Below are 115343 nucleotides of genomic sequence, written 5' to 3'. Positions count from 1 at the left end.
AGAATGAAAGAATTACTCATGCTGCAATAGAAGCAGAGGCGATTTCTCAGAATCTCTCCAGTGCAGCTGAAGAGTTGTCGGCTCAGATAGAACAGTCGAGTCGAGGTGCTGAGGATCAGCGGGACAGAGTCGCCGAGACCTCCACTGCGATGGAAGAAATGAACGTAACCGTTCTTGAAGTTGCGCGTAACGCAGGTACTGCTGCTGAAGACGCAGACAGTGCTAAGGCGAAAGCTCAGAACGGTGAAAATATTGTGAGCAACGTTATTGAAGCTGTTGAAGGTGTTAAGGGGCAGGCTGATGCTCTTAAAGTTTCAATGGAACAGCTCGGAGTGGAAGCTTCGGAAATTGGTAACGTATTGAAGGTCATTAATGATATAGCTGATCAGACCAACCTGCTGGCTCTTAACGCTGCGATTGAGGCCGCCAGAGCTGGTGATGCCGGTCGCGGATTCGCGGTCGTTGCGGATGAAGTCCGTAAACTTGCCGAGAATACCATGGCGGCGACCAGTGAGGTCGGCGGAGCTATTACTAAGATTCAGAATATGACTAAAGAGAACATTAAGGCGACTGAAAATGCAGCCGATTCTGCTCATCGCAGCAGTGAGCTGGCTAATGAATCAGGTAAGACTCTCGCTGAAATTGTTCATCTGGTAGAGAACGCTGCTGATCAGGTCAGAGGCATCGCGACTGCAGCCGAACAACAGTCTGCAACTAGTGATGAAATTAACAGGGCCACAGAAGATATCAGCAGAATCTCCATGGAGACTTCGCAGGTTCTGGATGAAGCCGCTAAAGCTATTCAGGAAGTTGCATCCATGGCATCAAAGCTTAATTCTGTGATTGAAGATATTCAGTCCAGTTAATAAATTATTTAAGTTTAAATTGTTTTTGTGATGAGAAAACCCTCCTGTTAATGCGGGAGGGTTTTCTTTATCTTAAGCAATCCTTGCAACTGTATCGCAGGGCGTATAAATTGATGGGTAATCGGAGAGGTTTTAATGAACGATGATCAAAAAGATGAATTGATGAAAAAGATTAAGAATGAAATTGAGAATCTTACCCGTATGGTTGAGGAACTTAAGGAGACCGTTGCTCCTGTGGCACCTGATGCAGCCATCGGAAGGCTTTCAAGGCTTGATACAATGCTCAATCAGGGGATTAACAAGTCCTCTATTTCGCAATCTCTTGATAGAATTATGAAACTTGAAAATGCTCTTACCCGTTTGGATGATGACCCTTTTTTCGGGGAGTGTCAGGAGTGCGGAGCTAAAATTCCCTTTGCAAGATTGATTGCTCTTCCTGAAAGTAGATTTTGTGTTAATTGTGCAGAGTAATTTGTCTCCAATTCATCGCGTGAACATAATTAGGAGTTCTTTTTGGGAATAGCATCTGATCTTGTAATACTTATTCTCGCCGGATTGCTTGGCGGATTTGCTGCTCGCTTATTGCGTCAACCTTTATTGCTTGGTTACATCGTTGCAGGTGTTATTGTCGGGCCGTATACAGGCGGCGTAACTGTAACAGATGTTCATGATATTGAAATGCTTGCTGAAATAGGAGTGGCATTGCTCCTTTTCACTCTTGGTATTGAGTTTTCTATCAAAGAACTCAGGCCTGTTAAAGCTGTTGCCTTGATAGGAACACCACTCCAGATAATTTTGACAATGACATTCGGGTGGGGAGTCGGTTCTCTTATGGGCTGGGATTCACATCTTTCTTTATGGTTCGGTGCTTTTATTTCCTTGTCCAGTACAATGGTCGTGTTGAAGACTCTTGAAAGTAGGGGATTGGTGGGAACTCTTTCCAGTCGGGTGATGATTGGAATGCTAGTTGTTCAGGATCTGGTTGTGGTGCCTATGCTCATTATTATGCCGCAATTGGGATCACCATCTTTCGGGTTGGAACAGGTTGGTTTTGCCGCACTGAAAACAGTATTGTTTCTTGCCTCCATGTTTTTGCTGGGAACACGGATTATTCCTGCTTTGATGAAAATGATAGCAAGCTGGAATTCCCGTGAAACATTTATGCTGACTTGCAGTGCTATCGGCCTCGGAGTCGGCTATACAACACACATGCTGGGGCTCTCCTTTGCTTTCGGGGCATTTGTTGCGGGTATGGTGCTCAGTGAATCAAAGTATGCTTATCAGGCGTTAAGTGACATCCTGCCACTGCGGGATGTTTTCAGTCTGGTCTTTTTTGCCTCCGTAGGGATGCTGATAGATCCGATGTATATATGGCATAATTTAGACACTGTTCTTTTGCTGACTTTTTGTATCCTTGTGGGTAAGGGGCTTATTTTCGGCGGAATATCGAGCCTTTTTAAATATAGAAATGTCATTCCGCTGGCTCTTGGTTTCGGTATGTTTCAGGTTGGTGAGCTGTCCTTTTTATTGTTGCAGCAGGGTGCAGATTCCGGCTCTTTTCCGAAAGAATACTTCCCTTTGTTCATGGGGACCGGAATTCTTACAATGATGCTGACTCCGATTCTTTCTTCATTTACATCACCGATATATTTATTTTTCAGAAAGCGTAATGGTAGTAACGATCTTCAGACAGTAAATATTCCGAAAGAAGGTTTGGATCATCATGTAGTTGTTCTCGGCGGAGGAAGATACGGGGCCTACGTTGCGGAAGTTTTAGAGCGAATAGATATTCCATATGTAATTGTTGAACTTAATGCGAATAAGGTGGAAGCGGCTGTTGAGATAGGTCAGAATATTATTTATGGCGACGCTGCGCAGGAAATTGTACTGAAGGCAGCCGAAGTATCGCGTGCGCGTATGGTACTTATAACAATCCCTTCGATTGCCGGTGCCGGTATGGTTTTTGAAAGGTTGCGACAGCTCGCTCCCGGTACACGTGTTGTAGCTCTTTCGAGAAATTCTGAACAGGTACAGGTTCTAAATGATTTAGGCGTGCATAATATTATTATGCCTGAATTTGAAACCAGTCTTGAAATGATTCGTCAGATATTGCGCCATTTCAGCTTGCCTGCAACAGAAGTTCAAAATGTAATGGATTCCATGCGCAGAGACAGATATACAACAGATGTTCAGCGGCAGAATCCAAAGCATGAGTTGCTCTCAAATTTAAGGGCCGCATCTGAATCCCTTGAACTTTGTTGGATTCAAGCCGAAGAGGGGGCAAGTATAATAGGACTTTCTCTTGCCGGAAGCAGAATAAGGACTGTTACCGGCGTTTCGGTTGCAGGAATTCTCAGAGGTGGAAAATTCAGTATTAATCCTGAAGGTGAGTTTGAGTTTAAGTCTGGAGATTTTGTCGGAGTTTTGGGTTCGAAGGATAATATAGATAGATTTAGGAAGCTTGCAGCGGTTCAAAAAAATAAGAGTGTTTCTGAGTAAACACAACTGTTGCGGTTTTATTACAAGGAAGAACTAATGGATTATTTAAGAAAAGTGTTTTTGACTGCTCTGTTCGGGTTTAGTGTTTTAGTCTTTTTGGGATGCGCTGTAATAAATATACCCACGCCGGCTGGAATGTCCGACGGTCCCGTTGCCGGTGCACCTGCTGATAAGGTGTTGTCGTTTTTTGTCGGAGTTCCTTATCGTGCAGACGGAGCTATCAACAGATCCGGTGAGTTTACTCTTTTTGCCGATCAGAATGCTCGTTTTGATTCGCCGGGGCTTAATTGCAGTGGTTTTACAGTCGCTTCGTCCCGCTACTTTTTTGAACGTGATTACGTTTTAAATGATGTGAAGATTGACCGTTTGGCAGATAGCGGACCTGATGCTGAAATCGGCGAAGATTGGGATTTCGGTTATGATGTGATTTTGAATCTGACCGAAGGAATGAACCGTAAAGTCATGCTTCCTTTCGGCAAATCTGCGGATATCGCCAGCAGTGACGGGATGAGTCTGCGCGGGTTTGAATTACATGATTTCAAAGCGTGGGCGGATGTCATTTCTAAAATGACACCGGGGAATGTTTATCTGTTTTCCATGAGTAAACCTGTGAGTTTTAAAAATTACAAACTGCTGCATTATCATGTAGGGGTTATTGTTCCTGATAAGGACGGTCATGTTTGGCTGTGCCATGCAACCTCCAAAGGGGGAATCAATAAAGTGGATATAGCATCCATTGAGGGTCTTAAGCCTGTTGTTGATGCAAATCCGGACAGTAGTTTAGGTAAGCGTATGATTCTTATAGTTGAAGCTCCTTTGAAATAGAGGGTGTACATGTTTCGCAAATCTTTGTGCCTGCAATTTATTAAGAGGGGCTGAAGTTTATGTTTTCGGAAAATGTTGCTTTTGCATTAGGATTGACGCTGTTTGCGGGGCTTTCAACGGGTATAGGTTCTGCTTTGGCCTTTTTTGCCAAAAAAACAAATACCCGTTTTTTGTCCATTTCCTTGGGCTTTTCAGCAGGAGTAATGATCTACGTTTCTTTTATGGAGATCATGGTTAAAGCAAAAACAGCTTTAGAGGCTGATCTGGGGACTGTTGCAGGAACATGGGCGGCTGTTGCGGCCTTTTTCGGAGGGATATTTTTTATTGCCTTAATCGATAAACTTGTTCCCAGTTATGAAAATCCTCATGAAATGCACCGCATTGAGGAAATGAACGAAGAAGATCTTTTTGCCGGGAAAAGTAAGACTAAACTTTTAAGAATGGGAATGATGTCGGCTATTGCTATCGGCATTCATAACTTTCCAGAAGGACTCGCTACATTTACTGCCGCGCTTAAAGATCCTCATCTGGGCGTTGCCATCGCGGTGGCGATTGCAATCCATAATATTCCTGAAGGTATTGCTGTTTCCGTTCCCATCTATTATGCAACTGGTAGCAAGAAAAAAGCTTTTTTCTATTCTTTCTTGTCCGGTCTTGCCGAGCCTGTCGGGGCACTTGTAGGATATCTTTTGTTCATGCCTTTTATGTCTGACACTGTTTTCGGAGTGATTTTCGCCGGAGTTGCAGGGATTATGGTTTATATTTCTTTTGATGAGTTATTGCCTGCGGCTGAAGAATATGGCGAACACCATCTTTCAATTTATGGATTGATCTCCGGCATGGCGGTTATGGCTGTCTCGTTACTTCTTTTTCTGTAGCAGGGAAAATATAAATTTGAGTTGCATTAAAGTGGATAAAAGGAGTTGTAATGGAAAAAATTAATATCGGCGTTCAAGGTTTTACTTTGCCTATGCCTCAGACTATTCTGGGGTGTCGTCAGGATGGACGAAACAATTTTATGGCACTGGCTTGGACTTCAAGGGTTAATTACAACCCTTCGCTAATGATGATTTCAGTGGGAAAAAAACATTTTTCTAATTCCGCCATTAAAGCAACCGGGGAATTCAGTGTAAACATTCCTTCCATTGAGATGCTCGAGATTACGGATTTTGTCGGGCTGGTGTCGGGCAGTAAACTTGATAAGTCTGATTTGTTTGAAGTTCATAAAGGTGAACTTGAAAACGCGCCTGTGATAGCTAATTGTCCTGTGGGCATGGAATGTAAGGTCTTTGATTCTATCGAGCTACCCAACGACACTCTTTTTGTGGGCGAAGTTATTGCTACTTGGTGTAACGATGATGTTCTTACCGAAGGAATTCCTGATATTAAAAAGGTGAATCCTTTCACTCTTACTATGCCGGATAATAGGTATTGGTCAGTGGGTGAATGTGTTGGCAAGGCTTGGCATGACGGAAAGAAATTAAAGTAATTAGTTTGTCAGCTTATTTTTAAGCAGGATTTAGTTCATAAAATTAAGCCCCTGAAACATATGTTTCAGGGGCTTTTGTTTTTTATAAATGAGGCTTTGTCGGCAGTCTAGTGGATACCATGATCGTTCATAAATTCAGAGTATTTATGGTCAACAATCATGATGTGTTTAACCAGCCAGTCTTTTAGGAATCTTATAACTTCGTTAGATACAGTTGCTTTTCCTGATGCCAGACTATTTCCGAATTCTTCAATTTTGTTTTCAAAGGATCGGTGAAGCTTTTTATGAGATGCGCTGTCAGGGTATCTGTACTTATCAAAAATCTTTTCTTCGTATCCGAAGTGATATTTTGTGTACTCAAGCAGTTTATCGACAATATCTGTGACTTTAGAGCCTGTCTTGCGTTGGCGCATGGCCTGATAGAGATCGTTAATCATGTTGATCAAAACCATGTGATGTTCGTCAATGGTTCTTACGTTTACGGACAAGTCGTCCGACCATTCAACTATTTTACCGGAACTGGTGTCTACCACACGTCCGGACGAAATCCCTTGAACGATTGAGTCAAGCTCTTCAACTATACTTGCAATTTCAGTAAGGGCATGGGCTGAATTTGACATTCCTTCTGATGTTTCCTGAGAAACTCTGGCTACATCACTGATAGCCATATTAATTTCTTCGGAGGCGGCAGATTGCTCTTCGCTGGCCGTTGCGATTGATTCAACCTGAGTGTTGGTGTCGTCAACTATTCCGACAATTTCTTTCATAAGGTTGCCGGATTCTGCTGCGGATTCCGTTGAGTGAACAATTTCTTCGGCGGCAGCATCGACAGCGCTGATGTTCTCGCGAGCATTGGCCTGTATCTTGGAGACAGCCTCGCCGACACCTTTGGTTGCATCCATAGTCTTTTCAGCCAGTTTGCGGACTTCGTCAGCAACAACTGCAAAGCCTCTGCCGGCATCACCTGCACGGGCGGCTTCGATTGCCGCATTGAGAGCCAGAAGATTTGTCTGGTCCGCAATATCGGTAATTATTTTCATGATCTGACCGATGCTGTCAGCCTGTTCGCCAAGAGCGCTCATTGTAACTTTCAGGTTAAGGATGGTTCCTTTAATTTGTTCGAAGGACTTGATCGCAGTGGTAACACCGTCAGCGCCTCTTTGTGCATTTTCTTTAGATTGACTTGAACTTTGTGCTGCCATGGAAGCGTTTTGTGCAACTTCCAGTACCGTACAGTTCATTTCTTCCATCGCGGTTGCTGTTTCAGTAACTCTGTCGCGCTGAATTATCATTCCGGTGCTGACTTGATTTACCTGCGCACTCAGTTCTTCAATTCCAGCAAACAATTTACCCGAGATACCCTGTGCATTGGAAGCTGATTTGATAATAGAATCCATGGCCGATTTTACATCTTTCAGTTCACTTTGCGATTCTTTCAAATCTTGTTCAAGTTTAGCTGCCCGGGTTTCAAGTTCTGTTTTTGCTTTATTACTTTCTTCGGTTTTTACCGTGAGGGCTTTGATTGCATCCTGTACATCATTACCTACTTCTAAAATCTCATCAGCAAGATCCTTTGGAAGAGATGTTTTCGGTTTGCCTTTTTTAATGTCTTTTGCATATTTGCTAAGCAGATTCAGTTGACCGAAAACGCTGGAATTGAGTGTGATTAGCGCAACGATAGATCCTATTATGGCTATGATAAGAAATGACATTTGCCAAACAAACATAGCCCCGCCTTTGGAGGCAGCCGGAGACAGTGTAGAAGCAAAGAGCGCCGCCGACATGATAAAAATTAAAATAATCGATAGGGTCAGTCGGGTTTTAGCCGTCATAAAAACTCCTTATGGTGAACAAAATAACTTTTATATTTGTATTTTCTTTTTAAGTATAAAAAAGGATTAAAGCAAGATGACATCAATAGATTATAACATGATTTATTGTCATGTTGATATTAAAATGAAAATTATAACAACTGTTTGCGTGTTTAATTTAGGTGCTTTGTCAGTCGGAGGTTAATTCTGGCAGTGATTTAGCCACATCATTTATTATTGATCGCATCCATCTGTGTGCAGGGTCATTGTCATTGACTGCATGCCAGTGTTGAAATATCTCAAAAACGGTATTTTCCAAAGGGAGCCGGATAATTCTGACAGGCATAATTTGAGAGTAAATTTGTGCCAGTCTTTCAGCTAGAGTTCCGACAAGGTTTGAAGAACTCACAAGGGAAGGGATTACAACTTCCTGTTGTACGACTACTTTAATTTTTCTTTGAACTCCTTTGCGATAAAGAAAATCTTCGAGAAAACCTAAGCCTGATTCGGAAAGGGAAAGGGAGACAAATTCTGCTTTTGACATTTCATCCTCAGTCATCACGTCTCCGGTGATGGGATGATCTTTCCGTAAAATGCAAATTTCTCTGTCTTCAAAAAGCTTTTCTTTAAATACTCCGGCTCCATAGTCTCGTGAACAGCCGAGGAAGATGTCCAACTTGCCACTTTGCAGCATAGCGGTGCGCTGTTCGTATGTAGCCTGAACTATTCTGAGCGTTACACCCGGAGCTTGTATTTGAATTTTAGAAATTATTTCTGGCAGTAAAAGATTGCAAAGATAGTCACTTAATCCCAGACAGAATGTGCGTCTGGAAGTTGCGGGGGAAAATTCACCTCTGTCTTCAAGAGAGTGAAGTATTTTTTTTAAGGAGGGGGATAGGTTTTGATGAAGTTCTTCACATAATGGAGTCGGGTCCATTCTATTTCCGCGCCGGATAAAAATGCGATCTTCAAAATGATCACGAAGTTTTGAAAGGGCATGGCTTATTGCCGACTGAGTCATGAACAGTTTTTTACCGGCGAGGGTGAGACTACGTTCTGTAAAAACGGTGTCGAGTATTACCAGAAGGTTAAGGTCCAGATTGGATAGATTAGTTTTGCTCATACGGGCAATGAATACCTTTCAGTGGTCATATTAAATTAAGCAGAGTACCAGTTGGTTCTTGAAGTTGCAGAAGTCTTAATACGTTATTTGAAAGGAAATTGGAATGATAGCTCTTTACGGTTCAATCGCGATTGTTGTCGCCTCTACAATTATATACCATCTTGCACAGAAAAGTATTGCAGGAGGTGGTTGTTTGTTTGCTTCTTTGGCTTCTGCGTACGGCGTGGCGATGTTGTTCAGTCTGGCTGGAATGTATTTTCAAGCGGGCCGTATAGATATTGCTGAAATTTTAAGCACGCGGAATTGGCAGGTTTTACTTCTTGGTTTGGCTCTTTTCGGAATCGAGATCGGGGTGCTGTTTACCTACAGGGCCGGTGCAAGTGTCGGCACGCTTCCGATCATGGTGAACGGAGGGGTTACGCTTTGTCTCATACCTCTTGGAATACTCTTTTATCGCGAGCATGTTTCACTCAGTTCGTTGCTCGGCGTCATACTGATTGCATCCGGAATGTGGGTGCTTTGTTCTTCGGCCCATGCTTAGTTGTTTCAAAGTTCGCAACAAGGGCGTTTTTATTTCTAGGTTATTGATTTGTAGAGTGTGGTTCAGTATTTAATCCTGCTTTTATAAACGATTCTTTGACCTCTTTTGTATTCTTTATTTTTTGAAGAGCCCGGCTGAATTTTTTTGCCAACCGTCCATTACCTGGTTTTTGTGAAAAAGCTAAGTACATAGCCGCATGACGGACGGGATTCGGACTGTAGGAGAATTGATCAGTAAGATTCATTTTTTCCAGAGTGTATAGAGCTACAACCTTATAAGCTATAACAAGATCTAATCTTTTAATCTTAAGTTTAAGAAAGTTAAGTTTAAGAAGACTCACTTCCTCTTTAGTAAATAAATTACTTTGGTCGAATTCCTCTCCATATGTATATCCTTTAATTATTCCTATTTTTTTACCTTTTAATGACGAGATTCCATTATATTTGAAGTCCTCTCCTTTTCGGTGAAATATTACAACTTCAAGTTCTGATAGAGGTTCATCGGGGAAAATCAATACTCTGTTTCGATGTTTATTTTTAGCAGTTCCCGGAATCCCATCTGACTTTTGGGTTTCAGCCATACGCAAAGCTCGTTTCCATGGCATTAGGCTGAGTTTGTACGTGATTTTTATTTCCTTGAATGTGCGATCTAATAATTCGCAGTAAATACCTTTATTTTTTCCGTCCTCCTGATAATAAAGAGGTGGAAAATTTTCTGTGGCAAGAAAAATTTGTCTTTTGGCAATAGAAGGTATCGGTATGAATAAAATTCCAATCGTTACGGCAATGAGAAATATTTTCATGAGGGCCTTCATTTTAAAGATAAAAGTAAACTTGTACGTTTTGTCTAGGGTGAGGACTTGCGAACTCTGTTCGTTAATTTATAATCTTTGAGGGCTTTGGAGCTGTGCGCAATCCGGGTTTTTGCATAATTTTTTGGAATGCGTCTGTCGTTTTTATCTTTCGAAGCGCCCGGCTGAATTTTTTTGCTAAACGTCCATGACCAGGTTTTTGGGAAAAGGCTAAATATAACGCCGAGCTATGTACCGGAGTTGGACTGTAAGTGATTTGGTCAGTAAGATTCAATTTTTGCAGTGTATGCAGGCCGACTTCTTTATAAGCTATAACAAGGTCTATCCTTTTTGCTTTAAGCTTGAGAAAGTTAAGCTTTAAAGAACTAACTTCTTCTTTGATAAACAAGTTGCTCTGGTCGAATTCTTCTCCATACGAATATCCATTAATTGTACCGATTTTCTTACCTGCTAATGAAGAAGTTCCATTGAATTGAAATCCTTCATTCTTGCGGTAAAATAATACGACATCAATAACTGATAAAGGTTCTTCCGGAAAAATCAGCAGTCGTTTCCGTTTTTCGGTTTTTGCCGTTCCCGGGATTCCATCTGTTTTTTGAGTTTCAGCCATGCGTAACGCTCTTTCCCACGGCATAAAGGAGAGGGTATATGGGATTTTCATTTCTTTAAAGGTGAGATCTAATAATTCGCAGTAACTACCTTTGTTTTCCCCGTTTTCCTGATAGTAGAGAGGGGGGAAGGAGTCAGTAACAAGGGATAGTTGTTTTTTGGCAATCGAAGGTGCCGGTATGAATAAAATTGTTAACATGATGGCAATGATCAATGCTTTCATGCGGCCCTACCTTTTCGTTGAGGAAATAATACTTTCTAATTATCAATATTATTGTAACTGCATAACAAGTCAAGGGAGGTATCTATTTTGTTCAAATGAAAAACTGTTGATTTAATTTAGTTACATGGAGAGATTGTATCAGGTGGTAAATCGGCTCTTTTCATAGCTTCTATACAGGCGGGCGATTTTTTTATTTTTCGAAGTATTCGGCTGAATTCAATTGCTAATGCTTTATTACCGGGTTTCAGGCCGAAAGCTAGGTACAAAGATGATTGGTGAACAGGAGTATGGCTGAAAGAAATTTTGTCGGAAAGGTTCATTTTGTTTAGAGTATGGATTCCCACAGCTTTGAAACCAGCAACTAAATCAATTCTTCCTGCCAAAAGTTTACGAAAGTTTAAATTCAGAGAACTGACTTCTTCCCGACTGAATATATTGCTTTTCGTAAAAGCGTCCCCATAAGAGTATCCCTTTACAATTCCTATTCTTTTACCTTTTAGAGAGTCAAGATCCTTATATTGGAAGTTTTCCCCTTTGCGGTGAAATATTACAATTTGTGTTTTTGAAATAGGCTCTTCTGCATAAATCAGCCACTTTTTCCGCTCCTCAGTTTTAAGGATTCCCATAATGCCGTTTGAAATATTATTTTTTGCCATAAAAAGAGCCCGCTTCCATGGCACAAAAGATAGTTTTATGGCGATATTCATTTGTTCGAAAGTCAGGGCTACTAAATCACAGTATAATCCGTGAGGTTTTCCGTCTTTTTCATAGTAGTAAGGTGGAAACGAGTCTGTTGCCAGAAGAAGCTCCTGCCCTGCATAAGCAGGCGCAGAGATGAATAAAATTGCCAGGAAAAGTGCGGTGATAAGTTTATTCATACTCCGAATCTTACGAGGTAAAGAAATTTGTTGAGAAGGTTTCTCTTATTTGTGTTTAGTAGTCCGCTAAATAACAAGCCAAAGCTATTGATATAAATTTGGACCTGTCTGAATCTCCACGGGAAGGAACCACTATCGGAACATCACTTCCTATGACAACGCTTGCCATAGCTTTTCCGGCTATCGTTGTTAACGCTTTGTATAGGATATTCCCGCTTTCAATGTCTGGAGTACAAAGTATATCGGCATAGCCGGCAACGGGATTTGTTATCCCTTTGCATGCTGCTGCCGCTGGAGAAATGGCAAGATCAAGAGCTAAAGGTCCTGCAACAAGTGCATCACCGAAGGCTCCGTCGGCAGACATTTTTGAAAGGATGTCGGCATCAAGAGTCGCAGGCATTGCCGGATAGTTAACTTTTTCTGTTGCAGCCAGCATCGCAACTTTAGGTTTTTCGATTCCCAGTTTACGAGCTACTTGCAGAGCGTTGCGGACAATATCCGCTTTTCTTTGCAGGTTCGGCTTAATATTAACTCCGGCATCGGTCATTAAAATCAGTCTGTCGCCCTCACGAGCTTCAAACACGGTAACATGGCTGATTATACCTTTTGGCGGTACTCCGGTCTCTTTGTTTAGTATTGCTTTCAATATGACACTAGTGCTGACAAGGCCTTTCATAATGAGCGCAGCTTTGCCATCTTTGAAAAGTTGAACAGCTTTTGCTACAGCGGCGGTGTCATCGTTTTCTTCATAAAAATCGAAACTATCAATGTTCAGGCTATGTTTTTTTGCTACAATATCAGTTTTTTCTCGGTCGCCGATGAAAATTGGTTCAGCAATTCCCTCTTCATAGGCGGCGAGGGCGGATCGTATTACAAATTCTTCAGCGCAAGGAGCTATTGCCACTTTAGGCTTCACACCGTGTTGGCGTACTTTTTCTATGATTTCGTCAAGTGTAGTAATCGTCATGGGCGTACCTGTATGAATTTATTCATATGACTAGTTACTCATCGCCTCTTTTCAGAGCAATCATACCTGTGCGGCACATGCTTTTGATGCCGATAGGCTGGAGCATTTTAATAAGACCTTCGACTCTTTCCTGATCTCCGCTCAACTCAGCTGTAATGGTTTTTTGTCCCATGCCTATTACGTCCGCTCTGAAAACTTCAAATATTTGCATAATTTGTGACATGGAGTCTTTGTTGACTGCTACTTTTATTAAAACAAGTTCGCGGTCTACAAAATCTCTGCGAGCCAGATCATCTAATTTTATTACGAAATCCATTGCCTGTAGATCTTTTGTCACATTGGCAAGATCCTCATCATTTCCTTCAGCACATATTACCATTCTCGAGACATCCATATTTTCAGTCTCACCGCAGGATATTGAGGTTATATTTATGCCGTTTTTTTGAAATGCAGCTGAAGACTCGGCCAGAACTCCGGCTCTGTTTATCACCAGTGCTGATATGGTATGTTTCATTTGGTGCTCCTTATAAAATGAGAGGCTTGAAATTAGTTTTATGGGCTGAGTATATACTCATTTTTATTTGCTAACAAGCTCGTTACAGCTTGCTTAAGTATAAATAAATGCGGGAGAGGTTTATATACGAATGCTTAAATAAATGCGTGATGAGTCTTAGAACGGGGGGATATGTAGGAATGAAAGAGGCTGTATTTGAGAACTAAATAGAAGTCAGGCCGGGAGGACAAAATCCCTCTGATCTCATTTTGACAAGCTGTACAGCAACCTCAGCCGGTTGAGGTTTGTCGAAGTAAAAGCCTTGTACACAGTCGCAGCCTATTTCTTTAAGCAATATCAACTGCTGTCTGGTTTCAACTCCTTCTGCAATAACATCCATGCTGAGGCTGTGTCCCAGAGCGTTCACTGCGCGGACAATTTCAAGAGATTCGTGGTCTTCGGCCATGCGGCTGATGAAAGATCTGTCAATTTTTACAGTTGAGGCCGGAAATCTCTGCAACTGCGATAGTGAAGAATAGCCGGTGCCGAAGTCGTCAACGGCAAGTTTAATGCCCATCTCACCGATTCTTTTGAGGTTAAAAGTCGAGGCGGCGTTTCTTTCCATAATTGCCGATTCGGTAATTTCAAGTTTCAGCATGTCTGATGGGAAATTTGTTTCATTCAGTACGTCAAGAATTGCGTCAGCCAGATCCGGTTTTGAAAGCTGGCAGGGGGATAAATTGACAGTGAGAAACATGTCTCTTACTGACGGATAAGTAGATACCCACTTGGAGAATTCCCGACAGGCTTTCAGCAGCATAAGTCTGTCCAGCTTTACAATCAGTCCGGTTTCTTCTGCTATGGGAATTATATGTTCTGGAGTTATAAAGCCTCTTTCAGGGTGATTCCAACGTACCAGAGCTTCGAAACCTGCCAGCCTTTTGGTTTGCAGGCAATAAATAGGCTGAAAGTAAGGAATAAACTCGTCTTCGGGGAGTCCTTGTCTGATTTCGGTTTCAATTAGCAGATTTTGCATTGCTTTTTCGTGCATTGCTTTGTTGAAAACTTTAAATTTATTTACACCCAGTTCTTTGGCTTTATACATGCTGATGTCAGCATCGCGCAGAATATGTTCCGGGTGTTCATATTCTGCAGTCTTAAACACAATCCCGATACTTGAGCTTATAACAACTTCTTTGTTGGCCACAGTTATCGGCTTGTGTATTTTGCTTCGGATGTTTCGGATGATCTGTATTACTTGTTGCGGAGTCCTGAAATATTCTATCAGGATTGCATATTCATCGCCGCCCATGCGGGCAATTGTGTCGATGGGGCGCAGGCAGTTTTTAATTCGATCACCGACTTTGATTAAAAGAGAATCACCGGCCTGATGTCCCAGACTGTCGTTTATGCGCTTGAACATGTCGAGATCAAGCATCATGACTGCAAAATTGTGATCCGGCTGTCTTTGTGATCGGTGAAGAGCCTGTTCGAGTCGCTCGAGAAATAGAGTGCGGTTAGGGAGACCTGTCAGAGAGTCATGTAGTGATTGGTGTGAAAGTCTGCGTTCAAATTCTTTGCGGTTTGAAATGTCGTCGTAAATAATGAATGTTCCGGATATCTCATCATTGTAAACAAAAGGATAACCAAGGATAGAAACCGGAACTAATCTGCCGTTTTTATGTTTTCGCAGATCCTCAGATCGAAAAGTCATGCCCGCTAGAATCTTTTTTAGATTCTCTTTGATTTTACCTTCACCACTGGGGCAGAGATTTTCACAGCAAGGTTCCATTTGCTCGCTTGTATAACCGAAAAGTTCGGTAAATGCCTTATTCGTGGCTATTACCTTACCCTCTGAATCCGTCAGGGCAATAGCCTGAGGTGAACTTTCAAAGAGTTGCATGAATCGTGCTTTATGTTTGAAAACGTTTCTTTCAGCTACTATTCCGGGCGTAGAATCAAAGGCTGTACCCGTGTAGAAATTGGGTTTTCCCTTATCATCATACATTACACGGGCATTGAAGGTGATCCATTTTTCAAGTTTTTCTTTAGTCTTAAGGCGAATATGCCTTCCGATGGCGGATCCCTTGTTATGCAGGTCTTTCAGCAGGTTAAGCCAGTCTTGTTTGTTATAGAAATATTCTGACGCATGGGGGTGCTGTTTAATCATTTCGTCAACAGAAGTGTACCCCATAATCTGTGCCATTGCGGGGTTGGCCATGATCAATTTTCCGCAGGCTGATATTTGAAAAATAGCAACGGTGGCATTTTCAAAAACTGAGCGGAATTTCTTTTCACTTTCAAGGAGGGCTGTCTCAGTTTGTTTGCGCTGAATGGCTGATGCAATCTGGTCGGAGATTGCGACCATCAGATCAATGTCTTGTACGTTGTAATTGCTGTCGGAATTATATGATTGAATTGTCATGACGCCGATGACTTTGCCGTCATGTATGAGCGGAACTCCGAGCCACGATTTAGCTGAGGGACCGATAGTGAGTAATCCTTCAGCTTCATATCGGGCAAAATCTTTTTCACGAAGTAAAAGCGGCTGTTTATTTTGAATGACTTTAGCACTCAGACAGTTGATGTTTGTGATATCTATTTTTTCTTGTGGTTCTATAAAGTCTTTTTCGTCAGAATAGTATGGAAATGAAAGGGCTTCGTTGTCTTCATCATAAAGCGCAACATAAAAATTTTCGGCTTCAATAAACGGTTTAAGGCTTTCATGTATAAATTGAAACAAGCTGTGATTGTCAGATGTAGATTTTACTGCCGAGGATATTTTGTAAAGAATCAGGTTAATGTTTTCGGTTTGTTTGCGGGCAGAAATATCTCGTAATGTTTCGATTGCACCGATTGTTTCGCCTGAATTGTCAGTGATGGGGGCGACCTGAACCCATAGATGCGTATTTTTTCTATGTCCGAGGTTTTGAATTCTGATTTCCGCGGCTAAAGAATTTCCTTGGCGCCGAATGGATTGATAGTCAATCGGGCCGATTTTTTCACAGCCTAACACTACATCAATTAATCCCGGTGATCTGGTGCCATGGATAATATTTATGTATTCAAAATTGTCTTTGCCTATGATGTTTACGGCCGGAATTCCGGTCATTTTTTCAATAGCTGGATTCCAGGCGACAACAACTCCTTCTTTGTCGATAATAAAAGAAGGGTCGGGGAGAAAATTAAGTATTTTGATAAAAGATGAGTCGGGACTAATCAGGGATGCATCAAGGCCGGAATATGTTTTTTCGATGAGCGCTAGAAAAGAGTCCATTTCTTCGGTTGAACCGATTGTAGAGGTTCCGAGAGTTTCTTCCATTTGTTTTAGTAGTAGCTTATGCATTTAAAGCTATGAGTACTGCATAAGTTACTGTGGTGCAAGGTGTGTACTTATTTAATTATAAATAATCTAGTTATTCTGTTGTGGTATGGATATTACCAATTCGTGCTTTTAGGGGAGTGACTGAAATAATGGGTTCTCCGTATTGATTGCGCTTCCCGCTTATAAGGTAATAGTCGCCGCTCGGAACACTCATTTCCCATATGTTTTTATCATTACATGTGCCTAATACTGTTTTTTCTACAATTTGAAAGAATGCAGCATCATTCAGCGTTGAAATCGTAAAGTCTTTGAAATACTGCGGAGGCTTACTGGATTCTGGAAAATCTTTCAGGCCGAATTTAAAGGTTAGCCAGTTTGAATAGTAAGCGGTGCTTTTTGCTGTCGCATTTTGATTGCCTGTCAGGTCAGCATGTCTCGGATAAAAAGGAATCCATTTCTGCCCATTGTACAGTTCAACCCAGCCCTGTTCATCAAGATATTTAGCAGGGATACCGGCTGATCTAAAAGCTGCAACCGCAAAAATGCCTCTTTCCTCGTCAGTTGTAGCTCTTTGTGAACTAAGTACTCCGGCAGGTGTCAGTGAACTTCCGAGAGGGCCGCGTGGGACTGCTTTTATGTTTTGAGTGAATTTGTTCAAAGATTTTATTTTATCTGCGATCTTTTCACCTTTTGTCAGCTTGAATTTTGGGTATAAGATGCTGCGCCAAGGTTGCAGCTGCTCATACATGACTCTTGGATTCAGCACATATTGCGTGAAAATTTTATCGTCATAATCAAGTCCGCTTTTTTGTGCATCATTTCTGGCTTCAAGAGCTAAACCAGTATTAGACAGCAGATCCTTAGAATTTATTTTTATAAGGTCAGCAGTATCCATCCGGCGAACAGTCTCAGCCATAAACGGTCTGCTGTTTTCAGTACAACTATTTAGGGCTTCCAGTATGTCCGGCGTATTCAGTCCAGCTTTACCAATGGATGCGGACAGAACCGGGTCGAATATTTCAGCTCCTTTTACCATTCCTTCAAATTTTGTGAGCCTGTCCTTTTTCAAAGCATCAAATTCCAATTTCTTAGTACCTTCGGAATTTTTTACAGGAGCAGTTTGCGCAAGTTCATCTTTATAGTTGAAGCGGAAAAGAATTGTTCCTTCCGGTGTGTTGTCCGGAGTCAGCTTTATCTGAATGTTTTTACGTGAAGTTTCTTCGCCGGGAATCCATGTTGAAGCAGCGAAAGCGGTTGCGTTGTCATGTTTGGCAGAGACTAGGACTGAGCCGGGGCCTAAAATGATGCTTATTTTACCTTCTGCATCGGTCTGTTTAGCGGTAACAGGTCGGAATGATGCATAGTTGAAAACGGAGAAATAAACAGTGACTTCGCTAATCGGGTTGTTATTCTTATCGGTTACAATCACTTCCGCACGGCTGGCAGGGGCGTACATGGAAGTAGTATTCAATAGAGTACATCCTATTCTGCGGGCGAGCACTGGAAATTTAGGATGTAGTACGTCGCCATATGCATAGGATATTACAAGCGGAGCCTTGCGGGCCGAGCCTGTAAACCACGCATGGTCCAGTCCGTAATCAGGATTGGCTGATTCCAGATAATGCCACTTTCCGTTAATTAGCACTTCGGTCCATGTGTGATTGTCGTTTGAGTGCTGCCATGCCGGAACCATTGCCTGACGTGCAGGAATGCCGACACTTCTCAGTGCACAGATCGTAAAAATAACAGCCTCTTCACATCTCCCGTAGCCGCGGTTTATAGTCATCAGAGGGTTTTGATCCCAGCGCTGAGTTGACTTGAATCCCGTTTTGGAAAAGCACCAGAGGTTTACCGCAAGAACTGCTTCTTCAATTGTTTCGCACTTCGAGACAATAGGGAGAAGTTCTTGATAGAAAAGTTTACGCCATTTAACAGCTTCTTCCTGACTGACCCGGTGCGGCAGGACATAGTTTTGAAAGTCTGCCCATGAAACATTATTTCCCCACGATGTGGATTCTCTGGCAAGGAACGCGTATTCCAGATTTTCTATGAGTAAATCACCTGAAAGAGTTGCACTGTCGCAGGGCGGAAGATTGGCTGTGATAAATTCAGCTGACTGTTGTTTTTCAGGATTATTATCAAAGGTGTTTAAAAATATTTCAATTTGTGCGCGATTCTCGCCTGCGGTATCAAGAACTGTTTCAATTTTTTGTGTGTACGGAGAATATAGTGTTTTGCTTTGGCGTAGTGATGTACAGCCTTGGGTAAAAAGAATTACGCAAAGGCAGATAGAAAGAACGGCAGGTAATGTTGATTTGTTGCGATTTGACATAGCGCAGGCGTAGCATAGAGGCGGGCAGCCTGTCATTGCGTAAACTTCTGCGGGTAAGTTTTGCTGCATAATAAAAGTTAAAAACAATATAAGGGCTTACAACTGCAAAGTTGCAAACCCTTATATTTATAGTGTTTTCATTGTAGGTGCTAAAATAATAATCTTAAATTTTATTAAGTTTGGGAAAGTTCACACGATCAGAGGTGATTTGCACTGTGCGATGATAGGTTACAGTCGGTTCTCCAAAAAGCATCATATATCCGACTTCATGATCTGCAGGGATACCCAGTTCTGTTAACAGATCGGGGGCAAATTCATTTAATGACATTATGGCCAGACCGCACCATGTTGTTCCAAGTCCCATACTTGCGGCTTGCAGTTCAAAGTAGCTGAGGGCGATGACACAGTCTGCTAGGGGAGTGCCTATACCGCGCGGGGCCGAAGCTATAACTATATGAGGTGCGTGACGGTAGATATGATCTGCTCCGTTCTGCCAGCCGTTAATGTAGTCGACCAGCCATTTTTGTTTTTCAGAAAGAGAGGCATTGCTGTCAATTTTTTCCTGAATAGCTGAATAGGTCCGCTGACGTAGTATGCTCATGGTATCTATATCATTTACTACTGTCAGTAAGACTTTCTGTCTGTTCATGCCTGTAGGTGCGTAGGCAATAATTTTAAGCAGTTTGTCCAGAGTTTCCGCGTCAACATTTTCCTGACGGTATTGTCGCGTGGATCTACGGCTTTTTATAAGGTTTTCCATTTGCTTCGATGACGGAACATCTGCAGGAAGTTGGAGGCTGTTTTGAGGGTCAAGTCCCATGATACTGAGTGCTCCGGTGGGGCAGACTGCAAGACAATGCTGACACTGAATACAGTTGTTTATCCCGTCTGAAATCATGGTGGGTATACCATCTGAAAGTTCCAGAATTTGATGAATGCAGTCTGCAGCGCAATCTCCACATCCTATACACAGTTCTTCATTAATTTTCATTTGAACCATTTTTTCCCCCTTCATATAACACGAATTGTTTATTTTCTTCATTTGAACGGTTTCGACAACGTATTGTCTTATTAACACCCATGCAGTAGAAAAGGAAAGTAGGTACCTTTTTGTACCGTAGTATACAAATGGAAACTGAAGAATAAATGAGGAAAAGCGATGGCTGAGTGTCAGGTTAAAAAAAGCGGACGGCATGAATATTATTGTAGTGTGGAGCTGACATTGCAGGTTATCGGGGGGAAATGGAAACCGATAATTCTTTATCATTTGGGAAGAAACGGTACACATCGTTTTGGAGAACTCAAGTTGGCTATACCGAATATTACTCAGAAAATGCTGACCCAGCAATTACGGGAGCTGGAGAAGGATGGGGTAATTGATCGTTTGGTCTACGCAGTTGTGCCTCCGAAGGTTGAATATTCGCTTACGGAGTTGGGGCACACTATTATTCCTGTGCTGCAACATCTTGGGCAGTGGGGGCAGCAATATGAAGAATATAGCAGAGAGCACGGGCTGAGCGAAGTGACAGTATAGCCCGTAAGAAGCAGGGATTGGTAGTTTTAATATTAAAGTTGCTGAATATAAAAAAGCAAAGGCCGGAATTTTTACATTCCGGCCTTTTATTATCTCTTAAAGCAATTGGTTTTAACCCAACCGATTTTTATTAACCGCAGCTTCCGCAACTTCCGCAACAACTGCCGCCATCAGACGGTGCTTCGAAAACGAGAGAGGAAGAAACTTCAATACCCATAGGTGTTAAATTAATTTCCATCGGTTTTGCCTGATCCAAAAGATCTTTATCCAGTACGAAATCATAACCTTCAAGGGTAATGGTTTCATCGCCTTCTTTTGCTGCGTCAAGGCCTAATGCAAGGCGGCTTCCGCTACAAGCAGATGCAATATATATACGGATAGGTTCTTTGTCTTTGCCTTCAAAGTGCTGGTCAAGAACTTCTTTTGCTTCGTTTGTGATTTTGAGCATTTATATTCTCCTGATTTGGTTTGTTCTTAAAATGATAGCCTTCATTTCATGTATGTCAACAGCAGATGTCGAAAAAATATGCAACTATTTGTGTTGGCAAACCCTTTGTTGGAAATCTATCAACTTTATCTATTGTTCAGGTCGATTTACGCTTGAAACATTCTCAGCAATAAACCGCCCCGGAGAAATACCTATTACACGTTTGAAGTGGCGGGAAAAATGACTTTGGTCAAAAAAACCGGAATTAAGTGCAGCTTCTGCCATTGGAGTACCATTTCTTATTAATTGCTCAGCTTCGCGCACCCGGCAGTTGATTAGATATTCCTGCGGAGATACCCCGTATTTTTTGACAAAAAGTTTTTGAAGGTGAAAAGAGCTGATGCACGCAATTTCGGATAAATTGTTGAGGGTCAGATTCTTCCTAAAATTTTTAGTTATAAAATCTTTTACTCTCGCAAGCGGTTTTTCCTGAGGGCCGCTATCTTCTTCTTGCGGTGGAATCGAGCTTAAATTTTGGATTGCATGATAAAGAAACGAGTTCAAAGTCGTCTGTCTTTCCAGTGTACTTCCTGAGGTTTCAAGCAAATCAAAAAAAGTATTAAACGATTCGGTGTCGGTGTTGCGGTATACAACATAAGGATCAAACCCCGGTGCGGGGCAGTGCTTTCCGCAGATATCTTCAGCAAGCTTTTGCATGAAATTTTTATCCACACACAGGGCGCGATATGAATGCGGGCCGCTTGTACCTTTTGAAAAAGATTCACAGCTGTGAGGAGTGCCGGGGGACAGTATACACATTTCCCCGGCACTGAATTCAATTTTTTGTGAATGAAACTTAACTCGGCGGATGCCGGTATCAATCATACTGAAAATGTATCCGGAGTGAACGTGGCGAGGGAATTTATTGGCAATATTTATTGCCTCCACCGCGGTTGCATAGGGGATTCCATCCAGTTCACGGAATATGATTTTTTCATTCTTTTTTGGGGTCATCGTAACGCTGTTGTATCAAAGTGATAAATTCAAATCTACCATGTAAAGGTTGTCATTTCAGCATAATTACATGAGGGCTGGGAAAAATTTTGCAAGCAGTGTCAGTCCGTTTTGTCCAGCTCGAACACTGTGTGTTTTCCCTTTGGGAATAACGGCTGAACGTCCCGGATGATAATCCATTGTCTTTTCTTCTAAAAGAGCGTCTCCGTCACCTTTGATGACTTCATGCAGTTCCCATTGATTCTCATGAGTGTGAGTTTCAAGCTTGCATCCGGGGTCTATGCGAACCATGTGGCAGCTGAGCAGTCCTTCTGTCTTTGAGCCGGGAACAAGATGTTTAATATAAACACCTTCAAATGCGGGATGAGGATTCCAGCCGAGGTCTGAGCATTTGGTAGAATCGTTAAGGTGTTCGATAAATCCATTGGAAATCAAAGCTGATAATTCTTCGGGCTGCATTCTGCTTCTCCTTTAAAATAAGGGTTGGTGTTGAGCAGTATATAGCCGGGAATATGGGGCGTAAGATTGTATGATCTTGTGAATTTAAATAAAAAAGATTTAAGGAGACTGCGCTTTTGTACAGTCTCCTTAAATTTGACTAAACTAATTCAAGTTCAAAAGCGGGCGGGTTAAGCAGATGTTTTTTAACTGGGCAAAGGTCAATGGCCCGGAGCATAGCTGCTTTGTATTTTTCAGGGAAGCCTTCGGGTAAGGTGAGAATATAGTTCACTTTTGATATCTGAGATGTTTCCAAGTGCTGACAGTATTCAACGTTAAGAGCTATGCCATTCATTGCGATTGATCTGGATTCGCAAAAGTTACGCGCATATTGAGCTGCGCAGGTTGCAAGTGACGTTATAAATAAATCAAGAGGATCGGGGGTTGTCCCTTCTACTGATTGATCTGTACCAACAGTAAAATTTCCCCCCGTCGCGTTAAGTTTCTTTCCCTCACCGAATTCAATTTTTACTTTTTTGAGCATTAATACCCCGAATTTAAAATGCCTGTATTATTGAGTGCCGTAATTCGCGGGATAAAATCTGCTTTACTTATGGATAAAAATCAATGGCTGAATTCTGTTAAAAAGCGTTTTTATGCTCATTGTGAAATGATTTTAAAAATCTTTATTTCGAGGAAGTTTGATACAGTCTTCATCTTTGCATGCGTCTTCCAGAATTTTTTCAAAATCAATTTCCGTGGACATCCTGAAGCCGCATCCTTTGGGAAGTTCTCCATTCTGATAAAAGATAGACGGAGCTGGGAAAGTTTTGCAGATATTAGGGCGGTTTTCATAGTTTGTGCACCTTCCGTCTTTTCCCAAACGGGTGCAGGAAAATTTTAGAAAACCATCTTCGGTTTTTCCGCATATTTCAAAAAAATTGAGATATGGATTTTTAATTGAAGCCTTGCGAACTTGTTTTTTACTTCGCAGCCATTTGGAGTCGACATAAAGGGATATTTCCTGACAACATTTTCCGCACATGTTGCAGGAACCGCGAATGACTACGGTTTGTTTCCTTTTTTTTAGACGCCATCGGCAGAATATAGATGCTAAATTGTGAAAAATGGACATGCTTATATTGATGGTTGGAGTTTGCTGGGCTAAAAATTAATATTAGTAAAGCGGTGTGATTGCAAGACTCTGTGTACAAAAGAAAAACCCCGCTGACTAGGGGGTGAAATCCTTTTCAACGGGGTTTGCAGCGTATGAAGATCCGCGCCTGAATCTTCATCTGCTACAAGATGGGGATTGTTCAGGGAATGAACAACAGAGTGTAAGTGAAATATATTTTTATTAAAGTGTACTCACAAACATGGGAGCTTTATCTGCGTGATGAGTAAATCCGCAATGTTCGTAGAACCCTACTTTCTCATTCATTGAAATAAGCACCTTGCGTGGGATATCGCTGTAGATGTCCAGCATTGTGTCGACCAGCTTTTTGCCGATGCCGTGGCCCTGAAAGTCTGGATGCACAACGAGATACTGAAAGTAGACAGTGAGTACTGTATCGGTCATCGAGTTAATCAGACCGATCAAAGTGTCACCGTCCCATGCCGAATAAACTTTATGGGAGTTGAACATAGCTTTTTGCAGTTTCTGCGGATAATTTCCAGATTCCCAGTCAACGGAAAGAAAGAGCTTTTCAAGTTCCTCGGGACTGAGATCTTTTGTCCAGCTGTACGTTATTGCCATGATTTTCCTCCTTTAATGTTGTCGTTGAAAGAAACATAAAGGAACGGCAATCTATATGTCTAATATATAATTTAGTGATGATTGATACTTTTAAAGTATTGGTTACCAATTCCTGCTTACGGGATTTGTGGGTGAAGAGGGTGAAGTTGTTTTGGCAGTGCCGGAGCGAAAGGTGAAAAACGGGGCTAAGCTGGCTTAAAGCAACCTAGCCCCGTATCGTTTATTAATTTCTTATATATTTTTTATAGCAGGCAATTGCATTCATGGCGAAAAGCGAGGTGGTCACTTCGCTGCCTACAATGATGCGTGTCGGGTGGCGAACCATTGTCCATTCGTATGCTTTGTATGGATGGCTTTTGCGTCCTTCACCTAGGTGATCATGCAGAATCCGAATCCCGCGCTCAATCGTTCCGTCTCCGGGTGTTTCATATTGCAGCAGGCAGAGCGTCGCTACGGCTAATGACGCGTCAAACGGATTGAGTGTTGCGCCCAGCATATCATACTTGCAGTAATTTATGGCGAGGTGACGGATTTCTTCTACTTTACCGGCCGGATCTATAATCTGCCGTTCCTCTTCGGGGATGGTCAGCCATGTGTCATATAATCTTCCCGCATAGCTCACGTATATTTCAGGCAGGTAGAATCTGACTGCGTTGTCGTGCTTGAAATTTCCGCTTACGAATGCATTGTGATGAAAGGTGAGGAATCTTTTAACTGTCTCCAGATTTTCACCTTCAAGAGCTTTCCATTGCGTGCGGTTGATCAGAATTGATTCAAGAATATCCATGTTGTGACCGGGGCAGATTTCGTTGCCGAGTGTCTCACGGATTTTTCTGCCGTTCTCTTTTTCAAACGGTTTATCAAACCATATGGGAACCGCGCCGAAATAATCGAGCGGGCGGGTCATGGTTATGGTCGGCGGGTTGGTCTTGTTGCCACCGCCGATCTGATATTCGTTGATAATCTCAACCCACGGGAAATCCAGAAACTTTTCGCAGTTTTTAAGAAGTTCTGCGTCACTGCTCAAACCTTTTTTTTCGACCAGATCAAGCCATTTGCGGCTCATGGCAAGAGCAAGGAATGTAGTATCTACGTCCGGCACGTAATCATCGAAACCAAGCTCTTTTTTAGCTTTCCAGTCTTTCGGTTTAAGATTGCAGAGCGGTTCGCCTTTATCGTCTTTAGGGAGGCAGGTGATGGCGGGATGTTTTATTCCCGAGCTTGGTCCCTTAAGCCATTCCATACTGGTGACAATAAGAAAGTGCAGAATTGATTCGAGCATTTCTTTGAGTTTGGCCTGCTCATTTTGTGGCAACTCTTCCAATATATATAGGTTGTATATTTGCTCAAAAAAAATGTCGTCATAAAAGGCGGTGCGGTGTGTAATCCATGAAACGGGCATGCTGAGTGGTTCGGCTATTCCTTTCCACGGACGGCGGAATATTTTCATGACGAGCGGGTTGGCATGCATAAAACAGCGCATCAAACCGAATAACAAATTGATATTTTGAAACTCAAAAGAGCCTAACCCGTTCATGATGTTCATGAAGTTTTCGCCGTCGCAAACGGAATCGCCCGGCATAATAACCTGTGCGGAAACAGGGAAATACGGATCGTCAGGATTTTTGTCCCAAACTTTGTATATATCGTCCAGCACAGCTTTGAGAACTTCATTCACTTCAGCATCTTTTACACGCGGAGGTTTGGTGTCTGCGGTATTGCGGATTCTCCACTGCGGATCTTTCACTTTGTTAAGAAGCGCTGCTAGCGGAGCGAAGGTTTTTTTTGTCCACTCTGGATTCTGCCAGTCCTCGTATGTTGCAATCATGGCTTGCGACATCATGTTGCGGTAAATTTCCACTTTATCCAGAGGAATGTCAGGGTGTGAACACCAGCGCAAAAGAAAGTGCTTAAGCAGGGGGTTGCCGAAAAGTTTGCGATAAAGTTTACGCAGATTCTTTCCGGGATCGCTTACAGCCTGATTTTTAAGTATGGGGCCATCACAGATATTGTATATTGTGGCGTGCTTCACGCTGTTTTCTCCAAGTTGTATTTCAAAATTGTATTGTAAAAAGGCTGTAACAAAGCAGAGCTTGTCTTGCAATCCACCTTTGCAGGGGGTAGTGTCTCTGTGAATCTGTAGGTCAGATACGTTTTGATTGAAATTGTGTATAATTATTGGGAAATTACGGTAGAATATGGAACGATTTATAGCTGATCTTCACATACATTCCAGATTTTCCCGTGCTACAAGCAAAGGACTCACCGCGCGTCTGCTTGCAGCATGGGCACGCATTAAAGGAATAGATGTAATCGGGACAGGCGATTTTACTCATCCGGAATGGTTGCAGGAAATAGAAGAACAACTTGTTGAGGATGGTTCGGGATTACTTTCCCTTCGATCTTCGCAAGGGCTGGAAAATGAAATAGACTGGGTGGAAGGTCCGCTTGCGGGACAGACCCGCTTCATGTTGCAGACCGAAATCAGCTCCATATATAAACGTCTCGGAAAAACCAGAAAAGTTCATAATCTGGTTTATATGCCCGACCTCGAATCTGTCCGTAAATTTAATGCCAAACTTGGAGCCATAGGCAACCTCAAGTCAGACGGCAGGCCTATTCTCGGCTTAGACAGTAAAGATCTGCTTGAAATTGTTCTTGAAACCAGTGATCGCGCTTTTCTTGTTCCCGCACATATATGGACCCCGTGGTTTTCCCTTTTCGGTTCCAAATCCGGCTTTGACAGTGTTGAAGAATGCTACGGAGATCTTTCCTCAGAAATTTTTGCAATGGAAACCGGACTTTCTTCTGATCCTGAAATGAACTGGCTCATCTCCTCCCTTGATAAATACCGCCTCATCTCCAATTCCGATGCTCATTCCGCTGAAAATCTAGGCCGTGAAGCCAATATTTTCAGAGGTGATATGTCGTACGAAGGTATTTATCGTGCTTTGCGCGGTGAAGGGTTGGGGCATAAATTTATGGGAACTCTCGAGTTTTTTCCGGAGGAAGGAAAATATCACATGGACGGGCATCGCAATTGCGGTATTATGCTCGATCCACATGAATCAAAAATGCGCGGTGGAATTTGTCCGGTTTGCGGCAAGCCTTTAACTATAGGGGTTTACTCCAGAATTCTGGAACTTGCTGACCGGGAAGATCCTGTTCAGCCCAAAGGCCAACCGGGATTCACCTCACTTGTCCCGCTCAGGGAATTAATTTCCGAAGTTGTCGGGACCGGGCCTAAAACCAAAAAAGTTATGAACGTGTATTCTCCCTTGATTAAAGAATTCGGTTCTGAATTTTCAGTGTTGCAACAAGTTCCGCTGGAAGATTTGAAGCGGCATAATGTGCACCTTGCGGAAGGTATCAGAAGAATGCGTGAAGGGCAGGTTATACGCAATCCCGGTTTTGACGGTCAGTATGGAACTGTTTCAGTTTATTCCGCCCATGAACGCGATGAGATTCTTAACGGCATGAATCTTGTGGTTGTTCGCAGAGAGGCGGGCGATCTTGATAATGGTAAAGGTCAGGCTGATATTTTGAAGGCTGGCGAATTGAAAGCTCGTCCGAAAGAAGATTCCGGTGTTGTAAAATTTAATGATGCTCAAAAAAAGGCTATTGAAGCCGGCCCCGCACCTGTTCTCGTTATTGCCGGACCGGGTACGGGAAAAACTCAGACTTTAATGGGGCGTATCAAATATCTGCTTGAACGCGGAACCCGTGCAAGGCGTATTCTGGCTCTTACTTTTACACGCAAAGCCGCACAGGAAATGAATGAGCGTATGCAGGCCATGCTTGGTGAAGATGAAGTTATGCCGCGCGCGGATACCATTCATGCACTTGCTTTTGAGTATTGGGTTTCCATGTTTGAGCATTCTCCGATCATTCTTAATGGAGAGACTGCCCGCAGAGTGTTTGCCAGAGCTAATCCTCAATTGACGGGATTGCGTCTGAAATCTGCATGGGACAGTTTATGTCTGTGCCGTGAAACACTTGAAACATTATCGGAAGAGCTGGAAAAATATAATTCAAATTATTCCAGACAAAAAGATCAATATAGTCTGGTTGATTATACAGATCTTCTTGAATTCTGGCTGGGCGATCTCAGTTGCGGTAAATATATACGAACATTTACACATTTTCTGGTGGATGAAGTTCAGGATCTTTCACCGTTACAGATAGATATTATTCGCAAGCTTGCCGGAGTTGACGGGGTGAAGAAGGGTGAAGGAGACGGGGAAGGTCTTTTCGCCATCGGTGATCCTGATCAGTCTATTTATGGTTTTCGCGGAGCTGCGGGAAACATCGTTGAAAAGTTCAAATCATATTGGCCTAACCTGATTGAAATAACTCTTGAGGATAATTACCGCTCGGCACAGGCTGTGCTGGATGTTTCAGCGTCAGTGCTTAAAAACCCTCCGAAGCTGATTGCTCATAAAAATTATGAGCCTGATATTCAACTTTTTTCAGCTCCTGACAGTATTCGTGAGGCCTCATGGATTGCTGACCGGATAAAGCAACTTCTCGGGTCCACCAGCCACAGTCTTGGAGATTCATTCGGACACGGGACGTTCAGTCCCGGTGATATAGCTGTGCTGGTTCGTTTTAAAGGGCTTATGGGGCCGATTGAGAACATTCTGAAACGGCAGGGAATTCCTTGCAGTATCCCGGAAGCAGAAATGTTCTGGCATGATTCTCGCGTTGAAATTTTATTAGGCGCTGCACGCAGGATGCTCGGTTTTGCTGAGTCCGCTGACGATGAAGCCCCTGAAGTACCGGAGAAAATTATCGCACGCGGGCCGCTGGGGCTTTCAGCGTATCTCAGTGAAATGCCGCCGTTTGACCAGTTGTTCTGGGAAAGCTCTCCATTTAGAAAAATGGTCAAAGGATACGAGGAAAATGGCGGGTGGACCGGTTTAATAAATTGGATACATATGCAGAATGATCTTGATCAGGTTCGTAATAAAGCTGAAAAAGTGCGGATAATGTCCATGCACGCAGCGAAAGGTCTTGAATTTGATGCAGTGTTTTTAGCCGGACTTGATGACGGAATAGTTCCTTTTGTCGGAATAGATGTGCTTACCGGTAATTTTTCAGGCGGATCTGGAACGGGAATCGAGGATGTGGAAGAAGAGCGCAGGCTCTTATATGTGGGAATGACACGAGCTAAGAAAAATCTGTATCTTTCACATGCCGCCAAAAGGCCGCTGTATGGCCGGACTTTACGACTACCGATCTCAAGATTTTTGAAAAATATCCCTGAGGATTCGGTGAAAAAATCAGCAATGATTGCCAAAGTAATGCAGAAAGAAAAAAAGATAAGCCTGCTGGATATGTAGGCTGATCTTTCTCTCTATAAAAGAAACATTCGATAAAGTAGTTTTTCGTAAACAGTTGACATTCGTCGTGCAGCAATGGCACTAAGCCCCGCTTGCCTTAGTCTGCAAAAGATATGCAGAGGATTTAAATAATGTTGGAAAAACATTCTACAGCGTTTCATCTCCCTACTCCCTGTGTCATTAATGGATTACGTCTAATTTAAAGCAAAAACTATGCCTGATAATAAAAATGTTTTCAGCCCGTATTCTTGCGGAGTAAAGGGTCTATCGGATTCTAAGGCTGAGAATTTCGCACAGGAAAAAAACTCCCTTTTTGCTGACGGATTGAGTGTTTTTGACATCTTCGGTGACAGTTCTTTCCCCTATGTAGTTGCGGCCCCGTCATGGGTTATTCCGGGAAATGTCGTTGAAAATTGCAGATATCTTGAAGGGCGGGTCGATGAAGTCGGATTGCTCTTTTTTGAAACAGCAGCGAGTCTTGCGTACACTGAAGAAGACCTGCCTGCGGATTTAGCTGAAACCGGATTGTCATTTCATATCCATCATCCTTTAGATCTCCCGTGGCATGAAGGAGCAGGTAAGGTTGCACGGGTAATGAATCTTCTCGTAGCAAAAGCGGCTCATTTGAATCCTGTTGCACATGTTCTGCATCCTCCGAAGGCGGGACCGTTTGCAGGAATTCTTCTGGCTGATCTGGCAAAAGAGTTTAATGGAACTTCCATAGATCCTGAAAATGTTTTCATTGAAAATATTAAAGATAACAGTCTTGAAGATAATATTGATGTTATTCGGGATTGCGGCTTTAAGGTTTGTTTAGATTTAGGGCACATGCAGGCGTATGGACAGCAAAAATTGCTGGACCGGGAAGACCTTTGGGATCTGGTTGCCATGCTTCATCTTAACGGACCGGGTGTAGGCGGACGGCATGAAAGTCTTGAAAAGCTAGATAAGCCGGGTGTGAAGTTGCTTGATTGTTTTTTTGAAAAGTTTATTAAAGGCGGGACTGTTACTGTTGAAGTCTTTGAGCAAAACGGTTTTTTTAAGTCACTGCAATATCTGGCCAATAGACACGGCGAGACTTGTTAATCTGGCAATCATTGGATGTTGTATTGTGGTTGCAGTTAACTGCGTAAATAGAGTATGAAGTGCAGAATTCGTTTTGATCCGTTAAATAGCGTGAGGAGATTTTTTGATTACATTCATACTTGGGGGCAATAAGTCGGGTAAGTCTGATTATGCGCTTGAAGTTTTTTCAAAATATTCCGGTACGAAATGTTTTATTGCGACAGGAAAAGCCCGCGATATGGCCTTCCGGAAACAGATTATGGATCATCGGAGAGAACGCGATCCGTCTATTCCGGTTTTTGAGACCGGAACGGACTTGCATCAGGTTCTTGTTAGGGCTAGAAAAGATTACGAACATCTGCTGGTGGACAGTTTAGATTTCTGGTTGTTCTCATGTAGCGAGCTTGTGAACGGAGAACAGCTGATCGGGGAGGTTGTCCGGCTTTTATCTGAATGGAAAGGGCCGGATCTTGTCTTGGTGTCTTGCGAAGTAGGTCTCGGCCCGCTGGCAATGACACGCGAAGTCCGTGAGTTTGTGAGAGGGCTCGGAGGACTTAACCGTAGAATTGCCGCAATTGCCGATGAGGCTTATCTTGTGGCTGCCGGGTTGCCTCTGACCCTGAAGAAATAATTATGGCTTATTTTAAAAAGTTTGACGAAGAGCTTCAGGACCTGCTTGCCCTTTTTAAAAAGGATGAGCGGTGGTTGATAGTGGTAAATGCTGATCCGGATTCTTTGGCCTCGGCCATGGCGCTTAAGCGTATCATGGGGCGTAAGGTTCAAGGTGTCGGCATCGCACATATTAACGAAGTAAAACGGCTTGATAATCTTGCGATGATTCATTACTTGCGGATTCCAGCTTGTAGGCTCATTCCAACTCTGGTTGCGCAATATGATAAGTTTGCAATTGTAGACTCCCAGCCACACCATCATCCCGATTTTGATAAAATTAATTTTTCAGTAATTATTGATCATCATCCGTATCCAGAACAGCCGTATGCCGGAGCTGAGTATACAGATATTCGTCCTGAATACGGTTCAAACAGCGCAATGCTGACTGAATATCTTTATAATCTTAAAATACGTCCGGCAAAATTGCTTGCAACAGCATTGGTTTACGGTATCAAAACAGATACTCAAAGTTTTGAACGTCCTTTTATTGATGCGGATATTAAGGCCTTTAGATATCTGACTAAATATGCTGATATGGATATTATAAAACGTATTACGCGTAGTGAAATTCATCCAGATTGGCTTAAATATTTCTCACGGGCATTTTATAATTTGCGCAGAATTGGACCCGGTCTTTATTCTCATCTTGGCAAAGTGGAAAATCCTGATACTCTGGTTATCCTTGCAGACTTTTTTATGCGTGTTCATGATGTTTCGTGGGACGTTGTCTCCGGCGTTTATGAGGATACCCTTGTGGTTATTTTCAGAGGAGATGCTTTGCGTAAAGATATGGGCAAGATGGCCAGCAGTCTTTTCAGTGATGTAGGTTCAGCCGGAGGGCACAAAGCCGCCGCACGAGCTGAAATTCCGCTTAAAGCACTTGATGGTGCTGATCCGGAATCGTATGTTGTCAAAAAACTGACCAAGGGTAAGCGTCAGGTTATGAAGCGCATTTAGTTTCATGTTTTCTCTTTAAATAATCCTCTGGAACAAATCCCCGAAGGCCATAAATGTCACTCAGTGAAAAATTGAACTTTGAAAAAAGTCCTTTGTATCTTATAGACGGTTCCGCTTTTTTTTATCGCGGATTCCATGCGTATCCGGACCTTAAACGCTCAGATGGATTTCCGACTAATGCTTTATATATAGTCCTGCGGGTTCTGTTAAAAGTTATTAAAGAAGAGAAGCCTGAATACCTCGTTTTCATGCTCGACGGTAAGGGTAAAAATTTCAGGCATGAACTTTTCCCGGACTATAAAGCCCAGCGCCCGCCCATGCCGGACGACCTGAGAGTTCAGGTTGAGCCTTTGAAAGAAGCAATCAGAGCGCTTGGTGTGCCTTTGATCGTTTCCCAAGGCGAAGAAGCAGACGATTGTATAGCTTCTCTTGCCGCAAGATTTAAGAAAGATCGTCCTGTTGTTATTCTTGGCGCGGATAAAGATCTCAAGCAGTGTCTGGATGACAATGTTTTTATGTGGGACCCCGCAGGCCGGGCCGAAAAGATTACTTCTCTTGCCGATTTTAAAGAAGATACAGGACTGAATCCTGATCAATGGGCTGATTTTCAGGCTTTAATCGGCGACTCTGCTGATAATATTCCCGGAGTGCCGGGAATCGGTAAAGTTACGGCTTCCAAGCTTATGGCGAAATACCCTACTCTTGAAGATATTCGCGATAATTTTAAGTTCCTCCAGCCTAACATCAAGAAAAAGATGGAAGGGTATCTGGAAACTATTTTTACATACAGAAAACTTACACATTTAAGCACTGACAGTTGCGCTAATCTTGAGCTTGCTGATCTCAAAGTGTCTCCTGTTAATAGGGAAGATGTTGTAGAGTATTTGAATACTTATGAATTCCGTTCCATGATTAGAGATGTGAATAAAGCATTCCCTGACAGTAATATTTCTCCTCAGACCAAGTCCGCATCTGATGCTGGCCCGACCGGAACCAAAGCTGCGCCTGTTGCAGCTAAGGGTAAGAAGCCGGCCGCGGGGCAGTTTTCTTTGTTCGGGGACGTAGCTCCTGCTCCGGTTGAGAGCAGACTTGAATTCAAGAAAGTTCAATCCGTATCTGATCTGCCTGACTTTGCGAATAAAGATGTAGGGCTTGTCCGTGACGGCAAGGATTTTTATGTCGGAGTTGAAGGTGATGAGTGGCTCTGTAAAATCGCAGCTTCTGAGTTGGTTGAAGTTCTTCAACATGCAAATAAATTAGCTGTTGCAGACGTTAAATCTTTTTTCAGATCCGACTCAGCGTGGCGCAAAATTTCTCTTTCGCGCTGGTTTGACCTTAGTTTGTCCGCATATTTGCTAAATCCAGAAGATCGGAATTATCAGTGGGACAGACTTAGATCTATGCTCTTTACCGGAGATGAACTTCCTGATGCGGTAGATGAAGTTCATCCTGAAGCTCAGGGCATGGCTGCTCTTGCTTTGATGCATGTTCTTGCGCCGAGGGTTGGATCTGCGGGGCTTGAAAATCTTGTAAATGAACTTGAAATTCCTCTTATTCCTGTACTGGCAGATATGGAAGAGGCTGGAGTTTCAATTGATTTAGCTTCGTTTACGGAGTTTTTGAAAGAGGTCAGTGTTCGCATTCAGGAACTTACTAAGATAATTCACGAGAGAGCAGAAGAGCCTTTCAATATCCGTTCAAGTCAGCAGATGAGTAATATCCTTTTTGATAAGCTGGGGCTTAAACCCAGCGGTAAGACTCCTAAAGGCGCGCTTTCAACTGCTAACTCCGTGCTTGAAAAGCTGATGGGACAACACGAAATAATCGCCGATATTTTAGAGTTCAGGAAGATGGAAAAGCTGCGGTCCACTTATTTGGAGCCACTTCCTAAGCTCGTTGGGCATGACGGTAGAATCCATACTAATTTCAATCAGTTTGCAACCGCGACAGGCAGACTTTCCAGTTCTGGCCCGAATTTGCAGAATATTCCTGTTCGTGGAGATATGGGCAAGCGCATGAGAGCGTGTTTTACCGCCGGTGAAGGGCTGCGCTTGGCTGCTGCGGATTATTCTCAGGTTGAACTAAGAGTTCTTGCCCATTTTTCAGGTGATCCTACGTTGATCTCTGCTTTTGAAAATGATGAAGATATTCATTCCCGCACAGCTGCTCTTCTTTTTGATAAGGAAAGTACGGATATTACCAGAGAAGAACGCGGTAATGCCAAGACTATCAACTTCGGATTGATTTACGGTATGGGACCGCAGAAATTGTCTCGTGAACTTGGAATTTCTTTAAATGAAGCCAAAGACTTTATTGCAAAATATTTTGAAAAGCTTGGTGTGCTGAGAGATTTTTATGACTCTGTAGTCGAACAGGGGCGTGAGAAAGGATATGTAACGACTCTGTCCGGTCGTAGAAGATTGTTGCCGGAGCTACATTCTACCAATCCGCAGGTCATATCTCAGGCTCGCAGGCAGGCTATTAATACCGTTATTCAGGGCAGTGCAGCTGATATTATCAAGATGGCAATGATCAAGGTTGCAGATAATTCAGCTATTGCACATTTAGGCGGCAGACTTATTTTACAGATACACGATGAATTGCTTGTAGAAGGTCCGGAGGAATCTATCGAAGAGATCGGCAAGCTGTTGCAGGAAGATATGCAGCTTGTAACTTCTTTGGCAGTTCCACTTAAAGTTGATCTAGGACTGGGTAAGAACTGGGCTCAGGCTCATTAAAAGGAGTAATATTATGTCTGATGAAAATAATTGTAAGTGCGGATCAGGATTTTCTAAAGATATGCCTCTACCTGAGGTAAATTTTTCTACATTTGTTATGTCACTAAGTTCTTCAGCCTTGGTTCATCTTGGTGAAGTTCCTGATCCTTCTACCGGTAAAGTTGAATTTACTCCCGTTATTGCAAAGCAGTCTATAGATATACTTGCTGTATTACAGGATAAAATTAAAAACGGGATGAATCCTGAGGAAGAAAAACTTCTTTGTGATCTGTTATACAATCTTCGCATGAAGTACGTTGCCAAAACCAAATAGTCAGCAATCTAAACCTTTCCGTATTTTTGCGGTTGGGTTTTATTTTATATAATTCAAAGGAAGGATCGATATGAGCGCCGGAATACCCGTCGGATTAGTCGGAGTTACAGGATATACTGGAATGGAATTGGCCCGTCTTTTGAGTGGGCATGATGCTATGAATCTTGTACGTGTGACTTCCCGTGCAGAGGCCGGCAAGAAGCTTTCCGACATTTATCCTTTTCTGATGGGACTCGATTTGGGAGAACTTGCAATTACAGCTCCTGATGTCGATGAATTGGCAAAATCATGTGAGCTTGTTTTCCTCGCGGTCCCTCATAAGACTGCTATGGATATCGGTGGCAAGCTTTATGATAAGGGTGTAAAAGTAGTTGATCTCAGTGCTGATTTCAGGCTTAGAGACCGTGAAATATATGAAGAATGGTATAAAGTTGATCACACCCGTGAGGACTTGTTGCCGAAAGCAGTGTACGGTCTGCCTGAATTTTATCGCGAGCAGATTAAAGACGCCTCCTTAGTCGCTAATCCGGGATGTTATCCTACCTCCGCAATTGTGGGATTGACTCCTGCTCTTTCCGAAAAGCTTATTGATACAACTGATATTGTTATTGATTCCAAATCCGGAACAACCGGAGCAGGCAGAAAAGCTGCTGTGGGTTCATTGTTTTGTGAGGTTTCCGACTCTTTCAAAGCTTATGGACTTGGAAGTCATAGACATACCCCTGAAATTGAGCAGGAACTTTCAGTTGTTGCCGATGAGGATATCACTGTCTCTTTTAATACTCATCTTTTACCGATTAATCGCGGTATCTTATCCACTATTTATACAAAATTACGTGCAGGTGTGACTGCGCAGGATGTTCGGGCAATATACGAAAAGGCTTATGCTGCTGAAAAATGGATCAGAGTTTTGCCCGAAGGCAAGCTTCCTGAGACTCGCTGGGTGCGGGGCACAATGTTCTGCGATGTAGGTTTGGTTGTTGATTCCAGAACCGGTCGTTTGATTATTGTTTCTGCCATAGACAATGTATGCAGAGGCGCATCAGGGCAGGCCGTCGCAAATGCAAACTTGATGTTGGGGCTTGCAGAAGGTCACGGATTGAACTTGGCACCGATGATGCCGTAGAAAATATTTTTTACTGGATTTGACTCAAACTTATTGTTTTGCCTGTTGATACGAGGCCATCCTTAAGGTACGTTAAAGATGTACTGACCGCTTTTTAATATTTGCGTAGATATGGATAACAACAGGATTTAACAATGAGTGATTCGGAAGTTTTTCTGGATTCTTTTTTTGTAGCCCGGCAGCCAGTGTTCACAAGGGAACTGACTATCTGGGGTTATGAATTGCTATTCCGAAATTCAGAATGCAGTTTGGGTGCTGATGTCGGGAATGAGGATGCAGCGACTTCTCAGGTCATAGCCGACGGTTTCGGTTTGATTCAGGAAGATCTTGCTGAAGGGCAGAGGCTTTTAGTTAACTTTCCTCGCAATATGATTCTTGAAGATGCTGCAGCTTTGCTTCCACCTGATGTATGTATCATCGAAATTCTCGAAAATGTTGATCCTGATCCTGACATCCTTAAGGTTCTCAATACGCTAAAGGAGCAGGGATATACCCTTGCTTTGGATGATTATATAGGACAGAAAGGATTCGAGCCTTTTGTTGAGCTTGCAGATATTATTAAAGTTGATTGCCTAGAACTTTCAATTGAAGAACTGGAAAAAATTGTTGCAAGTTTGGCACAGTCAGAATCGCTTCTTCTGGCTGAAAAAGTTGAAGATAACGAGATGTTTAAGCGGTGTATGGATCTTGGTTTTGATCTGTTTCAAGGGTTCTTTTTCAGTCGTCCCGAAATTATTCCGGGAAAAAAGATGTCTTCCCACAATCTGAATCGTATGCAGCTTCTCCGTTCTATCAGTGGTTCGGAATTTAATGTGGATGATCTTACTAATGCTATAAATTCTGACGTTTCCATCAGTTATCGCCTTCTCAGATTCATGAATTCCCCTTACTTTGGATTACCTAACGTAGTCAGTTCTATTCAACAAGCCGTTGTTCTTATCGGTTATCAAAAATTGGCAAGATGGCTCCGGGTTATTCTTTTATCAGATATGTGCAGTGGGCCTGCCTCAAGTGAATTGGCCTTTCTTTCAATAAAAAGAGCTAAATTTCTTGAATTGTTGTCTCTTGAATTGAAAAGCCCCGGTTTGTCTTCTGATTCAATGTTTTTACTTGGTTTGTTTTCTCTTTTGGATGTTCTTCTTGGTAAATCCATGAAAAATCTTCTTAAGGAACTTCCCATCGAGAAGGATTTGATGGCGGCTCTTTGCGGAGAATCCAGCATCGCTTCAGTTTGGCTCGAGCTGGTGATTGCTTTTGAAAAGGCCAAGTGGGAAACAGTCGGTTCAATTATAAATTCACAGAAGTTATCACCCCTCTCTGTTGCTCGTAATCATTTGGCAGCAATGCAGTGGGCAAACGAAATTGTATTGCTAAGTAAGGAGTAGTGTTTTTATAAAAAATAATATATTTAATCCCTGTATGTTTCTGAAAATTAAAGCTTTTTAGGTGGTAAGTGCTTTTGGGGGGTCAAACTGGTGGGGTTAACATGGATATAAATAAGACTGAATTTGATCTTCTTAGAAAGCATATTTACAGCATGTGCGGGTTGATTATAGGGGAAGGAAAAGAATATCTTATCGAGCATCGCTTAAAGTACCTCTTTAAAGAAAAGGGCTGTAAATCTTGGCTTGATTTTTATCATACTCTGCTCAAAGAAGGTAATTTTTTTAAAGAAGAAGTTATCTCTGCCATCAGCACTCATGAAACTAGTTTTTTTAGAGATTATCATCCCTTTGATTCAATACGCAAGAAAGTTTTACCTCGCTTGGTTCAAAACAAAAAAAGTAACAAACAAATTCGTATCTGGTGTGCTGCTGCGTCAACAGGGCAAGAGCCTTACACTCTTTCTATGATTGTTCACGACTTAATTGAGTCTGTAGGATTTAGAACGCTGAAGCATGACGATTTTTCTATAGTTGCGACAGATATTTCTGGAAATGTGCTTGAAAAAGCTCAGGAAGGGCTGTTCAGTGAACGTGAATTTTCGCGAGGCTTACCTGATAAGTATACAAAGTATTTTAGTCAGGAAGGTAAACAATGGAAAGTCAGTCCGTCTATAAGATCAATTGTTTCTTTTCAAAAGCTTAACTTGCTGGAATCTTTCAGGATGCTTGGTCAATTTGATTTTGTTCTATGCAGAAATGTTCTGATATATTTTGATGACAAAACAAAATTAGATATAGTTCACAGGATTCATTCGTTACTCCCTGAAGATGGTTATTTGCTTCTGGGAGCAACTGAGTCGCTTGCCGGGCAGACTGACCGGTTTGTTTCTGAGCATGAAGGAACATCGGTTCTCTACCGGAAGCAGAGTTGTTTCAGCTCAACAGGCAAAAAAACTACCCCGGTGGAGTTCCAAAAATGCGATTAAAATTTATACTTATTCCCAAATAGTGATTTAATTTTTTGAATGAAAATATTCATATCCGCAACAGGCTTAAGTAGTACATTGTCGGATGAAATTCCAAGATTTCGTACATCCGGCGGGACTGCGTAGTCTACTGAACCTGTATGGATAATGAAATCCATCTCGGGACGTATCTTTTTAAGATGAATAATTAGGTCATTGCCGTGCATTACAGGAAGTCGCATGTCTACAATTGCGATTTCGGCAGTATCTGTTTCCATAAGCTTTAAAGCTTCTTCAGCGCTTCCGACCGAAATGACATCCAGTCCTTCATCTTCAAGGTAGTCTACCAAGTTTTCCCTGACCATCTGCTCATCGTCCACAATTAAAATGCGCATATTAACTCCACTTGATGTCTATGGTCTATATGATTTGAAAAATGTATGTACTTATATTTATAAAATTTATTAGAAGAATCAATAAGATCATAAAACATAGTATTTCTATACGCAATGAAAATGATTATAAGCTTTGCTTCTTATCAAGAAAATAAGATTTAAAAGATACCATAAAAAAAACAGGGGCTGAAAACCCCTGTTTTTTTTAATGTAACTAATTTGATATAAGCAGCTATGAACAACTAAAAGTCGTATATTCCATTCTGTCTTTGTATTCGGCTTTTTTACCTTCATTCCATCTGGTTACGGGGCGGTAGTACCCGACTATGCGTGTATATACTTCAGCTGGTTCCCCGCAGTCAGGGCATTCATAGTGTTCTCCATAGATATACCCATGATCCTTACAGATTGAAAATGTCGGGGTTATTGACAGATACGGTATTTTGGTTTGACGGAAAGCCTTGATAATGAAGCTTTTAAGAGCATCAAGATCAGATATTGATTCCCCGAGAAACGTATGAAAAACGCTTCCGCCTGTATAAAGTGGTTGCAGTTTATTCTGATGAGTAAGCGCCATAATCACGTCGTTGGATATTCCGACTGGAAGTGTTGTGGAATTTGTATAGTAAGGTGTTTCGTTGCCTGACGTTTTTATGTCTGCATAAAGGCTTTTATCAATTCTTGCGAGACGGTAGCTCGTTCCTTCTGCCGGAGTAGCTTCGAGGTTGTAAAGGTTTCCGGTTTCTTCCTGAAAGCGGACTGTCAGGTCGCGCAGGTGATTTAGAACTCTGGTCATAAGTCTGATGCCGGAAGGTGTTTCAATGCCCTTATCAAGCAGATTCAGACAAGCTTCATGTCCGCCTAGCAGTCCTATGGTTGAGAAGTGACCCTTGTATCCGTTTTTAAGGTAACGGTGCGACCATGGGAACATGCCGTTGTCCAGATTGGTCTGGATAAGTTTTCGTTTGAATTCAAGCGAGTTTTTAGCCTGCTCAGCATATTCTTCAATGAGGTCAAGAAAATCTTCTTCGCCTTGAGCCAGATAAGCAAGTTTAGGCAAGTTTAGAGTTACAACTCCGATTGATCCGGTCAGGTCGCCTGCTCCGAAAAGTCCGCCGACTTTGTTTCGGATTTCGCGCAAATCCATTTGAAGGCGGCAGCACATGGAACGCACGTCTTCAGGGTTTAAGTCGGAACTGATAAAATTCTGGAAATAAGGAACGCCGTATTTGGCTGTTAATTCCAGCAAAGTGCGTCCGATTTCAGAATCCCACGGAAAGTCTTCCGTCACGTTGTAAGTCGGGATCGGGAATGAAAAAATTCTATTATGATGATCGCCGTGCAGCATTACTTCGATGAAGGATCGGTTGATCATCTCCATTTCTGCGGAGTATTCTCCGTAAGTGGAGTCTTGAAGGACTCCTCCTATAATAATGGCTTCACCAGCGATGTGTTTGGGCGGCACAAGGTCAAAAGAAAGATTCGTGAAAGGACTCTGTCCTCCCCATCTGGAGGTTGTGTTCATGTTGAACACAAATTTCTGCATAGCCTGCAGTACGTCCGCGTAACTGAGGTTATCGTGTCTTATAAAAGGCGCTAAATATGTATCAACATTATTGAAGGCTTGTGCTCCGGCCCATTCATTTTGAAGTGTGCCGAGAAAGTTAACCATTTGTCCGAGGGCTGCGTCAAAATGCTTAGCCGGACCTGCGCATGATCTGCCTTCAAGGTTGAATCCCTCAAGAAGAAGGTCGCGAAGACTCCATCCTGCGCAGTATCCTGCAAGACCGTATGAAAGGTCATGAACATGAAAGTATCCGTGTTCATGGGCCTGTCTGATTTCTTCAGGATATTTTTCAAGAGCGTAGCGGGCTTGTACTGTACCCGACAAATGAAGCATCAACCCTTGATAGGAATGGGTCATGTTGGCATTTTCAGCAACACGCCAGTCGCTTTGGTCAAGGTAATCGTCAATCGTTTCCTTGATGTCGAGGTATGCGTCTTTCTGACTTCTCAGTCTGCGGCGGCTGTCGCGGTAGAGAATGTATTTTTTTGCAGCATTGTGCAATCTTGAGTCCATAAGGACTTCTTCAACCATATTCTGAACATGTTCCTGTTCAGGAATAGAAACGCCTTCGAGTTTGTTTTCAACTTGCCGGGCCATACGTTTGGCCATCAGGGGGTCTTTAATGCCGCTTGCATTTAGTGCTTTAAATACCGCCTGTGCAACTCTCTTTGTCGACCATGTTTCCAACCGGCCGTCCCGCTTCATTATCTGCGTGGGCATGCTCTCTCCTTGGAGGAATGTATTTCTGAATGGTTAGATCAAATCCATCAGGAAGGTATCCTTTGGCAATTTCTACATCGTCATCTGTAAGTATGGGCACTTTAGTGAGACGAAAGTAGAATGCGTCCGGATTGGCTTTAGCAAGTTCGAACACTCTTTCGAGGTTTTTCTGTGCAGTTTCAGCCGTAACACCCTGCCCTGTCAGAGCAGGATATTTTTCATATGGACCTTTGACATCAATGGCGAATTTCTCCACCAAACCTTGTTGAAGAATATCCTCAATAATTTCAGGCAACATACCGTTACTGTCCATTTTTATGGGCAGTTTGGATACATTTCTGATTTCAAGAAGAATTTCTCCGAGGTTAGGAACTGTCGCAGGCTCGCCTCCAGTGATGGTGACCCCGTCAAGCCATTTAGCACGATTCCTAAGGAAAGATTTTATATCTGCTCTCGGTAAAACAGGTAGTTTTTCCATATGCCAGGCCATATCAAAGTTATGACATGTCGGGCAATATAGATTGCATCCACCCAGAAAAATCACACAAGTTGCTTTTCCTGGCCAGTCGCAAAGACTAAGCGGTTCTAAACCGCGAACGTAATTCCATCCAGCAGATTCTGTTTTCATATTCTTAAAATTTAGTAAGTATAAGGGTTGAGGGTGAAAGATGTTTAAGATCTTTCAGGCTGTGAAATTTGTGATTAAAAGACGTAATGTGTCTGTGTTCAAGACAATAACGCAGCATATAAGTTTTGTACAGGGGGGTAGTTTAAAATTTGATGTTACATCTCTGTAAACAGTAGATATCGACGTTTATCTCCAGTTTTTGCAAAGTCAAAAAAGTTTTCCACAAGTTCATAACCCAAAAAGATGTCGGAAATACAGGGTTTTTTCTATAGAAAGTTTAGAAAAAAAAGTTGTTTTGGCAATCTTTGGAAGTTATATACAAGGAGGATGATAATAAAAGAGAGGGGGAGATTGCGACGAATTGATTAGCCCTTTTAACATAGGTTCTCACGGCTTGAAAAGAATTTTGCGGGTCGCAAATTTTTATCTTAGAACGTGTAAAATACCAATTTTGTCAGATTGGTTGATCAGTAAAAACAGTGCTTGCTGAATTTCGTGGACTTGCCTTGACCTTGCACCCTAGAGTATCATGTTTTATTCTTTATGTGATTAACGGCGATACTTGCCGGAGTTAATAAATGCGGGGATATATGAAAAATTTTGTGCAGTTGGTAATGTTGATTGTTTTTGTGTGTATTTTTTCCACTTCCGCCAATGCCAGAAGTATGGAGGAAGAGCGTACTATGTGCATTGCTCTAAGTGCTCTTGCCCGCTCTCAGTGTAAAGATCCTGCTACTTTTAGTTATGTTGGAAAGCAAGGTGAATCTGTTTATATTTATAATGCTTTTTATGGTTCAAAATACACAGATTTTTTCTGTAAAGTTGGAGAAGGCGAGGTCACGATCCTTTCACGTAAGAGAAAATTTCGTAGAAGTATTAAGTATTATATAGATGACAATCAATGCGGAATTATTGATTATTCCCCTGCATCCTGTTCTGATAAACATGTCTTTAGGTGTTGTTTTCCAAAGTCTGATAAAGAGATTAAAGCGGATAAAGAGGCTGAATTCTGGCAGAAACCTATTCCTGATTTGTTGCAGGAAGATCAGGAAAAAGCTTTAAAAGCGCTTCAAAACAGGACAGTTAAATCTTCCGAACCCAAGCCAGAATAGCAACTAACGGAGTAAGTATATACAAGGGCCAGTAAACCTGCTGGTAGGTGAAAAAAACGACAGCTGCCAAAAGAAAAAGGGCATAAATCCATGCTTCGCCATGCTTGGCATAAATGTCTGAATTTTCGAATGAGATATTAAAGCTATCTCTATTTTTTTTAGAGGATAATGATGACCCGTTAAATCGCGCAAAACCTGACTGCAGCTTATGCCCGCATTGTCTACAGGTTTGGGAGTTATCTTCATTTTTTTTTCCACATCTGGTGCAGGTGATCATTCAGTCGCGTCCGTGTTTACTGTTAAATTTATCAAGACAGTGTCAATAATATATACCCGCGATTGATATTTGCAAGAATATTACCAGAGTTGCGGTTATGTGCTGAGATATCCTCTGATAATTGAATGAAATATGAAAAAATGCAATGTTTACTCCAAAGAAGACGTTTTAACTAACTGATATAATATCAGCGGGATGTTTTTTTGCTAATATTATTGCATTTAGCACTTGTAAAGAGCTGATAAAGGGTAAATCTCTTGACTAATGTGCTGATTTTGAGACATTTTCATGCAAATAAGTTGAAATAAGTAATGGAGAATTCATGAGCGTTGCTAATCAGGATAACTCTCAGGTGCCAGATAAAGATAAACGGATAGAATTTTATCTGAAAATACTCGGAAAACTCAAAGAACGCAGTACGTTAAGAGAAGTTCTTGAAAGAGAAGTTTTCCTGGAGTTTATCAAGTTTAATAATAATCGTATCAACGAATTCCCGCTTCTTGAAAAACAGCAGAGCGGAATTATAGCTTTGTTATGTCATAGATCTCTCGATTTACCCTCCCATGAGTTTGTTAAGAAGACTCTAAGTGAATTTATTCTTATGCTTGGCCGTTACGGTAAGCTGAAAGATGGTAAAGACAAGAATTCTCTTGATTTGATTCTGTCTAAAATAGTTAATGCTGAAACATTACTGATAAAGACTGTGCAGGGAGTTGTTTATGCCTCCTGTCTGGTCTCTGATAATTTTGAGGAAGTTACTCTCAGACATTTCGGAGAGCCTGCCCTCAAACGATATAATGCATTGCTTGAACAGTTTGAGATGGGTACTGAATTTTGGCAGGAATTGATTACGCAATTCATAACTCAGGAGGTTGATTCCTCTCTGGTTGATATGATTGCTAATGATAAATATACGCTGACACGTGATAAAAGTTACCTTATTCTCAGGTTTCTTTTTGATGATGTTACCGGTCGATTTGCTTCTAAATCTCCAGGGATCGATAAAACCAGAATTCAAAATTCATTTGAGCAGGTTTCCTCAGACCCTGAATCTGTTGAAGTGTTAAAGATGACTTATAGGTCTCTTCTGGAAGGGGGCGTTTTTATCCGGTGCGAAGGGATGACCAATGAAAACATTGAGCATATTGCCCGTATAGTATGTATTGATCCTGCCACCACTCAATTCAGTAATGAAGTTAAAGAAGCCATGGGGCAGATACAGGAAGGTTTGAACGGCGAGGATCATAATGAAAAAGAGGAAGAATTAGCGCGTAAAGTTCAATTTTCTCAAGATCAAATAGGTGCATGCGCTATTGGAGTCAGTATGACTCTTGATATTGTTGTTAGAGATTTTTTTATAGCGTTAAGAAATTTTACAGCCCAAGATGAGAAAATTATCGAGGGCTTTCTGCGTAAGTTTGAAGTGGAATCTTTGGATCGTCTTTTCTTTTACCTGACGGAAATGAAATTTTCTGCATTGATTAAGAAGAAAATAAGAGGAGAAGAAAGTAAACTTCTCTTTAGAGTTCTGAAGCGACGGAGAGCCTGCGCTAAAGATATTGCGGATCTTGATGCTATTGGTATGACTAAGATTAGAAAGTCCAGACTCTGGCTGCGGGATTCCAGCAATGAAAACTGGCTCATATTTAAGCAGAAAAGTGCTAAAGAGCTGCTTGGCGAAATGCAATTGCTGGCTCTTGACAGAGATCTGATCACTGCCATTCTCAAGTTATATGAAAAAGGTGATTTTAAGACGGAGATTTTGGTGCTTATCAGTCTTCAGGCTATCGCTAAAGTCACTAAAGATATACGCGGCAAGCTGAATGAACTTCTTATAAAATTCGGAATCGGAGCTCAGTCAGAAGAGCAGATTCTTAAAAAACTGAAAGCTCCGGTAGGTCAATAAACTAAGTTACTACCGTCATAGTTAATAAATAAAAAACTCTCCTTGTGATTGAATCGCAAGGAGAGTTTTTTTTATGCTTATGAAAAGTAGCAGGCTTGTGTTGAATAATTGCTGATATATCTAAATGAACACAACCGTTTTATTTCCATCTATAAGAACTCTTTCAGACAGGTGCCATTTTACAGCGCGGCTTAGAACCTGCCGTTCAATATCGCGACCCAGAATTTTTAATTCTTCAATATCGTGTCTGTGTGAAACGCGGATAACATCCTGTTCAATAATCGGGCCTTGATCAAGTTCCTCGGTCACGTAATGAGCGGTGGCTCCGATCAGTTTAACACCTCTTTCACCGGCGCGGCGATAAGGATCAGCTCCGACAAACGCAGGTAAAAAGGAATGGTGAATATTAATTATTCTACCGGGATAAGATTCAATCAGTTTGGAAGTAAGAATCTGCATATAGCGGGCGAGGATAATCAAATCCACTTTGCCATCAAGAAGTTCTAAGATTCTATTTTCAGATTCTTCTTTTTTGTTTTTATCGACAGGGACATGGTGGAAAGTAACCCCGAATGATTCAACCGCTTCGCGCAGGTCCGGGTGATTGCTTATCACCATTGTGATATCTGTGAAAAGTTCTCCGCGTTTTGCACGCCAAAGGAGATCCATCATCGCGTGGTCGAATTTAGAAACTAGAATGGCTGTTTTTTTCTTAATCCATGCAGGGGTAAGGGTCCAGTCCATATCAAATTTCTGGGCGACAGTAGCGGAAAATTCTTCTTTAAACTCTTCAAAACATCCATCCAATCCCTTCATGTGGAATTGCATTCTCAAGAAAAAGCGTCCGCCTACGGGGTCACTTGAGTGTTGATCGGAGTGGATTATGTTTGCATTTTTAGAGAAAAGGAAGCCGGAAACAGCGGCAACGATGCCCGGTCTGTCCTTACATGAAACTGTAAGGTATGCTGTGGATGCTCTTGATGAAGTCATATTTTATCTCGATGTATGTAGATTTTATCCCGTTAAGGAGGGAGCCTTTTTAGCAGTTGAGAGCCGTACAGGCAAGTATTGTATTTGTACAATTCGCAGTGGAATAGTCTCTGTTTATTGCTGCATATTTAATTTAATGCAATATGAGTGAATATATAGCTTTACAATCTGTCCGGTAATTAATATCCGATCCGTTCGTTTTTGTTACTGAAAAGATTTTAGTTGCGATTTAAAGTAAGCATTTCAGAATGATTGTTTCTGGATAATTATATTTTAAAAGGAATTTTAATGTCAGTTGTCAACGGAGAGATGATTCAAAGCGTGATCCACGGCTTTATGTATTTCGGTGATGTCGTTTTTTCTGTCAGTGGAGCGCTTGCCGCCGGGAAACGTAAGATGGACATTGTCGGTTATGTACTTGTCGGAGTCGTTACAGGACTAGGCGGAGGTACACTTCGTGATCTTTTGCTTGGCCGTCCTGTTTGGTGGACAAGGGATTCTCTGGAGTTGTTACTTTGCATTACCGCAGCGCTCTGTACCTATTTCTGGGTATTCCGCATTTCAAACAGGTATAACGCTACCACATGGTTTGATGCTTTGGGCCTTAGCGCGTTCACTGTTACCGGAAGCAGTGTTGCCATGCAATGGGGTGTGCCGTGGGAAGTAGCCGTCTTTATGGGCGTAATGACCGCGACCGGTGGTGGTGTTATCCGTGATGTTCTGACTGACACACGGCCTATGATTTTATGCGGTGAACTTTACGCAGTGGCTGCTTTGGCAGGAGCTTTTATAAATGTGGGGTTGGTAAAATTATCTGTGCTTCCGGAAATAGCGATGGCTGTCGGATTTTTAGGAACGTTGCTTATCAGAGGGGCTGCGATAATTTATGATATTCAACTTGGACCGCCCGGAGAATTAGTCAAAGTTGGCGGACGCAAGAAATAAAAAAAGGGTCGGAGATAATCTCCGACCCTTTTACTTTTATGAATGGTTTGGTTTAGCCGCCTAAGTAAGCTTTTTTCACTTCAGGATTTTCCATCAACTCTGCGGAACTGCCTTGAGCGACAATTTCACCTGTATCGAGAACATATCCTCTGTGCGCAAATTTAAGCGCAAGGTGAGCGTTTTGCTCAATGAGCAAGATGGTAAGTCCTTCCTGATTGAGCATCTTAAGGGTGCGGAACATGTCATACATAAGAAGCGGAGCAAGGCCCATTGAAGGCTCGTCGAGCATGATGAATGTACATTTAGACATCAAGGCCCGGCCGACTGCCAGCATTTGCTGTTCGCCGCCGGAAAGAGATTCACTGCGCTGTTTTCTGCGTTCAGCAAGGCGTGGAAACAGGGCAAAAACTCTGTCGTAATCTCCGGCAATGTCTTTTGCGGAGTCCTTGCGTGCATATGTCGCGAGCTTAAGATTTTCTTCAACTGTAAGGTTGCCGAAAATATGCCGTCCCTCGGGAACCAGCGCTATATGCAGATCCGAGATGATATTATGAGGAGGGACATCCAGTATGGATTTTCCTTTCCATGAAATTTCACCACTGATTACTTTTGGCGCTTCCGGCGGTGGAAGGCGGCTTACTGATAGCAGTGTGGTTGTCTTACCCGCACCGTTCGCGCCGATAAGAGTAACAATTTCACCTTCGTTAACATTAAAAGAGATGCCGTGAAGCGCCTCAATGTTACCGTATTTAACGCGGAGATCTTTGACTTCAAGTAGAGTATTCAAATTGAATCATCTCCCAGATATGCTTTAATTACAGTCGAGCTGGACTGAATGTGTTCGGGGGTTCCTTCGTCAATGGTTGTACCGAAATCAATACATTTTATCCATGAACAGAGGGACATAACAACCTTCATCTGATGTTCAATCATCAGTATAGTAATGTCGAATTCGTTGTGAATCCATTTAATCAATGTAATCAGTCCATCAACGTCGGAGGAGTTGAGTCCCGCCGCCGGTTCATCAAGAAGCAGCAGTGAAGGCTGAATGGACATTGCCCGTGCAATCTCAACCCTGCGTTGCAGTCCGTAGGGGAGGTTGGTCGGGAGTTCTTCTGCATACTCTCTAAGGTCCATAAATTCGAGGAGTTCAGTTGAAATTCTCTCGATTTCTTTTTCCCTGAGGTAGTAATTTTTGGTCCGCATAATGGCGTCAAAAACACCATAACCCATGCGGTAATGCTGAGCGATGCGGATGTTATCCATTACTGTCATATCGTGCCAGAGGCGGATATTCTGAAACGTACGGGCAACGCCAAGTGATGTTACCTGATGAGGTTTCATCTTGCTCGTCGGTGTTCCGTTGAAGGTGATAACGCCTTCAGTCGGCTGATAAAAGCCTGAGATAAGGTTGAAAATGGTTGTTTTGCCTGCACCGTTAGGACCGATAAGGCTGGTCAGTGAACCTTCTTCAAGCTCGATATTAAAATCGGATACGGCTTGCAGCCCTCCGAATCTTTGTGTGAGTCCATTTATACTTAAAAGTGACATATAATCTCCGTTTCGCGGGGTGTATGAAATTATCTACTTAAATTTGTAGAATTTTTTCAGCCCCGGGAACAGCTTGGGCAGTTCTTTGTTACCCATAAGTCCTTCCGGCCTGAACTGCATGAGCAGAATCAGAGTCAGCGGGATTAATACCCACTTCCATACCTGACTTAAGTGGTATGAGTCTGGAAGAACATTTATAATGTGCAGGCCGGTATCGATTGCCGGAATGATGAATCTTAGCAGTTCAAGCATTACGGTAAAGAGAATCGCAGAAAGAACAGATCCGCCGAGGGACCCCATTCCACCGAGATATACCATAACCAGACACTCAGTTGATTTCATAATATTGAAAGATTGCGGGTTAACGTATCCAAGAACATGAGCAAAAAGAGCGCCTGCTATACCGGCAAGACCGGATGAAAGCATGAATGCTGCCATTTTCATCTTGTTGGTGTTAACACTCATGATTTCAGCTGCAACTTCATCCTGGGATACAGCCATAATGCCTTTTCCGTAGGTTGAAGAAACAAATCTGCGAATCATCCAGATACTCATGTAAGTTCCCAGAATAACCCAAATCATCATCCACGGAAGATCTATAACGTCAGTCATGGCATTGACTACCCGTTTCATCCCCATGAACCCGCGAGAACCACCGATTACATCGACGTTTTCGATTGCGGAAATAACCATGTAGTTAGCCGCAATTGTAATGATAGCAAGGTAGTCACCGCGTGTCTTAAACGATGGAATCGCAACAATCAGGCCTGTAACACCTGCTACGAGTCCTGAAATGATTACAACGATCGGGAAACCGATAATAGCAAATTCCGGAGGCAGAATAGGTGCTCCGAAGATTGCATTCTGGGAAAAGAATATAACACTGAGGATGGAGGAAACGTATGCGCCTACACACATGAATCCAGCATGCCCACAGGAGAATTCACCCATGTATCCGTTAACCACGTTAAGACTGGAGGACAGTATTATATTGATACCGATGAACATAATCACCGACTGAATATAAAGGTCCAGTGCTCCGAATTGGGAAAGAGCAATTATGATGAGGGCCATTCCCCATATTCCGAAATTGAAACTGTACTTTTGCATTATTTCTATTCCAATACTCTAAATCTTGGTTGTCTTGGCAACACCGAAGATTCCCGTTGGTTTTATCCAGAGAATCATCAGTAGAATTGAGAATGCGAAAAGGTCTCTGTAAGTGGAAGGGAAAAGAGCTACAACACCTACTTCGATAAATCCAAGTAAGAATCCCCCCAAAAACGCTCCGCGAATATCTCCGATTCCTCCGACCACGGCAGCAATAAATGCTTTCCAACCGATAAGAGCACCCATGTACGGTTCGAGAATTGGATAAGACATGGCAAATAGAAGTCCTGCCAAACCTGCCATTCCTGATCCAAGAACAAAGGTGAAAACGATTACGTTATCGATGGGAATACCCATGAGCGGGATTGCGAACTTATCATATGAAATTCCGCGCATTGCCATCCCGATTTTGGTGCGGGTAACAATGAACTCAAGAAGGATAAATACTGCGATAGCGGTTAAAATTACGATAAGTTTTAGGTTAGTGACAGAAACATTGCCCCATGTGTAAATCACCTTGTCCAATAGTTCAGGGAATTTTTTACGGCTTGCTCCAAGTAGAGCTAGGTTGCTGTTCTCAAGCATCAGACCACACATCAAAGCGGTGATTACCACATATAGTCTATGTGCCCCTTTTCTGCGAAGAGGGCGATAGGCAACACGCTCAAGTGTAACACCGACACCTGCTGTTAAAAGCATGGTCAGCGGTACAGTTAAAGCTAGAGTGAGCCCTGGGCTGAGGTCGACAATTCCCAGAAAAAAAGTTGCTACGAAAAATGCTACGTACGCTCCCACCATGAAAACATCACCGTGGGCAAAGTTGATGAGGAGCAGGACACCGTAAACAAGTGTGTATCCGAGAGCAATCAGGGCGTAAAAACTTCCCCATTGCAACGCATTAAGCAGGTTCTGGATGAGGATATCCACAGTCGGTCATTCCTCTTCTTATTTAAAAGCTCGGTCGGTGAACTTTTTGATTAAAAACACACCGTATTAAGCAGGAGCTTCAAACGGGAGCATTAGTTGCGAAACTGTACTTATACTGAAACGGCATGGTTCGTCGAGGAATATTCTGAAAAAAATCAAACGACAGAAGATTATTCCCTTCTGCCGTTTGATTTTTAAGGCTTAACTTTATGGGCAGACGGATTCAGCGAATACGAACTGACCGTTTTCATCGATGCGAACAACAACCGCACATTTGATAGGATCACCCTGTTCGTCGAACTTCATGGAGCCTGTGATTCCTGCGAATTCTTTTACGCTGCTGAGAGCATCGCGGATAGCTTTGCGTTCTGCTTTAACGTCAGAGTTGAAGGAACCTGCATCCTGAATTGCCTGAAGAACGAGACGTGTTGCGTCCCAAGTGAGAGCTGCTACGTCATCAGGAGTTTCACCGAATTTTGCACTGTAGCGGTCGATGAATTCTTTAGTCGCGCCCTTTGCGCCTGCTGCGGCGTAGTGAGTGGAGAAGAACTGGCCTATGCAGTCTTTGCCGCAAAGAGTCATGAGTTCAGATGAGCCCCATGCGTCAGAACCCATGAAAGGACCGGTCCAACCTAGGTCGTGAGCCTGTTTAATGATCAGAGCGACCTGATTGTAGTTATCTGGAACAAAGATGAAATCAGGTTTGGAGTTGATGATTTTGGTCAACTGAGCTGAGAAGTCCTGATCTTTTGTACCGTGAGAGACAAAAGCAACAACGGAGTCTGCACCGTTTTTCTTTTCCCATATATCTTTGAAGATTTCAGCAAGACCTTTTGAATAGTCGTTGGAAATATCAAAGAGAACCGCAGCTGTTTTAGCATTGAACTGCTTAGCAGCGAAGTTTACAGCAACAGGGCCCTGGAAAGGATCAAGGAATGCTGCGCGGAAAACCCAAGGGCGGTTTTTGGTGGTGTCAGGGTTGGTGGACCATGGAGAAACCATAGGAGTGCGGTTGTCGTTACAGGTTCCGCCGGCAGGAACAGCCTGCTTGGAGGAGTTAGGACCTATGATTGCAACAACTCCGTTCTGTTCGATAAGCTTCAAAGCCACGTTAACAGCTGATTCGGCTTTGGATTCGTTGTCTTCATAATAAAATTCGAGAGGAATTTTTTTGCCGCCGACTTCAAGGCCACCCTGACTGTTGATATCTTCCTTGAGCATTTCAGCCGCATTTCTGGAAGCTTCACCAACTTTAGGAATATCTCCTGTAAGGGGGATGTTAAAGCCGATTTTAATTTTCTCTTCTTCTTTAGAACAACCTGTCAGCATGACGAACGCAAGGGACATCACCATGACAGCCATAACAGTTCTTAAAATCATTTTACTCATTCTTTCCTCCTGAAATTTGTATAAAAACACTAAAATCATCACTGAATGCTGAAAATTATCGTAAATATATGTTTTTAAAAAGACATTTTTGAAAAAAAAGTGACATTTATATTTATTTACTATTATTACAGACTCTTATGATGGCAGGAAAGTGGGCTTGTTTTATTCTAAATATACGTGCAGTGACTGTTATGAATGTCAAAACAAGCAGTATTAAGACTGCTAACTAGCTGTTAATGCTGATGATTAGTGTGCGGTTTAACTATTGGTGATGGCTATCTATTAGGCGGGTATTTATAGAAAAATTAACTATTGATTAAAATAAGAACGTTATCTTTCGATATTGTAAAAAAAAGAAGGTTAAAACTACTAAAAAGGTGATAGTAATGTTGTTTTGCGTAAAAAAAGTCCGACAAGCTTACGTTTGCCGGACTTTACAATTTGCGGATTTTGTCGATTGTCTGATCAATTAATTAATGTTTGTAGCGATCCATCATAGTTTGTAACGATTTTGCCTGTATATCAAGATCCTTTACGGCAATTTCTAATTGTCTGGAACTTTCGAGGTTTTGTTCACCGGCCTGCTTAATACTGCCGAGGGCGACTGCGACTTGATCAAGTCCTGCTAACTGTTCCTGACTGGATGCGGCAATCTGCGCAGATGACTGAGCAGACTGATTGATAACCGTGCTGAGACTAAGGATGGATTCTCCCGTCTGAGAAGACAGGTTAGCTCCGGACTCAACAGCTTTTCCGCCTTCTTCGGTAATCATTACGGCAGAACTGGTCGCCTTCTGAATGTCGGCAAGTATGGACTGAATTTGAGCTACTGACTGTTTTGATTGATCAGAGAGGTTTCTGATTTCCCGAGCAACAATTGTGAAGCCTCTTCCCTCTTCTCCGGCTTTAGATGCCTCAATAGAAGCATTTACTGCGAGAATATTTGACTGGTCTGCAAGGTCGTTAACTACATAAATAATGTCCCCGATGTGTTGGGACTGTTCAGCAAGTTTGACGATACTTGTAGCAATTGTATCCATTTGAAGCTTTATGTTCATCATTCCTGATGCCGCATCTTCCGAAGCTTTTTGTCCTTGCTGCGAAGTTCGGACGGCCTTGCGAGCGACTTCTGCGACCTGTCTGGATTTCTCATTTGACAGGTGCGCTGTTTGTTTAACTTCTTCAACCGTGGCGTTTGTTTCAGTTACAGCGCTTGCTGTTTCGGCGGCGCTTGCTGTCAGCTCTGCTGAAGCAGCTGAAATCTGGCTGAGGGAGGAAGATAAAATGCTGACTGTATCGTGAATTTTTTTGTTATCGTCTTTTAAATTCTCTACCATGCGGGCAAGAGCCTTTCCGATGGTGTCGTTTTCTGATCGAGGTTCTATTTTTACGGTTAAGTCTGAATCGGCAACTCTTTCCATTGCGGTCGCCATTACATTCAGTGAAGTCGTCATTTTGTTAAAAGCAATTGCCAGTGAACCTAATTCATCTTTTCTGTCAGTCTCTTCAACCCCTTCCGGCATGTTTCCATCAGCAATTCTATACGCAGCTTCTACAACCTTTTTGAGAGGTAGAGTTATGTTTCTTCCGATTATAATGGCTGCGATGCCGCCCAGTATAATTGCACATAATCCGAAGATGTATACATTCGTAATTGCACGGCTGTTGCGGGCCTGAAGTTTTGGTCCCAGTTCATCTTGATCCGCAACTACGGATTTTTTGGCTTGTTTGATAGTTTGTGTCATTTGGGGACCCAGAACATCAATTTCTGAACTGATCAGGTCGTTTCTTTTTTCGGTAATAGTTGTAAACTTCATTAATGTTTGAACATAGTCAGTTCTTGCCTGAATTATTTTGTCCAGTTGCTCGCGGTCATTATTTTTTAAAATCTGTGCAAGTTTGGTTGTTACGAGGTCCAGCTTGTTCATTTCTTCAAGAGCTCTTTTTATCTTGTCGCTGTCGCTGTCATCTATGAATTTAGCGGTGTAAAGTCGTCCGAGAACCAGATGTCTGACGCCTTTAGCACACCAGTAGAGAGCTTGTGATTGTTTTTCTGATTTACCCAGACTGTCGATGATTTGTTCAAAGGTTTGTTCCATAAGATCACCTTTAGAGATCAAAACATCATTCGCTAAGGTTGTGCGAAGTGCCTGCGTCTTTGCAACTTCCTTGAAGCTTTTTTCATATAAATTAATTCTATGTCTGACTTCTACAATCAAGGAGAGTCTTTCTTTGTTTAAAAAACTTTTCTCTGCGGTAGCGATCAGCTGAAGTATTTTTTTTATGCTAGCATCATGTTTTACTTTATATTTATCATCACCAGTTATGATGTAATCTTTAACATAAGTTTCACCTTCAAGCTGGTTGACCTGGATTTGGCCTATTAAATTAGATTCCCGTGCAAAATCTCGATAGTTGGTGAATCCTTCGGATGAATTATTCAGGGCCATGAGCGATTCCAGGCTTACGACTCCGAACAAGATGGCTACAATAATAAAACTACAGAATATTTTTTGGCCTACTGTTAACCGTTTCAGCATGGTGCGACTGTCCCTTTGAGTGTGATGTTTTTAGCGTGCGCTAAGAGTGACAAATTATTGTCCGTTCATTGCGAGAAGCTGCCGTAAAAATAAAGTCATTGTTACGACAGTGTGCTGTTACTTGCAAGCCGTTGAAGTGAGTCTTTTATTGCGCGTGTCTATTCATAATTTCCGTTACAGTATTCATTGCATTTGCCACCGACTGCATCAAATATCGGGAGACAGTTTTGCAGTCCCATCTGGCTTGCAGACTGCATCTGAACACTCTCACAACCTTTTCTGCATTCTGCTGCGGAAGAGTAAGGCTTCAGAAGCACTTCTGAGTACTGCTCGCAAAGATTTCCCTGCATGTCGCAGCTCGATTCAGTAGAGAAGGAGCGACAGTATGACTTTACTTCCTGCATTGTGGGAGCATGGGCTGAACATCCGGACAGTAGGGTTAGGATTCCTATAATAAGAATTGTTCTGTTCATTTGGGGTCTCCTTTATTCAGATAGAATGTTTTGCATTGCTGCAAGGAACATACGATTACGGGAGTTGTTACCTATTGAAACAGTTAGAAGATCATTAAGACCGAATTCATCTAGAAGCTTGAGTTTGAAACCATGATCCAGCATTTTGTCATGTAGTGATTTTGCCGGAATAGGTCCGCTGAACATTACAAAGTTGCTTTGGCTAAGGTAGACAGAACATCCCAGTTCTTTCAATCCGTTTTGTATGCGTTCTCTGCCTCTTATTATCAAAGCTATGGTTGAATAGTAAAATTCATTATGGTTGAGAGCTGCAATGCCAGCTCCAAGGTTCAGTGGACTTATAGGTTGCGGAAGTCTCGAATCTTCAAGGTGCTGGGCACGTTTTGCATTCATCAATGCGTAACCGAGCCTTACTCCCTGCATGCCGAAGGACCATGAAAAGCTACGTAGAATAACAAGATTTGGTATTTTATCGAGGAATTGCAACATGGAATAGTCGTCTTCAGGCCAAGCAAATTCAACGGCCCTTTCGTCGATTATAAGCAGCGTCCGTTTAGGAAGAAGGGTGGCCATGGTTGCCAGTTCTTCTGCCGGAAGTCCGTAGCCGGAAGGCATATCGGGATTTGTTATGATTATTGCGGCAGTGTTTTCGTTTGCAGTATTAACGAGCTGGTCAAGCGGTGGTGAAAAGTTGCGGGATCTCGGCAGGCGAAGCAGTTCTATTCCGCAAAGGGCTGCTACTCTGCTATATTCAGGTAGACCGAACTCATAGCTGAGCACATGATCAATGCCCGGAGTGACCGATAGACGAAGTGTCAGGTCGAGGATTTCAACGGCTCCGTTCGCGACAATGATTTGATCCTCGGAAATATCATGTCGTTTTGCCAGTCCGAATTTAAGGTTGTCAGACATATCATTATCAAAAGCGCAGCAATTATTAGCCATACTCACGATTGTATTTGAAACAGCCTTTGATACACCTAGCGGGTTGGCATGGGTTGAAAGATCAATTTCTTTTTTTATACCGAATTTTTTTCTGAAATCACCGGCTGAAATGTGTGTTGATTTAGCGTGACTCGGTGGAGCTACGTAGGATGTTTCTATTTCATCCGCTTCAATCTTAGGTTCTTTTTTGGAGGCAGGTGTAATGGGTGTTTTTGTTGCTGTTGTTGATCCTGATGCTGTAGCGATTGCAGTTTTAACAGCTTCTTCCAACGGAATTGTTATGAATCGGACGTCATAGTCGGAACTAAGCGTTGCATTGCTGACCAGTTCATTAAGTTTGTCGAATATATCAATAATGATGTTAAGTAATTCAGCAGTGAAGGGAATTTCGTTTTTGAAAATACGGTCAAGAACAGATCCGATCTTACTTGCAATGAGGCTTATATTGCTAAGTTCAAGCAGTGCTGCACTTTCTTTTAAAGAGAGAGTTATGGCGTAAATCTGTGCAACAGAGGAGCCTGCGGGAGAGCTTGTTTTTTCCAGTTTGATAAGTTCCGTTTCAATCTGATCAAGTTTGTCTAGAGATTGTTCAACGAAAAGTTGCAGTGTAGAGTCATTGTTAGTGTCCTCAGTCATAAAAACCTCCACTTTGAGCATTCAATATTTTTAAGCTTATGCTGATCCGAATCAGATTAGTTCTGTTTTTATAAAAAATACAATTATAAAAGGATATCCGTTTCTGACTGACTATACCTGAACTTTAACTTATAAGAAAATAAGTTTTATCTTTTTTGTAGCCTGTCTATCAAAAAAGTAAACATGGTTTGTTGTTTTGGGTTGCGCTTTTCGCAAGGGTGCTTCATATTAATTAATCATATACATAGGGTGTTATAGTAGTGCTTATTAAACACGCGTCTAGTATGATATGATTTAAATAAATTTAATTCCATAAGGGGTTGAAATGGTAGCTTTTTTTACTGCCAGTGAAGTTGTTGAACTGGCTATGCGCATTGAGCAGAAAGGACAGGCGTTTTATCTGCTTGCGGCTGATGAAGCTGAAGATCCTGCAGCAAAAGAGTTTTTTGATTTTTTTGCTGAGGAAGAATCCAGACATGAGCTGTTTTTCAGAGGGATGCGAGATAGGTTAGGACACATTGAAATTCCTCCTGGAAGCGACTTTGAAGAATATACTCAGTATGTAATGGCTTTGATTGACTCGCATGATGTCTTCAATTTTGATTATACTACTGCGTTTAAATCTGGTGATTTTAGTTTTGAAGATGCGATAAGAATTGCTATGCGCTTTGAAAAGGATACCATTCTGCTTTATAATGAGCTTAAAAAAATGGTTCCTGAGTCGGAGCAGCAGTTTGTTGAGGAATGTATTGATGAAGAACGCGGTCATCTGCTTCTCTTGGCAGCGAAACTTAAATGATGATGCCCCTCGGCTGATCATATTTGATTTAGTCTGTAAAAAACCCCTGCAAATCATATGATTTGCAGGGGTTTTATGTTTATTTCAGATTATGTCTTGTAATTATTTCTTAACACCTAATGTGGTGTTTATTAGCTGATCTTGAGTCGTGATAACTTTAGAGTTCGCCTGATAACCTCGTTGCGTAAGAATCATGGACCCGAATTCTCTGGCAAGGTCAACGTTTGAAGTTTCGAGATTACTACCGAGAATTGAACCCAGACCCTTCTTTTGCGCGACGCCTTCAATTGCGGCTCCTGAGGCATCGGTTGCGCCGAAATAGTTTGAACCTTCACGCCTCAGTCCGTATTCGCTCTTAAAATTGTATAAATTGATCTTATACAGGTCTGTGCTAAGCCCGTTTGAGAACTTACCAGATAAGATTCCTTCAGAATTTACAGACACATTTTGCAGATATCCTTCACCGAAACCATCCTGTGACTGGCTGATAGTAGAGGATGAACCATAGTAGTTCGTGGTGCTGAGAGCATCAATATTGCCGTTTTCCATTGTTGGCAGACCAGAAGCGTTGCTTCCTACTTCAGCAGCAGAAGCTCCGGGAGTATTCCATGAACCTGAAGCTGACTTAACTCCTAAATCTATTGAGATCTGCTGAACACTTGCTTCACCCGTGGCTCCTTTAAGAGCTGTAGATAAAGTAGGTTCCCCGTCTGTATTAAAGTTTGTCAGAGTCCAGTTATTTAAGTCTTTCGGGCTTCCTGCAGCGTTACTGCTTAGACTGTATGCTGTTTGATTCAGCAGAGTTCCGTCTCCGGCAAATGTGAGTGTTCCGGTCATGAGAAGGCCGGCAGAGGATGTTGCTGCTGTGGAAGTTCTACCGTCACTTCCCGGAGGAACTGTAACAATATATTCCCAGTATTCTTTATCAGACGGGCCACTTTCAGAAGGCGTTACTTTGTCATAGTATACCGTCATATCCATTTTATTACCGCTCTTGTCGAATATTTGAATTGCAGAGTGGTAGGCAAATTTATCGGCTGCCAGAGGCATTTCTTTTGTTCCGTCCCAGTCGTTAAGTAACGAAAAGAAGGGCGCAGCGGGGTTTTGGCTGTTATCGATGGCGCCTGAGTCCAGGTTAGTTTTCATTGAAACATCGGAAGTGGCTTTAGGGTCGGATTTTACGACCAAGATTGTCTGGCCGGAAGCATTTTTTTCTTCCTTCATAGGTAAAGCTACGTTTACGGAGGTTGTTCCGATATTGCCGTCGCTGTCTATTGCATACCCTTGAAGCGCATTGGTGTGTGGATCTACAAGAAGTCCGTTTTTATCAAAGTGAAAATTACCTGCACGAGTATAATGGCTGAGTCCGCTGTCTTGTTCCGCAACTCTGAAAAATCCCTGTCCACCGATTGCAAGGTCAGTGCTGGAGGAAGATCTTTCAAAAGATCCTTCCGCAAAATTTATTCGGGTTGAAGAAACGCGGACACCCATACCGATCTGTCCGGCTGTATTGGAGCTGCCGCCCGCAACAACACCTGAGATTGTCCCGGTAGCTGTCTGACTTTGAAGGTTTTCAAGAAAAGTATTACCGCTTTTGTAGGCAGTAGTGTTTACGTTAGCAAGGTTACTACCCGCCTGCTGGAGCAGCATGCTGTGAGCCTTGATCCCGGAAGCTCCTGTGTACATTGCGCTGAAACCCATTAGAAAACTCCTTGCAGGATGCGGCTATGTTGACTCCGCACGCACCCGTTTGCCTTATTGCCGGAAAATATCTCCGGTTAGTTATTGATAAGCAAGGTGTGTGCCTAATGTTGAAGTATAGCTAAATCAAGATGTTACAAGAGCTGTGGGTAGTGAAAGGTAGGCAAAAAAATCCATACAGATAGGTAAAAAACAGTCGTTAAGTAACTACTTTTTATTTAAGAATGCACTTAGCTTTTTGCCCGGGGTAAAATCAGGGTTGATGGCAAGGCATTTATCCAGATATTCACGTGATTCTTTTATCTTACCGAGTTCGCAGAAGGAACGGGCAATATTGAAAAAAAGGTTCTCGTCATCAGAACTGAAGTTTAAAGCTCTGGAGTAAAACTCTATAGCTTCACTGAACATTTTGTTTTTTCTGAGAGAAATTCCGAAATCATTAAAGAGATGCTTATGTTCTTTTCCAAAAGCAGCATCTAGAGATATAAGCCGATTAAAAATATCCACTGCTTTTGCTTCCTCATTGCGTTCAAGGTAGCATAAGCCAATTCCGAAATTGGCCCGGATATTATTTTCGTCAATATTAAGGGCTTTATTATATTCCATTTCAGCTGTGAAAATATTGCCGAGCTGCTGCTGACGGTCAGCTTTGGCAAGTGTTTTGCTGAGCTCTTTCATGGCCGGAAAAACTGAATTGGTATAAAGTTCTAATTCAGGAGTAAAAGACTCTAGGAGCTCATCTTTACTTATAATTTGTTCAGGCCCGGAAGGGACGTGGCTGTCGTTAAGCGGACGAAGGATGATCTCTTTGTTATCGTTTTCTTCACCATAATAGAGGAACGACTGGACGACTTTTCGTTTTGTAGAACCCGTGCCGATTTCTTGTATAATTCTTGCGGAAAAAGTCCCGCGAATTTTTGGCAAGGTGAATTTTTTATCGTCCACTGTACTCATCTGGTTCATAGTGATCCTTGGATTGCAACAGAAAAAGTTTGTTTTAGTGTTTTTTGTGATGCTGCAATTAAAACATTTATCAGACGTAACACAGTTTCGTTTGTGTAACAATTTTAAAAATTAAAATAAAACTGGACTCTAATAATAAGAGCCCAGTTTTATTGATGTTTTTATGTAAAGGTTTAACTACAAAATGTAACGGGAGAGATCTCTGTCTTCAATTACATCTTTCAGTTTATCTTTAACGTAGTCTTTATCTATCAATATGGTGTCGCCGGATCTGTCCGGAGCCTCAAATGATAGCTCTGCGAGGATCTTTTCCATAATGGTGTAAAGCCTTCTGGCACCGATGTTTTCGGTATCTTCATTGATTTTCTGAGCTGTAGCGGCGACTTCTTCAAGTGCCTCCTTGCTGTAATCAATGGTGACCTGTTCTGTTTCAAGCAAAGCTTTATACTGAACTGTCAGCGCATTTTGAGGTTCAGTGAGAATTCTATAAAATTCATCTTTCCCGAGGGCAGAAAGTTCTACCCGTAAAGGGAAACGGCCTTGCAGTTCCGGAATCAGATCGGAAGGCTTGGAGAAATGGAATGCTCCGGCTGAGATGAAAAGGATGTGATCCGTTTTAACCATGCCGTACTTGGTGTTAACCACGCATCCTTCAACGATTGGAAGCAGGTCGCGCTGAACGCCTTCACGGGAAACGTCAGTGGAACCGCCTGTTTCGTGGCGTCCTGCAATTTTATCGATTTCATCAAGAAAGAGGATACCTGTTTGCTCGACACGTTCACGGGCAATTTCGGTAACATTATCCATGTCGATAAGTTTGTCTGATTCTTCCTGAATAAGGAGTTCGTATGCTTCGCGAATATTGACTTTGCGTGTTTTTTTCTTGTTGGGAAACATTTTGCCGATCATGTCGTTGACCTGCATTCCCATGTCTTCCATGCCGGGCACGGACATGATTTCAACGCCGGTTCCGCCTTGAACGGTAACTTCTATTTCAACTTCGCGATCATCAAGTTTGCCGTCACGCCACATTTTGCGGAATTTGTCACGGGTGGAGCTTTTATCCTCAGAAGGATTTTCTTCGGTCAGAGGGATTGCTTCGTTGGAACTGTTGAAGAAACCCATGCTGGAATTCTGAGGTTTGGATGAAGGGAGAAGGATGTCTAAAAGGCATTCTTCAGCATTCTTTTCAGCTTTGACTTTAACTTTTTGAAGTTCTTCTTTGCGGACAAGAGTTATGCCGATTTCCATGAGGTCACGGACCATTGATTCAACGTCACGGCCTACATATCCAACTTCAGTAAATTTTGTGGCTTCCACCTTAAAGAAGGGACAACCGGAAAGCTTTGCCAGTCTGCGTGCAATTTCGGTTTTACCTACTCCGGTAGGGCCCATCATGATAATATTTTTAGGGGAAACTTCATCACGCAGTTCTGCGGGAAGCTGCTGTCTGCGCCAACGGTTACGCATTGCAATGGCGACCATGCGCTTTGCGTCTGCTTGACCGATGATGAATTTGTCCAGCTCTGATACGATTTCTCTAGGTGTAAGATTGCTCATTTGAAGACCTTTGCGTGAAATTATTTTTCGAGGGTTTTGATAACAAAGTGATCATTGGTATAAACACAAATTTCGCTTGCAACTTCCATTGCTTTTTCTGCAATTTCAACGGCTGAAAGATCTGTGTGGCGGGATAATGCCCGTGCTGCGGAAAGAGCGTATGGACCGCCTGAACCGATAGCAGCAAGGCCGTCGTCCGGTTCGATGACATCTCCGTTACCACTGATAATAAGAATGTGGTCCGCGTCAGCAACGAGAATCATGGCTTCCAGTTTGCGGAGATATTTATCTTTACGCCAGTCAGTAGCAAGCTCTACAGCACTGCGGACAAGATTACCCGCGTGAGCTTCAAGTTTTTTCTCAAATCTTTCAAACAGGGTGAAAGCATCAGCAGTTGCGCCTGCGAAGCCAGCAAGAACTTTATCATTATACAGGGTTCTGACTTTAATTGCGGAATGCTTCATCACAATGGCCTGGCCCAAAGTTACCTGACCGTCACCGGCCATGGCTGAACCTTTATCATCTTTAACGGCCAGAATGGTCGTTCCTCTGAGTTCCATGTTCATCTCCTGATTCTGCTATGATTATTCGTTTTCAATATGAAGATTGAATTTCAATACTTGTCGAACGTGAAATATCTTTCCGATTCCCGCTAAACGTGGATTCGGTTTGGATTTTGTTTGAATTACCAAATGATAAGACCGCTTAGGGGGATGGCAAGGGGGGTGGGGTGCAAAAAAGGGATTGTTGAGCAAATGTGTTTTTATTAATTTGTTTGTTGTAAAATAATATTAGAACTTTCAATTGTTAAAAGTAGAGAGTATTAATTCTCGGTATTAAACTATGATTCGTAAAATTGTATGAATATTTTGATAACTATTCGATAATGAATAAATTATAAAACAATGGGGAAATTTATGCCATTAATGACATTCGAACAAGCTATTGCAAGTTGTGAAGAACGAAAAAATGTTTTGCTTGGAAATGGATTTAGTATGGCTTATTCGGCTGATATGTTTTCATATTCAAGTCTTTATGAGAAAGCAGATATAGATCAAAGATATGAGGAGATTGCAGCTATATTTAATGAATTAGATTGTCGAGATTTTGAGACCGTTATGAATTCTTTAAACTCCGCTGCATTTGTTGGCGCTATTTATGATTGTAATGAGTTAGTTGTTGGCAAGATGAATGAAAGTATTCAAAATTTAAAAGATCTACTTATTTCATCAATAGCAAATACTCATCCAACAGCATGTCACTATATTAATGAAAATAAGTATAAAAACACGAGAAAATTTTTATTAAACTTTTCAAGCTATTTTACTACTAATTATGACTTGTTGTTGTATTGGTCTCTTCAAAATCACGAAGACGGAATTAGATTGGATAGAACAGATGGTTTCTTACGACCAAATGAAACTTTATCTTGGGAAAAAGGAAATAATCAAAATTCATATTATTTGCATGGAGCAATGCATCTATATAAGGACAAAGCGAGCCCTGATATAGAGAAACTGGCGTATACAGAAATAGGGAATCCGCTTACTGAACAGGTTCGTTCTAAAATAGACAATGGAGCATTCCCCATTTTTATTTCGGAAGGTAGGTCTCTTGCAAAACTCAGAAAAATTGAAGAAAATAAATATCTTTTGCATTGTCTTGAGAAGTTTAGAGAAATACAAGGTACGCTTTTTATTCACGGACATTCATTTAGTACGAATGATGATCATATTTGGGATAGTATTTCTAATAATAATAGGATCGAGAGGTTATTTGTTAGCATTTATGGAGATGAAAATTCTCAAGATAATATAGCAATTAAAAATAAAGTGATAGAGATTGGGACTAGCATAAATGTATCTCCAGAATTTTATTCTTCCGAGTCCGCAAATCTTTGGACTGTAGATCCTCCAGAAGCTGAATCAAGTAATGCAAGAGAATGATTTATCCTTTTCTTCTTTTTAGTCGTTGTTTGGCTATGATGCAAAAGGACTGGTTTTAAAAAAAGCCTCTTGAAGCACGAAACTTCAAGAGGCTTTCAAATAATCGTATCTGATTCAGGTTAATCTTCGTGTAGTTCTTTAATTGCCTTTGCGTAAGCTCTAAACACATTCTCACGATTGATGATGCCTATAATGTGATTCGGGTCATCTTCCGATACAACCGGAATTTGTCCGTAATCTGTGTCTACGAATTTGAGCAGCGCAGTATATAAATCGTCATCCTCTTTCAGTGTTGCAGGCTTTGTTGCTAAATCCTTGGCAAGGATAAGGTCGAAGAGATCTTGATTGAAGAGGTGATTTCTGACGTTTTGAATAGTCAGAATACCTGTAATTGTGCCTTCATCATTTTTGACTGGAAAGTACAATTCATTGGTGTTCGCAATAATATCTCTCAAAGCTTTCAGAGTTGTGCCTTCTTCAAGGGTGGTTACTCTGCCCGGTTTGAAGTGGGTATCAACGTGAAGCTGTTCAAGGATATTGATAGTTGAATCCTCAATATGAGCTGGGGAGTCAAACTTGTTGTCGACTTGATGCTCGTACAGTGAGCAATTGCGCCCCAGTACGATACAGAGAGCGGAAGCCAGCATCAGCGGCGCGAGCAGTCCGTAACCCTGTGTAAGCTCGCAGACCATGATAAGCGGGCCGATTGGAGCCTTTGCCACTCCTGCAAAAAAAGCCGCCATGCCTACAAGTACATATGCACCGGGCTGTGTGGCAATATCGGGATAATATTTTCCGGCAACCTGTCCGACAATACCACCCGTCATGCCTCCTACAAATAGTGCGGGGGCGAACATACCACCACTCATTCCAGAACCTATGGTCATGGATGTTGCGACTGTTTTACCCAGAATAATTGCGATCATCATCATAATGGGGATTTCACCCATGATCGCCATTTCCAGCCAGCCGTAACCGCCTGAGAGAAGCTGCGGGAAAAACATTCCCATCAGTCCCATCATCAGTCCGCCGAGTCCAGTTGCCCACATGAGACCGAGACGGTCTTTTATCTTAAAGAAAATTGAGTACTTAATGAAACGGAAAGTGCGGATGTACATCCACCCTACTAAGGTGCACGCGAAAGCCAGAATTATATAGAAGATCATTTCGCGAGGATCATGAAAAACAAATCTTGGAATTCCGAAAATAGGCTCTGCTCCGTAAAACAGAGTGAAAAGTGAATAAGAAACAACAGAGGAAAGAACGGAAGGCAGGATTGCTTCTGATTCAAAATCTTCGCGGTAGATAACTTCTACGGCGGTCAATGCGCCTCCGAGGGGGGCGCGGAATATTGCTCCGAGTCCTCCGGCAGCACCGGCAAGCAGTAGAATTCTGCGTTCTTTGGCAGAGAGTTTAAGCTTTTGCGCGATCCATGAACCGATACCGGCTCCCATTTGGGTAATAGGGCCTTCGCGTCCGGCACTACCACCGGTTGCAATTGTGAAAACCGAAGTGATTCCTTTGATTATGGGAACGATAGGACGCATTAATCCGCTTCCCTGATGGAAGCATTTGATGGTTGCGTCAGTACCGTCTGTACCGCCGGAGATTGTTTCAGGGATATATTTGTTGACCAGCCACCCTGTGATTAATCCTACTGTCATTGTGCAGACAGGAATGACCCATGGGCGTAGTTGACCGGCAGGGCCGTGGAAAATTTCTTCACCCGCAGGGGCCGGTAAGGTCATACCCGCCAGTTGGTGTAAAAATATAAATTTTCCGTATTCAACGGCGGCGAAAAAAGCGACCGCTAAGATGCCTGAGAGTAGTCCGACCAGCACACCGAGTAAAAGCCATCTGAATGAGCTGATATTTTTGTATGATCGCGCAATTTCTTTCCAGACGCGCAGGTTGAGAAGGGGGCTCATTAACAGGCTCCGGTTCCTGATTCTGTCAGGTGCAGCCCCGGGCGGACTTGTGATTCCGGATACGAGAGAATGGATTTAGCAAGTTCTGTATCTTTGGTAATGCGGGCTTTAAGTTCGTCCAAGTTGTTGAACTTACGTTCAGCGCGGATTCTCTGGATAAAGTGGACCCGGATATTTTTACCGTAGATGTCATCGGAAAAATTGAAAATATGAGCTTCAACAGATAACGCTTCGTTGCCGAAGGTCGGATTTTTCCCGATGTTGGCAACGCCCGGACGGACCAGACCGTCTACTTCGACCCTGATGGCGTAAACGCCTGATTTAGGGAAAAGCTCATCTTCGAGTTTAATATTTGCTGTGGGGAATCCAAGAAGGCGGCCTCCACGGTTCATGCCGTGAACTACTTCACCGCGAACCTGATAGAAGCGTCCAAGCAGCGCACGTACATCCCAGACGTTTCCTTCGCTTACCAGATCTCTGATTCGCGAGGAGCTGACCACTGCATCATTTATAATGATAGGATCAAGTCTTTCGATTCCGTAACCGTGTTTACGGCCAAGTCCAACCAGCACTTCATAGTTTCCGGAGCGACCTTTACCTAAAGCGTAGTCGTAGCCGACAACCATTTCTTTCATGGAAAGTCCATCAACCAGATATTTCTTAATGAATTCTTCGGGGGAGAGGGAAGCCATCTCCTTTGTAAAATTCAGAGCTATAATAATATCAGGCTCATGCAGAGCAAGTAGTTCCAGCTTCTGTTTGGTGAGGGTTATGAAGGGCGGAGTTTTACTGTTGACCAATACCCTGAGCGGGTGCGGGTCAAAGGTTACAACAACGCTCGCCAGGCCGTTGGCTTTGGCTTTTCTGCACGTGTTACAGATAAGTTTCTGGTGTCCTTTATGGACTCCGTCAAAATTACCTATTGTTACACATGATCCGTTTTGAGGCTTTTTAATTTCTTTTATTGATCTGGCGATTATCATTTTCGCTTCACTTTTTGGAGATAGATTTTAGAAAGGGGATAACTACATTAAAAAGAAGCATACTTCAAGTTAACGTTCATCGCAAAAAATGCGGTTAAAATTTTGTTAATTCGCTAAAATAATGAGTTAAAATATAAAACTGACAGAGCTAATAATTACTGTCTTAGTTTTCGGCGACAGGGTTAACTCTTTTTTGCAGTGTTATAAGCTGTGCTTTTTGCGCTTTTGTTTTAGCGAGTCCTTCAGCTTTTTTTAAATGAAACAAAGCTTGTTTCTTATTTCTTCCATATAACGCGGCGTAAGCAAGCTGTTTGTGTGCTCCGAAGTAATTACCGGATTCTCCGAGCATACGTCCGAGATGGTAGTGTATTTCCTGATCCCGGGGAACCATTTCAGCAACTCTACGCATTGTAGGTATTGCCTGTGCATAGTCTTTCCGTTCCGCCTGAATTCTTGCGATGAAAAATAACGTCATTGCATCATTCGGTGCTCGTAAATAAGCTTCTCTGAGCAGTGGAGAGGCTTTGTCCATTTTGCCCATAGTGAAGTAAAAGCGACCCATTTCACGTAGGATCAGAGGATCGTTCGGGCAATCTTTGTTAGCCTGAACAAAAGCTTTTTCGGCTTTTTGATTCTGTTCCATACGGGAAAGAATTATCCCAAGTCCTAATTGATCAAGGCAGTTTATGTCCGCCTCGGGAATGTTGTTGTAGTGTGCCAGAGCTACTTTGGGGTCTGTTCTTCTAGCTCTTATCAGTGTTTGAATCTTATGAAAATCTACATCGTCGCTGACTCTGGTAAAGAAAGCGGGAGGCATTCTGACAAAACGTTGTTTAAGGTAATCAATACGATCATCAAGACCGGGGTGAGTGGAGAGGTATGAAGGAATATTATTGTTGCTTACATACCACTGCCGTTGTTTCATAAGCTTAAAACTATCCACCATGCTGGTGGGATTAAAGCCGGATGCCACTAAGTAGTTCATACCGAGATGGTCAGCTTCTCTTTCATTTTGTTGAGTGTAGCTCAGGTAGGCAGTTTGTGCGCCTGCTATAGACCCCATCGCCATTGCCTGTCCTATAGACGCGGCGTTATCTCCGCCTGACATGCCCAGCATCATTCCGGCAAGTGTTCCCAGCATACTGGCAATATTAACCAGTTTCATTTTTTCCATGCGTCTAGCAACGTGTCTGAGAGAAACGTGTGCAAGCTCATGACCTATAACTGCGGCTAGTTCAGACTCATGCTTAAGATTGAGAATTAAGCCCGTGAAAATATAAATATAACCGCCAGGAATAGCAAAGGCATTCATAGCGTTATTATTGATTACGGCCGAAGTTATTGGAAAAGGTTGAGGCGGCATTTCGTGGGCAATTCTAGCTACTAGCTTGCTAACGTATTCAGTTATTTGGGGGTCAAGAACTATGGGCATTCTTTCGTGAATCATTTTATTAAACTCGCCACCGAGTTTAATTTCATCTTTCACGGTAAAATCACCGAACATGGAGGACGCTGTAGCTTGAGGCGTTAACCAGATGAACGAAAATATAAATATCAATACGGCTGATACTATGTGGTGAAAAGGTGCTCTGTTTTTCGTCATTGCTGCTAACTGTAAGTATAGATTTATGACTTGTAAAGATTTCTAAAAAATAAAAAGCCTCATGAGGAATGTCTCATGAGGCTTAATTTTTGATAATTGAATGATGTTTAAAAAATTATTTTCCCATCATTTCAAAGAAGTCTTCATTCTTTTTGGTTCCCTTCATTTTATCAAGAAGGAATTCCATGGAGTCAATGGTGTTCATAGGAGCAAGTAGTTTTCTGAGAATCCAGACCTTGTTGAGAACTTCAGGTGGAAGGAGAAGTTCTTCTTTGCGAGTTCCGGAGCGGTTGATATCAATGGCAGGGTATACTCTCTTTTCCGCAAGTTTGCGATCAAGATAGAGATCCATGTTACCGGTTCCCTTGAATTCTTCAAAGATAACTTCGTCCATTCTCGAGCCTGTATCAATCAGGGCTGTTGCGATGATTGTCAGACTTCCGCCTTCCTCAATGTTGCGTGCTGCGCCGAAAAATCTTTTAGGACGTTGCATTGCATTTGCATCAAGGCCACCGGAGAGAACTCTGCCGGAAGAAGGAGTTACTGCGTTGTAGGCTCGTCCCAGACGAGTGATTGAGTCAAGAAGAATGACAACATCCCTTTTGCGTTCAACCAGACGTTTAGCCTTTTCGAGAACCATTTCAGTTACCTGAACATGACGCTGCGGAGGTTCATCAAAGGTTGAGCTGACAACTTCAGCGTTTACCGTTCTGGCCATGTCGGTAACTTCTTCAGGACGTTCGTCTATGAGAAGAACGATAAGATCTACATCGGGATGATTGGCATTGATGGAGTTTGCGATATTCTGAAGCATCATAGTCTTCCCTGTGCGGGGAGGAGCAACAAGCAAAGCACGCTGTCCAAGGCCTATCGGAGCCAGAATGTCGATAACTCTTGAAGTGAAATTCTTTGGACCGTTTTCCATGTTGAAACGGCTGTCTGGGTAAATCGGCGTGAGATTGTCGAAGAGAACAAGATTTCGGGAATGTTCGGGCGCTTCTAAGCCTATTTCATTAACTCGAAGTAAGGCAAAGTATCTTTCGCCCTCTTTGGGAGGACGAATCTGGCCGGAAATAATGTCACCCTTTCTCAGACCGAATCTCCGTATTTGAGAGGGAGAAACGTATATGTCGTCCGGTCCGGGCATGTAGCTGTACGTTGGGGAACGCAGGAAGCCGAATCCATCGGGGAGGACTTCAAGAACTCCTTCACCGTAGATTTGTCCGTTTTGAGCTGCGCACCCTTGTAGCAGGCCGAAAATCAATTCCTGCTTGCGCATACCGCTGGGGTTTTCAACTTTGAACTTAGTTGCCAGATCCATAAGATCTGCCATGTTCTTTTGTTTTAATTCAGTCAGATTCAGATTGTTTGTCTTTTGTTCTTGGCCCATATCTTGTGTTAACCGAGAGTTAGAAGTTAAAAATAAATAAAATATTTATTTAATAATTATGGTCTAACGAGTGCGATACAGTTTAAAATGTATTACGCACTCGCTAAAAGTTATTTTGATGATCGAAGAACAGAGTGTATTGGGTGTCCTAAAGTGAGGGGCGGTTTTTTGCTTAAAAATCGTGTGATGTAAAGACATCAATCCTGCAAACTGCAACCTCATAGGGCAATAACTGAAAGAATCAAATATGACAAGTCGTTTAGATGTATTTTTTAGGATTCTTCTTTATCTTTTTCTTTGTCTTTTTTGTCGTCTTTTTCTTTGTCTTCTGGTTTTTCCAACACATCACTGAATAGTGCATTAATTTCTTCTTTTACTTTGTCCTGTGGAAGGTCAAGTGCAAAAGACAGTTCCATGGAAACAAGTCCCATAGCCTGTTCAAGAAGTCTGCGTTCTCCGAATGACAGTTCTTTATCGCGACCGATCAGGAATAATTCCTTAAGAACATAAGCGACATCCTGAAGATCTCCGCTTTTGAGCTTTTCAGAGTATTCTCTGTAGCGTCTGTTCCAGTTCTGTCCGGTATAACCTGTGAAATCAGATCTGTCTTTGAGACATTCATATATTCCAAGACCTTCTTTATTACTGCAGACAGGTCTGAGCCCAACATTATGAGCATTAAAAACTGGGACCATGAGAGTTACATTGTTGCTTAGGATGCGGACAATGTAGAACTCGGCAGTTGATCCACTGATTTCCTGACTTTCTATACGTTCTACTTTGCCTACTCCCTGTGAGGGGTAGACTACAAGCTGGCTTAACTCGAACACTCATGGCTCCTTGGACTTACAAAAGAAATGGTTAGAAATGCTTTTAAGGTCGTCGTTTACAGCAATTACAGATTAAATTTGGCGCATTTAATCATTTCAGTACTGATGAATAACAGGTTCAGTGGCGTCCTTTTTTACATTTCTTTTGGATCCCAGATTTTGAGGTATGTCTGATCTGGGGAATGTTTTCGAAAGATTACTGTAACTGAAATATGCGAAAGAGTCTATTGTCAGATTCAGCTTTCATCCGGCTCAAATGTGTGCATGAATTGTGTAGCAGGTCCTTGACCTCGTCTGAAAAACAAGTCCAGCCCTTTGAGTACTGTATCAGTCATCTGGTGAACAAGTTTCAGTTCTTTCTGGCTGAATTGCTCAAGCACGTAGTCTTTGACCTGTGATGAAAATTCAGGACGTCCGACTCCTATTCTTATTCTAAGAAAGTCGGGTGATTTCATTACATCCTGAATAGACTGCAACCCTCTATGACCGTTATTTCCACCACCACGTTTAAACTTCATTTTTCCTTGCGGAAGATCAAGTTCGTCATGAATAACAATCACATCTTTTATAGATATTGAAAATTTACCGCAAATGGATGCAACTGCATTTCCGCTGAGATTCATATACGTCAACGGCTTAGTCACAAGGATATTATTGCCTGCGATATTTACGCTGAAAAGTTCATAGTTTCCCGAAGACCCGAGATTTTTGAAACGCATACTTTTTCGGGATGCAGCCATTTCTGCCAGAGCATCAACAGCCATAAAACCAACATTGTGCCTGGTCATGGCATATTCAAGTCCTGGATTTCCAAGCCCTGCGATAAGTGCTTTGTATTCCATTTGGTTTTATCCTTTAAAAAAGCAGGAGCAAAAAAGCTGATCGTTCTGAAAATAGAAAAGGCCCCGGAATTTCCGGGGCCTCATAAGTCGACATATGGAAAAACTAGCTCTGTACTGCGCCAGCTTCAGACTCAGCGTCTTCATCGGCAATTACTCTACCGGCGACGCAACGAACGAGAGCGAAGTCATTGGTAAAGTTGATGGTAGCGCCATCAGCAAGTTTAATATCACTAACGAAAACAGTATCATTAACATTCATGCCGTCGATGTTTACAACAATCTTAGCAGGGATGCTGGCAGCTGTACATGCGACTTCAAGATTGTCACGATATGTAGTCATGCAACCACCGAGTTTTACACCGGGAGCAAGTCCTTCCATGGTGACAGGTACTTTGATTTTCAAAGGTTTGTCAGCAGCCACACCGAGGAAGTCAATGTGATTGATACGAGGACGAACTGGATCCATCTGTGCTTTCCAAATCAGTGTGTCGTATTTTTTGCCGTCGATTTCGAGATTGAAAAGACTAGTTGTGCCGATTTTACGGTACATCTTTGTGAAATCAATTTCATTAACAGCGAGAACCATATTGTCGCCTTCCTGAGAGTAGAATACTGCAGGAATCATTCCGGTGTTACGGAGCTGACGGTTCGCACTTGTTCCAGTTTTCTCGCGCTTTACAGCTACGAAAGTTTCTTTTTCTGACATTATATCTCCTTTTGGTTAACCAGCTGCCGCTCAAAAATAGACCGGCAGAGGGTGGGAATAGGCTTTTTAAACGAAGAGAACGCTGACCGATGATTCGGTGTGAACGTTATGAATGCATTTGGCGAGGAGTCCTGCTACTGACAGTACTTTAATCTTGCCGCATTTAAGTTTCTCTTCTGGGACAGGCAGTGTGTTTGTTACAATCACCTCGGAAAAAGGTGCTGCACAGAGTCTGTCGATTGCCGGACCGGAAAGAACAGGATGGGTAGCGCAGGCGATTACTTCCTTTGCGCCGTGGTCCATCAGTACTTTTGCAGCCTGACATATGGTTCCGGCTGTGTCGATCATGTCATCCATAACGACACAGGTTTTTCCTGAAACTTCTCCGATTACGTTCATTGCTTTAGCCTGATTAGGTGCATCGCGACGTTTGTCAACAATTGCAAGTCCGGCATTAAGGCGTTTTGCGTAAGCTCTGGCACGTTCGGTTCCACCTGCATCAGGGGAAACCATAACCATGTCGTCTTTACGATGGCGTAATTCATCAAGAAGAACAGGTGCTGCGTAAATATTGTCAACTGGGAGATTGAAAAATCCCTGAATCTGTCCTGCGTGCAGGTCAATTGTGACCATGCGGTGCATACCGGCTACAGCTAAGAAGTCTGCAATCAGTTTTGCGCTGATAGGAGCACGGGGGGAAACTTTTCTATCCTGTCTTGCATATCCATAATAAGGGATAACTGCAGTAACTCTGCGTGCGCTTGCGCGTTTCAGAGCATCCAGCATGAGGCATAGTTCCATGAAATGAAAGTTTACAGGGTTGCATGTAGACTGAACGACAAATACGTCACAGCCTCGTACGTTATCCTGAATTTCAATGCGGATTTCTCCGTCACTGAACTTTTCACGCAGGCAGGGAGTAAGTCGGCTGCCGAGGTGTTCACATATTGCTTCTGAAAGCGCCAGATTCGACGAGCCGCTGATAATCTTGAGTTCACCGTTCATGATGTGGGTCTCCACCTTGGCCTCTCGGGGAAGGGAGTAAATTTGGCTGGGATGGCAGGACTTGAACCTGCGAGTGACGGAATCAAAATCCGTTGCCTTACCAACTTGGCGACACCCCAGCACTGATTATGTAGAAATTCGGACTAGTGCTTAATAAAAAGTATGAATCACAGAGTCTACATTGTGAGCTTTTAATTCGGAAGAAATTTGCTCAGCTAAGCTTTTAGTCCTGAAAAAGGATATTACGCTTGCTCCGCTTCCGCTCATAACTGCTCCGCAGGCTCCGCTTTTCAGCAGATATTCCTTTGTTTCCCTTATAACAGAAAACTCAGGAAGGACAACTTGCTCAAAATCGTTAAGCAAAGTTACCCTCGTTTTGGAGGCCGCTTTGTTATTACTACAGTGTGATGTTGTCAAGTAAAATGAATCTTTTTTTTGCAGATTTTCCGTTCTGACGACAGTGCTCCATGCCTTATAAGCCCATGCTGTATTAACATGGACATCCGGGCAGACAAGCAGTGCTGTCAGTCCTGAAAGGTCTACTTCGCAGGGTGTTAAAATCTCTCCTATTCCCTTAGCCCATGCGGGGCCGTCCAGTAGGAAAAAAGGTACGTCTGCGCCGAGTCCGGTGGCAAGTTTGTTAAGTTCATCATGGGCCATGCCCGGGCTTTGCGGGTGAGAATTTAGAAATCGCAACATTGTCGCGGCATCGGAACTGCCACCTCCCAGACCGGCGCCTGTGGGAGTTCTTTTGGTCAATTCTATATGCAGTCCGGGTCTGAATCCGGTCGCTTCTGCATATTTATCCCATGCTTTATAAATAAGGTTATCTTCCGCCGGAAGATCAAAGTCATCACAATGAATTGTACAGCCTTCAGCTTTTTCCGTGATTGCAAGAGTGTCTGCAAGTGCTGGAAAAGGAAGAAAAAGAGTGTCCAGCTCATGATAGCCGTCTTCTCTTTTTCCGACAATTTTGAGGTAGAGATTCACCTTTGCCGGGGCTGTAAGAATGGTTGCGGTGTTGTTCATGAACAGCTTCATACCCCAAACCTTTTCAGGAAGGAAGTCTCTAACATGCTAATTTTCGACCGAAAAAATTGCACACTATAATATATGAGCGATTTTATTTTATTTAAAAACATCATCGAAGAAATCTAACACAACTTGGCTCATCACACTTCTGTTTTCAGTGATGCAGTGGTTGGATGCTCCTTCATTTGTTGGAGTCACGACAAATTTCTTTTGCTTGTTCGGGAGGTTTTTGAAGCAGAGTTTCTGCTGTCTTTTAACTTCTTCATTAGAATATTCACCTTCGCCGACAATAATCAGTGCCGGGCAGGTTACTTTTGCAGGATCAAATGCGAATCCCTTATTTGCCGGAACAAGCCCCGGGATATTGTTCATTTCAACACCCCATCGCCAAGCGATTGATTTGACAGTGTTTTGTTTGAAAGATGACCATGTTTTTACAATGTCCTCGGTTGCAGAAGCAACGGGCATTGATGCGAAAAGAGGGTAGGCATCGACCACCGCGCTGTTCATGGCAATTGCTTTTATACGGGGATCTTTGACAGCGGTTATCGGAACAAATCCTCCGCCACCGCTCATGCCATATGCGGCAAGTTTTTCGGGATCAGTCTCCGGTCTACTCAGCACATAATCAATAACTTCTTTGATCGGTACATTGGCGTCTGCACGAAAAACTTTTCCTTCGAGTGGGAGCAACCCCTGTCCGGGGAGGTCTACTGTGATAAAATTGTAACCGCGTGCATAAGCTTGAGGGGCAATATAAAAAATAAGATCTTCGGCAAAAGTTTCTCCTCCGCCGAGCATGATGAGTGTTTTTGCGGGCTTATTGCTGTTGCTTGCTTTGCGATAATAGCCGGGAAGGACTGTTCCTTCGAAAGGTATTTCAATATATTCCAGTGGCGGATTAAAGAGCATTCCTGCTTTTTTTAGGAGTTCTCTACTTTGAAGCGCTGTCTTTTTAAATCTGGGATCATCCGGCATCATGGAAATCAGTGAGGCGCGGTAATAATATGATGCACGCTGAAACTGTTCACGTGCGCTGACTTTATGTCCTTCTGTAAGAGATTTTTCACCTCTGGCTTCAACCCGCTGTGCCATGTTTATCCATTCCTGCTGCCAGCTTGCAGCATTGCCTTCTTTAATGTTTGAGGCTGTATAGAATGCTTCACCTATTTCGCAACCGTGGTTCATGGTTGCGCCTAGGATCAAGGCAAAGGCAAAGTCCATTTCTGTGTCATTAAAATGGAGTTTGGCGAAGGATTCATGTGCGTCAAAATCGTCGTCCCCGGCGGCAAAGCTGATGTTTGCCGATAGGAGCAGGGCAACAGTCAGGCACAAGATAGAAGCTGTAAAAAGTCTGATAGGCTGCATAAAGAATTCCTTTTGAATTTATTTCAAGAAATGTTTTTTTAGGAACTTGGCATGCAATTAAGTTATTTACAAGGGGTATTAGAATCATTCTATGGTTCACAGTAAAAAGGGGCATAGCGAACGCTATGCCCCTTTTTTTTGAGTTTTTTTAATACGCTAGAAACGTCATTTATGAGTTACTTCTTAGGAGCAAGTTCTATGGTGCGGAAGATGTTTCTGCCTTGTCTCTTAATAAGCAACATCACTAGTCCGCGGCTTTTGCCTTCGGTGTTTATGATCTTACGCAGTTCGGGAAGGGTGTTTACCTGATGCTGATTTGCTTCAAGTATCACGTCTCCCACAGCAATTGCTGCTTCGTCTGCGGGAGTTCCCTGCTGTACTTCAATTACAAGCAATCCTTCCGTTTTTTCTAAGCCTAAAGCTTTTGCTTCCACTTCACGATCAACTTTACGGACGACAAGACCGAGTTGATCGATTGTTTCTTCTTTAGCTTTCGGTGCGAACTTTTCAGCGGAAACGGTCGTTTTACCGTTTCTTTCGCCAAGAGTGATGATTAGGTTCTTTGTCTGACCTTTGCGCCAAACTTGAACGTCGATCTTTTTGCCCGGAAGAATGGCAGCAATAGTGCGAAGCAAGTCGTTGGTATCGTCAATTTTTGCGCCGCCTACTTCAAGAATAACATCTCCGACTTTCATGCCGCCTTTGTCTGCGGGGTCACCAGGATTAACAGAGCTGACGAGGGCTCCTGTTTTGCTGGAAAGTCCGAGAGCCTTGGCAGTATTAGCATCAGCATCCTGAATAGTTACGCCAAGCCATCCACGGCTGACTTTATTGTTTGTTTTAAGCTGAGATATAACATTTTCAGCCATGTTGCTTGGAATGGCAAAGCCGATTCCCTGACCATTAGCAAGTATCATGGTGTTGATGCCAATCACCTTGCCGTTCATGTCGATCAGCGGTCCGCCACTGTTGCCGGGGTTGATGCTGGCATCAGTCTGGATGAAATTATCAAATGGTCCTGCGCCTATGATGCGGCCTTTCGCGCTGATAATTCCTTTGGTTACGGTGTGTCCAAGTCCAAAAGGATTGCCGATTGCCAGAACCCATTCGCCCACTTTGGCTTTTTCAGAATTTGCAAAGCTTAGGAAGGGAAGTTTCTTTCCAGCGTCAATCTTTAAAAGAGCGAGGTCCGTTTCCTTATCAAGTCCGATAAGCTTGGCTGGGTATTCGCGATCAGCGTTCTGAAGTTTAACTTTAATTTCCTCGGCTGAAGCGACAACATGGTTGTTTGTTACAATATATCCGTCAGCAGAAATGATAAAGCCGGTTCCGAGACCGCCTTGTTTCCGTCTTTGCTTAGGGTTGTTGCCCTTGAATCTGTCTTCAAATTGTTTGAAAAAATCCTCAAAGGGATTTTTTTGGCCGGGAGCGTGGAATTTATTTTGCATGGAGTTGTCTTGCTGCACTGTGTTTACAGTGCTGATGAAAACAACCGAGGGGCCACATTTTTTTGCTAGTTCTACAAAAGAGGGAGGCCCGTTTGCAATGGCAGACATGGGCAGTATCAGTACGGTGATAAGAGTGAAAATACCTAAAATACGTTTTGAATTCATGTAACCTCCTAAGGCGCCGTCAGGAAAACGGTGAAAGCGACGGCATTAATAAAATTATAGGTTTATTTGAACAAAAGTAAATAGGTTAAGGATATTTGTCTTACAGTTGTTTAAAAAAGTTTATCTCTGTATCTGTTTATTAAGCAGGAGGGAGCATGGATAGCGAGTTGATTCATAAATTTATAGGGCAGATCGAAAAAGAAACAGTTGAACAGTTCCAAGAAGTGGAGAACTTATTTTGTTCAAGGGATTTTTCACTTGTAAAAATAGGGGATTGGTTTTCAGTAAAGTTTTCACCGACTTTAGGATATTTGCCGATTTGGAAATATAATCCCATGACTCGCTACTCCTTTCAGCACAAAGCATGGGAATGCAAGATAGGAAAAGCTCGTTTTTTGACGTCTGCATGCCCTTTTTTTGAATTTGTGTGTGAACTGAGAGGATACACGTTGCCCGGAACCATTGCTGCGGATTCTGTTGTTGTGGATGCCGGACCGTGGAACGGTATTTCAGGAATGTATTTCAGCGCAGTTGCTGAGAAAGGAAAGGTTATTTTTTTTGAGCCTGACAAGCAAAGCGCTGATTTTATAGATTCTGATATTGATAAAAACGGATTCACCAATTGTGAACTTGTCAGGAAGGCCCTTTACAGCAAAAGCGGTGAAGTCGGATTTAAGCACAAGTCCGGCGGGGAAAGTTGTATCGCTAATGCTACGATTGCCGACACCGTACAAGCGATCACCTTGGACGATTTAGTGGCTGAACATGCTCCCAGCGGTGTTGATTTTTTCAAAATAGACATAGAAGGCGCGGAGGTCGATATAGCGGATGATATCGCCCGTTATATCAGTGAAAATCCGCAATCATGGGCGGCTATCGCTTCATATCATGAAGTGGGGGGTGTGAGAGCCTCCAGCCTCTTAGAAGAACGCTTTGCCGCGTATCCTTATTTGGTTTTTAAAACGGCCTATCCTTATCATGAGACAACATTTGTCGCTAACGTAAAGAATGAAGCTGTTGCTCAGAATATTAAGAAAATGACGAGCTTCGCTGTCGGTTGGAAGGCTATTGATAAGGATGTTGCGCGGCAGGGGGGATGAGGTCTTTTTACATAATCTTAAGCACGAGCAAAGCTGAACTGTTACTTCTTTGTCTGTCAAGCCAGAGAACGGTTTGCATGCTCTGAAATAATTGAACTTGCTTTTGTTATAGAAATAATTTTGGGCTGTTTTTTAGAGTAGGCAAATAACTCTTGTTTGGCGTAACTTCGGCAATTTCTTTGAGCGATAAATTATAACAATTTTTTCATAAAGATTTTGTCTTTAGGGATTTGAAAAGAAAATTCAACTTGGTCTTCATGGATATTGCGGCAACAAACATTTCCGCCATGCCCTTCAATGATTTTTTTTATCGTGTAAAGTCCAATGCCACAGCCGTTAACGTGTCTTTCATATGCGTTACGTCCTCTGAACCCACACTTCCAGAGGTTGGGATATTCATCTCTGTTGAGTTTCATGCCTTTGTTACGTATTTTGAATTCAACCTCAGATCTTACATCATTGATATATATGTAAATAGTAGATGAACCGAAAGAGTATTTGATTGCGTTTATAAGGTAATGGCTAACGGCGCTTGCTATGGCTTCATCGTCTCCCCAAACATTAAGGCTTGGTAAACTGCATTCAACCGTGACTTTAATATGTCTTTCATCAATCTCGCTTTGATACTGATTTAAAACATTATCGACGACGTCGATAAAGTTAAAGTGATTTCCATTTGTAATAGAGTAGTTAGGGTCTACAACAAGTCCTAGATTAGATGCATGTCTATATGCTGCCCATATTTCATTTTTAGCTTCTTTAATCTTGTCTATAGCCATAGGGCCTTCGTATAGTCCTTTTATAACATTATTCAATTTTGGTAACGTGGATTGAACTGAGCTCGCAAAGTCATGTCCTACTTCTTTTACATAATTTTCTAAAGTATGGAGTCTGTTAATTAGATCATCCATATCAGAAACTTTTTTAGAAAGGAGAATTATTTCTGAAAATCGTGGAGCTAAAGATTGTGGGAGTTCTTTTAACGAGGCATTTCTTTGAAAGGCTATAGCAATAAAAAATTCTGAAGAAAGTTCAAATGGAATAAATAGTATTTGATTAACAGCGTTTCTACGTTTGATTAGGGGGGCTATTTTTTTTAAAAGGTCGTCACTAATTTTATGAACGTGTGGTCCTTTATAGTATTTTGCGCATTCATCGATGAGCCGAAAGACTAGTTGTTTTTCTCCTCCTTCAAGGGGAGATTTATCAATGTTAGAGCAAGACAAGAGACTACAACTGTGTGCTGTTTGGCATTTCATGAGGATTGACGCCGATAAGTTGAACTCATCATTAACTTCTTCTAGTAAAACGTCGACCAAGCTCCATATTCCCTCAGAGCTTTCGTCAATGTGAATAGTGTCATTATCTAAGAACATCATTTACCCTTTTTTCAAAATGAGAAGGTTGAATTGGTTTTTTACAAAAGAAAGCTAATTTATCGAATGACAATCCTTCTACTTCGTGGCGGGTACCAGTAAGAACTCCAATTTGGGTGGTGGGATGGTCTGTTAATATTTTGTTACAAATATTAACCCCTGTTGTTTTGCAATTTTGAGTTTCCTGAGCACTCCAGAGGTCTCCAGATCCAATTTGCATGTCGACAATTGCTAAATCAATTTGAGTTGCAGCAAGTTTTGTAAATGCATCTTTGGCATTTACAGAGTACATAATATGATAGTTTTCCATAAGAGGGAGAAATAGATCTTCCATTTTTCTACTTTCATCATCAATAAGAAGAATGGTCTTTTTTCCAGAAGAAAGGGCTATTTGTTCAATTTCGTTCCAGTCATCTCCAAGATAATTTTTCTTAGACATCTGACTTCCATAGTGAATAGTAATTTTAGTATTCCATCTTTCGTCAATTATGGAAGAGACTTTTTCATCCTCTAAAACTTTTTGTAAAGGACGAATACATTGCTTTAACCAGTAAGGAATACTTGATTCTTGGGGAGGGCTCACAACAACAATGAATTCAATGCTTTTTTTGTTATTTCGAGTGACGTATCTCATGTTATGGTGAAGTTGCCAGTCTTGCGTAATGTTATGTTTAAACCAGTGCCAGCATGAGGTTGAATCCATTTCTTTATATTTAGCATTTAAAGTTGATATCGGCGCTCGACTTGGGCCAATATCTAACTCGTCAATCAATCTAAGCAACGCTCCAACGTTTTTTTCGTGTCCACTAAGATCACCTAAATTAACTCTACGATGAGCTCTGCATATTTCTTTAACGATTGCAATAGTAGAAGGGGCTATGTCCAGCGAAGCTAAAAAACTAAAATTGGAAGCAACATATTCATCTATTAAATCGTGGTGATTCTCACGAATAAAGTTTTCAGCGTATGTTGGGTCTGAGATAAGCTCAAGACCTTTGAATATGGATTTTGTTTCAAGGTCTTTGAGAGGAATTGTCATTCCTATATCGTGGAGACAAATGGATAAGTATAAATAAAAAGCCTCATTTTCTTGTAATTTAATTCCACCATCTATGAGATTATTGGCTATAGTAACAAGGTTTTCAATATGAGTTGATCCATGAAGCGTAAAGAAGCTGAATCTTGGATTAAAGTCCATAACACTAGAACAATGTTTTTTTACAGCATCAACAATTATTCTTTGGTCAGGGGAAAGAACTTCATATAGTAAAAATTGTTCTTGCATGTTTTTTGTCTTATTGTTGATTATAGGTTAAGGCGAAATAAATTTTATTTCTTTATTTTTTAGGCTGCTGGCGAATAAGCCAATTCATCAATTAGTGGTGTATGTTTTATGCGAAATGTAAGGTTGATAATATGATAACTAATAATGCATCAGCACAGTTAATGTTCATATAATAACATTCCGTGAGTGTTGTGTAAATATGGCATTATTGAAGTAAAAAATTGGCCCAGAGTGTTTTGATCATAATAATTGGTGTTGCTATACAGTAGAAGTTTCTTAGCCTATTCCCCACAAAAAAAGGCCGGCTACCTTTCGATAACCGGCCTCAGAATTGCTGTCGATCTATACTTATAAGACGACCCTCATTCTAATATAATTATTTTAGACTCTTATAATCATCCTTCTTGCGGAAACATGCAAGAATCAGGGCTGCGAGAAATAGTCCTGCAAGCTCAAAAGTGAAATTAGCTTCTGAGTTTAGTACACACCCGGAGCCAGAGGTGTCAGTACCTAGTGCAATCGGGTCTGTAATCTGACCGAGGGCTGGATTTTCGTCATACTTACCATTATCTTTCACAACAAAATGTGCATAATAATGATCTCCGGTAATGATTTTATCACTGGGTAAAATATGATTGCCGGAAAGATCTGTCAGCCACCACGACCCGTCAGAGTAAATCGGGCCCGTTGCAGCGTAATTACCGAAGAACGCAGATGTTCCGTTGGATTCATAAAGCTTAATTAGCCGTAGTGCCGTCGGTGATCCCGCAGGCAGGCTGTTGGAATTTATCATGAAAACTCCGTACCCGCCATTGACATTGATGGAAGCATTGAAGGAGCAAACTGTTGAGTACGTAGTGAAATCCTCAACAGAGTATGTGGTCTTCAGTTCGCTGGCTCCCATATCTTTAGAACCAAACTCGTCAACTGTGACTGTAACACCTGATTGCTGTGAAGGGCTTGCTCCAATCACTGCATGGTTTTCAGTATCTATACCGATCTCAAGGTATCCATTGGGCTGGGCTATCCTGTTGAAGTTCATCAGGGTTGCTCCGGCACGGTCTTGTAGTCCAAATCCATAGGCTCCGGTAATTCCAACTAATCCTGCGGCGTAAGTATGATAATTTGTTGGGTTGCCAGGTTGGGCCTTGCCGTAAATATAACCCTTTCCAACTGGAGAAAGCGGTACGCTATATGCCCCTCCGGTAGACTTAAGGCCTCCGTACCATTCCGCGCTTGTTATATCCCCGATTGGAATATTTTGAGCTGAAGTTGCATTGAATTTTACAGGACTTCCTGCGAGTCCCCAGCTTAGCCCTGCAAGCAAATCACCGACTACCCATCCATAAAAATCATTTTCGACTCCGGTAGTGGTTGTAACTCCATAGGTATATGCAGGGTTGTTGCCGTAAATTCCGGTAGACGCATTGAGAGCCGCAAAAGTTATGGTAACGTTAACTGCACCGACACCTTGCCCTGTATTCGCTCCCGCACCGGCTACTGTTCCGTCTCCGGACCCGGCCTGCGCGGTCATGGTTGCGTCTCCGTTTGCACCAAATTTTACAAGATAATCATAACTTTGAGTTTGATTCCTCGCTTCTCGATCAGTTGCCAATCCGCCGTTATTTGCGGGTTGCCCGCCTACTCCGGCAAAAAAACCTTTAATTTTTATAGGCTTATTGTTGGTTGTTGTAGACGCGAAAAGTGTTGTTTTTAGATAGTTTGTCCAATCATTGAACTTTCTAACTTTGTCAGCTGAGGTTGGGGATAGGACACGAGTAAAATTTGTACTGGGGAGCTTGTCGGAAGCAGAGGGTCTTACTGTTGAGTAATTTTCTATGGTTGTTTTGCCAAGAATATCTGTAAGAAGTTCACTGGAAACCGAGGTCATCAATGGGTTGTTGGCAATTGTTGATGTGGCATTTTTGACCGTAAGTGATAATGCTATCGCTGCATAATCAATATAAGTAAGATTTGTATTGATTATAGGCGTCATCACGCCTCCCACTGAGCCGCTTTCAATATCAAGCTCCATAGGCTGAAAGCGAATCCCTAAGCTTGGATCATTTGATGTTGGTTCCGTTGAAGGCTGCGTGCAGCCAAATGAACCCATAGCTTGATCATAAGAAATATAAATTCTTCCAGAGTTGAAGTCGCTGATAAGCACCGCCGGGACTCCCGCCGGAACTCCGGTGGCAATTGAACTGGAAGAGGTCAGCTCTGACATCTTATATGAGCGCGTCGTGCTCAAGGCTATGCCGGTCCCTTCTGCGTTATTATAGGTTCCTGTTATGCTTGGAGCTGGAGTAGCCCCCACACAATTGTAGAAGGTAGCGTAAACTTTATCCGGATCATGTTTAGCGTTAAGTTTGAATACTATTGGTATAGCAGCGGCATAAATAGAGGCTGGTAACGACAGAAACAAAATTAAAGCAAAACATAATGTTCTCATAGTTCTTCCTTCTTTAGTATGTGTAAAAAGATACTCTTTGGAACTGCATTGTGAAATTTGTTACACTTTAATGTACTATTCAATGTAATTATTAATACAACTACTATTGATTTAAAGATTTATAATACGCACATTTACACGAAGTAAACTTGATTGTTGTTTGATAAGAAAAGATGTTTAAGGTACTAACCTCATTGATATTTATTTTAGTGTCCCTTTTTTTAAAATAAAAAGATTATGATATAAAAAGTACATTCGTAATGCATTGATTTTCGAAACAGGACGGGCTAATGGCAGGCGCGATCAGTTCTTAACAAAGTGTGCGGTTTGAATCGCTTGGAGCTTCTTTCCGTTCAATTTCTGTATAGTCACGCACTACTTCGGCCACTCGGATTCTGTATGAATGAAACAGTTTTTCTTTTCCTGTTTGCTGTCCATGTCTATGTTCCAAAAGATTGCGCCAGACTTCGATGTCAGCTTCATTTTCCCAAAAAGAAAGGCTGAGTACTTTGTCTTCTTCGACTAGGCTTTGGAACCTTTCAATAGAGATGAACCCTTTTTGATCTTGCAGAAAGACGCGAAGCTTTGATGCTATTTCAAGGTATTCTTCTTTCCCTTCTTTGGTGGGGGTTACTTCAAAAATTACGGCTAACATATGTTTCCTTATTCTCTTTATTCGGGGTAGTTTTCAAGTTTAAGTAATTGTTCTTTGGCTTTCAGCCCATGCGCAAAACCTGTCAATTTGCCGTTGCTGCCAATGACACGGTGGCAAGGTACAATGAGTGGAAGGGGGTTTTTTGAATTAGCCATTCCCACAGCTCTGCAGGCTTTTTTATTACCTATGGCAATGGCGATATCTTTGTATGTTCGTATCTCTCCGAAAGGGATAGCGTAAAGTTGTTCCCAAACTCGTTTTTGGAAATCAGTACCTTGTGGATTTAAAGTGATGTCGAACTGTTTTCGTTGTCCGGCAAAGTATTCAAGTATCTGTTCCTTGATTGTTTCAAAAAAGGAGTCGTTTCGTTGCCACTTGTCCGAAATTTCGAAATTCCGTTTACCCGCCTCAGTGACCATGTGCAGGTTAGAAAGTCCTAATTCGTTACCTACTAGGATTATTTCCCACAAACGAGTCTTGAATTGAGTGTAATATATCATTTTAATTTTCCTTTGCTGTCGAATTCCAAAGGGAGAGAGTTTTGTCTTTTGCAAAGCGCGCGTTGATGTCCGTAAAATCTGTATCAAGGTCAAACCTTCGATGTCATGATGAGCGATTCTACTCTTTCTCTTTTCGAAAATATAGGTACACCAAAAAACCAATAAAAACGAATACCCAAATGTTTAAAATAGTATCCAACAAGCTCGCGTTCATTACTCCGCTCCTTTTTTTGTTTTTGCTGCTTCCATTTTTAACGATTTCAACAGGCACACCATTAGCAGGAGCACAATAAACACGAACGGGTTCGCGCTCAGGGCGATGATTGCCTTTACCGCCTCAATGCTGTCCGTAAGTATCATGATTAACCCCAGTGCTCCGAGGATGGCGCCCCATGTGAGTTTCATCTTTGTGGGAGGATTTTGGTCGCCCCCTACGGAGAACATTGCCAAAACATATGCGGCACTGACTACGCTTGTTATGATAAACAGCAGAGCTGAGGTCAGGGTGAGTAATGAGGTGATGGTTGCGCCGGGCAGTGTTTCCAAAAGTGCAAACGTGGAACCGTTGATATTTGTCTGCACAATGGTGGGGTCATATACCTGATTGTAGGTTTGGAAAAACCCCATTGCGCCCAAAATGCTGAACCATAAGAGTGAAAAGCCCGTGGGGGCTAAAAGTACGCCAGCTAGGAATTCGCGAATGGTTCTGCCCTTGGAGATGCGCGCTATGAACACTCCCACAAACGGCGCCCAGGCTAGCCACCAGGCCATGTAGTTCAATGTCCAGCTTGAAAACCAGTGTTGCACCGTGTCATCCCAGAAAGTATACACCGCGAATCCGTGGGGGAAAAAGTCCGTAATATAGACGCCCATAGTTTGTACTACCGTGCCCATGAGAAAATGCGTGGGGCCGGCGAGCAACACATACAGCAGCAAGGTCACCGTAATGATGATTGCCGTGTTGGAGAGTGTGGCCATGCCAGAACCAAGGTCGCGCATGAGCGGTAATAAATACGCCACGAACAGGACTGCGAATATTATCAGTGAAAGGGGAAGGCCTGGGTCAGCAATGCCTAATATTCTTACGATGCCGCTTTGCGCTTGGAAAACACCCATGGCGAATGACCCGGCTAAGCCGATAGCTATGGCGTAAATTGTCAGCACGTCCACCACGAAGCCTGTTGGCTTGGCCCACCAGCTTTTTCCGAAAACAGCGTTGATAGGCGCGCTCAGCAATTGTGGCTTGTTATGCCGAAAACCGAAATATGCGATCACAAGTCCCACTAATCCATAAATGGCCCAAGCGTGAAATCCCCAATGAAAAACCGTTAAACTAAGTGCGTTGGTGGCCGCTTGTTGTGGTTTCATTAATTGGCTCATGAAATTGTAGTGAGTCATTGGTTCTGCAACGCCGTAAAAGAGCAGGCCGACACCCATGCCTGCGGCGAACATCATGGATAACCAACTGAATGTGGAGAACTCAGGTCGATCATCGTCCGCACCCAGACGGATTTTTCCGGCAGGACCCAAAGCTAGCACCACACAGCACACAAGCAGTATCGTGACCGTGAGCATCACAAACCAGCCTCTGCTCTGAAAAAGGGTACGCACTGTGGTGTCGGCGAAAGTTGCCAAGCCGGCGATATCAATTATCCCCCAAATCATTACTGCGGATGTTAGGGCCATGGCGGTAAGAAAAGTAGCATTGCGTAGCATAACGTCTCCTGACTCCAAAATGGGAAATGATAGCAGTTTATTATAATAATGAGAAAAATGCTACTTGTGAACGGCTTCCGGTTATTCCGGCAACTTTTCGAAATGATCAAAAGAGTGCGCTGCTATGGGGAAAAATACTTGAGGTTGACTTGTCTATTGAAGAATTTATAGAAAACGGAAGATGAAAAAATAAAAATAGCCACAGTTCTTGCGGGTAACCCAGATAACTCTTTAATTAAAAATTATTTCAAATATGGAGATCTAATAAATAATGTCTATGAATAATTCTACGCAAAATGATCAGATTGAGGAAGCGCTTGCGCAGCTTGAAGAGCATCTTAAGGAATGTAAGAACAATGATGATTCCAAAGGGCGTGGGCTAACTCTTTTTGAGATGGCACAGATAGAGATTTCCAGAGATAATAAGGAAAAAGCTTTGCTCATGCTGATTGAGGCCTATTCTCTAGTCAAAGATCTTGGAGATTTATCCTACATTTGTCCTATCGGTGAGCTTCTTGGTCAGCTTCTTTATGTTTCAGGTAGCCGTGAAGAAGGGCTGAATATGGTTCGTGAGGCCTTTGTAGGATTAAAAGAGATGGGTTCTGACGACGAGGCAGCAAATACCGAAAATTTGATGGATGCAATGCTGGCACATTCTCTTGCTAATCCTTTACCAGCACCTGATGCTGAGTAGATTTGCTTGCCAAGTTCGCAGTTATTTTTCAAAAACGAAAAAAGGCTGGTTATCGAAAGATAACCAGCCTTTTTTTATTTAATGATAGGCATGAGCAGTTTTGAACTGCTGTTCCTGCATGTCAAGTCAGAGAAGTCGCTTGTATGCGTTGAAATGATTGAATAAAAGTTAGTATTGGGAACCTTTTTTGATGATTTTCCGGTTTTTTAGGGGGTGGGAGGTTCCTCTTAACAGGTTTCAATCGTTGAAATTAAACCATTGTCATACATCTTTTGAACTATTGGAAATAACTCGTGCATAGGGACGCCGATTCTATCACTAATGCTGATTAAATCGTTTGTCCCATCCGCGTACGCAAGAAAGTTCATCATCGCATTTACTGTGCCATAATGTCCCTTCTGACTTATATTGGGATATAATCCTCTTTTGCCAAGTTGAGGTTCACATAAATTGTTTACTTTGTATGTGTAATTTTTTTCAATAGAGGTAATACTTTCTTTAACAAGTTGATATCCTCCACTTAGCCCTGCGGCAGTTACTAAATCTAAATTATCTAATGAAGTGTGATACTCTGGATACGTATTGTATTTGCTTCGACATAGTCCTACGATGGGTAAATCAACTCCCGGACTACAGAATTGACGCTCATCACTGCCACGTTCTAAAAAAGAATAAGTAGTGTTGTTCTTGAAATCATATTTAAATAGGTTTTTCACAACGCGATCTGAGAGAGTCTCTCCGTACCTAGTTTCAATATTAGAATAGTGTCTTTCATCTCCGATACATGAAAGATTAAATCCTGCTATCGTGTTCTTTTTTAATTGTTCAAAATTTTTAGAAATATACGTAATAGACCCAATTGTTTCAGGTATAAGTATTATTCTATAGCTGTATCTTCTTTTTTTCTCAAGAAGCCATTTTCCTATATATGCTAGGACAGATGGCCCTGAAAGTTCATTGTTAGCCATAGAAGGGTGACAAACATAACTGGAAAGCAAAATCTCTTGGTCAGACTCTCCCGGGATGAATGTTTCAGCATAAGTCAAACTCCCAGGCTCAAGAGTGCTCTTTATTACGACATGGTAATCATCTTCTTGTAATTTTTCGCGATCGTTATGAGTTAAACAAAATCCCCAATTCTTATTATAGTACGAAGTCACATATGGGATAGCATCTGGTTGCTCTGCAATTGAATGCAAATTCTTTTCTAATTCAGCCAAAGGCATTCTTTTGTCTATAGGCGTAGAATAACCAACTACATGAAGATTATTCTTCTTAAAGTCTACGATGCGTACGCCCTTAGAATTTTTAATATATGCATCTTCAATATTCCACTCATTTGGTATTTCCCAGTCAAATACTTTTGTTCCACTAGGAATTTCAACCAAATTTAATGGAAGTGTTTCTGAAATAATTCGCAAGGTTTCACGAACTCCGTTGCCCGTGAGACTTCTGCATATTGGGAATAAATCTCTCACAAGAGATTTAATTTCTGCACCAATTGTGAACTCTTTAGTTAGCATATTCATAATTAGACTTTAGTTGCCTCAATGATAAAAGCAGAACATAAAAACATTCCTTTCCATGAAGAGGGGTTATGTTCAAGTTTTATTGCTTCCTTTCTAAATTGTAGAGGCATACTATCTGCCAAGTATGGCATCGAAGGATGGTAGTGATACCAGAGAACATTCACATCTTGGAAATTGTGCTTATTAAAAAGCTCGATGACCTCAAAGGGGTTATGAAATTTTGAAAGAATTGTATCAAAACCTACGCCCTCTTGTCCGCCATCGTTGCTTCTGGTTGGGGGCATGTCGATGCGAATTCGACTGTTGAGATCTTCTTCAACTTTTTTTAAAAGTGACTTGTCTACTCCATCCAAGAGATCATTCAAAATAAAATCAACTGTATGTCTATTAAAGGAGAATAGTGAAAATAGTTTATTTCTAAATTCTATAAAAACCTTTCCGCCTTTTTTTACTAGTCCACCAATATTATTTAAAACAAAATCATCATTATCTATGTGGGGCATTACTCCCATTGCCATTGCAGCGTCAAACTTTCCATCTTTTACTGCATGCAGATATGTTGTTGGATCTTGAATATCTCCCCAGAAGATTTTGCTGGGATCTAATCCATTGTCTTTCATCGTTTTTTTGGATCTTTCTACCATTTTATTAGCGATATCAAATCCAAATATATCTATTCCAGTTTTAGCTAGTGTCGCTAGGGGAGTTCCTTCACCAACTCCAACTTCAATAACTTTTTTAATATCATTTTTTACAAAAGAATTCATAAGTAGCTGCAATCTGAAATAGTTGGCAGGGTAGTCACACTGAATGTTCTGGATGTTTTCGCGTTCATACTGTTCTGAATACCCCTCAGCTACGCCATCATAAAAATTTTCTACTTTTGCAGACATTATATCTCCTGAATTGTTTTAATGAATTTATTAATTCTTGTATGATATAATTAAAATGGGTGCAAGTTCATAAGCCCGTTTGTAATTCCGATTCCAAATTCAAAACAGTAGAAAGACAAAGTATGCGAGAATTTTTGCAACTGCCCAATCAAGATTACCAATACACCGTGACCGAACAATTTTATCGAGGATAAGTTTTAAGTTGGTTGAAAGAATTAACTGAAAAGGGCTGATCTTTTTCTCTTTAATGGTAGGTACGAGCAATTTTGAACTGCTGCCCCCTTGCATGTCAAGCACATGTTAACGGTTCTAGTAGTTTGGATTAATTAGTCTTTTTTCTTGAGGGTCAACATTTTTCAGTGATGTTATAGGGGTGTTATAGGCATTGGTTGACCATGCACAAAAAAAGGGTCTAGGAATTGATCCTAAACCCTTGAATTTACTTGGTAGGTACGAGCAGCTTTGAAATAATTGGATGGGGTTCTGTACGCAGCTGTAATTGCCGCTCTCTATAACTCCCAGTTCCTGAAGGTCGATGTTTTGGTGTTCGTGTCGTAAAGCTGTTCTCGATTATGGCTGAACGAAATAATCTTCTAAATTATCAGTGTCCACAGTCTGTTCAATAATAATGGTCGCTCCGCCGAGTACGAGGAATTCAGACAAACCCACATGCCCGTTGTTGTGGATATCCTCAGCCCAGTCATAGGTGTAGCCTAGTTTAGTCCAAGGGTAGGGTGTTGAGCCGCTGTAGCTGGTGGCATTCAGGTTTTCAAACCACTCTTTAAATGTATATTCGTGGTTGGGATCTTTAGAGCTGACATATTCATGAATTTTCTGGGATATTTCTTGAATTTGGAATCGGCTTTTCTTCCATGGATACTCAAGCTGTGCTTCATGATCGCTTGGGTCCGGGTCGGGACTGGGTCTGAACAGGTCAGAAGGTTTAACCCAGAACTCTATGAATTTTACTTTACCGTTGTCTTTGGGAAGTCCAAGTAATTGTTCAATTCTTAGGATTATTTCTGCGTGTGAATCCGGCCAAAATTCATTGCTGCTGAAAAAAGTCTTTAACTGCGGACTTACCGTGATCCATAAATTATCTGTGCTGCCAAGTGTATAAGTTTGGCCTTCTCCCCAACCTTTATTTGAAATATAGGTTCCGACCCAACTACACACCAATACATGGTTTTCACCGTAAATTTCTTTCCATTGCAGGACTGTGGGTATGTTTTTATTGTCTGGTGAAGATATTCCCACCAACGATCGAGATATCTCGTCCGGTTTTGCTATTCTAGCATCAGAAATTGCAGCATCGTACAAATTGTCTATTGAATCGGCATATATTGCTGGGGGATAAGCTGAAATAAATAAAATAAATATCACTAGGAAATGATAGTATATCTTTTTTTGCATGTTTTTTTCCTTCGAACAATGCTGTAGTAGGCTCGGGTGGAGGTAGTGCAATTACGAGTTATCAAATTCGACACTTGTTCGCTACTATTTGTTTAGCGCGGGTGGTTTTTCAATATTATCAAGCGGAATGCAGAATATGAAGATAAGTTGACTGGAGAGCCGCAAAATGTTCCCCGCAATATATCCCAAAACGAAAAAAGGCTGGTTATCTTTCGATAACCAGCCTTGTTCTACCTAATGGTAGGCACGAACAGCTTTGAACTGTTGACCCCTTGCATGTCAAGCAAGTGCTCTACCCCTGAGCTACGCGCCTATGTTTGTCTCAACGGAGACGATAACTACTTGAGGTAGTGTTCTCTGTCAAGCAAGAAAAATATTTTTTTAATGATTGTGGACGGTTCATAAAATAAGGATTTCTTTTTGTACGTTTAGGGTGCTAAGCATAGCTTTGCTCGTCGTGTGTAAAATTAATCTGAATTTACGCAGTTTTTTGCGTATTTAGTCTTTTCTAAGGGATATCTCTTTGATAGTAAGGTTCTTATGAGTCGGCAGAATGAATCAAAAATATACAAAATAGGTCAGGCGGCAAAACTTGTCGGCTTGAAATCTTACGTGCTGCGTTTCTGGGAAGGGGAATTTGAGCAGCTTGAGCCTATTCGCACGCCGTCAGGTCAGCGTCTTTATAATGAAGAACATGTTCAGCTTATCGCTCGCATCAAGATGCTTCTGCATGATGAGGGGCTTACAATTGAAGGTGCTCGAAAACGGCTGGATTCATTTGATCCGCAGAGTGATGCGGAAATGACAGCTGAAATTGTCGGGAAAAATTCTGCCGAGCAATTGCCTTTGTTTGGGATGGATAAGAATTCCGACGGTTCTTTTGATACTGCAATTCTTAAGGAAATCCACGCTGAATTGCTTGTTGTAAGAAAACTACTCGATTAATATACTCGTCATCCCGTCTACTTTTTTTTATTACATCATAGCCGCACAACTAATTCATATCTCTCATATTTTAGAATATGGTGTTTTCTGACGATCTTTAACTGTTTGTCGTAGAAATGTGCGGGAATGATCTTGTATCTCTTGAATGAAGATATAGGCAGAAGGCTACGAAGGCGGCAAGAAATCCCGGTAAGATCGGTTCCCATGGAATTTCGTAGAAAACAGGATTGACCATTGAAGCCCCGTAAAGGGTGGCAAAACAGGCTATAAACGACAGATAGAACGATCTGGACAATGCCCCAGCCGCAGCTATTACCATACCAGTCCAGAATATTTTCTCCGGTAAAATATGGCCAATGTGTATGTACATCTGCCATGAAATCAAAATTGAACCAATGGCAGCCGCAGCTTCGAGGATAGGTGAAAATTTATTGCCGTCCATAATCAGCATTACAGCGCGTGGAATCAAAAAGCATGAGTAGACACAAAGACCCAGTGAAAAGGGAAATATGTAGAAAAATGCTTCTGTCATGTATGGCAGATCCGGGTCCGGATGCAGCATGTTTGTGAGAAATCCTTGAAAATGTGCGTAAAATAAAAACGAGCCGACTAAAGCCACGATGCTGGGCCATAATATGGCGGATGGAACTTTTCTGTGCGGTTTAAGATCAAATTTTTTAGCTAGATAGAGTGGTATAATTGCGCCGAATATAGCCAAGTGACCAAGGCAGAAATATAAAAGTACGGGATCTTTTAATCTGGTCGCAAATCTGTAACCAAGCATTTCCGGCCAGTTTCCCAAAAGATGATTTAAAAATGCGGGTAGTTCTGCCATGGTGAAAAGGTAGGTTGCATACGTGACAAGGCATGTAAGGGCGAAAGACCATTTTTTTTGCATGTCGATTAATTGCCTGATTTCGGGAATATTGGCAATAAAAAAGGGTTAGATGTGTTTTATGCTGAGTAAAGAGTCTTCTTATTGGTCCGGGCATTTTGTTTTGTTATATTTATAGTTTGATTTTTTTCGCTGACAGGCTATGTTAGGAGTATGGCGATTTGCCTAAATATTTATGCAATTATGTAGGGAGAATGCACCCATGAGTAAACCGATTAAAATAATTGGGATAGTGGTCGCGAGTCTGGTTGTTGTCGTTGTTGCCGCAATGGTGCTCGCGACAATTTTTATTAACCCTAATGATTACAAAGATGAAATTTCTAAAGTCGTGCGCGATAAAACAGGGCGCGAACTTACTTTTGACGGGGATATCAAACTTTCGGTTTTCCCTTGGGTAGGAGTGACTACTTCAGGAGTGACTCTTTCAAATGCTCCGGGCTTTTCGGAAAAGAATATGTTCAGCCTTAAATCCGCAGATGTAAGCCTTAAGTTGCTTCCTCTTCTTTCGGGAGATGTGCAATTAAGGCGGGTTGACGTTGAGAATCTGGTTTTAAATCTTATGCGGAATAAAGCCGGAGTAACTAACTGGGACGATTTGATTGCTAAAGAAAGCGAGACAACAAAGCCGGAGCCTTCCGCTGATGACGCTAAAAGTGATCTTAATATTACTTTGGGTGGCCTTCTTATCGAAAATGCCCAAATTGTATGGGATGACCGTAAGGATAATGTCAGGCAGGCCGTTGATGATTGTGATATTTCAATTGATGAATTTGCTCCCGGGGAGCCGTTTAATTTTAAAGTGCACGTGCTCCTGTCTTCAACAAAGCCGGAAATTGTAGCGGATACCACCACATCAGGGATTGCAATTCTGTCGTCAGATTTTAAATCTTTCTCTGTTAAGGATTTGAAAGTTCTTGTGGACGCAAAGGGAGCAGCTGTTCCCGGTAATAAAGGTCAGGTTAAGCTCTCTGGAGACGCAGCCCTTAATCTTGCTGCCGGAACTGCTGACGTTGGTAACCTTATCCTTGAAGCTTATGGTATGAAAGCTGAAGGCTCTTTTAAGGGCTCAGGGATGGGAGGAGACAAGCTTAAGTTTACTGGTGATATGAGTGTTCCCGGATTTAATCTGAAAAGCACTCTCGAGCAGATGGCATTTGGAGTTAAAACTTCCAGTAATAAGGCCTTAACTGCTGTCGGTCTTAATTTTTCCGTATCTGGAACGGCAAAGTCTGTTGAAATTTCAAATTTACTGATCAATCTGGATGAAACAATTATTAAGGGTGCTGCTTCGTTTGCAAACCCTGATCGTCCCGATGTTAAGTTGGCTGTCGATGTGGATAAATTTAATCTTGATAGTTATCTGCCTCCTGAAGAAGCTGGCAAAGCTGATAAAAAAGCGACAGCGGGTGTAAAATCTGAGAAAAAAGGTGAGTTGTTTCCTGTTGAGTTTTTACGCAAGTTGACTTTGAAAGCTGATCTTAGTGTTAAGCAGTTGATAGCCGGGAAGGCTAATTTGACTAATGTTATTGTCGTTGCCCGCGCAAAGGGCGGAGTTTTGAACATCAAGCCGCTTTCCCTGAATGCAGCCAAAGGCGCGTTTACTTCTACAGCCGTTTTGAATGTGACCGGAGCTGTTCCGACAATGACGTTTAACGGTGCGCTTACCGGACTTGACGGTGAGGCTCTTTCACAAGAAATGACAGGAAAAGACAGTTTCTCCGGTAAAATGGGATTTACTACCAATCTTGCAAGCAGAGGGAATGACGTTAAAGTTATTATTGCTAATCTGAATGGGAATCTTGGGTTCAAAGTTCTGGACGGGTATGTGTCCGGTTTTGATATCCTGTTTCTGGCAGGAGATGCGTTTTCGATCCTCACAGGCGGGGTGATTGGTCATAGAAATAATAACAGAACAGAGTTTGGCGAAGTTTCCGCGACAGCGAAGATTGATAAAGGTGTTGCCGTCAATAAAGATTTAGTACTCAAATCTCCTCTGCTTCGAGCCGATGGGGCCGGTAAAATGGATCTTAATACGATGACTTTGGATTATGCACTTGATGCTAAAATCGTAGGTTCTCTTGAAGGGCAGGGCGGAAAAAGCAGTAAGGATCTTGTCGGCCTGACAGTTCCTGTAAATATTACCGGTGCGGTCGCGGACCCTTCAATTATGGTCGATTTACCACGCTTTGCAGTAATTCTTGCAAAGTCCGGTTTTAGTATTGTTGGTAATGTGCTTGAAGGAGTTCAAAACACATTGGAAGGTATTGGTAAGACTTTTACCGGTAAGAGTGGAGAGAAATCTACAACCGAACCTGATAAAAATCCTGTAAAAAAAATAGGTGATACCATTAAAAGTCTATTTTAATGAAAGATAGGCGTTTGGTGTGAAATAATAATTATAATGTATTAAAATTAGGGGCTTGTCTTATTTATAAGGGCGGGCCCTTAATTTTTTAATTATCTCCGACAATGTCTGGCAGGGGCTGACGGGTTGAAACATTAGTCTATACTCATCAGTTGATAATAAACCGGAGAGAGGTAATGAAAGAGAATTTGTTATATGAGGCTATGGTTCGCGAGATGGATAGTGTCCGGCTGGGAAATAAAAGCCCCGAAAAGGCTGCTCTCAGTGTTCTTAAGGAATTTTCTAATGATAGAGTGTATATTTCGACTCGTTTTGTAGAACATGCAAAACTTACGGAAAAAGTGATTAAGCTTAAAAATTATGGCATAGAAAATGCCGATATAGCGGACAGACTGGGAATTACACAAAGGCATGTGAGGAGAATCTATTCCAGTATGAATAATTGATTTTTGAATAATTTTCTTTTTACACCAAAAAGCCCCGATATAATATCGGGGGCTTTTTGGTGTGAAATATTTTAAAGTCTTTTCAGGTTAGGTCCAGTCCAGAATAACTTTCCCAGACTGCCCCGTACGCATAACGTCAAAACCTTTTTGGAAATCATCGATTTTAAAATGATGCGTAATTGCGGGAGTAATATCAAGATTGGATTGAAGCATGGAGGACATTTTGTACCATGTTTCAAACATTTCACGGCCATAAATACCTTTCAGTTTCAGCCCCTTGAAAACGACCATGTTCCAGTCTATCTGAGTGTCATCCGGAAGAATACCCAGCAGAGCAATATGTCCGCCGTGATTCATTTTTGCGAGCATTTCCCTGAAAGCAGCAGGGCTGCCGGACATTTCAAGACCTACATCAAACCCTTCGGTCATATTAAGTTCGGCCATGACATCATCCAGCTTTTCTTTACTGACATTTACGGTGCGGGTAGCTCCGAGTTTGTCGGCAATGTCCAGACGATAGTCATTAAGGTCGGTTATAACAATGTGACGGGCTCCGGCATGGCGGGCTATTGCGACAGCCATCATGCCGATGGGGCCGGCTCCGGTGATAAGGACATCTTCACCCACTAAGTTGAAGGAAAGGGCCGTGTGCGCGGCGTTTCCAAGTGGATCAAGGATTGAACCTACGTCGTCAGAAATTGCGTCAGTGAGTTTAAATACATTTGAAGCCGGAACACAAACATACTCGGCAAAACATCCCGGACGATTAACCCCTACACCGATAGTGTTTCTACAGAGATGTCTTTTCCCGGCTCTGCAATTTCGACAGTGACCGCAAGTGACATGTCCTTCTGCGGAAACTCTGTCACCAAGGGCAAGGCCTTGAACTTCACTGCCGAGGTTTTCGATTACACCTGAGAATTCGTGCCCGACAACCATAGGGACTGGGATTGTCTGCTGTGCCCATTTGTCCCAATTATATATGTGTATATCAGTTCCGCAAATAGCTGTTTTTTTGACTTTTATCAGAACATCGTTATGCCCGCACTGAGGAACGGGCACTTCTTCCATCCAGATTCCTTCTTCCGATTTACTTTTAACCAGAGCCTTCATTGTCTTCATTAAGGTGAGCCTTCTATTCAATAATGTTGAGTTTACGACCTACTTTGATAAATGCATCCACGGCCTTGTTTACTTGTTCCGTGGTATGGCCTGCCGACATCTGCGTCCGGATTCTGGCCTGCCCGCGAGGAACGACAGGGAAGCTGAATCCTATTACATAAATACCTTCTTCGAGAAGGCCTGCGGCAACTTTTTGCGCCAGAACCGCGTCACCGAGCATTACCGGAATGATGGGGTGATGGCCCGGCACAAGGTTGAACCCGGCTTCTTCCATACGTGAGCGGAAAAGTTGACTGTTTTCATTAAGTCTGGTTCTGAGTTCCGGCTGATTCTGGATCAGGTCGAGTACTGCAACTGATGTAGAGGCTATTACCGGAGCCAGAGTATTTGAAAAAAGGTAAGGGCGGGATCTTTGACGCAGCCATTCAATGATTTCTTTACGGCCTGATGTGTAACCGCCGGAAGCACCGCCGAGAGCTTTGCCGAGAGTTCCGGTGATTATATCGACACGGCCGAGAACTCCGCACGCTTCAGGTGTTCCTCGTCCGTTTTCCCCGACAAATCCAACTGCGTGTGAATCATCAACCATGACAAGTGCGTCATATTTGTCCGCTAAGTCGCAGATTGATTTGAGGTCAGCTATTATTCCGTCCATGGAAAAAACACCGTCAGTGACAATCAGTCGGTAGCGGCAGTCGGAAGCATCTTTTAATTGCTGTTCAAGATCTGCCATGTCATTATTTTTATAGCGGAATCGTTTAGCTTTGCAGAGGCGTACACCATCTATTATTGAAGCGTGATTAAGCGAGTCGCTTATAACCGCATCTTCGTTCGAAAGGATAGTTTCGAACAACCCGCCGTTTGCGTCAAAACACGATCCATAGAGAATTGTATCTTCAGTTTGGAGAAATTCGCTTATTTTTTGTTCAAGCTTTTTGTGAATATCCTGAGTTCCGCAGATAAACCTTACGGATGAAAGTCCGAATCCGTATTTATCAAGGGCTTTTTTTGCGGATTCTATCAGTTCAGGATTGTTGGCAAGGCCGAGATAGTTGTTGGCACAGAAATTAAGAACGTCCTGTCCACCTGCTACAGATATTTGAGCCTGTTGCGGTGATGTTATGATTCTTTCATCTTTGTAAAGACCGGTTGCTTTTAGCTCCTCAGTCTGCTCCGAAAGTGCTTTAAATAAATTGCTGGGCATATTTAATCCTCCATGTTGGGAAAGTGCTTCTTTCGTTTTAATTAAAAAACAATATGCTAAATCTTGTCAATGTTAAAATATGGCTTGAAAATTGTTAAAATGCAAAAAAACGTAGGCTTTTATTTTGACAGGATATTTTTTATCATGGATTGACGGAATTGTCATTTTGCCACTATGTATAACATAATTAATTGTAAATTTCATAGTAATATTGAAAGCAGGAGATTCCGGGTGAAAGATAAAACTTTAGTTCTTGATGACATAGATCGTAAAATTATAGAAGAATTACAGAGTAATGGACGTGAATCTTATAAAAATATAGCGCGTAAGCTTGGTGTTTCAGATGGAACTGTCAGGTTACGTACTGAGCGGATGATTAAAAATGATTATTTGAGAATTACCGCTTCTGTAAATCCTCTTTATTTCGAGAACAGTTTGATTGCCTTGGTAGGTATTAACCTTGAAGGGCGGGCAAATCGTGATATTATGGAAAAAATTTCATTAGTCAGCGGCGTGCAGTCTGTAATAAATGTTTCTGGTCGTTATGACCTGCTGGTGGAAGTATTTGTTCCTTCACGGAATGCGTTCAGACAGTGTCTGGTGGATGACCTTTCCAATATTGGTGGAATTAAATCTACTGAAACATTCATGTTCCTTGATGCGATAGATAAATGGGCGGAGCATAAAAAGTAGTTTCTGTCTTACCTCGTAATACCTTATTAGTTTTTCTTCATAATTCAGATTTTACTATTTGCGTATGGTTCTGTCTAAGTCACTTTATATAAAGTTCATTTCTATATGAGCTGAATTGTGGTGCCCTATTTTTTTTGCGTGCAATCAATTTATCCCATTTTTATCGGTGCTTATTTCATTGACAGAAACTTAAAGTTTATAGCTTTTTGTTCTTCGTGAATTGCAATTTTAAGAGTAGAATCCAAATTTGAAATTATGTAATCAATGATGCCGGTTGGAGATTGTGTGACCGATCACAGCTGAACCTTTCAAATTGATGTTAATTATGTCATTCTAAATGATAATTGGACGGACTGAGATAACCTATTGAGTTTGTACTTGCGCAACAAAATATTTGGGTGGAGTTTCATGATAAAATTTTTAGGATCAAGAAAAGGGCAGGTTTTACCTTACAGGCTCCTTATTTATATTTTGATATGCAGCTCTTTTTTTACAATTCTTGGAACCAGCGTTCAATTGTATATGGAATACCGGAGTGATGTCAGCGAGATTGAAAAGGCGATGTCACAAATTGAAAACAGTTATGCGAATACTATTTCTGCCAGCCTTTGGGATATTAATATTGATCATGTTAAAATTCAGCTTGAAGGGGCTAAGAAATTACCCGGGATGCGCTATTTAGAAGTCAGTGATATGACTTCGGGGGCAGTTGAGTCAGTCGTCTCGGTCGGTCTGATACCTTCAAACGGCAAGATTATTGAAAAGACCTTTGTGCTCAGTCATCTGGTGGATGGCAGGCGTGTTGATGTAGGACAACTGCGGGTCGTTGCTGATCTTGAAAATGTTATTAACCGTTTGAAACACCGGGTATTCGTTGTTTTACTGATGCAGGGTATTAAAACTTTTTTGGTCGCACTCTGCATATTAATTATTATCTACTACATGGTCACCCGGCATTTGCAGTCGATGGCTGATTACGCGCAGGAAATGGATATTGACAATCTAGAGCGGCCGCTTGTTTTAAATCGTAGAAAGAACAGAAAGAAGTTTGATGAATTTGATAAGGTCGCCAAAGCTTTTAACGATATGCGGCTTAATCTGATTAGAGATATTGCTGAGCGTAAAAAAGCTGAAGAAGCCCTTATGCAGTCGAATATGATTGTGGAAAAAAGTCCTGTCGTTCTTTTTAAATGGAGGGCTGAAGATGGTTGGCCTGTTGAACTTGTTTCTAAAAATGTGACGCAGCTAGGTTTTAATGCAGATGATTTCATGTCTGGAAAAATAAATTTTATTGATGTTATTCATCCCGAAGATCGGGGCAGGGCTATCAGTGAAGTTAAGAAGCATCAAAATTCAGGTGCTGACCATTTTAAGCAGGAATACAGAATTATTGCCCCTGACGGGCGCGTTATCTGGACTGAAGACAGTATTGTCGTAGCTAGAGACGCAGAAGGTGTTATTACTCATTATATGGGTATTGTTGCTGATTCTACTGAACGCAAAAAATCTGAGAATGAACTTGCCCGGCTGCGTAACCTCCTGAAAAATACAATTGATTCAATGCCTACTGTCTTAGTCGGGATTGATGATAGTGGGCATATTATTCAATGGAACAGGTCTGCCGAAGAAGAGACCGGATTGTCATGGAAAGAGGTTAAAGGCCTCCCCCTTACCGATGTTTTTCCTCAGTTGGAAAGTGAGCAGGAATTGATTTCGGAAGCCGTCTCAATGTTTAAAATCCGTGAAAAGCCGAAGGTTCCTTTTACCGTGAATGGAGCAATTCTTTATAAGAATCTCAAAGTTTATCCTCTCCTTGACAGTGAAGAAGGTGGAGGAGCTGTATTATTGATAGATGACGTGACCATGAAATCACGTCTGGAAGAGATGATGATCCAGACTGAAAAAATGATGTCTGTCGGGGGTCTTGCCGCAGGTATGGCTCATGAAATTAATAATCCGCTTGGAGCCATTTTGTCAGGAGTTCAAGGGGCGGAAAGGCGTTTGTCACCATCCTTACCTAAGAATGTTGAAGTTGCTTCTGAAATTGATCTAGATTTGGATAAAGTTCAGGAATACATGGATAAACGTGGTATAATCGGCTATTTGCGCGGTATAAGCGACGCAGGGCGCAGGGCTGCTCAGATTGTTCGTAATATGCTTGAATTCAGCAGGAAAAGTGAATCTGTGCGGGTCACGACGGACGTGAAGGGACTGCTAGAGAAATCGCTCAGTCTTGCCGCCAATGATTACGATTTAAAGAAGAAATACGATTTTAAAACTATTGATATTCGTAGAGATTATGAGCAGGGATTACCGCAGATCAATATTACTGAAACCGAAATTGAGCAGGTTTTCCTGAATATCTTTAAAAATGCGGCTCAAGCAATGTCCGATAAAGATTTTGGAGATGAACGTCCCTGCCTGACTTTGAGGACGAGGAAGGATGGCGGCTTTGTTCGGATCGAAGTAGAGGATAACGGACCGGGTATGGAAGAGGATGTCCGTAAAAGAGTCTTTGAACCTTTTTATACAACAAAGCACGTAGGTCTTGGAACCGGTTTGGGGCTTTCTGTCTCTTATTTCATCATTGCTCGTAATCATGAAGGAGAGTTTCTTGTTGAATCTGAGCCGGGTAAAGGAACAAAGTTCATTATTCGTCTGCCTGAGGCAGCAGTTTCATCATGAACACCGAATATTGAATTCGAGAACAACTAATTAATATTAATTAAAAAAGAATCAATTTTGTTCAAAAGATCATTAATATCGAGTGGCTTTGATATATACGCATTCATTCCGGCTTTTAAAAACGACTGTTCATCACCTGCAAGAGTGTGTGCTGTTAAGGCTATAATTGGGATATCACTACTTGTTTCGCTAACTTTTCCACTTCTAATAGCTAATGTTGTCTCCACTCCATCCATCTCAGGCATCTGAATATCCATGAGAATTAAGTCAAAGTGAATATTTTTCAATAAGTCCAAAGCCTGCTTCCCATTATCAGCTGTTTTTACTGAAAAGCCATTACGTTGTAAAATTTTTACGAGGTATAACTGATTTATTCTTTCATCCTCTACGACAAGAATATCTCGAGATTTATAACTGCAATTCTTTGGCTTGTTTATTGTTTTCAATTGTTCATGCTGTCTATCTGTTGTGCCAAAAGTTAAACAGAAATAAACGGTTGTTCCGATACCTACTTCACTTTCAATAGATGATCCTCCACCCATCAGAGACACAAGGTTTTTAACAATTGAAAGACCTAAGCCCGCTCCTTCAAAATTTCTAACCATACTTCCATCAACTTGTGTAAATTCGTCAAATATTACATCAAGCTTTTCTTCAGGAATACCAATCCCTGAATCAGAAACGGAGAATAAAACCCGGTATTCGTTTTTTTTATGGTGGGGAAGAGGGAAAGCTGTGACTTCAATTTTTCCCTTATTAGAAAACTTGAGAGCATTACCTACCAAATTGTTTAGTATTTGATGGACTCTAGCTTTGTCCCCTATAAGGATTTTAGGCACTGAAGGACAAATATATAACTTAAGTGATAGTTTTTTTTGTGCCGCTGAGAATGCAAAGAGTTGCTGAAGAGAAGAAAATATTTCTCTCAATTCAAAGTCTTCGCTATATATTTTTAGTTTACATGCTTCTATGCGGGAAATATCCAATATATCGCCGAGTAAGTGTGCGAGTCTATTGCATGACTCCATACTGGTGTCTAAAAAATCACATTGTTCTTCAGTTAGCGAGGTATCGTGGAGGAGTTGCAGCATCCCCATAATTCCGTTTAGCGGAGTCCTGATTTCATGACTCATATTAGCTAGAAACATTGTCTTTGTTCTGCTTGCTTCTTCAGCAGCTTCTTTTGCTTCAATTAACTTTTCATTTGCTTGTTTTTCTTTTGTAATATCACGAAAGACGCAATGAGTCTGACAAAACGAGTTGTCTTCATAATATCCACTCACTCCACTGAATTCGCCAAAGATATAGCTCCCATCTTTTTTCATCAGGCAAAATTCTACGTTATGTTCTTCCCCGGAATTCTTAAGTTTTTTGAATTCATTTTCAAATTTAATTTGCCAATCAGGATGTAACAAATTTCTAATTTTTTTACCTATAAGTTCTTCTTTGTCGTAACCCAGCGTACAGCAAAGCGATTTATTAACTCCTACAAAAAATCCACTCTCATCAAGTGATAGATATGGAATTGGAGCGTATTCATATAGTAATCTAAATTTTTTTTCACTTTCATTCATTCTTTTGAATATTGAATTGCCTGACTTAACATTTTCAAGCCATAAATCTATTCCATTTTTATCATAGTCGTCATTTAAATATATATTAGGAGGTATATAATGAATATTGTTTTTGTATATATTAGAGTTGTAGATAAGCATAGGATGAGCTTGTACAACCCTTTTAACAATTTCACTTGAGTATCTATTCTTATTGTATACGCATAGAGACAGAAATGGATATTCAGAGAAAATGTTTTTATTTACTAAATATTTATAATAGATAAGATTATCAATTTTTAAATTGTCATCAAGATCAAAATTTATTTCTCCAACAGTCCTTAAACATGTTCGGCCAGCTTGTACCGTTTTCAAAGTCAACTCTTGCCATGATTTAAGAATCTTTTCTGGATAAAAAACCTTATCGGTTAAATAGTAGGTATTCGCATCAACAAGAATTAATTGACCGGATTTAACTACTTTACCGTAATCAATTCCATAGCCAGATAGATCTTTAGCTACCATTCCAGGTTTGTATTTATCAAAAGCGAGTAGGCATTGATCTCCAGAATTCAGTCCATCTACTATAAATTCTATTGCAGCGTTTCTGTAGTATTTTAGTTCATCATAAAGAAGTAAAACATGTTTTTTTTCATGCATACACTTAATCAATTCTGTTTTAAAATCACTTTGTCTAATATCCTCGTTCATAATAGCCCCTCTAAGTCCAACTTCTTCAGCAATATAATATTTTGAAAGTAATTTAATTGAATACGCTTTTAGACATCTTGCCAAGATGTTGCCCTAGTGCTCATGTCCTGAAAAATCAAGAAGGGCTTTAAGAAATAATTTGATGCTCTTTGTTCAGAATGGTCAATGGTGATGGGGAAAATTGAAGTATCTAGTACTGTTATGAATTACAATTTTATTGTAAGCCGTCAAAATTAAAATTGTGGGTATTTATGGGGTAAAGTACGTTTTGAACGGATGAGTCTTTTAAAATTTTATGTTGAAAGTCTATTGTACTCGTTTGTTACTCGTTAAATTTTTTGTTTATTTTTTATTAATAGTCATTTTAATTTGAAATTGTATTCATTCATACTTTAAAATATTGCCTTTCTAGAATGTAAGGCTGAAAGTTATATAATATATTATTACTTATTACGCTTTGGTCTTGCATTTTGCATAAAAAAAGCTATGTTCGTGCAGGTAAATTAATATTTGCACCACCTTACGTGGTGTATTTGTAATTTGGTCTCATTGTATTATGGGGGGTGACGATATGAATAGCGAGGACAGGTTTAAACGGCGGGTTTTGCGTGATGATGTTGTTGAGTTTGTAATAGAAGCAATTCTCAGCGGTGAGCTTAAGCCCGGTGAAAGGGTCGTTGAGACAAAGATCTCCCGAGATTTACAAGTCAGTCAGGGGGCTGTGCGTGAAGCTCTTAGAGATTTAAAGGCCCGCGGCTTTGTTGAGTCAGAACCCTATAAAGGTTCAAGGGTTAAAGTGATGTCTATTGCTGATCTTCGAGATTATTATAAGGTAAGACTTGAACTGGAGCCGCTTGCTGTAAAATGGGCTATCGAAAAAGATTCTCTTAAAATCGATGAGTTGCGTTCCATTGTTGATGGTATGTATAAAGGTGCAAGATTCGGTGATCAACTCATGATCCTAAAAAATGATGTCAAGTTTCATAAAAGAATAATTGATTTCGCAGAGAATGAATATTTGCATCGGGCTTGGAATTCACTCGCAAATGACTATTGGATATATATGGGTGTTGATGCTGAGATAAAGAAATTCCCCGCGTTAATTGAGCAGGCTGAGAAGCACCAGCTAGTTGTAGATGCTATTGCTGAGGGCGATTTGGAGTTAATGAAAAATCGTTTGGAAAGTCATTTTTTAGATTTAAAAAGTAATCATTCGATTGAAAATAATGACTTGGACGAGTCTCTCGAAAGTTGTTGATTATTTATTAAGAGCCACTTCGCGCTTGGTGTGTATGTTGTATCTATTGTGCTTACTGGACTTGATAAAAGATTTAATCGAGACAACACCTGCTATTTGTGACGCTGTCTGCCTGGCGCGAGCTACCTCATTAATATTTCCCACTCTGCCTAAAAGAATGATGTTACATTGCACTGATTTAACTGCGATATTTGTTCCCCACACAGACTCATCATTCAGCAAAGCCCCTTTAACCTGCATTTGCAGCATATAGTCGTCTGCCGCATTACAGGCAGCATCCTCTTTTTCTGCAAACAGAAAGGTTGTAAGTGAATTCACCTTTCCTGATTTTTTAACTATTTTGCGAATATGGTTGAAATCTTCTTTTTCATCATATTTGCCTACTACATAAACATGACCGTTGTAGGAATATGTGCTGATACCAAGAACTTCGAGATCTTTTTGATGAAGAATTTGAGATTGGATATTTGCTTCAAGCAGTTCATCTTCTATAATTGTCTGGAATCCGCGTTCATCTGCCCCGATGGCATAGGCTGTATAGATAGAGCCTAAAGCAGAAGGAATCATTGTGGGGCCGGGTAGTGGCGGAATGAAAATAGAAGCTGCACAACCGTTTATGCAGGCAATTGAGAGAATCATTAAACATAGTAATTTGATTTTCTGCATTCCCATATCTTCCTTGATAAGAGTGTTTGGGAATATACAGCAATACTTATGCCTAAAGTTATGTTTGATGCTTTAGTTCAGAAAATTCAGGATATTAAAAATGCGGTTTTGGTAGGTATGGTCTTTAAGAATAGCTTCACGCCATTTTTTTGAAAGCGCAATTCTTTGCCGAGGATTGGTTAGAAATTTATCACAAAGTTCAGGTAATTCTGCCGGGATGGAAAATGAGCATTCGCTTACTAACTCTTCGGGGAAGATCGAAAGTCCGGGAGTTTGGTCGGTGAGTAGAAAACCACCTGATGCCCATACGTCGAAATTGCGTTGAGTTAATCCATTCGGCAGCAGAGGGCTGGTCATATTTAAGGCGATGGCAGAACTTGAGTAAATTGTCGGCAGAATTGTATAATAGTCTATCGGTTTGCGCAGATCAATTTCAGGAAGCAATTCTCGCCATCCTTCGTCTCCGAATACCGTCAGTTTGCTTCCCGCACTTTTAAGCGCTTCGGTGCGCCAGATTTTGCCTGCCTGTTCCGCTTTGAATCCTGTGGCACGGACGTCTTTTTCCGGCCAGAATGATGCAAGCTTATCTCTTTTTGTCCACCATTCAAAATCAGGCTTAACGCCTTGATTAATGGCGGAGATTGCATCGCGTTCATCTTCCTGAGAAAAGTCACATCCTGCAAAAAAGTTAACCTTCTTAGGGAAGCTTGATCTACCCGCAAAAACAATGCGCTCATCCAGACCGGGATATGAACGAACATCCGGGTTGAAAATATCAGGGTCGGTTGCAAGCGGAAGGTGTTCAATTTTAGTTGCGCCGAGATTCTGGAGCGGCTTAATGAACCAGTCATCTGTAATCAGCATGGGGACTTCTTTCCAATAAGCAGATTTAATGCCTGAGATTATGTGGAAAGGGTTATCTACCATCCAGACGACAACCTTAACCCCTGCTTCGCGGAGCAGAAAGAAGGTTTCTCCTGAATTATCAAGCCCGTTAAAGTTGATACTGAAAACAATTTCGGGGCGTTCCTGTTCCAAAAGGGATAGTAGATCCCGGCGCATTGCATCCGGTGCGATAACCCTGTATGTGAAGTCGGCACGGGCAAAGGCTCGGGACATTTCGGGTACAAGCAGAGATTTGTCATCTCCCGGAATCCAGACGGATTTATTTTGTACATTTGAATGAATTCCGGTTTTATTCAGTGTGAGCTTTGATATTATCGGTTCCCAGAATGAAGGGAAAAGTCTTTTGTTAGGTTTGTATAATATCAGGCGAAAATTTTTCTTATGTAGAAGGTCGGAGTTGTCCGGCTGGATTTTTATAAATTTTGCAGGGATGTTGTGTAAAGTCGGGGTCTGTTTCTCATAGTCCGGACATTCAATATAGTAATAGCAGGATTCTTCGGGAAAGAATTTGGGCAACAGGTCCGGGTTCGGGCCGACTCCCAGAAATAGTATATCTCCATTTCCGCCGAGGTCTTGAAAATATTCCTTCCCGTCGGGCAATGATTGTAATTTGCCGGATTCGTTTTTAATGCGGATTCTTTGGGGACGTTGCATAGTGTTAGACTTGGCTTGCGGGCCGTATTAAGTTAATTTCCTGTCACCTTATACCGCAGTCTCGGAAAAAAGTCTTTTTTCCGGACAGCTAAACAAAAAAAGAGAAGATGAAAGAATATCAAGATCATTACTTCAAAAAGGCGAAAAAGGAAAATTATCCTGCCCGTTCAGTATATAAGCTTATGGAAATCGACAAGCGGTTTCATATTTTTGAAGCAGGTCAAAAGGTTTTGGACCTTGGAGCCGCGCCGGGATCGTGGACTCTGTTCTCAGCAAAAAAAGTCGGCCCTAAGGGGTATGTGCTTGGTGTAGATATCCAGACCACCGAAACTGTATTCCCCGAAAATGTAACTTATTTACAGGCTGACGTGTTTGAAGATTCTACGGAACTCATGGACGCAATGGAGAAACACCTGCCCTATGATTTGATTATCAGCGATATGGCTCCTAAAACAATCGGAGTTAGATTTGCTGATCAGGTTAATTCTCTAGAGTTGTGTGAAAGAGCTCGAGATTTAATCCCGAGAAGACTCAAGAAGGGCGGTCATTTCGTCGTAAAAATTTTTGATAGTGCAGATGTAAGAGCTTATACGGATTCGTTGCGCAAGATGTTTGGAAAGGTGAAAAATTTCAAGCCGAAAAGTTCCAGAGAGGAAAGTATGGAGCTTTTTATTGTAGCGCTTGGCTTTCGTGGCATTGAAGGGTAAAAGTCTCACTGCATCTGTATCATATTATATAGTATAGGAACCTTTTGTGCGTGAATGAAGTTCCGCATAAACAAAATCATAAATTATCCGTTCCGTATTTCGGACGGAGGCAGATTCTATCAGGAGGAATAATGGCTGGACATAGTAAATGGGCGAATATTCAGCATCGTAAAGGCAGACAGGACGCTAAGCGCGGTAAAATTTTTACAAAGATGGCTAAAGACATAATTATCGCGGCTAAAGCCGGCGGTGGTGATGTTAATATGAACGCTTCCCTGCGTCTCGCTGTTGCTAAAGCAAAAGCTGTTAATATGCCCAATGATAGAATTGATACTGCCGTTAAAAAAGGTACCGGAGAATTGGCCGGTGGTGACATCAATGAGATGATGTACGAAGGTTATGGCCCCGGCGGAGTTGCTTTGCTTATTGAAGCCTCTACTGACAACAAAAACCGTACGGTTGCTGAAGTACGCTATGCTCTCAGTAAAGCTGGCGGGACTATGGGCGAAGCCGGAAGCGTTGCCTGGATGTTTGATAAGAAAGGCGTAATGGTTTTCGACAAGGAAGCTTACACAGAAGATCAGCTTTTGGAAATCGGCCTTGACGGCGGAGCTGAAGATGTAATCGATGAAGGTGATTCTTTTGCCGTTCATTGTGCTCCTGAAGATTTCTCCTTAGTTCAGAAAGCGTTTGAAGACGCAGAATGCGTAAGCCAGAGCGCTGAACTTTCTTTTATCCCTAAAAATCTCTTGGAAGTAGATGTTCCAAGCGCCAAAAAGCTTATGAATCTGATGGAAAAACTCGAAGACAATGAAGATGTCACTGATGTCTATGTCAACGCTGATTTCCCTGATGAATTAATGGCTGAGATGGAAGGTTAGATGGGAAATTCCGGCATTGTGATAATCGGTATTGATCCCGGTACCCGTGTTACTGGGTTTGGGATAGTCAGAGAAGTTTCCGGACAGGTCTCTCTGGTTGAAGCCGGCACAATCCGGACAGATACTAAAAAGCCTATGTGTGCTCGTCTCGGACAGATTTATGTCCGGTTAGCCGAGCTTATAGCAAGTCATAAACCGGATGAAGCGGCGATAGAAAATGTCTTCGTCGCTTCAAATCCGTCTTCTGCAATAAAACTTGGTCAGGCTCGCGGCGTGGCTATGGCAGCCTGTTCTGTCGCCGGTCTGGTTGTTTCCGGCTATGAACCTACCAAGGTCAAACGGAATCTGGTTGGAGCTGGGCGGGCTGATAAAAGTCAGGTCGCTTTTATGGTGGAGCGTATTCTCGGAGTTAAAGACACCAAGTGGGTCAACGATACCACTGATGCGCTGGCTATTGCAATTTGTCATTTAAATGAACGCAGGTTTGCAAGGATGGCTGGTAAATGATTGCCTACATTCACGGAAAATTGCTTGAAGCCACGGATAGATCGTGCATTGTCCTCACTCCCGGCGGAGTGGGTTACGAACTGTTCCTTACCATAACTGCTCTTTCAACTCTTCCTGCATCCGGTTCTGATGTTACGTTCTACGTGTTCACGGTGGTAAGGGAAGATGCTCTCGATCTTTATGGCTTCCCTTGTTTTGATGACCGTGAAGTTTTTCAGACATTAATTTCGATAGATCGTCTCGGGCCTAAGAAAGCATTGGCTATTCTTTCGCAGTTCAGTCCTAAAGAATTACAGGATATTGTTTTTCGTGAAGACGTTAAAACTCTTTCCATTGTTCCCGGTATCGGTCCGAAGTCAGCTCGTCAGATTTTGTGGAGTCTGAAAGACAAAATGGATAAACTCAGTTCGGCTACTATTCGTTCCGGTGCCTGTCCTGCTGAAGGCGATAGAAGCGAATTTCTTGATGCTCTTTCCGGTCTTCGCAACCTTGGTTACGCGGATGATGAAGTCAGAACTTTCCTTAAAGATATTTTCGATGAAGAACCCGATCTTGACGCAGCAGGGGCTATCCGTGTGGCGTTAAAGAAAATTTCACAAAGAAACAAATAGTTTAGGCGTATGAACGAAAGTAATCTTCCCGATGATCATATAAGACCGCAACGGCTCTCCGATTTTATCGGGCAGGATGATCTGCGTCATAACCTTGATGTTTTTATTCAGGCTGCCCGTGGTCGCGGCACAGCAATGGATCATGCCCTTTTTTATGGAAATCCGGGTCTCGGTAAAACAACGCTGGCTCGTATTATTTCATCAGAACTTGGGGTGAATCTCGTTTCTACCTCCGGTCCCGTAATTGAAAGAAGCGGAGATTTAGCCGCTATTCTTACCAATCTCTCACGAAACGACATCCTTTTTATTGATGAAATCCATCGTGTTCCTTCTTCTGTTGAAGAGGTTCTTTATCCAGCTATGGAAGATTTTAATCTTGACCTGATTATCGGACAGGGGCCTGCCGCCCGTACAGTGAAGATTGATCTTGAACCTTTCACTCTGGTTGGAGCTACGACCCGTCTGGGGCTTCTTACCTCTCCATTGCGCGACAGATTCGGTTGTATTTTCAGGTTGGAATTTTATTCCCCCGAAGAACTGGCTCATATTGTGACTCGCGCAGCCCGTATCTTTGATCTTGAAGTCACGGATGAGGGCGCTTTGATGATAGGTAGAAGAGCAAGAGGGACTCCGCGTATTGCAAACCGTCTTTTGCGCCGGGTGCGGGATTACGCAACCGTGCATGGCGATGGTGTTGTGAATGCCAAAATTGCGGACATGGCCCTTGATCGACTGGAAGTCGACCCGCTTGGTCTTGATCAGATGGATCGTAAGATCCTTTCTGTATTAATTGATCAGTTCGGCGGCGGACCTGTCGGTGTTAAAACCATTGCAGTTGCCTGCTCCGAAGAAGTCAGAACTATCGAAGAAATTTATGAACCTTACCTGATACAATGCGGCTTTTTAAAACGGACCTCACGGGGTCGCGTAGCAACAGCTAAAGCTTATCAGCACCTGCAAGCTCACTCTGGATCTAAGAGATTATTTTAAAGATATTTTTTTAAATGTTTTCATTCTGTAAATCTCATACTTTTGTATTCGTAGAGGATTATTAATTTGTATTGCGCATAACTCTTTGGTCGGGGTAAAGTGTGGAGTATAGGAGGATGAATGTGTCTGTCAGACTAAAATTGATAATCGCTCTAACGACAATTCTGGTCGTAGCTTTCATTTCCGTGTCTTTTTTCAATTACAATGTTTCCCGGAATTCAGCCCGGGATGAAATATTGAATTCAGCTCTGCCGTTAACCCGTGATAATATTTATTCGGAAATGCAGTCCGGTCTCATGCGTCCTCTTTTTGTTTCTTCTCTTATGGCCAATGATATCTTTTTAAAAGACTGGGTAAGAGACGGCGAGACGGATGTTGTTAAGATAATGAGATATCTTGATGAAATCAGGACTAAATATGGTTTTTTCACCTCTTTTTTTGTATCTGCCAAGACTGGTGATTATTTTTACTATGACGGAGTTTTAAAAACAATATCTCCGAAAGACCGTCACGACGTGTGGTATTATGATTTTGTTAAGTCCGGGTTGGAGTATGAATTTGATGTTGATACAAATCAGGCCGTTGATGACATCCTTACTGTTTTTATTAATCATAGAGTGGAAGATAGAGAAGGTAATCTTCTTGGTGTTGCAGGTGTAGGTCTTAAGATGGATCAAGTCGCCTGTTTGCTGAAAACATTCACCCAAAAGTATTCAAAGAATATTTTTTTGGTGGATCCGCAGGGAGTTGTGCAGGTTCATGCTGATAAGCAACTGGTTGAAAGTCTGAATATTAAAGATATTCAGGGGCTTAAAAATATTGCTGACGAAGTTCTTAATATGAATCGGAACAGCTCTGCCATGTTTAAATATATACAGGATGATGAACCTGTTCATCTTACCGCACGTTTCATTCCCGAATTTGACTGGTTTTTAATTGTTGAGCAAAAAGAAAGTGCGGCAATGAGAGCGGCACGTGATAACTTTATCAGGACTTTAGGTATTGGAGCGCTCGCAACATTACTGATAATAATTATTTCGATACTTACAATTAACCATTTTCAGGGAAGGCTTGAAAATCAGGCTAATACTGATGAACTTACTGGAGTGGCTAACCGCAGATCTTTTGAAAAAAGATTCGATGGGGCTATGAGTTTATATCTTAAAACAGGGAGTCCGTTTTCGGTTGTTCTGTTGGATTTAGACAGGTTCAAAGAGGTTAACGATACTTGCGGTCATAACGAAGGTGACCGATTGTTAAAAGAGATCTCCGGGGTCATTAATTCTTCTATTCGTGAAAGTGATTTGTGCGCCCGATGGGGTGGCGATGAATTTATTGTTCTGGTGAGCGGAGATAGTTCGCAGGCTGTGTTTATAGCTGAACGAATTCGTAGTTCTGTTGAGCAGGCAAGTGTTTGCAAAGATATTATTTCCATCGAATCTGCCGTAATGAATGTTACGGTCAGTTGTGGAGTTGCGCAGTATCTCTCCGGAGATACGCTTGATTCCCTTACCTTGCGAGCTGACAAAGCTATGTATGAATCAAAGGAACTTGGTAAAAATAAAGTTGTTGTGGGTTGATAGTAGTTTTTAATTTTCTAGATAAATAGCATTGAAAAAATGAAGGCCGTCGGGACAGAGATCCGGCGGCCTTCGTTCTTTACCCTATGATAAAGGAGGTAGGGTAGAAAATGTTTTTTGAGTTTGTACGAAAACATCTATAGGTACATTGTAGAAATTGCTATAAGTAAGCGCTTGCGGCGGGTTCTGCACTAATTTTTGGGGTAGGAAAATGAATGAGAATTTTGTTTGTTGTAACAGTCTGTATTGATGATGTTTTTTAATGTCTTTAAAATTTTAGTTTTAATGCTCTGTAAGATTAATAAAATTATTAGAGCACTAAACTTCTTAATTGTCTGATATAATAATGGTTTTTATAAAATGTGTTTGTTTTTACATAATTAAAAGTCCAAGCGTCTGTTTGCAGAGCTTGGACTTTGTTTATGATTTCTCAGTCAGCAGGTAATAATATTTAATCTACATCAGGGACTATTTTACAGACATAGTTGACCAGAATATCGAAAATATTTTTATCACGGTTGTTAAATCTGAATTCCAGTTCCTTAAGATATAGCGGAAATCTGTGAGGAGAGATTCCTTTGTATCGTTTGAATCTGTCTCTGGCGAATGTCCAAAATTCTCCGCCGGACTTTTCAATTTCAGGGGTTACCCCCGGATATTTACGGATATAGTCAAGGGGGAGTGAATCGTCTCCGCAGAGTATAAGCGCATTGTATTTCTGATAGCGATCAGTGTGAATAATGCTTCCGTGTCTTACCAGTTTAAGATGAAAGTTGTGGTTGAAGTGAAAAACAGATTCGGCGTTGATATTTTGCATAAGGTCAATAAACACCCATCCATTTTTCTCAAGCACACCGAATACAGGAATTACTTCGGATCCCGTTTTAGCAGGTATTCCGGTAAGTTTTTTATTATTCAAATGCTTATGCAATCCTGTTTCAGGTCCGAGGAGCTGAACCGCATCAATTGCCTGCGCGAGAATTGCAAATCTCAGAGATGATACAGCCTTGTAAGCGGCATTGTAAGAAATACCTAAATCCAGCGAAATGGCATGAGCTGTATTGTCTTCAGCAAAAAGTTGAATAAGGCGTATCCATTCAGTGCAGGATAAACCTCCATTGTTGATCCATCTGCCGCTGAAATCCTGAAATGTATATTTGCAGGAAGAACAGCGGTAACGGCTGCCGTTTAGAATATATAATTTGTTTTCTCTGCATCGTGGGCAGAAGGGTTTCCTTTCTCCGAAACAGTTTGCAATGAGAAACTTTTTGGCTTCTTCCTCGGAAGAAACCAGCCTTTTAAGCTTTGCTGCACGATCATCTAACCGCCGATGGCTGACATTTGTGTGCCGCATACGCCTTCACTTCCTCTTCTGGCTTGTAGAAGATCATACCCGAGAGGTTTATCTCGTGTAGCTGCTACAAGTACTCGTTTTAGAGACTCATCATTCAATTTTGGATTTCTCATGATTTCACGGAGTCGGTAGGTTTTGTCGGAAAATAGACAGGTTCTGAGATATCCGTCGGAGGTAATGCGAAGTCTATTGCATGTTCCGCAAAAATGGGAACTGACGGGAGAAATTAATCCCAATCGTCCTTTACCGCCTTTAATGGAATACATTTGAGCTGGTCCCCGGTTATCAGCGGTTCTTTTAATCAGGTTCAATTCGGCAAATTGTTGTGCCTGCGTGAGAATTTCATCAGCTCCCCAAAATCTTTCATTCGACCATCTTGTATCTTCGCCCATGGGCATAAATTCTATAAACCGGAAATCAACGGGATTTTCTTTCGTGAATTCTATGAATGATTTCAGTTCATGATCATTAATACCTTTCATGGCTACTGCATTTATTTTAACGCGTATTCCGGCTGAAAGGCATGCGGAAATAGAATTCAGAACTTCGTTTAGGTAGTCAGATCCTGTGATGTCTTGAAATGTCTGGCGGTTCAGAGTGTCCAATGAAATGTTCAGTCTTTTGATGCCGATCTTTTTGAGATCCTTTACATGTTGTTCGACTAGTGTGCCGTTGGTCGTAATCCGTAGATCCATCTCTGAATGATTGTTTTGAATAGATGAAATAAAATCCATGAAACCGCGGCGAACGAATGGTTCTCCACCGGTCAACCGGAGTTTTGAAATGTTTAGAGAGGCTGCCAGATCAATCAGTCTGAGCATTTCTTCATATCGCAAGATGTTGGGATGCGGTGTGAAAGTGAAGTCTTTGGTGACGCAATATTTACATCTTAGATTGCATCGGTCAGTCACGCTAAGTCTGAGATAGCTGACAGTCCTTCCGAGCTTGTCAATTAATGTCATTTTAGAACCCCCATGCTGATAATGTTCCGCGTTTGTAACCCTCTTCGACTGCTAAAAAATCAAGCGGTAAAGATTCCAAGTCATCAAGTGTCGGGATGGAAACTTTATCCAGTTCTCTGAAATCAATAGTTTTGATGTAATTATTGCAACTGTCGCAAACCTCAACACGGTAACCGGGTTCTCCTTCCGCTGTGAAAAATTTAATTTTTTTAGAGTCGCTTTCATCACAGTAAGCACACGCCAGTCTGCGCACGCGATATTCGGTGTGACAGAAGGAACAGTCTGCGTAACGGAATCCCTGCTTGTGACGCAGTACATGAATGAAAGGAATGCTGCCGCACACGGGGCAATGTCCATGATTACGGGCTGGCGGAGGGCTGACTTCAATTTCCAGATCAACACTGGTTGGTGTTTCTTCTTCTGCTTTTTCAATTTCAGGCAGATGTTCGGCAATATTTCTAGCAACAACTTTGATTGAGGGAGTAACTGACGACTGGATAAGAAAATTTAAAGTACGCGGTGCTTCAGGTGTATCTTCTCCCCATTTTGCAAAGAAGCTGTCATCTCCTTTAATATATGCGGAAAAAACTTTTTCAAGATCAAGTTCTTTGTTTTCAATTTTATCAGAAATAAACTTTGTCGCATCAGCAATGGGACCTGATAAATTTAAAAGTATATCAGAAAATTTTGTGAATAGCTGAACTGCCTGATCGTGATCATACGGGAAATCTGCCCGGGCGAGTAGAGGACGTCCTTGAATGTTTTCGGCGGCAGGAGCAAAGGACGCGGGGTCTGGCATAACTGGTGCGGCTTGTTGTTCTGCTTCAAGCTGAATTTTTGCTACATTTGATATAAGATCAACAAGTTCGTCTGGAAGAAAATCTTTTTTATTCAGGTTTTTAATTTTTTTATCTAACTGATGTTGTGCCTTGCTGTAATCAAAAGTCATAATATTCTCCTGGTCGTTACCATCTTTGGGGACATAACATTCTGAATTTATATTGCTTAAATACTAATTACTTAACGTGGAGCATCTTTTTAAGTATTGATTCCGATTTTGCACTAAAGAGGGAATAAGCCTTCTTTAAGAAAGCTGCATGCTAATGTTAATTGCTTTCGTTTTAGCACTAA

At 41.8% G+C, this 115343-nt stretch carries 99 protein-coding genes and 2 tRNA genes (1 of these 101 cut by a window edge); 36 read left to right on the top strand and 65 right to left on the bottom strand.

Annotated elements, in window-relative coordinates; translation table 11 throughout:
- The 6 genes from BLT41_RS08130 to BLT41_RS08105 all read left to right on the top strand — a co-directional run.
- Positions 1–866 carry the end of a methyl-accepting chemotaxis protein gene (locus BLT41_RS08130; protein WP_092159992.1) on the top strand. The gene continues 1453 nt to the left of window position 1, outside the view, so only the last 866 of its 2319 coding nucleotides appear in the window; its start codon lies off the left edge, out of view; its stop codon occupies positions 864–866.
- Between the two features lie 135 nt (positions 867–1001).
- Positions 1002–1337 (top strand): TraR/DksA family transcriptional regulator, encoded by a 336-nt coding sequence (locus tag BLT41_RS08125; RefSeq protein WP_092159991.1) that lies wholly within the window; start codon positions 1002–1004, stop codon positions 1335–1337.
- A 42-nt stretch (positions 1338–1379) separates the two neighbouring features.
- Entirely contained in the window at positions 1380–3365 is a 1986-nt protein-coding gene (locus BLT41_RS08120) for a monovalent cation:proton antiporter family protein (RefSeq protein WP_092159990.1), read from the top strand.
- A gap of 36 nt (positions 3366–3401) precedes the next feature.
- On the top strand, positions 3402–4190 hold the full coding sequence (locus BLT41_RS08115; RefSeq protein ID WP_092159988.1) for a hypothetical protein: 789 nt from the start codon (positions 3402–3404) through the stop codon (positions 4188–4190).
- A gap of 59 nt (positions 4191–4249) precedes the next feature.
- Positions 4250–5068, top strand: coding sequence for a zinc transporter ZupT (gene zupT / locus BLT41_RS08110; protein ID WP_092159980.1), 819 nt, complete (start codon positions 4250–4252; stop codon positions 5066–5068).
- A gap of 50 nt (positions 5069–5118) precedes the next feature.
- Entirely contained in the window at positions 5119–5679 is a 561-nt protein-coding gene (locus tag BLT41_RS08105) for a flavin reductase family protein (RefSeq protein WP_092159978.1), read from the top strand.
- Between the two features lie 107 nt (positions 5680–5786).
- Here BLT41_RS08105 and BLT41_RS08100 read toward each other — a convergent pair whose 3' ends face one another.
- Positions 5787–7511, bottom strand: a complete 1725-nt coding sequence (locus BLT41_RS08100; RefSeq protein ID WP_092159977.1) for a bacteriohemerythrin — start codon at positions 7509–7511, stop codon at positions 5787–5789.
- A gap of 169 nt (positions 7512–7680) precedes the next feature.
- A complete protein-coding gene (locus BLT41_RS08095; RefSeq protein ID WP_092159975.1) occupies positions 7681–8613 on the bottom strand; it encodes a LysR family transcriptional regulator in 933 nt (310 codons plus the stop codon).
- Between the two features lie 103 nt (positions 8614–8716).
- Here BLT41_RS08095 and BLT41_RS08090 point away from each other — a divergent pair, with 103 nt between their 5' ends.
- Positions 8717–9154, top strand: coding sequence for a hypothetical protein (locus tag BLT41_RS08090; protein ID WP_092159973.1), 438 nt, complete (start codon positions 8717–8719; stop codon positions 9152–9154).
- 40 nt (positions 9155–9194) lie between these two features.
- On the opposite strand, the gene BLT41_RS08085 is transcribed toward BLT41_RS08090, so the two are convergent.
- The 8 genes from BLT41_RS08085 to BLT41_RS08050 all read right to left on the bottom strand — a co-directional run bounded on the left by BLT41_RS08085 (position 9195) and on the right by BLT41_RS08050 (position 19792).
- Complete coding sequence (locus BLT41_RS08085) at positions 9195–9956, bottom strand: substrate-binding periplasmic protein (RefSeq protein ID WP_170830337.1); 762 nt, start codon at positions 9954–9956, stop codon at positions 9195–9197.
- Positions 9957–10029: 73 nt separating this feature from the next.
- A complete protein-coding gene (locus BLT41_RS08080; protein ID WP_092159969.1) occupies positions 10030–10797 on the bottom strand; it encodes a substrate-binding periplasmic protein in 768 nt (255 codons plus the stop codon).
- Positions 10798–10913: 116 nt separating this feature from the next.
- Complete coding sequence (locus BLT41_RS08075; RefSeq protein ID WP_092159967.1) at positions 10914–11675, bottom strand: substrate-binding periplasmic protein; 762 nt, start codon at positions 11673–11675, stop codon at positions 10914–10916.
- A 55-nt stretch (positions 11676–11730) separates the two neighbouring features.
- Positions 11731–12642, bottom strand: coding sequence for a bifunctional enoyl-CoA hydratase/phosphate acetyltransferase (locus BLT41_RS08070; protein ID WP_092159965.1), 912 nt, complete (start codon positions 12640–12642; stop codon positions 11731–11733).
- Between the two features lie 34 nt (positions 12643–12676).
- Entirely contained in the window at positions 12677–13156 is a 480-nt protein-coding gene (gene ilvN / locus BLT41_RS08065; protein ID WP_092159963.1) for an acetolactate synthase small subunit, read from the bottom strand.
- Between the two features lie 202 nt (positions 13157–13358).
- Positions 13359–16481, bottom strand: coding sequence for an EAL domain-containing protein (locus BLT41_RS08060; protein ID WP_092159961.1), 3123 nt, complete (start codon positions 16479–16481; stop codon positions 13359–13361).
- A gap of 70 nt (positions 16482–16551) precedes the next feature.
- The gene (locus BLT41_RS08055; protein WP_244512226.1) at positions 16552–18861 is read right to left on the bottom strand and encodes a transglutaminase domain-containing protein; all 2310 of its coding nucleotides are present in this window, start codon (positions 18859–18861) and stop codon (positions 16552–16554) included.
- Positions 18862–18955: 94 nt separating this feature from the next.
- Positions 18956–19792, bottom strand: a complete 837-nt coding sequence (locus BLT41_RS08050; protein WP_170830336.1) for a nitroreductase family protein — start codon at positions 19790–19792, stop codon at positions 18956–18958.
- A 159-nt stretch (positions 19793–19951) separates the two neighbouring features.
- Between BLT41_RS08050 and BLT41_RS08045 the strand changes: the two genes are divergently transcribed.
- The gene (locus BLT41_RS08045; RefSeq protein ID WP_092160384.1) at positions 19952–20326 is read left to right on the top strand and encodes a winged helix-turn-helix transcriptional regulator; all 375 of its coding nucleotides are present in this window, start codon (positions 19952–19954) and stop codon (positions 20324–20326) included.
- Between the two features lie 130 nt (positions 20327–20456).
- Here the strand turns inward: BLT41_RS08045 and BLT41_RS08040 are convergent, their stop codons facing one another.
- The 7 genes from BLT41_RS08040 to BLT41_RS08010 form a co-directional block, all read right to left on the bottom strand.
- Positions 20457–20774: a heme biosynthesis protein HemY gene (locus BLT41_RS08040; RefSeq protein ID WP_092159957.1), complete on the bottom strand. Its 318-nt coding sequence runs from the start codon at positions 20772–20774 to the stop codon at positions 20457–20459.
- A 129-nt stretch (positions 20775–20903) separates the two neighbouring features.
- On the bottom strand, positions 20904–21767 hold the full coding sequence (locus BLT41_RS08035) for an AraC family transcriptional regulator (protein ID WP_092159955.1): 864 nt from the start codon (positions 21765–21767) through the stop codon (positions 20904–20906).
- Between the two features lie 66 nt (positions 21768–21833).
- The gene (locus tag BLT41_RS08030; protein ID WP_092159954.1) at positions 21834–22226 is read right to left on the bottom strand and encodes a cupin domain-containing protein; all 393 of its coding nucleotides are present in this window, start codon (positions 22224–22226) and stop codon (positions 21834–21836) included.
- A 139-nt stretch (positions 22227–22365) separates the two neighbouring features.
- The gene (locus BLT41_RS08025) at positions 22366–22749 is read right to left on the bottom strand and encodes an OsmC family protein (RefSeq protein ID WP_092159952.1); all 384 of its coding nucleotides are present in this window, start codon (positions 22747–22749) and stop codon (positions 22366–22368) included.
- Positions 22750–22881: 132 nt separating this feature from the next.
- Positions 22882–23250, bottom strand: coding sequence for a YkgJ family cysteine cluster protein (locus BLT41_RS08020; RefSeq protein ID WP_092159950.1), 369 nt, complete (start codon positions 23248–23250; stop codon positions 22882–22884).
- A 312-nt stretch (positions 23251–23562) separates the two neighbouring features.
- Entirely contained in the window at positions 23563–23961 is a 399-nt protein-coding gene (locus tag BLT41_RS08015; protein ID WP_092159945.1) for a GNAT family N-acetyltransferase, read from the bottom strand.
- Positions 23962–24184: 223 nt separating this feature from the next.
- On the bottom strand, positions 24185–25993 hold the full coding sequence (locus BLT41_RS08010) for a hypothetical protein (RefSeq protein ID WP_092159943.1): 1809 nt from the start codon (positions 25991–25993) through the stop codon (positions 24185–24187).
- A gap of 166 nt (positions 25994–26159) precedes the next feature.
- On the opposite strand from BLT41_RS08010, the gene BLT41_RS08005 reads away from it, so the two are divergent.
- The 9 genes from BLT41_RS08005 (at position 26160) to BLT41_RS07965 (ending at position 38545) form a co-directional block, all read left to right on the top strand.
- On the top strand, positions 26160–29303 hold the full coding sequence (locus BLT41_RS08005) for a UvrD-helicase domain-containing protein (RefSeq protein ID WP_092159941.1): 3144 nt from the start codon (positions 26160–26162) through the stop codon (positions 29301–29303).
- A gap of 213 nt (positions 29304–29516) precedes the next feature.
- Positions 29517–30389, top strand: coding sequence for a cobamide remodeling phosphodiesterase CbiR (gene cbiR / locus BLT41_RS08000; protein ID WP_244512225.1), 873 nt, complete (start codon positions 29517–29519; stop codon positions 30387–30389).
- 103 nt (positions 30390–30492) lie between these two features.
- A complete protein-coding gene (locus BLT41_RS07995; protein WP_092159939.1) occupies positions 30493–30999 on the top strand; it encodes a bifunctional adenosylcobinamide kinase/adenosylcobinamide-phosphate guanylyltransferase in 507 nt (168 codons plus the stop codon).
- Positions 31000–31001: 2 nt separating this feature from the next.
- Complete coding sequence (locus BLT41_RS07990) at positions 31002–31997, top strand: DHH family phosphoesterase (protein ID WP_092159937.1); 996 nt, start codon at positions 31002–31004, stop codon at positions 31995–31997.
- Positions 31998–32050: 53 nt separating this feature from the next.
- Complete coding sequence (gene polA / locus BLT41_RS07985) at positions 32051–34735, top strand: DNA polymerase I (RefSeq protein ID WP_092159935.1); 2685 nt, start codon at positions 32051–32053, stop codon at positions 34733–34735.
- Positions 34736–34748: 13 nt separating this feature from the next.
- Positions 34749–35048 carry a DUF1844 domain-containing protein gene (locus tag BLT41_RS07980; RefSeq protein WP_092159934.1) on the top strand — a complete coding sequence of 100 codons (300 nt, stop codon included), beginning with the start codon at positions 34749–34751 and terminating at the stop codon, positions 35046–35048.
- Positions 35049–35118: 70 nt separating this feature from the next.
- Entirely contained in the window at positions 35119–36174 is a 1056-nt protein-coding gene (argC, locus tag BLT41_RS07975) for an N-acetyl-gamma-glutamyl-phosphate reductase (RefSeq protein ID WP_092159932.1), read from the top strand.
- Positions 36175–36308: 134 nt separating this feature from the next.
- Positions 36309–37559 carry an EAL and HDOD domain-containing protein gene (locus tag BLT41_RS07970; protein ID WP_092159930.1) on the top strand — a complete coding sequence of 417 codons (1251 nt, stop codon included), beginning with the start codon at positions 36309–36311 and terminating at the stop codon, positions 37557–37559.
- 101 nt (positions 37560–37660) lie between these two features.
- Positions 37661–38545, top strand: a complete 885-nt coding sequence (locus BLT41_RS07965) for a CheR family methyltransferase (RefSeq protein ID WP_092159928.1) — start codon at positions 37661–37663, stop codon at positions 38543–38545.
- Here BLT41_RS07965 and BLT41_RS07960 read toward each other — a convergent pair.
- The 3 genes from BLT41_RS07960 to BLT41_RS07950 form a co-directional block, all read right to left on the bottom strand.
- The gene (locus BLT41_RS07960; protein ID WP_092159926.1) at positions 38542–38919 is read right to left on the bottom strand and encodes a response regulator; all 378 of its coding nucleotides are present in this window, start codon (positions 38917–38919) and stop codon (positions 38542–38544) included. The two genes, BLT41_RS07965 and BLT41_RS07960, sit on opposite strands and share 4 nt — an antisense overlap.
- 232 nt (positions 38920–39151) lie before the next feature.
- Positions 39152–41206 (bottom strand): ribonucleoside triphosphate reductase, encoded by a 2055-nt coding sequence (locus BLT41_RS07955; RefSeq protein WP_092159924.1) that lies wholly within the window; start codon positions 41204–41206, stop codon positions 39152–39154.
- Positions 41130–41834 carry an anaerobic ribonucleoside-triphosphate reductase activating protein gene (locus BLT41_RS07950; RefSeq protein ID WP_092159922.1) on the bottom strand — a complete coding sequence of 235 codons (705 nt, stop codon included), beginning with the start codon at positions 41832–41834 and terminating at the stop codon, positions 41130–41132. Before BLT41_RS07950 ends, BLT41_RS07955 begins: the two co-directional genes overlap by 77 nt.
- Before the next feature lie 578 nt (positions 41835–42412).
- On the opposite strand from BLT41_RS07950, the gene BLT41_RS07945 reads away from it, so the two are divergent.
- Positions 42413–42946 carry a hypothetical protein gene (locus BLT41_RS07945; protein WP_244512224.1) on the top strand — a complete coding sequence of 178 codons (534 nt, stop codon included), beginning with the start codon at positions 42413–42415 and terminating at the stop codon, positions 42944–42946.
- Here BLT41_RS07945 and BLT41_RS17835 read toward each other — a convergent pair.
- Positions 42918–43223, bottom strand: coding sequence for a zinc-ribbon domain-containing protein (locus BLT41_RS17835; protein WP_092159920.1), 306 nt, complete (start codon positions 43221–43223; stop codon positions 42918–42920). The two genes, BLT41_RS07945 and BLT41_RS17835, sit on opposite strands and share 29 nt — an antisense overlap.
- A gap of 322 nt (positions 43224–43545) precedes the next feature.
- Here BLT41_RS17835 and BLT41_RS07935 point away from each other — a divergent pair, with 322 nt between their 5' ends.
- Complete coding sequence (locus BLT41_RS07935) at positions 43546–45129, top strand: hypothetical protein (protein WP_092159919.1); 1584 nt, start codon at positions 43546–43548, stop codon at positions 45127–45129.
- A gap of 120 nt (positions 45130–45249) precedes the next feature.
- On the opposite strand, the gene purU is transcribed toward BLT41_RS07935, so the two are convergent.
- Positions 45250–46119: a formyltetrahydrofolate deformylase gene (gene purU / locus BLT41_RS07930; protein ID WP_092159917.1), complete on the bottom strand. Its 870-nt coding sequence runs from the start codon at positions 46117–46119 to the stop codon at positions 45250–45252.
- A 288-nt stretch (positions 46120–46407) separates the two neighbouring features.
- Between purU and BLT41_RS07925 the strand changes: the two genes are divergently transcribed.
- Positions 46408–47064 carry a trimeric intracellular cation channel family protein gene (locus BLT41_RS07925; RefSeq protein WP_092159916.1) on the top strand — a complete coding sequence of 219 codons (657 nt, stop codon included), beginning with the start codon at positions 46408–46410 and terminating at the stop codon, positions 47062–47064.
- Between the two features lie 52 nt (positions 47065–47116).
- Here BLT41_RS07925 and BLT41_RS07920 read toward each other — a convergent pair whose 3' ends face one another.
- From BLT41_RS07920 to BLT41_RS07885, 8 genes are all read right to left on the bottom strand, one after another.
- Positions 47117–47851, bottom strand: coding sequence for an ABC transporter ATP-binding protein (locus BLT41_RS07920; RefSeq protein ID WP_092159914.1), 735 nt, complete (start codon positions 47849–47851; stop codon positions 47117–47119).
- Complete coding sequence (locus BLT41_RS07915) at positions 47848–48615, bottom strand: ABC transporter ATP-binding protein (RefSeq protein ID WP_092159913.1); 768 nt, start codon at positions 48613–48615, stop codon at positions 47848–47850. Before BLT41_RS07915 ends, BLT41_RS07920 begins: the two co-directional genes overlap by 4 nt.
- A 33-nt stretch (positions 48616–48648) precedes the next feature.
- Positions 48649–49725: a branched-chain amino acid ABC transporter permease gene (locus tag BLT41_RS07910; RefSeq protein WP_092159911.1), complete on the bottom strand. Its 1077-nt coding sequence runs from the start codon at positions 49723–49725 to the stop codon at positions 48649–48651.
- An 18-nt stretch (positions 49726–49743) separates the two neighbouring features.
- Positions 49744–50652 carry a branched-chain amino acid ABC transporter permease gene (locus BLT41_RS07905; RefSeq protein WP_092159910.1) on the bottom strand — a complete coding sequence of 303 codons (909 nt, stop codon included), beginning with the start codon at positions 50650–50652 and terminating at the stop codon, positions 49744–49746.
- 207 nt (positions 50653–50859) lie between these two features.
- Positions 50860–52041: an ABC transporter substrate-binding protein gene (locus BLT41_RS07900; protein ID WP_092159909.1), complete on the bottom strand. Its 1182-nt coding sequence runs from the start codon at positions 52039–52041 to the stop codon at positions 50860–50862.
- A gap of 473 nt (positions 52042–52514) precedes the next feature.
- On the bottom strand, positions 52515–54581 hold the full coding sequence (locus BLT41_RS07895) for a HAMP domain-containing methyl-accepting chemotaxis protein (protein ID WP_092159908.1): 2067 nt from the start codon (positions 54579–54581) through the stop codon (positions 52515–52517).
- A 158-nt stretch (positions 54582–54739) separates the two neighbouring features.
- Positions 54740–55054, bottom strand: coding sequence for a lipoprotein (locus BLT41_RS07890; RefSeq protein WP_092159907.1), 315 nt, complete (start codon positions 55052–55054; stop codon positions 54740–54742).
- A 12-nt stretch (positions 55055–55066) separates the two neighbouring features.
- A complete protein-coding gene (locus BLT41_RS07885) occupies positions 55067–56635 on the bottom strand; it encodes a pyridoxal phosphate-dependent aminotransferase (protein WP_092159906.1) in 1569 nt (522 codons plus the stop codon).
- A gap of 325 nt (positions 56636–56960) precedes the next feature.
- Here BLT41_RS07885 and BLT41_RS07880 point away from each other — a divergent pair, with 325 nt between their 5' ends.
- Positions 56961–57434: a ferritin family protein gene (locus BLT41_RS07880; RefSeq protein WP_092159905.1), complete on the top strand. Its 474-nt coding sequence runs from the start codon at positions 56961–56963 to the stop codon at positions 57432–57434.
- 102 nt (positions 57435–57536) lie between these two features.
- Here BLT41_RS07880 and BLT41_RS07875 read toward each other — a convergent pair whose 3' ends face one another.
- The 4 genes from BLT41_RS07875 to hslV form a co-directional block, all read right to left on the bottom strand.
- Positions 57537–59135 carry a flagellar hook protein FlgE gene (locus tag BLT41_RS07875; protein WP_092159904.1) on the bottom strand — a complete coding sequence of 533 codons (1599 nt, stop codon included), beginning with the start codon at positions 59133–59135 and terminating at the stop codon, positions 57537–57539.
- A 207-nt stretch (positions 59136–59342) separates the two neighbouring features.
- On the bottom strand, positions 59343–60098 hold the full coding sequence (locus tag BLT41_RS07870) for a tetratricopeptide repeat protein (RefSeq protein ID WP_244512223.1): 756 nt from the start codon (positions 60096–60098) through the stop codon (positions 59343–59345).
- Positions 60099–60275: 177 nt separating this feature from the next.
- Entirely contained in the window at positions 60276–61658 is a 1383-nt protein-coding gene (gene hslU, locus BLT41_RS07865; protein WP_092159903.1) for an ATP-dependent protease ATPase subunit HslU, read from the bottom strand.
- A 20-nt stretch (positions 61659–61678) separates the two neighbouring features.
- A complete protein-coding gene (hslV, locus tag BLT41_RS07860) occupies positions 61679–62218 on the bottom strand; it encodes an ATP-dependent protease subunit HslV (protein ID WP_092159902.1) in 540 nt (179 codons plus the stop codon).
- A 357-nt stretch (positions 62219–62575) separates the two neighbouring features.
- Between hslV and BLT41_RS07855 the strand changes: the two genes are divergently transcribed.
- Positions 62576–63604 (top strand): DUF4917 family protein, encoded by a 1029-nt coding sequence (locus tag BLT41_RS07855; RefSeq protein ID WP_170830335.1) that lies wholly within the window; start codon positions 62576–62578, stop codon positions 63602–63604.
- Positions 63605–63723: 119 nt separating this feature from the next.
- Here BLT41_RS07855 and BLT41_RS07850 read toward each other — a convergent pair whose 3' ends face one another.
- From BLT41_RS07850 to BLT41_RS07795, 12 genes are all read right to left on the bottom strand, one after another.
- The gene (locus BLT41_RS07850; RefSeq protein ID WP_092159899.1) at positions 63724–65532 is read right to left on the bottom strand and encodes a chloride channel protein; all 1809 of its coding nucleotides are present in this window, start codon (positions 65530–65532) and stop codon (positions 63724–63726) included.
- Entirely contained in the window at positions 65532–66515 is a 984-nt protein-coding gene (locus BLT41_RS07845; RefSeq protein WP_092159898.1) for a bifunctional riboflavin kinase/FAD synthetase, read from the bottom strand. The genes BLT41_RS07850 and BLT41_RS07845 overlap by 1 nt, the downstream gene beginning before the upstream one ends.
- 163 nt (positions 66516–66678) lie before the next feature.
- Positions 66679–68001: a beta-barrel assembly-enhancing protease gene (locus BLT41_RS07840; RefSeq protein WP_244512222.1), complete on the bottom strand. Its 1323-nt coding sequence runs from the start codon at positions 67999–68001 to the stop codon at positions 66679–66681.
- Between the two features lie 232 nt (positions 68002–68233).
- Complete coding sequence (gene rho / locus BLT41_RS07835; protein ID WP_092159896.1) at positions 68234–69508, bottom strand: transcription termination factor Rho; 1275 nt, start codon at positions 69506–69508, stop codon at positions 68234–68236.
- Positions 69509–69780: 272 nt separating this feature from the next.
- The gene (locus BLT41_RS07830) at positions 69781–70338 is read right to left on the bottom strand and encodes a CarD family transcriptional regulator (protein WP_092159894.1); all 558 of its coding nucleotides are present in this window, start codon (positions 70336–70338) and stop codon (positions 69781–69783) included.
- A 236-nt stretch (positions 70339–70574) separates the two neighbouring features.
- Positions 70575–71180 carry an aminoacyl-tRNA hydrolase gene (gene pth, locus BLT41_RS07825; protein ID WP_092159892.1) on the bottom strand — a complete coding sequence of 202 codons (606 nt, stop codon included), beginning with the start codon at positions 71178–71180 and terminating at the stop codon, positions 70575–70577.
- A gap of 103 nt (positions 71181–71283) precedes the next feature.
- Positions 71284–71886 carry a 50S ribosomal protein L25 gene (locus BLT41_RS07820; protein ID WP_092159890.1) on the bottom strand — a complete coding sequence of 201 codons (603 nt, stop codon included), beginning with the start codon at positions 71884–71886 and terminating at the stop codon, positions 71284–71286.
- A gap of 66 nt (positions 71887–71952) precedes the next feature.
- Positions 71953–72891, bottom strand: coding sequence for a ribose-phosphate diphosphokinase (locus BLT41_RS07815; RefSeq protein WP_092159888.1), 939 nt, complete (start codon positions 72889–72891; stop codon positions 71953–71955).
- A gap of 43 nt (positions 72892–72934) precedes the next feature.
- Positions 72935–73010: transfer RNA gene (locus BLT41_RS07810), tRNA-Gln, on the bottom strand.
- 31 nt (positions 73011–73041) lie between these two features.
- Positions 73042–73932 carry a 4-(cytidine 5'-diphospho)-2-C-methyl-D-erythritol kinase gene (gene ispE / locus BLT41_RS07805; RefSeq protein ID WP_244512221.1) on the bottom strand — a complete coding sequence of 297 codons (891 nt, stop codon included), beginning with the start codon at positions 73930–73932 and terminating at the stop codon, positions 73042–73044.
- Positions 73933–74019: 87 nt separating this feature from the next.
- The gene (locus tag BLT41_RS07800) at positions 74020–75291 is read right to left on the bottom strand and encodes an alpha/beta hydrolase family protein (protein WP_092159886.1); all 1272 of its coding nucleotides are present in this window, start codon (positions 75289–75291) and stop codon (positions 74020–74022) included.
- Between the two features lie 176 nt (positions 75292–75467).
- Positions 75468–76904 carry a DegQ family serine endoprotease gene (locus tag BLT41_RS07795; RefSeq protein ID WP_092159884.1) on the bottom strand — a complete coding sequence of 479 codons (1437 nt, stop codon included), beginning with the start codon at positions 76902–76904 and terminating at the stop codon, positions 75468–75470.
- 155 nt (positions 76905–77059) lie between these two features.
- Between BLT41_RS07795 and BLT41_RS07790 the strand changes: the two genes are divergently transcribed.
- Positions 77060–78004, top strand: a complete 945-nt coding sequence (locus BLT41_RS07790) for an FkbM family methyltransferase (protein ID WP_092159882.1) — start codon at positions 77060–77062, stop codon at positions 78002–78004.
- A gap of 191 nt (positions 78005–78195) precedes the next feature.
- Here the strand turns inward: BLT41_RS07790 and BLT41_RS07785 are convergent, their stop codons facing one another.
- From BLT41_RS07785 to BLT41_RS07760, 6 genes are all read right to left on the bottom strand, one after another.
- Positions 78196–79263, bottom strand: coding sequence for a sensor histidine kinase (locus BLT41_RS07785; protein WP_170830334.1), 1068 nt, complete (start codon positions 79261–79263; stop codon positions 78196–78198).
- A gap of 103 nt (positions 79264–79366) precedes the next feature.
- Positions 79367–80665: an HD domain-containing protein gene (locus BLT41_RS07780; protein ID WP_092159878.1), complete on the bottom strand. Its 1299-nt coding sequence runs from the start codon at positions 80663–80665 to the stop codon at positions 79367–79369.
- Between the two features lie 376 nt (positions 80666–81041).
- Positions 81042–83117 (bottom strand): beta-1,3-glucanase family protein, encoded by a 2076-nt coding sequence (locus BLT41_RS07775; protein WP_092159877.1) that lies wholly within the window; start codon positions 83115–83117, stop codon positions 81042–81044.
- Positions 83118–83427: 310 nt separating this feature from the next.
- Entirely contained in the window at positions 83428–83772 is a 345-nt protein-coding gene (locus BLT41_RS07770) for an antibiotic biosynthesis monooxygenase family protein (protein ID WP_092159876.1), read from the bottom strand.
- 17 nt (positions 83773–83789) lie between these two features.
- Entirely contained in the window at positions 83790–84272 is a 483-nt protein-coding gene (locus BLT41_RS07765) for a methylated-DNA--[protein]-cysteine S-methyltransferase (protein ID WP_092159875.1), read from the bottom strand.
- A gap of 213 nt (positions 84273–84485) precedes the next feature.
- Positions 84486–85988 carry a BCCT family transporter gene (locus BLT41_RS07760; RefSeq protein ID WP_092159874.1) on the bottom strand — a complete coding sequence of 501 codons (1503 nt, stop codon included), beginning with the start codon at positions 85986–85988 and terminating at the stop codon, positions 84486–84488.
- 271 nt (positions 85989–86259) lie between these two features.
- Here BLT41_RS07760 and BLT41_RS07755 point away from each other — a divergent pair, with 271 nt between their 5' ends.
- Positions 86260–86682, top strand: a complete 423-nt coding sequence (locus BLT41_RS07755) for a hypothetical protein (protein ID WP_092159873.1) — start codon at positions 86260–86262, stop codon at positions 86680–86682.
- 227 nt (positions 86683–86909) lie between these two features.
- Here the strand turns inward: BLT41_RS07755 and BLT41_RS07750 are convergent, their stop codons facing one another.
- From BLT41_RS07750 to BLT41_RS07730, 4 genes are all read right to left on the bottom strand, one after another.
- On the bottom strand, positions 86910–88205 hold the full coding sequence (locus BLT41_RS07750; protein ID WP_170830352.1) for a DUF4910 domain-containing protein: 1296 nt from the start codon (positions 88203–88205) through the stop codon (positions 86910–86912).
- A gap of 8 nt (positions 88206–88213) precedes the next feature.
- The gene (locus BLT41_RS07745; protein WP_092159871.1) at positions 88214–89104 is read right to left on the bottom strand and encodes a class I SAM-dependent methyltransferase; all 891 of its coding nucleotides are present in this window, start codon (positions 89102–89104) and stop codon (positions 88214–88216) included.
- A gap of 570 nt (positions 89105–89674) precedes the next feature.
- Entirely contained in the window at positions 89675–90517 is an 843-nt protein-coding gene (locus BLT41_RS07735; protein ID WP_092159869.1) for a hypothetical protein, read from the bottom strand.
- A 238-nt stretch (positions 90518–90755) separates the two neighbouring features.
- Positions 90756–90830, bottom strand: a tRNA-Val gene (locus BLT41_RS07730).
- A gap of 227 nt (positions 90831–91057) precedes the next feature.
- Here BLT41_RS07730 and BLT41_RS17770 point away from each other — a divergent pair.
- On the top strand, positions 91058–91462 hold the full coding sequence (locus BLT41_RS17770; protein ID WP_092159868.1) for a MerR family transcriptional regulator: 405 nt from the start codon (positions 91058–91060) through the stop codon (positions 91460–91462).
- Between the two features lie 97 nt (positions 91463–91559).
- On the opposite strand, the gene BLT41_RS07720 is transcribed toward BLT41_RS17770, so the two are convergent.
- Entirely contained in the window at positions 91560–92360 is an 801-nt protein-coding gene (locus tag BLT41_RS07720) for a hypothetical protein (protein WP_092159867.1), read from the bottom strand.
- A gap of 199 nt (positions 92361–92559) precedes the next feature.
- Between BLT41_RS07720 and BLT41_RS07715 the strand changes: the two genes are divergently transcribed.
- Together BLT41_RS07715 and BLT41_RS07710 are read left to right on the top strand one after the other, a co-directional pair.
- The gene (locus tag BLT41_RS07715; protein ID WP_092159866.1) at positions 92560–94722 is read left to right on the top strand and encodes an AsmA family protein; all 2163 of its coding nucleotides are present in this window, start codon (positions 92560–92562) and stop codon (positions 94720–94722) included.
- Between the two features lie 176 nt (positions 94723–94898).
- Positions 94899–95168 (top strand): hypothetical protein, encoded by a 270-nt coding sequence (locus tag BLT41_RS07710; protein WP_092159865.1) that lies wholly within the window; start codon positions 94899–94901, stop codon positions 95166–95168.
- An 87-nt stretch (positions 95169–95255) separates the two neighbouring features.
- Here the strand turns inward: BLT41_RS07710 and tdh are convergent, their stop codons facing one another.
- Positions 95256–96290, bottom strand: coding sequence for an L-threonine 3-dehydrogenase (tdh, locus tag BLT41_RS07705; protein ID WP_092159864.1), 1035 nt, complete (start codon positions 96288–96290; stop codon positions 95256–95258).
- A 13-nt stretch (positions 96291–96303) separates the two neighbouring features.
- Entirely contained in the window at positions 96304–97494 is a 1191-nt protein-coding gene (locus BLT41_RS07700) for a glycine C-acetyltransferase (protein ID WP_092159863.1), read from the bottom strand.
- Between the two features lie 231 nt (positions 97495–97725).
- Between BLT41_RS07700 and BLT41_RS07695 the strand changes: the two genes are divergently transcribed.
- Both BLT41_RS07695 and BLT41_RS07690 read left to right on the top strand, forming a co-directional pair.
- The gene (locus BLT41_RS07695; protein WP_092159862.1) at positions 97726–98187 is read left to right on the top strand and encodes an Lrp/AsnC family transcriptional regulator; all 462 of its coding nucleotides are present in this window, start codon (positions 97726–97728) and stop codon (positions 98185–98187) included.
- 408 nt (positions 98188–98595) lie between these two features.
- Positions 98596–100872 (top strand): ATP-binding protein, encoded by a 2277-nt coding sequence (locus tag BLT41_RS07690; protein ID WP_092159860.1) that lies wholly within the window; start codon positions 98596–98598, stop codon positions 100870–100872.
- Positions 100873–100898: 26 nt separating this feature from the next.
- On the opposite strand, the gene BLT41_RS07685 is transcribed toward BLT41_RS07690, so the two are convergent.
- Positions 100899–103220 (bottom strand): MEDS domain-containing protein, encoded by a 2322-nt coding sequence (locus BLT41_RS07685; protein WP_092159859.1) that lies wholly within the window; start codon positions 103218–103220, stop codon positions 100899–100901.
- A 487-nt stretch (positions 103221–103707) separates the two neighbouring features.
- Here BLT41_RS07685 and BLT41_RS07680 point away from each other — a divergent pair, with 487 nt between their 5' ends.
- Positions 103708–104394, top strand: a complete 687-nt coding sequence (locus BLT41_RS07680) for a GntR family transcriptional regulator (RefSeq protein ID WP_092159858.1) — start codon at positions 103708–103710, stop codon at positions 104392–104394.
- On the opposite strand, the gene BLT41_RS07675 is transcribed toward BLT41_RS07680, so the two are convergent.
- Both BLT41_RS07675 and BLT41_RS07670 read right to left on the bottom strand, forming a co-directional pair.
- Positions 104395–105060: a BON domain-containing protein gene (locus tag BLT41_RS07675; RefSeq protein ID WP_092160375.1), complete on the bottom strand. Its 666-nt coding sequence runs from the start codon at positions 105058–105060 to the stop codon at positions 104395–104397.
- A 72-nt stretch (positions 105061–105132) separates the two neighbouring features.
- Entirely contained in the window at positions 105133–106620 is a 1488-nt protein-coding gene (locus tag BLT41_RS07670; protein ID WP_092159857.1) for a glycosyltransferase family protein, read from the bottom strand.
- A 107-nt stretch (positions 106621–106727) separates the two neighbouring features.
- On the opposite strand from BLT41_RS07670, the gene BLT41_RS07665 reads away from it, so the two are divergent.
- The 6 genes from BLT41_RS07665 to BLT41_RS07640 all read left to right on the top strand — a co-directional run bounded on the left by BLT41_RS07665 (position 106728) and on the right by BLT41_RS07640 (position 111896).
- A complete protein-coding gene (locus BLT41_RS07665) occupies positions 106728–107327 on the top strand; it encodes an RlmE family RNA methyltransferase (protein WP_092159856.1) in 600 nt (199 codons plus the stop codon).
- A 131-nt stretch (positions 107328–107458) separates the two neighbouring features.
- On the top strand, positions 107459–108208 hold the full coding sequence (locus BLT41_RS07660; RefSeq protein WP_092159854.1) for a YebC/PmpR family DNA-binding transcriptional regulator: 750 nt from the start codon (positions 107459–107461) through the stop codon (positions 108206–108208).
- A complete protein-coding gene (ruvC, locus tag BLT41_RS07655) occupies positions 108209–108715 on the top strand; it encodes a crossover junction endodeoxyribonuclease RuvC (RefSeq protein WP_092159852.1) in 507 nt (168 codons plus the stop codon).
- On the top strand, positions 108712–109326 hold the full coding sequence (gene ruvA, locus BLT41_RS07650) for a Holliday junction branch migration protein RuvA (protein WP_092159850.1): 615 nt from the start codon (positions 108712–108714) through the stop codon (positions 109324–109326). The genes ruvC and ruvA overlap by 4 nt, the downstream gene beginning before the upstream one ends.
- A 9-nt stretch (positions 109327–109335) precedes the next feature.
- Entirely contained in the window at positions 109336–110316 is a 981-nt protein-coding gene (gene ruvB, locus BLT41_RS07645) for a Holliday junction branch migration DNA helicase RuvB (protein ID WP_092159848.1), read from the top strand.
- A 122-nt stretch (positions 110317–110438) separates the two neighbouring features.
- A complete protein-coding gene (locus BLT41_RS07640) occupies positions 110439–111896 on the top strand; it encodes a sensor domain-containing diguanylate cyclase (RefSeq protein ID WP_092159846.1) in 1458 nt (485 codons plus the stop codon).
- A gap of 451 nt (positions 111897–112347) precedes the next feature.
- Here BLT41_RS07640 and BLT41_RS07635 read toward each other — a convergent pair whose 3' ends face one another.
- Genes BLT41_RS07635 through BLT41_RS07625 form a run of 3 tightly spaced genes read right to left on the bottom strand, consistent with a single transcriptional unit; the run spans position 112348 to position 115161 of the window.
- On the bottom strand, positions 112348–113250 hold the full coding sequence (locus BLT41_RS07635) for a transposase (RefSeq protein ID WP_092159844.1): 903 nt from the start codon (positions 113248–113250) through the stop codon (positions 112348–112350).
- Entirely contained in the window at positions 113217–114212 is a 996-nt protein-coding gene (gene moaA / locus BLT41_RS07630; RefSeq protein WP_092159842.1) for a GTP 3',8-cyclase MoaA, read from the bottom strand. The genes BLT41_RS07635 and moaA overlap by 34 nt, the downstream gene beginning before the upstream one ends.
- A 1-nt stretch (position 114213) precedes the next feature.
- Positions 114214–115161: a formate dehydrogenase accessory protein FdhE gene (locus tag BLT41_RS07625; RefSeq protein ID WP_092159840.1), complete on the bottom strand. Its 948-nt coding sequence runs from the start codon at positions 115159–115161 to the stop codon at positions 114214–114216.
- Between the last annotated feature and the right edge of the window lie 182 nt (positions 115162–115343).

This window comes from Maridesulfovibrio ferrireducens (genome assembly GCF_900101105.1).
Taxonomy (GTDB): domain Bacteria; phylum Desulfobacterota; class Desulfovibrionia; order Desulfovibrionales; family Desulfovibrionaceae; genus Maridesulfovibrio; species Maridesulfovibrio ferrireducens.
Note: the sequence above shows the minus strand (reverse complement) of the source record. Positions and strands in the feature narration are given on the sequence as shown.

Coding starts and splice junctions, on each gene's coding strand:
- BLT41_RS08125 (WP_092159991.1), top strand. CDS start 1,002: ATGAACGATGATCAAAAAGATGAATTGATGAAAAAGATTAAGAATGAA.
- BLT41_RS08115 (WP_092159988.1), top strand. CDS start 3,402: ATGGATTATTTAAGAAAAGTGTTTTTGACTGCTCTGTTCGGGTTTAGT.
- zupT (WP_092159980.1), top strand. CDS start 4,250: ATGTTTTCGGAAAATGTTGCTTTTGCATTAGGATTGACGCTGTTTGCG.
- BLT41_RS08105 (WP_092159978.1), top strand. CDS start 5,119: ATGGAAAAAATTAATATCGGCGTTCAAGGTTTTACTTTGCCTATGCCT.
- BLT41_RS08100 (WP_092159977.1), bottom strand. CDS start 7,511: ATGACGGCTAAAACCCGACTGACCCTATCGATTATTTTAATTTTTATC.
- BLT41_RS08095 (WP_092159975.1), bottom strand. CDS start 8,613: ATGAGCAAAACTAATCTATCCAATCTGGACCTTAACCTTCTGGTAATA.
- BLT41_RS08090 (WP_092159973.1), top strand. CDS start 8,717: ATGATAGCTCTTTACGGTTCAATCGCGATTGTTGTCGCCTCTACAATT.
- BLT41_RS08085 (WP_170830337.1), bottom strand. CDS start 9,956: ATGAAAATATTTCTCATTGCCGTAACGATTGGAATTTTATTCATACCG.
- BLT41_RS08080 (WP_092159969.1), bottom strand. CDS start 10,797: ATGAAAGCATTGATCATTGCCATCATGTTAACAATTTTATTCATACCG.
- BLT41_RS08075 (WP_092159967.1), bottom strand. CDS start 11,675: ATGAATAAACTTATCACCGCACTTTTCCTGGCAATTTTATTCATCTCT.
- BLT41_RS08070 (WP_092159965.1), bottom strand. CDS start 12,642: ATGACGATTACTACACTTGACGAAATCATAGAAAAAGTACGCCAACAC.
- ilvN (WP_092159963.1), bottom strand. CDS start 13,156: ATGAAACATACCATATCAGCACTGGTGATAAACAGAGCCGGAGTTCTG.
- BLT41_RS08060 (WP_092159961.1), bottom strand. CDS start 16,481: ATGCATAAGCTACTACTAAAACAAATGGAAGAAACTCTCGGAACCTCT.
- BLT41_RS08055 (WP_244512226.1), bottom strand. CDS start 18,861: ATGCAGCAAAACTTACCCGCAGAAGTTTACGCAATGACAGGCTGCCCG.
- BLT41_RS08050 (WP_170830336.1), bottom strand. CDS start 19,792: ATGGTTCAAATGAAAATTAATGAAGAACTGTGTATAGGATGTGGAGAT.
- BLT41_RS08045 (WP_092160384.1), top strand. CDS start 19,952: ATGGCTGAGTGTCAGGTTAAAAAAAGCGGACGGCATGAATATTATTGT.
- BLT41_RS08040 (WP_092159957.1), bottom strand. CDS start 20,774: ATGCTCAAAATCACAAACGAAGCAAAAGAAGTTCTTGACCAGCACTTT.
- BLT41_RS08035 (WP_092159955.1), bottom strand. CDS start 21,767: ATGACCCCAAAAAAGAATGAAAAAATCATATTCCGTGAACTGGATGGA.
- BLT41_RS08030 (WP_092159954.1), bottom strand. CDS start 22,226: ATGCAGCCCGAAGAATTATCAGCTTTGATTTCCAATGGATTTATCGAA.
- BLT41_RS08025 (WP_092159952.1), bottom strand. CDS start 22,749: ATGCTCAAAAAAGTAAAAATTGAATTCGGTGAGGGAAAGAAACTTAAC.
- BLT41_RS08020 (WP_092159950.1), bottom strand. CDS start 23,250: ATGTGCGGAAAATGTTGTCAGGAAATATCCCTTTATGTCGACTCCAAA.
- BLT41_RS08015 (WP_092159945.1), bottom strand. CDS start 23,961: ATGGCAATAACGTACAGCTGGACAAAAGATCTCAGTCCCGAGGAACTT.
- BLT41_RS08005 (WP_092159941.1), top strand. CDS start 26,160: ATGGAACGATTTATAGCTGATCTTCACATACATTCCAGATTTTCCCGT.
- cbiR (WP_244512225.1), top strand. CDS start 29,517: ATGCCTGATAATAAAAATGTTTTCAGCCCGTATTCTTGCGGAGTAAAG.
- BLT41_RS07990 (WP_092159937.1), top strand. CDS start 31,002: ATGGCTTATTTTAAAAAGTTTGACGAAGAGCTTCAGGACCTGCTTGCC.
- polA (WP_092159935.1), top strand. CDS start 32,051: ATGTCACTCAGTGAAAAATTGAACTTTGAAAAAAGTCCTTTGTATCTT.
- BLT41_RS07980 (WP_092159934.1), top strand. CDS start 34,749: ATGTCTGATGAAAATAATTGTAAGTGCGGATCAGGATTTTCTAAAGAT.
- argC (WP_092159932.1), top strand. CDS start 35,119: ATGAGCGCCGGAATACCCGTCGGATTAGTCGGAGTTACAGGATATACT.
- BLT41_RS07970 (WP_092159930.1), top strand. CDS start 36,309: ATGAGTGATTCGGAAGTTTTTCTGGATTCTTTTTTTGTAGCCCGGCAG.
- BLT41_RS07965 (WP_092159928.1), top strand. CDS start 37,661: ATGGATATAAATAAGACTGAATTTGATCTTCTTAGAAAGCATATTTAC.
- BLT41_RS07960 (WP_092159926.1), bottom strand. CDS start 38,919: ATGCGCATTTTAATTGTGGACGATGAGCAGATGGTCAGGGAAAACTTG.
- BLT41_RS07955 (WP_092159924.1), bottom strand. CDS start 41,206: ATGCCCACGCAGATAATGAAGCGGGACGGCCGGTTGGAAACATGGTCG.
- BLT41_RS07950 (WP_092159922.1), bottom strand. CDS start 41,834: ATGAAAACAGAATCTGCTGGATGGAATTACGTTCGCGGTTTAGAACCG.
- BLT41_RS07945 (WP_244512224.1), top strand. CDS start 42,413: ATGCGGGGATATATGAAAAATTTTGTGCAGTTGGTAATGTTGATTGTT.
- BLT41_RS17835 (WP_092159920.1), bottom strand. CDS start 43,223: ATGATCACCTGCACCAGATGTGGAAAAAAAAATGAAGATAACTCCCAA.
- BLT41_RS07935 (WP_092159919.1), top strand. CDS start 43,546: ATGAGCGTTGCTAATCAGGATAACTCTCAGGTGCCAGATAAAGATAAA.
- purU (WP_092159917.1), bottom strand. CDS start 46,119: ATGACTTCATCAAGAGCATCCACAGCATACCTTACAGTTTCATGTAAG.
- BLT41_RS07925 (WP_092159916.1), top strand. CDS start 46,408: ATGTCAGTTGTCAACGGAGAGATGATTCAAAGCGTGATCCACGGCTTT.
- BLT41_RS07915 (WP_092159913.1), bottom strand. CDS start 48,615: ATGTCACTTTTAAGTATAAATGGACTCACACAAAGATTCGGAGGGCTG.
- BLT41_RS07910 (WP_092159911.1), bottom strand. CDS start 49,725: ATGCAAAAGTACAGTTTCAATTTCGGAATATGGGGAATGGCCCTCATC.
- BLT41_RS07900 (WP_092159909.1), bottom strand. CDS start 52,041: ATGAGTAAAATGATTTTAAGAACTGTTATGGCTGTCATGGTGATGTCC.
- BLT41_RS07895 (WP_092159908.1), bottom strand. CDS start 54,581: ATGCTGAAACGGTTAACAGTAGGCCAAAAAATATTCTGTAGTTTTATT.
- BLT41_RS07890 (WP_092159907.1), bottom strand. CDS start 55,054: ATGAACAGAACAATTCTTATTATAGGAATCCTAACCCTACTGTCCGGA.
- BLT41_RS07885 (WP_092159906.1), bottom strand. CDS start 56,635: ATGACTGAGGACACTAACAATGACTCTACACTGCAACTTTTCGTTGAA.
- BLT41_RS07880 (WP_092159905.1), top strand. CDS start 56,961: ATGGTAGCTTTTTTTACTGCCAGTGAAGTTGTTGAACTGGCTATGCGC.
- BLT41_RS07875 (WP_092159904.1), bottom strand. CDS start 59,135: ATGGGTTTCAGCGCAATGTACACAGGAGCTTCCGGGATCAAGGCTCAC.
- BLT41_RS07870 (WP_244512223.1), bottom strand. CDS start 60,098: ATGAACCAGATGAGTACAGTGGACGATAAAAAATTCACCTTGCCAAAA.
- hslU (WP_092159903.1), bottom strand. CDS start 61,658: ATGAGCAATCTTACACCTAGAGAAATCGTATCAGAGCTGGACAAATTC.
- hslV (WP_092159902.1), bottom strand. CDS start 62,218: ATGGAACTCAGAGGAACGACCATTCTGGCCGTTAAAGATGATAAAGGT.
- BLT41_RS07855 (WP_170830335.1), top strand. CDS start 62,576: ATGCCATTAATGACATTCGAACAAGCTATTGCAAGTTGTGAAGAACGA.
- BLT41_RS07850 (WP_092159899.1), bottom strand. CDS start 65,532: ATGAGCCCCCTTCTCAACCTGCGCGTCTGGAAAGAAATTGCGCGATCA.
- BLT41_RS07845 (WP_092159898.1), bottom strand. CDS start 66,515: ATGATAATCGCCAGATCAATAAAAGAAATTAAAAAGCCTCAAAACGGA.
- rho (WP_092159896.1), bottom strand. CDS start 69,508: ATGGGCCAAGAACAAAAGACAAACAATCTGAATCTGACTGAATTAAAA.
- pth (WP_092159892.1), bottom strand. CDS start 71,180: ATGGAATACAAAGCACTTATCGCAGGGCTTGGAAATCCAGGACTTGAA.
- BLT41_RS07820 (WP_092159890.1), bottom strand. CDS start 71,886: ATGTCAGAAAAAGAAACTTTCGTAGCTGTAAAGCGCGAGAAAACTGGA.
- BLT41_RS07815 (WP_092159888.1), bottom strand. CDS start 72,891: ATGAACGGTGAACTCAAGATTATCAGCGGCTCGTCGAATCTGGCGCTT.
- ispE (WP_244512221.1), bottom strand. CDS start 73,932: ATGAAGCTGTTCATGAACAACACCGCAACCATTCTTACAGCCCCGGCA.
- BLT41_RS07800 (WP_092159886.1), bottom strand. CDS start 75,291: ATGCAGCCTATCAGACTTTTTACAGCTTCTATCTTGTGCCTGACTGTT.
- BLT41_RS07795 (WP_092159884.1), bottom strand. CDS start 76,904: ATGAATTCAAAACGTATTTTAGGTATTTTCACTCTTATCACCGTACTG.
- BLT41_RS07790 (WP_092159882.1), top strand. CDS start 77,060: ATGGATAGCGAGTTGATTCATAAATTTATAGGGCAGATCGAAAAAGAA.
- BLT41_RS07785 (WP_170830334.1), bottom strand. CDS start 79,263: ATGAAATGCCAAACAGCACACAGTTGTAGTCTCTTGTCTTGCTCTAAC.
- BLT41_RS07780 (WP_092159878.1), bottom strand. CDS start 80,665: ATGCAAGAACAATTTTTACTATATGAAGTTCTTTCCCCTGACCAAAGA.
- BLT41_RS07775 (WP_092159877.1), bottom strand. CDS start 83,117: ATGAGAACATTATGTTTTGCTTTAATTTTGTTTCTGTCGTTACCAGCC.
- BLT41_RS07770 (WP_092159876.1), bottom strand. CDS start 83,772: ATGTTAGCCGTAATTTTTGAAGTAACCCCCACCAAAGAAGGGAAAGAA.
- BLT41_RS07765 (WP_092159875.1), bottom strand. CDS start 84,272: ATGATATATTACACTCAATTCAAGACTCGTTTGTGGGAAATAATCCTA.
- BLT41_RS07760 (WP_092159874.1), bottom strand. CDS start 85,988: ATGCTACGCAATGCTACTTTTCTTACCGCCATGGCCCTAACATCCGCA.
- BLT41_RS07755 (WP_092159873.1), top strand. CDS start 86,260: ATGTCTATGAATAATTCTACGCAAAATGATCAGATTGAGGAAGCGCTT.
- BLT41_RS07750 (WP_170830352.1), bottom strand. CDS start 88,205: ATGCTAACTAAAGAGTTCACAATTGGTGCAGAAATTAAATCTCTTGTG.
- BLT41_RS07745 (WP_092159871.1), bottom strand. CDS start 89,104: ATGTCTGCAAAAGTAGAAAATTTTTATGATGGCGTAGCTGAGGGGTAT.
- BLT41_RS07735 (WP_092159869.1), bottom strand. CDS start 90,517: ATGCAAAAAAAGATATACTATCATTTCCTAGTGATATTTATTTTATTT.
- BLT41_RS17770 (WP_092159868.1), top strand. CDS start 91,058: ATGAGTCGGCAGAATGAATCAAAAATATACAAAATAGGTCAGGCGGCA.
- BLT41_RS07720 (WP_092159867.1), bottom strand. CDS start 92,360: ATGCAAAAAAAATGGTCTTTCGCCCTTACATGCCTTGTCACGTATGCA.
- BLT41_RS07715 (WP_092159866.1), top strand. CDS start 92,560: ATGAGTAAACCGATTAAAATAATTGGGATAGTGGTCGCGAGTCTGGTT.
- BLT41_RS07710 (WP_092159865.1), top strand. CDS start 94,899: ATGAAAGAGAATTTGTTATATGAGGCTATGGTTCGCGAGATGGATAGT.
- tdh (WP_092159864.1), bottom strand. CDS start 96,290: ATGAAGACAATGAAGGCTCTGGTTAAAAGTAAATCGGAAGAAGGAATC.
- BLT41_RS07700 (WP_092159863.1), bottom strand. CDS start 97,494: ATGCCCAGCAATTTATTTAAAGCACTTTCGGAGCAGACTGAGGAGCTA.
- BLT41_RS07690 (WP_092159860.1), top strand. CDS start 98,596: ATGATAAAATTTTTAGGATCAAGAAAAGGGCAGGTTTTACCTTACAGG.
- BLT41_RS07680 (WP_092159858.1), top strand. CDS start 103,708: ATGAATAGCGAGGACAGGTTTAAACGGCGGGTTTTGCGTGATGATGTT.
- BLT41_RS07675 (WP_092160375.1), bottom strand. CDS start 105,060: ATGCAGAAAATCAAATTACTATGTTTAATGATTCTCTCAATTGCCTGC.
- BLT41_RS07670 (WP_092159857.1), bottom strand. CDS start 106,620: ATGCAACGTCCCCAAAGAATCCGCATTAAAAACGAATCCGGCAAATTA.
- BLT41_RS07665 (WP_092159856.1), top strand. CDS start 106,728: ATGAAAGAATATCAAGATCATTACTTCAAAAAGGCGAAAAAGGAAAAT.
- BLT41_RS07660 (WP_092159854.1), top strand. CDS start 107,459: ATGGCTGGACATAGTAAATGGGCGAATATTCAGCATCGTAAAGGCAGA.
- ruvC (WP_092159852.1), top strand. CDS start 108,209: ATGGGAAATTCCGGCATTGTGATAATCGGTATTGATCCCGGTACCCGT.
- ruvA (WP_092159850.1), top strand. CDS start 108,712: ATGATTGCCTACATTCACGGAAAATTGCTTGAAGCCACGGATAGATCG.
- ruvB (WP_092159848.1), top strand. CDS start 109,336: ATGAACGAAAGTAATCTTCCCGATGATCATATAAGACCGCAACGGCTC.
- BLT41_RS07635 (WP_092159844.1), bottom strand. CDS start 113,250: ATGCGGCACACAAATGTCAGCCATCGGCGGTTAGATGATCGTGCAGCA.
- moaA (WP_092159842.1), bottom strand. CDS start 114,212: ATGACATTAATTGACAAGCTCGGAAGGACTGTCAGCTATCTCAGACTT.
- BLT41_RS07625 (WP_092159840.1), bottom strand. CDS start 115,161: ATGACTTTTGATTACAGCAAGGCACAACATCAGTTAGATAAAAAAATT.